Here is a 115,343-nt window from a genome sequence, read left to right on the forward strand (position 1 = left end):
GGCTCTTTGCGCCGATGGTACTGCACTGGTGACGGTGTGGGAGAGTAGGTCGTTGCCGCAATTATTTTTTCGAGGTAGCTCTTGTCCTTTGTGGGCAGGGGCTATTTTGTTTTAAGGGGGGTGTGTGGGGTGTGTGTTTTTTGGGTGGTTTTTTCTTGGTGGGAACCCCCCTTTTAATTTTAAGTACGTCTTCTTAGAGACCACCACAAGCTAGCTTTCCCCGAACCCAATACTTTCCTGGGAAAGCAGGGATATGCGCTGTTTAGCTCCAACTCTCTGGGTAAACCACGGTAGGCTTGTTCTAAACTGTTTTCTTCAAGAAAGTGAGCACCTTCAGTGTCCAAGGGAAGCGTATCCTCAACTGACGCCCGTGAGCGCGCCCGCCAACTGGCAGCGCATCAGGCAAAGAAATCATCCAAGTCATCCACTCGCTGGATTCAGCTAACAGTCCTTGCTGTGGTCCTACTTATCGTGGGTATCATCGCGGTAGTAGTTGTTAACGGCAATAAAAACCAGATTGCTGAATCAGGACCCGTACCAGCGTCTGCTAACCAGTACGGTGGTATCGTCCTGACAGCTGATGGCATTAAACAAAACACCAGCACTGTAGAGACCCGCGACGTTAATAACCTAGGCACGTCAGAGAACAAATACACCAACGCAGAAGGCGCTGAAGTTGCTATGCCCCTAGGTGTGGCTACTGCTGAGGAAGCTGAGAATAACGGGGAACCGGTCCGCGTCACCGTCTTCCAGGATTACGACTGCGTGCATTGTGCAAAGTTTGAGACCCAGTACGGTGATGAGATCGAAGAACTGGTGAAGAGCGGAAAAATTACCCTGGAGGTACGCAACTTGACCTTCCTTGACGCCTCTAGCCCCAGCTTCTATTCAGCCCGCGCTAACAATGTTGCCTTCGCCGTGGCTGAGCAGGTCTCCAGTGAACAGTTCCTAGAATTCCAGAAGGAAATCTTTAGCTATCAGGGCACCGGCGGTCTTTCGAATGAAGAGCTCGTGAACATCGCTTCAAAGCACGGTGCTGATGTGCAGGACGCAGTCAATGACAACACTTGGCGTCCCTTCGTTAACGTTGTGACCATGGAATCATCCACCAACGGAATCTCCGGAACCCCCACTATCTTTGCAGATGGTGAGCAGTTCACCGCATCAGATTTCTCATCCTGGATCAACCAGAAGATTGACGCTAAAGAATCTAACTAAAGCTCCTCATCACTCCCGTATTTGTTCAGGAACACTGAAATAATGCAATAAACTGGGAAACGTACTTGTAGGGACAGCTACAGGGTCGGCCATATGCCGGTCTGTAGCTGTCCCTTTTTCTTTACCTCTTCAAGGAGAAGCTCTTGCCCCTGCGCCTTCTGATAGATTGCGACCCAGGTATTGACGATGCTCTAGCTCTTACCTACGCCTTTGCTCACCCAGAGGTAAGTGTAGAAGGTATCGTGGCCACCGGTGGAAACGTAAGCACTGAACAGGTAGGCAGGAATATTCGCGGACTCCTCCAACTGCTGGACGCACCGCATATCCGCTGGGAGTTAGGAGCCATCAACCCTCTTGCCCAAGCGTTGATAACAACTGAGGAAACCCATGGACCTCTGGGAACCGGGTATGCCGTGCTACCTGGTCAGCAGGAGCCCACCGGAAAAGAACACGGCAGGGGAGCTGAACTGTGGGTAGAGACCGCCGCCCGCTATCCGGGTGAGCTGCACGGGATTGTCCTGGGACCAAGCACCAACCTTGCCCTGGCTCTAGAGCTAGACCCTACCCTGCCCAGCAAACTGGGCAGTCTACACATCATGGGTGGGGCTCTAAACCACCGCGGTAATACCATGCCCACCACAGAGTGGAACGTGCATTCAGACCCCGAAGCCCTCGCCAGCGTGCTGACCGCCTTCGACAGACCAGGTGCCACCTGCTCACCGGTACTCTGCCCTCTAGACCACACCGAAAACAGTCTCATCACCCCGGAACGTCGAGCCGCATTGACAGCTGGGGGAGGTGCGCTACTGGAGGCTCTAGACCTGGCTCTGCAGTTCTATATGGAATTTCATGAATCAGATGGTTTAGGCTTCATTGCTCACGTGCATGACCCCTTTGTCACTGCACTTGCCGTCAATACGGCGTTAGATAACGGCCTGATTCTGGCTCAGAGCCTGCCCGTGGCTCTGGACGTTGAGCTGACCGGCACCCTGACCCGCGGTCAGACCGTTGCCGACTGGCTAGGACGCTGGGGCAAAGAACCCAATGCAAAGGCATTGGTTGCTGCGGACGCTGAGACCTTCTTTGAACACTTCATCGCAACCGTTAGAGCACGGTACGCGGTGGCAACTTAGCTAAAACTACCCTACAAAAAGAACGATTATTTATTAGGAAATCATGCATACGACATCTGGACAGAGGCTCTCGCCAGTAAACGCGACCCTCGGTAAAAGAAAGAAACAAGGCGCAGCAGAACCCATGACCAAGGGGCAAAAAGTGCTCAGCACATTAGGCGCCTTTGCTATTGTGGCAACCTACCTCTTTGCTGTGCTAACCGCTGGTGGGGGCGCCAACTACACCGGCTACCTAGAAGACACGGCTCAAGCACAAGCAGCGCTGTCAATGCCTCTCATGGTGGGCTACACGGCAGGAGTAGTTTTGCTACTCGTCGCAAATCTCTCGCGGTTACCCCTCTCCCTCATCGCTCTCATCCCCTTCGCGGCCGCTTTCAATATTATCCTCGGACAGATTATTGGATTTTCCGGGGTACCCCTTTATTTAGACTCCGTAGCTACCGTCCTCATAGGTCTACTGGCTGGGCCGGCTGCGGGCGTCCTGACGGGAATTATCACCAATCTTGCCTGGGGGCTGAGCATCAATCCCACAGCAATCCCTTTTACAGCAGGGGCCGCAACCATTGGTCTTTTAGCTGGCCTAGCAGGGCGCTACGGGCTACACAAGAGACTGTGGGCGTTGCTGGTAGCAGGGCTTCTTACCGGGGTCATCGCCGGCTTGCTCGGTGCACCCATCGCAGCCTTCGTCTTTGGAGGTGGGCAGGGTGTTGGAACCGGATCCATCGTCGCAACTTTACAGGCAGCAGGTCAGTCTCTTCTGGGGGCTACCACTTTGCAGTCCCTCTTATCAGACCCCTTAGATAAAACCATTGCCTTCCTCTTAGCCTGGGTCTTACTCAGAGGACTGCCGGCGCGGGTGCTCCAACAGTTCCAGCGCACTCATGCATAGAATCGCGACCCGGGTGCACCCCAAAACCTGGTTTATTTTTGGGCTGAGCGGGCTACTGCTTTCCTTTGCGCCCCTGCCCATAGGTGCCCGGGGAATGCTACTAGTAGCTTTCGTGATTATCTTTGTGTTTGCAGGTGCCTTCACACAATTCCTACGCTTTAGCCTGGTGGGCCTGCTACCGGTTGCCCTGGTAGCTTGGACTATCCAAGCGGTTAGCTACAGGGGTCAGACTATCTACACCAGCTGGGAGCCGGTGCCCGGCATCCTCTTTAGCGTTACTGCTGAGGGGCTGGCATTTGGAGGGCAGATGGCATTACAGATTCTCTGCTTTGGAGCTAGTTGCTCGCTACTCTCGCTACTGATCAGCCCTCTAGGTCTTCGTAGTGCGCTGACGTCCTGGCATCTGCCGCCCCGGCTGGTGTACCTGCTGTGTGCATCTCTCAACGCTCCCAGGCAACTGGGGTTTTATGCAGACCTTGCGAGAGAAACGGGGCGGGCGAGGGGGCTTGCTGATTCAAAACTAATGCACCGAATCTGGCTTCGAGTGCGGACTGCCTCTGCGCTTTTTAACCTAGTGCTCCTGGACCAGGAGGTACGTGGAAGAAGCCTGGCTGATAGAGGTCTTGATCAGAAAGGGCCTCGGATTTATCTAACCGCTACCCCGGATAGCACCTGGCAGATTCTTATACGCTGGTCAGTGCTTGGGGCAAGCGCCCTGCTCTCTTTGGTCAGTTATGGGGTGGCACTATGACAGCCTTGTCTAGCAGCGACTTGCTGCACCTCGATAACCCGCGAGTTCGTGTGCTGGTGACCGGTCAGGATGGTAGCGGCAAGAGGCAAGCAGCCCATGATTATGCTGATGCGCACGGGGGCATCTATATGCCCTGCGCTCCTTACGCGCATATGAGTGGGTTAGCCACCACGGTGGCAGATGAAATTGCCTTGGGGCTAGAACGACGGGTGGGTAGCGTTAACGAGCTAACCGTTGCCGTTCAAGCAATAGCCGCTGACTTAGGGATTGAAGAGCTGCTGGGGGCTGACCCGCTCAAGCTATCGGGCGGGCAAACCCAGCTGGTCGCACTAGCCGCTCTCTTGAGTCTGGGTGCTCCTGCCCTTGCTATCGATGAGCCCCTCCGCGGATTAGATCAGCACATGCAGGAACGTGTGCTAGAAACTCTCTGTGCCTATAAAGGGCCGGTGCTATGGGTATCAGTCCGTCCCACAGCTCGTGAGAGAGAAAGTGCCAGCCACGTGCTTGACCTCGGCCAAGAAAAGAACGATTATCAGCCTTTGGCCCTGCAGCTTCCTGCGCGGCAGCCCATCACCCTAAGCGCTCAGGAACTGGGGGTTTCTCCTCTTACACCCGTGCGGCGTCGCCGACGGACCAAGCAAGCTGCGCCGCTACTACAGCAAAACGTATCTCTTCAGCTCAAGAGCGGCGAAACGCTGCTGGTAAGCGGGGCTAACGGTAGCGGCAAGAGCACCCTATTACGAACCCTTGCTGGACTGCAGACCCCAGCGTCCGGGGTGGTGCTAGCCGGTGAGAAAAAACCTGCCACGCTACCTGCTCCCCAGCGGGTGCGGTCCGTGCAACTGGTGGCACAGAGCCCAGCCCACCATTTTCTATCCTCCACCGTAGCTGAAGAACTCAAGCTAGGTGCCGGAGCTGACTCATCTCAGCAGGTCCGTGAAGGCTTGCTGGCTGCTATCGGTCTGCGGGGGCAAGAGAACATACACCCACTTGACCTGCTACCCGCACAGCAGCGGCTACTGACCGTTGCGTCCGCACTTGCCGGGGCAACGCCCTGCCTTTTACTCGATGAACCCACCGAACAGCTGGACGATCACGGTCTGCAATGCCTAATCGACCTTCTCCAAGCCCACGTTGGGGCTGGAGGTAGCCTCGTTATCGCAACACACGACCCGGCACTCAACACAGCTTTGGACGGTACCCACCTGCACCTTACCTCAACCAGCAAGATGCGAAGCCTCACCCAATCCGCTATGCTAGATAGGCACCCGCCTCCTTAGCTCAGCTGGCCAGAGCACCTGTCTTGTAAACAGGGGGTCACCGGTTCGAATCCGGTAGGGGGCTCTGAACAAATAAATATGACTCTGCGATCGAGTGGCACCTGAACCGGTGACCATTCGGTCGCAGATTTGTTTCCTCGCGCGCTCGGAATCTGCTCCCTTATCTGGTTCGAATCCGGTAGGGGGCTCTGAACAAATAAATATGACTCTGCGATCGAGTGGCACCTGAACCGGTGACCATTCGGTCGCAGATTTGTTTCCTCGCACACAATAAAACCCTCCACCTCCCTAACCCCCAGCTCGAGGTTAGTAAGACACTTTTGTGCAAAAGAACGCACCTGCGTGCCCGTTATTCCAAAATGCCTGCGTGGTAAACTAAATGCTGACCACGGGGCAGGACGCAAGCACCCACCAGGTGCTAACGTACTTACCCAAACAGCCTGATTTGCTCCAGCGAATTAGGTTTTTTCCATCACGGGATAAAAGTCGTGTTGCGGCTCACCACCCCATGCGGAAGGCAACACACATGTCAAAGCAACCAGTGCTCCACCCTTCAAACGAACGTTTTATTGAGCAACCCCGCTTCCGCCCCGAAATTCAGGGCCTCCGTTCGCTTGCTGTGCTACTGGTCGTTACCTACCACGTCTGGTTCGGACGAGTCTCAGGTGGCGTTGACGTCTTCCTCTTCATCTCAGCCTTCCTGCTTTCACTCTCGTCGCTAAGAAAAATACACGACGGCAAACCACTCCAGGTCATCAAATACTGGCTGCACGTTTTCCAGCGACTTCTACCAGCGGCCCTCACCGTCATCCTAGGCACCCTAATAGCTGCCTACTTTATCGTTGCGCCCTCGCGCTGGAGCTCGCTACTGGCAGATGCCAAAGCTGCCGTCTTTTACTTCCTCAACTGGCGACTAGCCCACAACGCTGTGGACTACTACGCCCAGGACGCCACTACCAAGACACCCTTCCAGCACTTCTGGTCCCTCTCCATGCAGGGACAAATCTTTATTCTCTGGCCACTCCTCTTCACCCTTGTTGGTTTCTTAGTGTGGTACCTGCGGCTCAAAACAACCGGGGTGGCTCTGCTCATCTTCGGTAGCGTTTTCGTTGCCTCTCTCACCTTCTCCATTAAAGAAACCGCCACCAACCAAGCCTTCGCCTACTTTGACACCCGCACCCGCCTCTGGGAATTTGCTGCCGGTGCTCTTTTGGCGATTCTCCTTCTTAAGTGGCAAGTACCCCGCAAAGCCCGTGTCGTTATGGGTTGGGTAGGCATCGCGGGACTTGTCTCCGCCGGGTGGTTGTTACCTATCGAAACTGGATTCCCCGGTTACCTAGCCCTCTGGCCCCTGCTCTCGGGTGCCATGGTTATCGCTGCCGGGCAGACCGATTCAAAATTTGGGGCAGACCGCTTTCTCTCTGCCGCGCCCCTTCAAAAAATGGGCGCCATTTCCTACTGCCTCTACCTGGTGCACTGGCCAGCGCTCATCCTTTACACCACTGCTGTGGGTAAAGAACAAGCTGGCTGGATAGACGGCAGCGTCATTGTTCTTGGGTCGATTGCGCTGGCCTGGGTGCTGCACACCTGCGTTGAGAAGCCTATGAGAGCACTGGACAGGAAACCTCTCCTGAGGGCGCGCAGGAAACAGGCAACTGACGCGCCTCAGCTGCCCTGGGCTAAGAAACCCTCTATGGCTTCAAAGCTAGCCGGTTACCGGAGACCAGCTGCTACTCTAGCCGTACTTTTGGCTCTGGCTTCCTTACCTCTGAGCGCTGCTCAAGCCTGGGTGAATAAGCAAGAAGAAGAAACGATGGCTCGCGCTGAAACTGCTGGTTCTGCGGCATACCCGGGTGCACTAGCGTCAGACCTTAACGCTCGCTACCGTGACCTCCCCGTCCCCTTGGCAGACCCAGTCTCTCAATTTGATGGACTCTCTGAGAGCTGCACGGGCCAGTTCGCCGTTATTAACCCAGAGCTGGAACAATTCTGTTCTGCTCAAGCGTGGGGTGCAGAAGACGGCCCTTTAACCATTATCGTCGGTGACTCTCACGCCGAGCAAAGCATCTCAATGATGCGCCCCATCGCACGGGATAACCACATGACCATGATGGCTTACCTGCTGGGCGGCTGTAAGTTCCCTACCACCTCGAGCTGGGCGGACTGTAATAACTTTAGTACCGCCATGATTGAAGAAATCCTTGCTCAGAACCCTGCTAACGTTGTGCTGATTTCATCGGTCAGCATGGCTAACGACCCCAACGACGGCACCCCGCCCCGCTACGATGAGGCAGTTCAGCGTTTCATGGATGCAGGGATCAACGTTATTGGTATCCGCGACAATCCTCGCTACGAGTACAACATGTATATCTGTGGCCAGGAGAATATGCGTTCTCTCTATGACTGCGGCGCTAGCCGTGCCGATAAAGTGGCGGGGCCATCACCAGATAACGAGCTGATAGGAAATACCAACTATTTCTCTGTTGATCTCACCGAACAGCTCTGCCCTCAGGGCTGGTGCCCAGCCATCATGGGCAATGTCTTTGTCTACATCGATGACAACCACATCTCCAAAGCTTATGGGCAGACCCTTTCTCCCTTTGTACAGCAACAACTTCAAACCCAAGAATGGAACCCCTGGGGTGGCACTTCGTCTGAGGGTTATGGCAACGAAGAGGATGTCCTTGCTGAGGCTCTCGCCGAAAATGGTGAGCTATAAACCCGAGAAACCGGCGCGAATAGACAAGAAAAGCGCCCTGATCAGGAGCTTAGTCTAGGCAACTACTATTTCTTGAGGTCTGGAAACCTCGCTGGTAAGTGTATGCACCAAGTACACCGTTTTGCGGATTAGCGCACAAAAACATATTGTTATTATGTTTAGGTATACCTAATTCAACTCCTAGCGCTTCCTATCGCTAGGCCGCTCTACCAGGAGAATACAGAAATGGTTGTCATCTCACGCAGCGCCTTCCTCAAGGCGGCAGCCGCTACCGCAGCAGCAGGTCTACTCGCAGGTTGCACCACCGGCTCGGGAGACACTTCCAGTAGCAACTCCTCCGGCGCAGCGGGGGAGAGTTACACCGTCAAGCATGCCTTCGGCGAGACCACCTTCGAGAGCATACCTCAGCGTGTGGCCGTGGTGAATTACTGGAAGAACCCAGATGTCCTTCTTGACCTGGGCGTCGTACCGGTTGGTACCCCCACCGTGACCTACGGTGGCAACGCAGCAGGTTCTACCGATTGGTTTGATGCAAAACTTGCTGAACTCGGCGGTGAAACCCCCGTCTTCTACAATGAAACCGACGGCCCCGATTACGAGGCCCTGGCTCAGCTCAACCCCGATGCCATCTTCTCCGTCTATACCGACATGAGCCAGGAAGTCTACGATAAGCTCTCGGGCATTGCCCCCGTGGTGGCTATGCCCGAAGGCGTAGCTTCCTACGCGGCGTCTTGGGAACAGGTTGTAGAACAGGCAGGTGCCATGCTGCAAAAGCAGGATGAGGCCCAAAAACTGATTGAAGCAACCCACCAGACCATTGAGGACGCCGCAGCGCAGTACTCGCAGCTCTCCGGTAAGACCTTTGCCGCCGGCATGTTCAGCCTTGAAGAGCAAACCTTCAGTGCTTACACTGCCACTGATTCCCGCTCGCAGTTCTTGACTTCTTTGGGGATGGAGATCAGCCCTTACATCACCCAGAATACTGCTGATGACTCAGGCTTCTTTATCGCTGTTTCCGGTGAAGTCGTTGATCAGGTAGAGGCTGATGTTGTGTGGGCCTGGGGCACCTCGGCATCCGATGAAGCAGATATCAAGGCAGATTCCCTCTTCTCTCAGATGCCCGCAGTAGCCGACGGTGGGCTAGTGGTTGAAACTGATAACGCTGTATCTATCGCTGTATCAGCGGCCTCACCTCTATCACTGAACTGGGTGCTTACCGAAACCCAGACCCTGCAGAAGCTTTCAGCAGTGGCTGACAAGAGCTAGAGACAGCACCGCAGCCAGGAGTCTTGCTCCCCTGGCCTAGCTCTGCCGTCTTTTCAGATTGCATATGACGCCATTTCGTTTAGCCCAGCGCCATTCGGTGCCAGCCTCCACCCAGAAACGAGCAGTAGTTCTGCTGGTCCTCTTGGTGGTTTTTGGCGCAGCAGCGGTTCTTTCCTTTACGGTGGGAGCCCGCGCCATCAGCTTCAATACGGTCCTGACCTACCTCACCGGTAGCGAAAATCTGGGGCAGACGGACGCCGCGGTCCTCTCCCAGCGCCTGGTACGCACCCTGTGGGCAGCGATGGTGGGGGCAGCTCTAGCCCTTGCCGGTGCCGGCATGCAGGGTGTGACCCGAAACCCTCTGGGCGATCCGGGTATTTTGGGTGTCAATGCCGGGGCGTCCTTCGCAGTCGTTGCCGGGATTACCTTCTTCTCAGTGCAGAGCACCAGCGCCTACGCAGCCTGGGCTTTTGTGGGCGCTGCCATCGCCTCGGTGCTGGTCTACAGTCTTGCCTCCCTGGGCAGGGGAGGGGCTACCCCCGTCAAGTTAGCCCTCATGGGTGCAGCTATCTCAGCTGGCCTCGGCTCGCTCACCACCGCCCTGATTCTGCAGAACCAGAACGCGCTAGATAGTCTGCGCCGCTGGCAGGTAGGGACCGTTGCCGGTGCCCGCCTAGAAGATCTCACTCCGGGAGCCTTCCTCCTGCTCATCGGTGCTCTCATACTGCTCAGCGGCGCCAAAACCATCAACAACTTTGCCCTCGGTGATGACGTAGCAGCCTCCCTGGGGGAAAACGTTGCGCTCAAACGCCTACTGATGGCGCTCGCCATTACCTTGCTCGTGGGAACCAGCGTGGCCCTGGCCGGCCCCATCGCTTTTATCGGGCTGATGGCCCCCCACACGGTGCGTGCCCTGGTGGGCTCCGACTACCGGGCTCTACTGCCCCTGTCCGCCCTCTTCGGTGCGGTGATACTCATCCTGGCCGATACCGTTGGACGCGTCATCCTACCCCCTCAGGAAGTCCAGGTGGGGGTAACTACGGTAATAGTTGGTGTGCCCGTCTTCATCTACCTGGTTCGCCGCGCAAAGGCGGTCAACCTCTAATGAGCGTCAGCCTGACTGGAAGAGAACACCTTACCCAGATCCGCCGTGCCGCCCGTAAACGCCCGCATCTGGTATTGGCCCTGCTGTCACTGACCCTGCTAGGGGCGCTCGCCGTGCGCGTTTTGCTGGGATCCTACACCGTGACCATCCCAGATTTTTTCACTCTTCTGAGCGGCGGCAACCTCGACCATGCCCGCGGAGCCCGCTACATTGTCATGGAGGATAAGCTACCCCGGGCGGTCCTAGGTGCCCTAGCAGGTCTTGCCTTTGGCGCCGCCGGAGCTATTTTCCAGCTACTGCTGCGCAACCCGTTGGCGTCCCCAGACATTATCGGCATCTCTACCGGTGCCTCGCTGGGCGCTGTTACCGCTATCGTTTTCTTTGGCCTCACCGGTTTCTCGGTCTCACTTTTTGCTATCGGTTTCGCGCTGGTGGTTGCCCTGCTCATTATGTTGCTCTCCGCTGGTGACACCGGCGCAGGTAACCGCTTCATCCTAATGGGCATCGGTGTTTCTGCACTCGCCAGCTCAGTAATCAGCTACCTTATGAGCCGTATCTCCAGCAGTGACGCCCAAACGGCAACACTGTGGATGAGCGGTTCGCTCTCCAACGCCAACTGGAACCGCATCAGCATTCTGTCACTAACCCTGCTCATCCTTTTGCCCACCGTGGCTCTTTTACACCGCTACCTGCACGCCCTTGCTGTGGGGGATGAACTGGCCCACGGGCTGGGCGTTCGAACCCATGCCGTGCGCTGGGGCTTCATCACCCTCGGCGTTCTTCTGGCCGCCGTTGCTACCGCAGCAACCGGGCCTATCGCCTTTGTTGCCTTTGTTTCTGGCCCTATAGCCCGCAGACTCCAGGGCGGGCCGCACTCCCTAACAGCCAGCGCACTGGTAGGCGCCATCATCGTGGTGCTGGCGGACTTTGTCGGGGCCAACCTGATTCCCAGCGGAAATCTGCCGGTCGGTATTCTCACCGGCGTAGCCGGCGCCCCCCTGCTCATCTGGCTCCTTGCCCGTTCGCAGAAAGAAGGCAAAGCATGAAAAAGGTAACCCCTCGCCAGCTGGCTATGAAAAACCTTGCACTGGGCTATGGCAACCAGACCATCGTTCCTAACTTGAGCTTGGATATACCGACCGGTGAAATCACCGCCATTATTGGGCCCAATGGGTGCGGCAAATCAACCCTGTTGCGCGGTGTCTCCCGCCTGCTCAAACCCACCAAGGGCAGCATCACCCTGGACGGTAAACCGCTGACAACCTACGGCGGTAAGGAGTTCGCTCGCATAGTGGGGCTGCTACCCCAGAACCCAATTGCCCCTGACGGCGTCACCGTAGCCGACCTGGTATCCCGCGGACGCTACCCCTATCAGGGTCTCTTTCGCGGTAACTCTGCTGAGGATGACGCCGCGGTCGCCTGGGCACTTGAAGCAACTAACACCATGGGGCTAGCAGAACGCCAGGTCACCGAGCTATCGGGTGGTCAGCGTCAGCGTGTCTGGATCGCGATGGCTCTAGCCCAGCAAACAGACATTCTGCTGCTCGATGAGCCCACCACCTACCTCGACCTAGCCCACCAGGTGGAGCTGCTCGATTTGCTAGCTGAACTCAATGAGGTCCGAGGAACCACCATGGTGATGGTGCTCCACGAACTTAACCTGGCAGCCCGCGCCGCCCACCACCTCATCGCTATGAAAGATGGGGCGATCGCTGCTGCCGGTACCGCAGCTAACGTGATGACTGAGCAGAACCTAGAGAAAATCTTTGGACTTCGAGCCTCAGTAACTGACCCCCGCGCAGACGGCTCAACCGTTATCGTCCCTCATGCCCGCCGCCCAGTATCTAGCCACGGAGACTCTCATGTCAGAAACCACTAAAAAGCTCGTTCGCCGACGCGAGGTTTCCCAGTCCATCAACCAGTACGGCGTCTTTCCTGTAACAGTGAGCGGTGTGCGCCGCCTGTCAGAACACTTTGTGAGGGTATCGCTGACCGGCCGCTCGCTACACCACGCTACCTCCGCTATCTCGGACGGGACGGGGCAGGTCTACGACGCCTACATCAAGCTCCTGGTACCACCAGCACATGCGAGCGGTCCCACCATGATTGAACTCGATGACACCTGGCGCCAGCGATGGATGGCTCAACCGGTGGAGGACCGCGGCCACATGCGCACCTACACAGTGCAAAATTCCCGCATGGTGCCAGCTGTTGGCATGGACGAAACTCCACTACTGGGCATGTTCCCCGCTGCCGAGGCAGACCTCAGCGTGCTTGAACGCCCGCTGCCCATCGGCGTCCAGCCTGAAATTGACATCGATTTTGTGCTGCATCAGGATGACGCCGGGCAGCTGGGCCCCGCAGCTGCCTGGGCGGCGTCCGCTCAGGTGGGGCAACAGGTATCTTTCCTCGCTCCTTTGAGGGGTAGTAGCCTATGGAGCTCCTGGAACCCGGCCCCTTCCCATAACCTGCTGATGCTGACCGATGAAACCGCAGCCCCCGCTACGCTTTCTATTCTCAGGACCCTGCCTGCTCACGCCAGCGGCACAGTGCTCTGCGAAGTCCCCGGTCAGGGAGATAACCTTGCCGTGCTCTCAGATGTGCAGGAGGTGACCCGGCGCCTGCCTCAGCTAACCGTCAAGTTCCTGCTTCGGGAGCCTAACTCTGAGCGAGGTGAACGCCTTGCCCACGAGTTGCACAGTGTCTTCAACCTGACAGAGACCGAAACCTACCACTACACCGACACCACCGCCGCTGACGAAGTGGTGTGGGGATTGGCAGAGGAAAATGCCGAAACCTACGTCTTTATTGCCGGTGAATCCTCGGTCATCAAGACCCTGCGCCGCATGTGCGTCAATGAAGCCGGTATCGCTAAAGAAAATATCTCTTTCATGGGTTACTGGAAGTGTGGACGAGCTGAAAGCTAAGCCCTTGCTGGGCGGGGGAGTAAAGTAGTCTTCGTACGTTTTCCCTCATTGAAAGACAAATTCCGTGCCTCTCTCACGATTAGAAGACAGCATCCGCTACGTTGCGCTGGGGGATTCCCTCAGCGAAGGGGTAGGAGATGACGCACCCGAGCGCCCCAACGGGGTGCGCGGCTGGACAGACCGAGCGGCAGAGCAGTTCATGCTGGCTGATAAAAATGCCCTTTACGCTAACCTGGCTATTCGCGGACGCCTATTGACCCCCATTATTGAAGAGCAGGTGCCAGCTGCTCTTGAGCTGAAACCCAACCTGGTGAGCCTGGTAGGTGGGGGTAACGATGCTTTACGCCCGGGCTTTGATGTGGACGCCCTGATGGCGCGGTACGACGAAGGGTTTAAGGCTCTGCGAGACGAGGGTATCGAGGTTTTTACCCTGACGGGCTTTGACCCCGGCTCCAAGGGTTTCTTTAGCGGTAACCGTGCGCGTATCGCTCTTTTCAATGAGCTGTTGCGCGAAGTAGCTGATAACCGCGGCGTGACGGTAGTGGATTACTGGCGCGCGCATGAGTTGCTGGATTTTCGTTTTTGGGCACCAGATCGCCTGCATATGAACGCTGCGGGACATACCGTAGTTGCCGGTAAAGTCCTAGAAACGCTGAGCGCCGAGAACATCAATATGGGTAAGCCCGTGGTGCCGGAGACTATCCGTAAAACCCGCATCCAAGAAGCCCGCGATAATGCAAAATGGGCCCGGGAATTTGTGGTGCCCTGGATCGGCCGACGCTTGCGCGGCACCAGTTCGGGGGACTCTATCAGCCCCAAATATCCAGAGCTGACCCGCTTTGACGCACTGCCGGAGGCAGGTGCAGAGGAAGCTTAACCGCTTCTTAAAAGGATTAAAAGCCTTAAGCTGTTAACATCACAGTTGAGATTACAACCGTGTAATTTGCCCCTAGGCTCCAACGGGATGGGCGCAGGTGAGGGTGTGACTTTCCTTTAAAAACCGCGGATTAAAGCCGTTCTTGACTTGCGAAAAGTGGGATAGGCGGTAGAATTGACGGAAGGTTCATGCGCAGACCTGTGCCTGAAAATGTTAGCTTGCGAGATGCTCTTCGCTCCGAGTGAAGACGCTCTTCGCAAGCTTTTCCTTTGGCTCACAGGTTGCGTGGTATCCCGTAATTACCTAGAATTTAAGGCTGTTCGTAGTGGTGGCAACACCTCTCGTGCACCTAAGCTTCACCGTTTTTCCCGCGGCGGAGGCTCGGTTCGGTCTCTCACCCGAGCTTGAGTCTCAGACACTCTAGCCTTGGAGAATAACCCGGTGCTCTACCTATAGGTGACGGGACGCCCTTGCTGATCGCTGATTTTTCAGTGAACGCCAACTGCGTACCGTCATTTCGTCAACATTTGGAGGAGAAAACTATGGCAGCTGTCTGCCAGGTGACCGGAGCTGTTCCCGGCTTTGGACACAGCATCTCGCACTCGCATCGCCGCAACAAGCGTCGCTTCGACCCGAACGTGCAGAAGAAGAAGTACTTTGTACCTTCACTGCGCCGCAATGTAACCCTGAACGTCTCAGCTAAGGGCATCAAGGTTATTGATGCACGCGGTATCGACGCAGTAGTTGCTGACATTCTTGCACGCGGAGAGAAGATCTAATCATGGCATCAAAGGCTAAGGACGTCCGTCCTATCATCAAACTTAAGTCCACTGCGGGCACCGGCTTCACTTACGTAACCCGTAAGAACCGCCGTAACAACCCCGATCGTATGGTTCTCAAGAAGTACGATCCCGTTGTCCGCAAGCACGTTGACTTCCGAGAGGAGCGCTAAACATGGCGAAGAAATCCAAGATTGCTCGCAACGAACAGCGCAAGGTCATCGTTGCACGCTACGCTGAAAAGCGCCTAGAACTAAAGAAGACCCTGGTTGACGAAAACGCAACCGCTGAAGAGCGCGAAGCTGCACGTCTGGGTCTGCAGAAGCTTCCCCGCAACGCTTCACCCATTCGCGTTCGTAACCGCGACCAGATTGACGGCCGCCCCCGTGGCACCTTCCAGAAGTTCGGCATCTCACGTGTCCGCTTCCGCGAAATGGCACACCGTGGCGAGCTACCCGGTGTTACCAAGTCAAGCTGGTAATCTGTAGCTGATACGGTTAGCCTTGCTATTCAGGGCTAACCCTATAGGCCGCAAGAATTTTTGAAAGTCTCAGGAGGAGCATTTCATGGCTAAGAACCGTAGCGAACTCGTTGCAGAGGTTGCAGAAAAGGCTGGCACCAGCCAGGCAGCAGTGAACGGTGTGCTGGATGCACTGTTCCAGGTCTTTGAAGCATCTGTTGCACAGGGCGAGAAGATCACCATCCCTGGTTGGATGGCAATTGAGCGTACCGATCGTGCAGCTCGTACCGGCCGCAACCCGCAGACCGGCGAAACCATTCAGATTCCCGCAGGTCACGGCGTCAAGCTGACTGCAGGTTCGAAGCTGAAGGCAGCAGTCTCCAACAAGAAGTAAATTCTTGCCAAGACTTCTAAGGGAGTCACCCCTCAAGGGGTGGCTCCCTTTTTCTTTAATCGGACACTTACCGGCATATCCTTTGCCACCTGCCCTCAGGGCTCTTGAGGGATCTATGAGATAATGAAGCGGCTGGATCCAAATACTTAAGGAGGGCGTCGTGAGCAAAGCGCACCGGGTGCTTCGTGCCTGGGCCGTTGCCCTCATGGCTACCGTTCTTGGGGCGAGTAGCCACACCCTGGCTGGTGGCGAGTTGCCCCACCCCCTCATTTTTGGTCTTGCTACTTCACTGGCAGCCTGCCTCACCCTGCTAGCAACCGCATTCACCACCTCGCGAACGAGCCTGGCGGTCGGTGTGCTGACCGGGCAAGGTGTCCTGCACGCCCTATACACGCATGGCTCCACAGTGCAGATGAGCGGGGAAGGCCACCATGCCCACCAACTGACAGTGGTAGCCCACAGCCAACCCCACAGCTATGGCGCGGATATGTGGGTAGGCCACGCGCTTGCAGCACTGGCGACCTACATCGTGCTCGTCTACGGGGAGCAACTACTTGAAGCACTAGCTGCCCTAGCCCATGCCAGCATCAGGGGGCTAACTCCGGTGCGAGAGACCGGCGTCATTGTGACTCGGGTCAAAGCTCCGGCTCATTTCTTTGCTGTTAGGTCTCACCGTCTTTCCTTCCTGTTAGAAAGCAGAGTCACGCGAGGCCCACCAGCCCACCTTGCTTCGTAAATGACCAGAACTTACTAGCAAGGACTCTCCTATGGCAGACGCCAAAAAAAATACTTTCTCAGCCCACGCTCGAGCAGCTACAGCCACCGGCTTGCTGGCACTCAGCCTGGGTTTTACCCCTGCCTACGCCCACGATGAGCTGGTGAGCACTAATCCCGCCGCAGATACCACCCTGGAACAAGCACCCAGCGAGCTGGAGCTGACCTATAGCGGTGACATCATGGACGTCGCCGGTGCCAATCAGGTTCGCGTGACCAACGCTGCCGGTGAGACGGTGACCGAGGGTGAACCAGAGGTTGACGGCACAGTCGTGACCCAAGATTTAGCGACGCAAGAAACAGATGACACCTACACGGTCACCTGGCGTGTGGTTTCTTCAGACGGGCACCCCATTCAAGGAACCTTCACCTACACCGTAGGGGCCGGGGCGGCTCAGAGCACTGAGTCAGTAGCTTCGGAAGAGACAGAGGCGCAGCAACCACAGTCCGCTGGACCGCTCACCGCCGCCAGTCAGGGTATGTCCACTGGCGCCAAAGTGGCACTCTTTCTGGCCGCTGCTGCGGCGATGATGGGTGCTGCCTTCGTTATTCTGGCCAAAACAAAGAAGCGCAAGTAGCCCTTCCATTACCGGCTCTACACCACAGGCTGGAGCTTAGCTCGTCTACCTGCGGGCATCGTATCAAACATTAGGGGCTTGACAAGAACGAACGGTGGATTCCTCACCACTGAAGCTGAGGATATCCGCGAAACCATCTGCTCTGGGCTAGCGAAGAGTCGCTATCTGCCCCCAAAAATTAGAAAGAAAAACCATGTTCTCTCACAAAATGACTCGTATCTCGGCCCTTTCTGCTGTTGCGCTTCTAGCGCTGGCAGGGTGCGGCTCATCAACCGACAGCGCATCGAACCAGCCCAGCAGTAGCGAAGCATCCACCTCAGCTGCGGCTGAAACATCTGCTCTAACCGTTGAGGGTGCCTGGATCAAGGCAGCGACCGGCAACATGACCGGTGCCTTCGCCACGCTTACCAACACTGGGGATGAGCCCATCACCGTCGAAGGTGCCAGCAGCGACGCAGCCGGCATGGTGCAGCTACACACCACCGAGATCGACCCCAATACCGGGACTAGCACCATGAAAGAAGTCAAGGAAGGCTTCACCATTGAACCGGGGGCGAGCTTTGAACTGGCACCGGGAGGTAACCACATCATGCTCATGCAGATGAAGTGTTCACTGGTTGCAGGTACCTCCAGCGTCATTACGCTCGACACCTCAGTTGGTGCCGTTGAATTTGATGCTGAAGTGCGTGATTTCAGCGGTGCGAAAGAGGAATACGCACCGGGTGAAGCTAGCGCACCGGCCCATGAAACCATGTCTGAAGACCAATCGATGCACGGGGAAAGTGACCACTCTGCCCCCGAAGCAGAACAGGGTGATGAATCTGCTGAAGCCGTCCTGCCTCAGTGCGCTTAGATCAGCGCATCTGAATTCACCCACACAGCGTTGAGGTAGCACCCGCCCCGCAGCTGAACACCAGTTGCGGGGCACCCACCCGCTACCCATACAGACAACAGGAGACGTAGGCTAACGTCGGGAGGAGAAAGAGAACCATGACCGGTTCATTTGATGAAGACTATGAGAATGCAACCGCCGATGTCGAGCAGGTACCAGCCCGGCCGGCGTCCAGCCGTCGAACTTTCGTAGCTGGAGCGCTAGGAGCCGGCGCGGGAGTTGCCGCAACCCTAGGGACCCAATATGCTGCCGGTGCCTCGGAACGAAATAGCCCAACTCCCGCCGCCCCACCGTTGCAAGAGGCCCGAGTACCCTTCTACGGTCAGAGGCAGGCTGGCGTTGACACACCAGCCCCCTCCTACGCGCTTTTTATTGCCCTTGACCTCAACAGTGGGACGGACGCCGGTGGCGTGCAGCGTTTGCTGCGTGTGCTCACTAGCGACGCCGCATCCCTCACCCAGGGCACCGCACCTGTGGTAGACCAGGAACCTGAGCTAGCTACCGTACCTGCTCACCTCACCGTCACCTTCGGATTTGGCGAACGCATCTTCGATATCGTAAACCCCGCAAAGAAGCCCGCTTGGCTCCAACCACTGACCGCCTTTGAGAAGATCGATCAGCTTCAAGATCAGTGGAACGATGGGGACTTACTGCTGCAACTCTGTAGCTCCGACCGTTTTACGCTGGCTCATGCCCAAAGAATGCTGCTGAAAACCGCGCGGTCAATGAGCCGGGTGCGCTGGGTACAAGAAGGCTTCCGCCGCGCTTATGGCAGCGAGCCTAACGGGCAGACGATGCGCAACCTCTTTGGCCAGGTGGATGGCACGATCAACCCCTCAACCCTGGACGACAGCATGGATCGCTTTGTCTGGGGTAACCACGAAGAGCTGGAGCCCTGGGAGCCTGGGGGAACTTCCTTGGTCATCCGCCGCATCCACATGAACCTCGATACCTGGGACCAATCAGACCGACCAGCTCGTGAGGACGCGGTGGGGCGCAACCTCACCAATGGAGCACCGCTCACAGGCACTCAGGAGCATGACCCCGCCGATCTTTCAGCAACCAATGAGCTGGGCTTCACCGTCATCGCTCCCTACGCCCACATTCGCCGCGCTAGCGCTCAGAGCCGAGTGGAACGCATCCTCCGCAGGGGGTACAACTACGACCTGCCGGTGCAGAACGCCTCGGGGTTCTCTGAACACTTTGAAACCGATGGGGGAGTGAGCAACTCGGGTCTCATCTTTTGCTCCTACCAGGCAGACCCTTTGCTTCAGTTTCTCCCCATTCAAGAACGTCTGGCTGAGCTCGATATGCTCAATACTTGGACGGTCCCTATCGGCTCCGCGGTTTTTGCTCTTCCGGCAGGTTGCGAGCAGGGCGGCTTCATCGGCGAGAACCTCTTTACCTAAACTTTTACCAACCAATCACGGTTCACAACACCACGCAGGAATAATATGGCACAGCAAACAAGGGCGCAGAAAACAGCCCCGAACCCCCATCTCAACGGGCTAGGCACCCACTGGATTTGGGTCTTTCCCGCAGCTGCCTTTCTGAGCTTGCTAGCGAGTCTTACCCTCAGCGGTAGTGCAGCAGCTACAGACCTAGCGGACGCCGGCCCGCTCGTTCGGTGGGGTCTGCCGATTGCTGAGATGGTGCACAATTTCGCTATGGTTACCGCCATGGGCGCCCTGCTCTTTGCCATTGCGATCGTCCCCCGCTTCCTTGACTCAGCCCGGGGCAAGAGCCGTGTGAACATGGCGCATGCAACCGACAAGAGCCAGCGTCTGAAAAACCTCACCCGCACAGAACACCCCGCCTTTATCGCTGTGATGAACCTGGCGGCAGCCGCATCAGCTACTTGGACCATCGCCGCAATTGCCGTGCTAATCTTCAGCTACGCCGACATATCGGGCCGAGCTATAGAGGCCAGCTCCTCCTACACCACGGAGCTCATCAGCTACATCACCACCATCTCGGCCGGCCAGCAGGAAGCCGCCACCATCATCGTGGCGGCCCTGGTCTCAACTCTCGTTTTTGCGGTGCGATCGCTCACCGGTCTCTTGGTAACTTTGGGTATCTCTTTCATTGGTATCATCAACATGGCTTTGGGCGGGCACTCATCGGGCGGTAACGACCATATGGGGGCGGTCAACTCCTTGGGCTTGCATCTGCTCGGTGTGGTGCTCTGGACCGGCGGGCTGATTGCCCTTGTTTTTATTTCACGCACTATTTCAGGTAAGGACGCCGGCAGCGGCACCCTGCCCGAAATCGCGCGAGGGGAACACACGGCGACCAAGCGCAGGGTTCCTCTGGCGGTGAGTGTATTGCGTCGTTATTCCACCCTGGCGCTAGGTGGCTTCATCCTGGTCACGCTCTCTGGCATCATTAATGCCCTGGTGCGCATGAACACCCTCGCTGAGCTTTTTACTACCGTCTACGGTGCCCTAGTGCTGGCTAAAATTATCCTGACCTTACTCCTGGGAGCCCTCGGCGCCACCCACCGCCTACGCCTCATACCCATGATGCAGTCGGGGCAGATAGGTGCAGCTAAGGGCCTGTGGTATGCCATTGCCTGTGAGCTGCTCCTGATGGGTGCCACCAGCGGTCTTGCGGTGACGCTTTCCCGCACAGCCCCACCTGCACCAGAAACTCTTGACGCCGGCGCTGAACCGGTACGTATCATTACTTGGTATGACATGCCGCCCGAACCTGGCGTAGCCGAGTGGTTCACCCAGTGGCGTTTTGACTGGTTCTGGGTCGCTTTCATCGCTTTCGTTGGGTTTACCTACCTCTGGGCCTTTATCAAGGTAAAACGATCCGGTGGTAGCTGGTCTACCTTCCGCCTGCTGTCCTGGTACTTCGGTCTGTTGGTGCTGCTCTACATCACCAGCGGCGCCCTCACCGTCTACGCCCGCGTCATGTTCTCGGCGCATATGGTGGAGCACATGCTTTTGACCATGGTCTGCCCCATCTTCTTGGTACTGGGCGCCCCTATCACCCTGATTCTGCGTGCTCTTGAGCCACGGCAGGACGGCACCCGCGGCCCCCGCGAGTGGATTCTTCGACTGGTACATTCGGGCTGGTCGAAGGTGATTACCCACCCCATCTTTGCAGCCGTAAACTTTGCCGGCTCCATCGTGGTGGTCTACTTTACCCCGCTCTTTGGCATCATGTTGCGCTACCACATTGGCCATGAGTTCATGCTGATTCATTTCTTGGTCACCGGCTACATCTTCAGCCTGGTGCTCATCGGTATCGACCCCATCCCGCATCGCCCTGCCTACCCCATGCGCCTGATGATGCTCATCGCCACGCTCGGCTACCACGCCTTCGTTGGTATTGCGATTATGCAGATGGACGCCCTGCTGCAGGCGTCCTGGTTCGGTAATGTGGGCCGCCCCTACGGACTCTCAGCTATTGAAGACCAGAAGCTAGGTGGTGCCCTGATGTGGGGTATCGGTGAAATCCCCACCATGGTGATTGCTGTGGCGGTTGCGGTGCAGTGGTCTATGCAGGACAAGAAACTGCAGAAGCGGGTAGATCGTCAGGCTGACCGGGACGGAGATGCTGAGCTACATGCCTACAACGACATGTTTGCTGAGCTTGCTGAACGAGATCATAAAGCTGGCCGCTAACGGGCTGAGGTGCGGCCCTGCACCTTGGGTAAGTCGTCTTGGCTGAACTGATCTCATCCTAACTGTTACGTTTCTATGACGCACAGTTGAGGTTTGTGAACCGAAAGGCGCCAAAAATTGCAACAAATGACCGGGCGGCGGAGGCTTGTTAGGCTAAGAAGAAAAGTACACCCGCGTGCCACCGGTGCGCCCACGAAAGGTAAAAATCATGGCAGATCATTCAGCCGCACGCCAGACCAAAGTGCGCGCGTCCGAACTGGTGGGCAGGGGCTGGCTGAACACCGGAGGTAAAGAGCTATCGCTGGAGTCCCTGCGCGGAAAAATTGTCATCCTGGATTTCTGGACCTTCTGCTGCATGAACTGCCTGCACGTGCTCGATGAGCTGCGGCCGCTGGAAGAAGAGTTTGAAGATGTTCTGGTGACCGTGGGGGTTCACTCACCGAAGTTTGAACACGAAGCTGACCCAGTCGCCCTTGAAGCTGCTGTGGACCGCTACGACATCACCCACCCGGTGCTCGATGACCCCAACCTCGAGACCTGGAACGCCTACACCGCCCGCGCCTGGCCCACTCTGGTCGTCCTTGACCCAGAGGGCTACATTGTTGCCCACCTCTCCGGTGAAGGCCACGTGCAGGGGCTGACCTCACTGGTTCGTGAACTGGTAGAGGAGCACGAGGCTAAAGGCACTTTGCACCGCGGGGACGGCCCCTACGTGCCCCGCCCCAAACCTCAAGGTACTTTCGCTTTCCCTGGCAAGGCGCTGGAACTACCCACTGACTTTGCCAATGGCAGGACCACTTACCTGGTGACGGATACCGCCCGCCACCGACTGGTGCAGGTAGAAGCCGACTTTGAGACTGTCCTAGCGACCTTTGGTGGCCCTGAAAAGGGCTACCTTGATGGCTCTGCTGAGCAGGCCCGCTTCAACGAGCCCCAGGGCATTGCTCTGGTGCCCACAGATCTACGCGAGACGCTGGGGGCCGATGTTCTCGTCGCTGACTCCGTCAACCACCGTCTGCGCGGGCTGAACCTGAGCACCGCCCAGGTCACCACTCTGGCAGGTAGCGGGGTGCAGCGCCTGATTGACGGTGATACCGCCCGCACCGACCCCAACCACATTGAACCCGGTGCTGATCCACTCACCGTGGCCCTCTCGTCCCCCTGGGACCTGGTCTACTCCCGCGAGGCAGCCGCCTTTATGGTTGCTATGGCAGGCACCCATCAAATCTTTAGCTTTGACCCGGTGACCGGGCAGCTGGCTGTTTTCGCCGGTACCGGTGCTGAGGGCCTGAAAGACGGCGCGGTGGCAGACTCCTGGTTCGCTCAGTCCTCCGGGCTCACCGAAGCAAAGGACGGTTCCATCTGGGTCGCCGACTCAGAGACCAGCGCCCTGCGCCGCATCGTCTTTGATACTGAGGAAGCCCGTGTAGAAACCGCCGTTGGCATCGGCCTTTTTGACTTCGGCTTTGTGGACGGTAACCGCCAAGAAGCCCGTCTGCAACACTGCCTGGGGCTAACTGAACTGCCTGATGGTTCTATTGCTATTGCCGATACCTACAATGGTGCTATCCGCCGTTTCGACCCTGCCACCGGGGCACTGGGCACCCTTGCGCGTGGACTGGCCGAACCCAGTGATGTGCTGGTTGAAACGACAGAGGACGGGGGTGCCCGCCTGATTGTGGTTGAAGCCAATGCCCACCAACTGGTGCGCGTCTCCATTCCCGATGCCATGCAGCATGTGAACGAGGGCGCTAGCCAGGTCACACGAAAGGCCACCGAACTAGCCGGCGGCGCTCTGACCTTTACCGCCCGCTTTGCGGCCCCCAAGGGGCAGAAACTGGACACCCGCTGGGGCGACCCAACCCAGCTGAAAATCTCATCCACCCCTGAGAACTTCATCCTCTCGGGCGCCGGAACCGCCCAGGGGCTCACCCGCCAGCTGGAACTCAACCCAGAAATCACCAGCGCGGTACTCCACATTACTGCTCGCGCTGCTGCCTGTGACGGTGAACCCGGCGGGGAAATCCCCGACCACGCGGCCTGCCACCTCTACCAGCAGGACTGGGGGCTGCCCGTTGTCATCACTGAAAGCGGGGAACAGGAGCTAGTGCTTGACCTGCGCGGGGTGAACTAGGTCGCTGGGGTAAAGGTCACCGTCTCATCGGCGGTGGCCAGTGACCCTGCTACCTCAAAAATTACCTCTTGGTTGACCTGCTTTTTCTTGCCGGTATAGAGGTCAAGGGCAGTGAAAGAAATTTCTGCCTTGCCCTGGCTTTCGCTCAGCGACCATGCACCGTTGGCTAGATTAATCTCAGGATCGGGGTACTCAGTGATCAGCCAGGTCAAATCCCCGGCAACGCGACCGTTGAAGGCATATTCAAACGGGCAGCCGGTGGGGTAGAGCGAATTCTGGGCTGCGCACGTATCAAGGTAGGTCTTCACCTGCTGGCGCACCGAAGCCACAGCGGTAGGGGAGGGCTCCAAATCCAAGGTGAGGACGGGGGTCTCGCCGGGTGCTGTGATGAGAGTGCTATCTGATACCGAGGAATACAGAGCAGACTCATAGGTCACCTGATAGACCCCTGGAAAGGTCACTGCAAAGTCCTGCGAACCACCCTTAACCGCCACCTTCTGGCCGTTGAGCGTGGCAGCTGACAGTGCTTTAGCGTCCACATGGACTGTGGGGAGTGTGCCCTGATCAATAGCCCACTGGTCAAAAACACCCCAGTGAGAACCTACCTTATGCAAGTTGAACTCGCTGCTGTGCTGCTGATTATTCACCTGATAAGAGACCGTAACCGTGGCCCTCTCACCACCATCTCTAACGACCGTATCGGTGGTCTGCAGCTGGTGAACTCCCTCCAGTGAGGCACGTAAAGCATCACCGTCTAGCATCGAGGCATCACCCTCGGGCACCTGCGCCCCCAAGATACCCAGCGCCCTAGAGCCATCGCCCTCACGCACCGCAGCAAAATAGGCGCGCACCTGGCCCTCGGGGCCATAAACTAGCCTATTAATAAGAGCTAGGGACGCTAAGGCAATAATGACAGCGGTGAGCACACCTGCCAGCCACATAGCCAGAACTCGGTCAACAGTAGAAGTAAAACGCACCCCTTAAATGTAGCTCACCCGCTATTGCGACCTCCACGCCATGACGAGCCGCTAAAGTAGAGCCATGGCAGAAAACGCACACGAAGTCCCCGCCAAATATGGGCAGGCTACCAACATCTACCACCCCCGGATCGGTTCCTACCACCGCCGCATCATCGCTGGCCTCCCCAGCGCAGTGCTAGCGCTGGCCTGCCTCTGGTTCATGCTGGCAAAACGTCCCACACCACTGGTTATGGTGCTCCTGGCACTCATAGCGGTTGGGGCAGTTATTACGCTCTACTCCATGCTCAAACCCCACATTGTGGTACAAACCCCAACTCATATCCTGCGTGGGCGCCTCTTCGGCTGGCACGCTGTACCCCTTGCAGACATCGACCACACCGTTATCGCAGAACGCCTCACCCCCAAGCAGGCTGCCGGTAAAGAACTCACCGGAGTGGCTGCCGTGCGCTATAAGGGCGTACCGGCTCTCTGGGCAGTCAACACTAAAAAGAAGCGAGTTTTCCGCCTCGATGGCCGCATCTGGGATGCCAAAACCCTGCGTACCATCGCCTCCACCCTCGCCCCACAGACCACCGTCTACCCCAGCATTAACGTCACCCAAATGAATAAACAGTGGCCGGGGCTCATCACCTTTAACGAACTGCACCCCGGCTGGAAATCCGCCACCGTCGGCGCGGTTGCAGGTATCTTCCTGCTAGCGCTGGCTGTAGCTGCCCTCCTACCGGACGAAACACTACAGCAACTGCATATTCTCTAAACCCTGCTCAGCACTGCCACCAAGAAGGTCGAGGTTTCGGTGAAAGGGTGAAGTTCCCAAGTGGAGAAAGTGCTATCTAGCTTGAGACCGGACGCCGCGGCGTCCTCAAAGAAATGAGCGAAATCATAGCCGCGCCCCGCACCAAAACCAATGACCGCCCGGCCCGTTGGGGCCAGTACAGCCGCTAATTCCTCTAGCACCTCGCGGCGAGTAGAAGGCGCCAAGAAGGTCATCACATTGCCGGCTGAGAAGACCATGTCAAAGCCTTCTTCACCGAGCTGGCTGTCCTTGCTATACCCTAGGGACTCGCGCAGATCCGCCAAATCTGAGACTACCCAGTGCGCCGCGGGGCAGACCCGTTGTGCCTCTTCAATGAGTTCCGGGTCAAGGTCCACGCCTGTCACCCGGTGGCCTTTTTCATGCAGATGCGCACCCAAACGTCCCATGCCGCACCCAGCATCTAAAATCTTGGCGTTGCGCGGTGCCATCGCGTCAATGGTGCGGGCTTCACCCCAAATATCTTTGCCCTGCTCTTCCATCGCCCTAAAACGCTGGATATACCACTGCGCGTGAGCTGGGTTCTGCTCCTTGGTAATCTCCCAGGCTGATTTCTCGCGGCTCATGCCTCACCATCCGTTTCTTTGATAGCTTCTTCTTGTACTAGTGTAGCTTTTGCTGTCTCAGCGCTCGCATGCTCCATCTCGCCGATGATGTCTTCCACAAAGCGCGTGACATCGTCACTGCCGTAGACAGGGCCGCCAGCCAAAAGCTCGTCGGTGCCCAGAGCGACCGCTGAGGGGGTAGCACCGCCAAAGAGCATGCCTGTTTTCGACTCGGGGTCAACAAACGGTTGCATATCAGCAGGTAAATCCATCTGTTGTAGGTAACTTTCGTTGCTGACCACCGGGTGCACACCTAGCATGGGCAGACGTTGGTGCCAATCTGCCAGTTGTTCAATAACGGGCTGGCAACTGCCGCAGGTGGGAGACACAAAAATGAGCAGGCGTGCCTGAGTGGTTGAGAGGTACCGCAGATTGGCTTCAGCACCCTCGTTAGATTTTTCACCTTTTTTCGCGGGGTAGCGGAGGGACGCGAAGGGTATCGGGCTGCGCAGGTAATCTTCTGCCTCGTTCCCGGGTAGCGGCTGGGATTCTGCCGGTTGGTCAGTGACCGGTTGTTCAACAGTCCGAACCGTCTGCTCTGAACGGTTGATGGACCACAGCACCAGGGCCGCTAGCCCCGCACCAATCAGCCAAAGCCACCCGTCCGCGTCGGTCGCCAGCAACATGGTGAGTGCTGACCCGCGGGTAACGATGGCCCCAATGAGAGCCCCAAAGGACGCCATCAGCAGGGCGGTATTGCGAATGAGGGTAAACATTGAAACCGGCGCGGTTGAGGCGCTACCAAAGCAGTTACATGTAGCCGTGTTGCCCTGCACTACTGCGCGGGCGATAGCAGCCCAGTAGCCGATAAAGAGCACTACAGCGGCGATCGCTGCCAGAACCTGCCAGATACCGGGCAAGAGGAGCAGGGCAGCGGCAAGGGTAAGCTCAGCCCACGGCAAGATTTTTGCAATGGGTTTTACCGGTAGCCACTGGTCCAACTTGAGATTAACTATGGCGGTGACGGTGCTGGTGGGTTCTTTGATTTTTGCCACGCCACTAACGGCCAGTGTCACGATAATGATGAGTGTGCATAAGACAAGGGGAGTCATAGCGTTTGCGAGGGTGCTTTCTGCGTGGGGGAGCAACTACCTCTTTAGTCTACTGCCGCCGCTCTGACCCACCCTGTTAGGGGCAGAAAAAGAAAACCTGCCAGGTGGGTACCCGGCAGGTTTGAAATTGGAGCGGCTGACGGGAATCGAACCCGCGTATCAGGCTTGGGAAGCGTGCGCTCTACCATTGAGCTACAGCCGCGCGTGGCGTCCGCATAAAGCGGAGCTACAGGAATACTCTAGCCATGCTCGGGGTGTGCGTCAAAATGTGACGACAAAATGCGATATTTTGGGAGGGTGTTATTTTCTGATCAGGACATCCGCAAAGAAATCGAAACCGGGCGTATCGCTCTAGAGCCGTTTGACGATTCAATGGTTCAGCCTGCCAGTGTGGACGTGCGCATTGACCGCTTCTTCCGCCTGTTCGATAATCACAAGTACCCCTTCATTGACCCCTCTCAGCCACAGGAAGACCTGACCCGGCTGGTGGAGGTCGCCCCTGACGAACCCTTTATTCTGCACCCCGGTGAGTTCGTTTTGGGTGCCACCTATGAGAAGGTAACCCTGCCAGCTGATGTGGCGGCCCGCCTTGAAGGTAAGTCTTCCCTCGGACGTCTGGGGCTTCTCACCCACTCAACCGCCGGGTTTATTGACCCCGGTTTTTCAGGTCACGTAACCCTTGAGCTGTCCAATATGGCAACCCTGCCCATTATGTTGTGGCCCGGTTCGAAGGTGGGCCAGCTCTGCTTCTTCAAACTGACCAGCGAGACTGAACACCCCTACGGTTCGGGGGCTTACGGCAACCGCTACCAGGGCCAGCGCGGCCCCACAGCCTCCCGCAGCTACCTTAACTTTCATCGCACCACCATTCCTGCCGGCAACACCGAGAACTGATGCGTGGTCTACTGGTTAGTCCTGCCGGGGTAACCATATTTCTAGCTTTTGAAGATGACAATCCTCAGCTCTGGGTTGATACCCAGCGAGCCTGGGCTGCACTAGCCCCCGAGGTCATTGAGGACGCCGGAGCCCGGAGGATTGCTGACGGTGAGCGGGTCACCGTGCTCAGCAGCCGCTCTGCTGATGAGATAACTCAGCAGTGGGGGGATATCGCAGACTTAACCGTGGTCAACTCATCTGATCCGGCCGTTGCGGCTGAGCGTCTTACCGTTGACATCACCCTCCACCTCCTGCGCGAATATGCCGGTACCGCTCACCTACTGCACGCCGCGGTGTTGGGGGATGCGTCCAGCCACCGCGCACTAGCTCTGGTGGCGCCATCCGGTACGGGGAAAACCACCGCTGCCCGTTTTTTGGGTGAGCACCTCACCTATCTGACCGACGAAACTGCTGTGGTGATGCCCGATAGGTCAATCCGCCCCTACCCCAAACCCCTCTCTATTATTGAGGACGCTCAGCAGCCCAAGGTGCAGTACAACCCTGCTGACCTTGGGTTACGGGTGGTAGCAGCGAATGATTATTCTTTTCACCTCCACCGTATAGTGGTGTTGAACCGGGTGAAGGGCAAGAAGGCTGTTCCCTCAATTGAACCTCTACCCTTAGCGGAGGCCCTGCTAGCCGTCTCAGAGCAGTCATCGGGCCTCATGATAACCGAGCGAGGGTTAGAGGAGTTGGCCGGCCTGCTGGTAGAGACCGGTGGGGCAGTCAAACTAACCTACTCAGAAATCACCGACGCCCTGCCGCTCATCCTGAGTCTTTTGCACCAGGATGAAGACCAGCTACCAGCATCAGAAGCTGGTTTCACCTACCTGCCAGCAGCTAACTTCCTGGTCAACAGCGATACCCCGGATCTTTACCAGCGCTCGGAGGGTTCAACCGGCATGGTCTGCCAAGACCGCTATTTGGTAGCTCAGGGCAATTCTCTATCAGAGGTGTCCATCTATGCCTGGGATTGCTGGGAGATGTTGGCTCAGCCACTGCCTAAAACAGAAATCCATGCGCGTCTACAGGAGCTCTACGGGCCAATTCCCGAGCGCGGCTTTGAGGAATCTTTGCTGCAATTAGAACGGGCAGGGCTTCTGCTGCCCGTAGTGGTGTCCCAGCTCTAGAGCGTTGACTCCCGGGCGTTTGCTCCCTGCGGATCCTTGATGGGCAGCAAGAGAAGCAAACCTACAAAAAGCACGATAACGATACCCAAAATGCCCCAAAGCTCAGCGCCGAACCAAGTGACAAAGAGGCCGAAGAGAGCGGGTGAGAGGAAGCTGGCGGCCCTTCCGGTGGTGGAATAAAGGCCGTAGAGCTCGCCCTCGTTGCCCTCATTAACCAGCCTGCCCAGGTAGGAACGTGCGGCGGATTGTGCCGGACCAACGAAGGCGCAGAGGGTAAGCCCGCAGATCCAGAACATGGTGCTACTGGGGAAGAAGAGCAGAGGCAGAGCGGCCGCGATAAGGGCAACCAGGGAGAAAACGATGACTCGTTTGGGGCCAAAGCGGTCGTCCATACGCCCGCCGAGTAGTGCACCCACACCGGCAACGATATTACCAAAGATGGCGAAGACAATAACCTGATTGGTGCTGAAACCAAAGGAGTTCGCAGCCAGGATACCGCCAAAAGTAAAGATGCCGTTAAGACCGTCACGGAAGACCGCTGAGGAAAGCAGGAAGTAGAGGGTGGTGGGAGCTTCGCGGTAGAGACGACGGATGGTGGCGAAGAGGTCCCGATAGGAGTCAAGGATGCTCTTCTGAGGCTCTACACTGCGGGGGGCGGGAGAGATTTTGTGCACTGCCAGCATGAGAGGCAAAGAGAAGGCAATAGCCCAGATGGCCGAGAAAACCGCGACGGCGCGCAGATTGTAGGCACCGTCCTCGGGAATGCCCAGAATACCCGGGGAAACGAAACCGACCAGGACGATTGCTAGGGCAAGAATGCCGCCGAAGTAGCCTGCTGCCCAGCCTGTGCCGCTAATCTTGCCGATGGTCTGCTTGGTTGAAATAGCGGGTAGCAGCGCGTTGTAGTTGACCACCGCAAATTCATTGACCAGGTTGCCTAGGGACAGCAGAACAACACCCAGGATGAGGTAGTCAGGGGAGGGCGCTACGAAGAAGCAGAAGGCCATAATGACCGCCAGTAGCACGCTATTGACTCCCAGCCACAGACCTCGTTTTCCTGAGGCATCCGCCCGCTGGCCCGAGATGGGGGCAAGCAAGGCGATGAGTACACCGGCAATGGTGAGACCTACCGAGAGAACCGCGGCGGGGTGCCCTTCTTCTCCAAAGCTAGAGCTGGTTAGATAGACCGCGAACACGAAGGTCGTCATGATGGCGTTGAAGCTAGCGTTTCCAACGTCCCAGAGCGTCCAAGCGGCAATCGTTTTTTTGGATGCCGGCACTGGGGTGGAGTGGTTATCAGCGGCTGAAACAGGTGAGGTCATAGACACATGCTAGTTGGTTTGGGCGCAGGCGATGGATATATTATCGCTACCCTTTCATGAAAAGATGGAAAACAGATACAAAAACGGCAGGCCTTAAAGCCTGCCGTTCCTGGTAACTATTTCTTAGATCTCAGCCTGATCGGTGGTCTTGTCACCGGACTTAGCTTCCAGCTGGTACTGGGCGCGGGTAACCGCAACTTTGATAATGGTGCCTACCAGACCGGTAATCAGCGACCAGAGAATGATGTCGCGCCAGCGCTCGTCCTCATCGGGGTTATTCTCGGGAGGCTGGTTGCCGGTGATTTTGGTCCAGGTTGCGCTGAGCACCTTGTTTGCCAGGGCAACGCCGCCGAGTGAAGCAGCAGTGCCAGCAATCTTGATGAGAGGATTCATAGTTCAGACCTTTCAGTCAGTGAAATAGGGGGCGAAACGCCGTTCCGAACCAAGACTATCAGTAGCCTGTGCTCTCTGCCGCCTATTGGGCGAGAATCAGTAGAAGCGTGGTGATGGGTTTACCTCCCTCCAGGGGATTCGGGGCTGTCAGAGATTATTGCGAGCGCTCAGCGCGAATTATCAGAGGGTCAGCTGGCGGGACGAAAGCCCCCGCTACGCTTGACTATAAGTAACCCAGAGCAAGGCATCGATGCAGGGAAGCTTTCGTTGGCTCGCCCTAGTGGTTATACTGGGGGAGTTCTACACTTGAACTGCTCGCATAGTTGCGGGTATCGACAGGGGAGCGCCACCATCGGCGCTGAGAGTGCGCTAGGCGCAGACCCTCGAACCTGATCCGGTTAGTACCTGCGATAGGGAGTCGAGTTCTCGGAAACAGGTGCCACCCGGTGCCTGGGTCCCCCCTTCCTACATGTATAGGAAGGTTATTTTTATGGCTGAAAAGCGTTCTACCGCGTGGCGGGTTAATGAGATTGTGATTGCTTCGGTGATTGCTGTGGCTTGCTCGTTAGTTTTTGCTCTGTGGAATTTGGGGGTTTACCCCGTGACCCAGACACTGTTGGCGGCAACTGCGCCGCAGTTACTACCGCTGATTGGTGGTGGCTGGCTGATTGCGGGCACTTTGGGGGCTTACCTGATTCGTAAGCCCGGTGCGGCACTGTACTGTGAGCTGTTGGCTGCCCTGATTTCTGTTTTTATTGGGCCTGGCTCTTTTGGTCTGCCTATTCTTATTTCTGGTTTAATTCAGGGCGCGGCTGCTGAGCTGGTCTTTGCTATCTTTCTTTACCGTGCCTGGAACCTGCCGGTCATGCTGTTGGCCGGCGCGGTGTCCGGCTTTGCCATGGGGCTGAACGAGGTCATTATTTACTATGCCGGCCAGTTCAGTGCGGTTAACCAGGTGATCTATGTAGCTAGCGGTGCCCTATCTGGTCTGGTAATTGCGGGTCTGTTGATGTGGCTTTTGGGGAGGGCGCTGGAAGCTACCGGTGTGTTGGACTCCCTGGCTTCAGGCCGTTCGCGCCGAGGTTCTTCTGCCCGGTAATGTCTAGTCTCCAATCAAGGTCCCGGTCGAGTGCTGCCATCGTGGCAGAGAACTTCGGCTGGCACTACGCGGGCCGGGACCAGCCTGCTTTCAATAATCTGACCTTTGAGATCCCTGCGGGGCAGAAAGTCTTGTTGCTGGGGCACTCCGGTGCCGGTAAAACAACCCTCTTGCACGCTATGGGCGGGGTAGCTCAGGACGCCGACGGGCAATCTGCCAGTGGTTCGCTGACGGTGGGTGGCGCACATGCCCTGACTGAGCAGGTGCCGGCTGGGCTCATGCAGCAGGACCCGGAAAGCTCCATTGTGTTAGCCCGGGTGGGTGATGACGTTGCCTTCGGGCCAGAAAACCTAGGCGTTGTGCGGGAAGAAATTTGGCAGCGGGTAGACGTCGCTCTAGCGGCAGTGGGTCTTGACCACCTGCCGCTGGATTACCCTACAGACCAGCTTTCGGGTGGCCAGAAACAGCGCCTGGGTTTAGCGGGTATTCTTGCCATGCAACCCGGAGCTCTCCTGCTGGATGAACCCACCGCCAATCTCGACCCCGCCGGGGTGCTTGAAGTGAGGGACGCCGTCATCGCGGCACAGGCTACTACTGGTTCAACCCTGGTGGTTATTGAGCACCGGGTGGGGATCTGGGCCGAATATATGGATCGGGTCATTATCTTGGGCGCTCAAGGGATTACCCATGATGGCACACCCGATCAGGTCTTCCGCGAGGCGAGAGAGGAACTCATTGACGCCGGGGTATGGGTGCCGGGCTTCACCCCCTCACTACCGCAGCCGGCGTCCAGACCCGGTGAGCAACTGCTGACGAGCAAAGATCTGGTCACCACCCGACTCTTGCCTCGGAAGCGAGATATTCGCCGCCGCGCACGAGCGCTTAAAGATAGCCCCCCGGCGCCCTACCCGCTGGATCTGCCTGCGGTGGGGCATGTGCACTCTGTGAGCGTTCTTGCCGGTGAACACCTGGCTATTACAGGTGCCAACGGCAGCGGAAAATCGACCCTGGCGCTGACCCTCGCTGGCCTCCTCTACCCTGCAGACGGGGTGGTGGCAGCCACAGGTGCGCTGAGGGCTAGAGCCTCACAGGAGAAACAGGAACCTGGTTGGGACCCTGCTCGCTGGGAACCCCAGCAACTTGTTACCCGCATTGGTTATGTTTTCCAAGAACCAGAGCACCAGTTCCTTACTGCCAGTGTGCGTACTGAACTGGAATACGGTCCTCGACAGGTCGCAAAACTGAACCGATTGCCTCTCGATGAGATCGAGCTGGACGCCCTGGTGAGCGATTTGCTGACTCGCCTGCGTTTAGAAGATGTTGCTGACGCTAACCCCTTCACTCTCTCGGGCGGAGAAAAACGCAGGCTGTCCGTGGCAACGGCTCTTGCCACAGCCCCTCGCTTGCTTATTCTCGATGAACCCACTTTTGGTCAGGATGCCGGCACCTGGGCTGAGTTGGTCGTCCTCATGAATGAACAGTTAAACTCCGGTACCGCCATTATTTCCGTGACCCATGACCGGGACTTCATTGCTGCACTGGGCGGCAGAACCCTGCGTCTGGGGCCAGGAGGACAGACAGATGAGCACTAATCCTTTTGAACGCTCGGCTCTGCAGGATTCCTGGTTGGGTCGACGCAACGCCGGTATCAAATTCGGGGCGGCGTTAGTGTGCAGCGTGCTCATCATTCTGGTGATTGACCCGCTCACTGCCTCCCTTATTTTGGGCCTAGAAATTTTTGGCCTGCTGGTCGCTCGCTTCAATGCCTTCACCCTGCTCATCCGGTTCTGGCCCATATTGGTAGCTTCGCTGGTCGGCGGCTGGGCTACCGCCCTCTTGGCCGAGAAAAATGGGGAAGTCGTTCTTGATCTAGGCTTCAATTACCTCACCACCCACTCGGTAGAGATTGGTGTGGCTATGGTGCTGCGCTCCCTGGCGCTTGCACTGCCGTCACTGATGTTTTTTACCACGGTGGACCCTACGGACTGGGGGGACTCCCTCGCGCAAACTTGGCGTCTACCTGCACGTTTTGTGCTGGCTGCTCTAGCTGCTCTGCGACTGGTGGGCCTGATGCTCGCCGAATGGAACACCCTTTCCATGACCCGCCGAGCCAGGGGAGTCACCGGTAGTTCCAGTGCAGCCGGTCTAGTGCAGAGTATCAGAGCCAGTGGCGGGCAGACCTTTGCCCTGCTGGTTCAGGCCCTTCGCCGGGGCAGTCGCCTTGCTATCACTATGGAGGCGCGCGGTTTTGGGAACCGGCAGCGTACCTGGGCGCGACCGGATCGGTTTACCCCAGGTGACCTTGTTTTCACTGTCTGCGCCTTGGCTATCCCCCTGGTTGCCTATGCGGCGTCCTTCTCCGTCGGATCCCTGCAACTGCTTTGGCAGTAATCCTTTGTCCCTACTTGTGGGGGGCAAATTTAAGTAATCTCTGGTCAAACCTACTTATAAAAAATAGACATGATGGCTGTCGTTTGTGAAGGTCATAACTACCACTGTTCCCTACTGCAAAAAATAGGTAGTTTAGGACTATAGGCTCACATCAATCCATAGCTTGCCCTTGAGTCTATGGATTGAGAGAGCTCTCGCGCCCCTCAGTGGTGCTCGCACAACAGACGATGCCCCGTCACTGTGTATTCCCAGACGCAGCGGTGGGGCATCAGTGGATCTTCCGGTGCCCGCAGGTAACCTTAGGATATGACTCAAACAACCGTAGTAATGCTCAGCACCGAGCACCCTGCCGGTGCCCTCGTAGACGCCACCGCCCCTCTCATTCACATTGAAGACCAGGGCTTAACTCGCGGCGATGGTGTCTTCGAAACAATGCTGTCCGCCAACCGTAGCGTGCGAAAACTTGGTGCCCACCTAGCGCGGCTCACTGGTTCAGCTAGGCTCCTTGACTTACCCATGCCTACGGAAGAGAATCTGCGCACCGCCATCGATCTAGCCTTGAGCGCAGCTGAAGCTGGCCCGCAGACTGTGCTGGGTGAAGAGCATACCGTGAAAATCATTATCTCCCGCGGAACCATAGCGGGTGGCCCCCACTCATGGGTTACTGTTACCCCCAGCCCCGCCGGAATCCTCGCACAACGTGAACAGGGGGTGCGCGCCATGCTGCTACCCCGCGGCCATGACCCGGCAGAAGATTCCGCCTACCCGTGGCTACTAGCCGGTGCTAAGACTCTGTCTTACGCCGTCAACATGTCGGTGCTACGCTACGTGAAACAGCACGGGGCCGATGACGCCATTTGGGTGACCGAAGACCGCCGAATTCTCGAGGGTGCGACCTCGTCCGTCATCGTGGCTAAAACAGAGGGGGAGAAGAAGGTTCTCTACACCCCTGAACCCTCCCACGGCATTCTGCCCGGCACCACCCAGGGCGTCATCTTTGAAGGTGCCCGCATAGCCGGGTGGGAGCTGGGCTACGGTCCGCTTTACCCCCATGACCTGCTTGAGGCGGACGCCGTGTGGCTGGCCTCGTCTGTGCGTTTGCTAGCCCCGGTAACCCATCTCAACGGCACACCTTTGGCTACCGATTCGCAGCTGACTGAAAAGTTCTTGGGCTACCTAGCGCGCAGCTAGCGTGACGAGGTGGCGTAGTCGCTTTCTGCCTTGGGCGTGGTCAGGAGAGCGAGGGCTGCCAGCAGGGCAAAGCTGCTGATGGTTAGTGCTAAGGGCATGTAGGCGCCGCCTCCGCCGAGGGAAACCAGCGGGGAGGCGAGGCCGCCCATCACCGACTGGGTCAGGCCCAGCATGGCCGAAGCTGACCCTGCAATATGGCGGGCTTCGCCCAGGGCAAGGGAAGAAGCGTTACCAAAAATCATGCCTACCGAGCAGGTCAACGCGAAGAGCAGAACGAGGGTGGGTACTAATTGGGGTCCCATGATGAAGTGAATCAAAATCAGCAGGCTCACCGTGCCCAGTGAGCTGACACCGATAGTCAATAGCTTGCGCAGCGCCACCCTGCCGACCAGTGCCGTCATGACTGAAGAAGCCAGCACGATACCTACCGAGTTCACCCCAAAGACATAGGTGAACTGAGTTTCGCTGAGTCCCAGTACGTTTTGTAGCAGGTAGGGGGAACCTGAAACATAGCCAAAGAGGGCACCAAAGGCCAGCGCCATGGTCAGCATGAAACCCATGTAGCGGCGAATTTTCACTACTTCAGCGATGCCTGCGTAGGCCGACAAGAGACTACCGGCGCGGCGCCGCTCTACCGGTAGAGATTCCTTGATGAAGATGGTCACCAGCACCATGGACAGCGCAATCATAACTGTGATGACCTTAAAGACATCGCGCCAGTCACCGTGTGCCAGCACAATGCCGCCAATCAGGGGTGCGGCAACAGGGGCGATACCGTTAATCATCATCATGATGCCCATGAGGCGGGCAGTTTGCAGACCGCTGGTGGAGTCAGCCACCACTGCGCGCGCCAGTACCAGGCCGCTAGCCCCGGTGAAACCCATAATAAAACGGGCAACAATAAAGAACTCAACGGTGGGTGCAAAGACGCAGGCAAGGGTTGCAAGTGCGCAGAGAACGATGCCAACCAGAAGAGGTCGCCGGCGTCCTGTCTTGTCTGATAGCGGGCCGACGACGAACTGGCCTGCACCCATACCCAGCATGAAGGCAGTTAGCGTCAGCTGAGCCATGGAAGCAGTGGTGTTGAGGTCTGCGGAAATCGACGGGAGTGCCGCTAGATACATATCGATGGCTAGCGGCCCAACGGCGGTCAGGGACGCTAGTGTAAAAACAGCGATTTTAGAAAGACCGGGTGGTGTTTGGTGGGAGGTGTGTGAAGATTCCATGATGCCCTTTCGTGCCTGCAAAACTCCCTTATTCTACGGGGCGGGGCGAGGCCGTCGTAATAGGAAATTTAAAAGAAAAATGTGTTCTTGCAGACCAGCACCATGCCTTCTGGGAAGAAGGTGGGCAACTAGGTAGCGTGAAGATAGAACCTATATGAGCGATTCAGCAAGCTGATTGACCCGGCTCTCAATATCATCCAGGATGAGGTTCATGCGCTCAGCTCCTTCAATGCCTTGATGGGATGGCTCTATTGTGTCCCACCGCTCGATACGTACGCCGGCGGGAGCGTTAAGCTGAGCTTCTTTACCCACAACAACAATCGCTGTACAGTTTTCTAAACTTTGCGGGTCAATTGCTTTGGGGAACTCGCCGTGGGTTGAGTAGCCCCTTGCTTCTAGGGCCTGAACAGATTCGGTGTTGAGGGCTCTGCCTGGTTCGGTGCCGCCGGAAAGGACTTTTATGCGGTCTCCTGCAACCTTACGCATCACTGATGCAGCCATCTGCGATTTTCCGCCGTTCTTTACGCATACAAATAGCACTGTTTTCATGGGATTCTCCTTAAACGGAAAGGTGTAAATAATGATTAATCTAGGAAGTACCTTTGGCGTGCCCACAGGGCCACATAGACTAGCGCTACGAGTACGGGCACCTCAATTAGGGGGCCAACCACACCGGCAAGTGCCTGTCCGCTGGTTACACCAAAGGTACCAATAGCTACTGCGATGGCTAGCTCGAAATTATTGCCTGCTGCTGTAAAGGCTAGGGTGGTGGTTTTGGCGTACCCGAGGTTAAGAGTCTTGCCGATAATCATGCCTGCTGTGAAGATCACGAGGAAATAGACCAGCAAAGGCAGAGCAATACGAGCGACATCCCAGGGCCGTTCAAGAATGGTTTTCCCTTGTAGTGCGAAGAGCAGAGTAATAGTGAACAACAGCCCATTGAGTGCCCAGGGGCTAATTATGGGAAGGAATTTTTCCTCGTACCAGGTTCTGCCTCGTGCCCTTTCTCCCCAGACACGCGTTAGAAAACCTGCGAGTAAGGGTATACCAAGAAAAACTAAGACAGAGAGGGTGATAGTCCACAGTGAAAAGTGAGCGCTGGTCACGGGCAGGCCCAACCAGGCCGGCAGAATCTGTAGGTAGAACCATCCCATCAGGCTGAAGGCGAGTACCTGAAAAACAGAGTTGATAAGGACGAGGACGGCTGCTGACTCACGGTCGCCACAGGCTAGGTCATTCCAGATCATGACCATGGCAATACAGCGAGCCAGACCAACGATGATAAGCCCCGTTCGGTATTCCGGGAGGTCGGGCAAAAAAACCCAGGCTAGTGTAAACATAAAAGCCGGAGCCAGCAACCAGTTAATGACGAGGCTGGTGATGAGTAATTTTTTGTCGGTCAGTACTGAGCTGGTCTGGTTGTATCGCACTTTTGCGAGCACGGGGTACATCATCACCAGCAGACCAACTGCAATTGGTAGTGAAACCTGGCCAATTTTTAGTGCTTCCAGACTTTCGTTCAGGTGGGGGACCGTTTTGCCAAGAACCAATCCCAGCCCCATGGCTCCCATAATCCAGAGGGGTAGAAACCTGTCTAATGTTGAGAGCTTTGCTATGACAGGTTGCTCAGGTGGTGCGGTAGACGGGAGATCTTTAGAGGGCATTGAAACTCCGTAGTGGATTGAGGATGTAAACATCCATATATCGATATGTATCAATATAAGAATGGTATCTATATTGATAGTTGTCAATATATGAAAGAATGGGCTTATGGAAAAATCACCAGTCACTGTGCCCGCGGAGGCTTGTGTGTCTGCCGGGCGCAGAGCTCTGCCGAATCAAGTAGCCCAAGAGCAGGCTAAACTTCTTAAAGCGTTGGCTGACCCCAACCGACTCCTGCTCTTATCCTTGATACCCCCGCCACCTCAGACAATCTGTGTCTGTGACCTGACGGGCGCACTTGAACTTAGCCAACCGACAGTTTCGCACCATCTCAAAGTACTGTCCGACAATGGATTCATTAGCCGACAGAAGAAAGGAACCTGGGTGCACTATTCATTGGTGGAAGAAAGGCTGAAGAAGACCTCCGTACAGTTATCTAAACTCGCTGAGGGTACTAGTTAAACGGAAGTAGATGCTGATGGCGTTTGATAAAGGTGTGCTGGAGTGGCATAAACCTGCGCGTTAGCGGTGATGATAGCGTCCTCCTGAGCGGCCCACATATCCCAGTAAGGACGGTAGGTTTCCCCGTCCCGTCTCAGCGCCCGCTGCTGGCGCTCGCTATCAGAGAGCTCGACCCAGATACCTAAATGGTGGGCACCGCAGAGGGCGCCAACCCCCTCAACCAGCAGGACGCCGCAATCAGCCTGGGTAGTAGCAGTGAAAGGGTGCGGGCCGGTTGGTTTACCGGCCGCCCAATCCCAGCCGTACCAGGGGCCAGGAGTCTGCCCTGCAACTATTTCAGCGCTGAGAGCCTGCCAACGGCTAACAGCTGGAGCAAGACCTTCCCAACCCTGGTAGGTGTCATCCAACCGGAAAACCCCTACCGGCAACCGCTGTGAGAGTAATGCGGATAACTGGGAGGTCAAACTGGTTTTACCAGCTCCGCTGCGTCCATCAAGGGCAACAACTAAGGGGGCCTGCCCTTGGTGGTGTTCTACTGCCTCGGTGATGAAGGCCGCCAGTTCTTGGGGATTGCTAAATTCAGCCACGATGATGCTCTTCTCATTGTCCGTGATTGACCTCAGATGAACTTACCGCGCCACTACCCCAAAAGAAAGCCACTTGCAGGGCCTGCCGCTCTATAGTTGAACCAAAACTACCAACCCTCGACCAAAGATGCCCGCAATGAACGAAGAGCTAACCCGTCAAGGCGAGCGACTGCTCGCTGCTGCTGAGAAGAGCCGCCGCGTGCTTGAACTGCTCAGCCGCCCCGCCGCACTGGGCTTCAACCTACCTGTTAGTTACACTGGGTCCCTCTACCGTTTTGCCCCCTTGGCCCCAGCTCACCTGGTGGGGGCAAGCGAATGGTTAGCTCTGACCTGGTGGAAGCAGCGCTCACCGGCTGACTTCGATGCCCTGCGCAATGTCAGTCAGGCAGATGCCCAGGTGCCTGCCATGATTCAAGCCATCCGTGACGGCCAAGGTGGCATGCTGACCCGCTTCTTCGGTGGCGCTAAAAAGCAGGCAGCAGAAGCAGCCTCTGCTGAGTTAGCTAGCCGGCTAGTGGCGGTGGATGCCGACTTAGGGCGGGTCCGCGCTCTGTTAGCAGAAGCAGATGCTGGCGTCCCCTCTATGCCCCAAGCTTTTGAAACCAACGCCCTGGGCTTGCAGGACGCCGCGGCGGTAGCCCTGACACGCTTTGCCGGCGAACGCTGGGAGCAAGTGACCTGGGAGAAGTTGCCCGCAGCCCAGGTGGCTGCCTACCAGCAGGTGCTCGGTGCCCTCAACACTCCAGAACGTGCCCAACTCATGAGCGGTATGAGCGCTGACATGGAGGCGCTGAAAACCGAACGTGCCCGCCTCACCCTGCGCGATATCCCCGTTGATAAACTGCGGGAGCTCACCAGCGGAACCGTACGCACCGCCCCGCTGGTGGACGCCGGAATCGGCACCGTTGACCGGGTGCTGGACCACACTCCACAGGATCTCACCCGCTTCCCGGGTATTGGCGAAACCACCGCCGCCCAGCTACACGCCGCCGCCCAGCGCCTGTTAGCAGAAGCAGCAGGGCAGGAAAAGGAAACCCTGGGCGAATACCGCACCCCGGCAGCTGAACGCATGCTCATCGGCGTAGACCGCCTCCAAGTGATTGACGCTGCCATCCCGCAAGCAGAACTGCGTGAACGACTTACTGGTTACGCCCCGCTACTCAACCAGGGCACCCCCATCGGTGACTTCTACGTGGCATTAGGGGAGGACCGCACAGACTACGACCAGCTGCTCGAAGACCTCACCTGGTGCCAGGCCAACGGGAACATCAGCGTCCCCCCAGCCACCTGGCTCACCGCAGACGAAGCCTGGCAACGCTACCTGGCTGACCCCTCCACCTACCAGGCACTGCTGGCACACTATCTGGGCAACGAAAACCATGGCGATGATTACCTGCCCGCCGAAATCAACGAGCGAATCCGCAAGTACCCCATCAACCTTGAGGGCCTGGCAGCCACACTGCGCGGCTATCAAAACTACGGCGCCAAGTTCATGTTGGCGCAGAAGAAGGTCATTTTGGGCGATGAGATGGGCTTGGGCAAAACCATGCAGTCCATCGCCGCCCTCACCCACCTGCACCACCAGGGAAAAACCCACTTTGTGGTGATCTGTCCCGCCTCTGTGGTCATTAACTGGGCACGCGAACTGCAAAAATTCTCCCAGCTCACTCCCTACACCGCCCACGGTGACGCCCGTGAAAGCCAGGTAGCTGAGTGGAAGAAGACCGGCGGCGTCCTCATTGCCACCTACGACGGGGCGCGCCTCTACGCCGATGACAGCTGGCCCATCGACGCCCTCATCGCCGATGAAGCGCACCTGATCAAGAACCCCGGCGCCCAGCGCTCGCAGGCAGTTGCCGCTCTAGTGCGCCGCGCTGAATACGCCGTCCTACTTTCAGGCACCCCCATGGAAAACCGGGTCGGTGAGTTCGTTACCCTGGTGGACTACCTGCAACCGGCCCTGGTAGCTGAGAGCGGTATGGAGACCCTGCTGGCCAGCGAATTTCGCACCCGCATCGCTCCTGCCTACCTACGCCGCAATCAAAAGGACGTGCTCTCAGAACTGCCCGATATGACAGAGCACCGTGACTGGGTGGAACTGACGGGCCTGGACACCGAGGCATACCGCGGTGCCGTTGCCGAGGGCAACTTCGCCCTCATGCGCAGGGTCGCATGGGTTGCCGAAGACTCTGCCAAACTCACCAGACTGCTTGAACTGGTCGATGAAGCCGAGGCTGCTGGGCGTAAGGTTCTGGTTTTCTCCTTCTTCCTCAGCGTCCTAGAGCGTCTGCAGAAAGCCTTAGGGGAGCGCAGCATCGGCCTTATTACCGGTAGCGTTGAACCGGCAGAACGGCAGGGAATCGTCGATCAACTAGGCGAGGCTGCACCCGGCTCCGTTCTGCTGGCTCAGATTACTGCCGCCGGTGCTGGGCTGAATATTCAGAGCGCCTCTGTAGTTATTCTCTGTGAACCCCAGTTCAAGCCCACCATCGAATCCCAGGCGATTGCTCGAGCCCACCGCATGGGGCAGCTGCACACGGTGGACGTTTTTCGTCTGCTGGGCGTCGATACCGTGGACGAGCGCATGCTAGAAATCTTGGGCCGCAAGTCTCAGCTCTTTGACGAATACGCCCGCATCTCTGCCGCCAAAGAATCTGCCTCAGAATCAGTGGATATTTCGGACGCTAAGCTAGCTACCCAAATTATTGCCGACGAGCGCCGCCGCCTAGGTTTAGACCTTGAAGCCACTGTTCAGGACGTCCAAGGGACTGACGAGACTGCTTAGACCGTGGTGAGCTCCAGGTGAGATGGGCGGAGCTCACCGCAGAAGAAAGCAGCCATTACTGGCTTTCTAGTGCTTCTTCAACGTAGGCCAGGACGCCGGGCACCGCTGCGCGAATCATCTCAAATGTTTCGTAGAAATCCTCTTGGTTTCCGTACCAAGGATCATAAATGCCTAGGTCTTCTAACGGTTGATGCGCTACAGCGGGGTCAAACTCTCGCATGAGCCGAACCTTTGCCGCCGCTGCATCATTCGGTGCCAGCCGTTTGAGGGCTTGGTGGTGGTTAGTGTCCATCGCAAGAATGAGGTCAAAGCGGTCAAAATCTTGGCTATTAAATTGCTGGGCGCGGTGAGTTGTGGTGTCGATACCTAGCTCATCCAGCACCTTTTGAGCGCGGCGATCTATGGGGTTTCCTCGCTCTTCGTTGGAGATGCCACTTGAGGCTACTTGGAGGGGTAGATCGGCGCGTGCGGCGGCGTCCTTGAGGAGGAACTCACCGGTGGGTGAGCGGCAAATATTGCCGGTGCAGACTGTCATGACTTTATACATATCCATATTTTTTCATGCGGAGTATGAGCTTGTATATCGTGCACAAAAACCTTAGAAACTTGTGTGTAAAAGTATCTGCTCGGACGGAAAACTATACCCAAACTGTGTATAGTCTTACAAGTACACACACTTGATGGTGTTCAGGCGGTCACGCCGGTTCATACAGCAGTGAACTAGAGGAACACCATACACTCAGTTTCTTGAGTTTCTTTCGAGATGACAAAAGCCCCGCGCCCCACACAGGTGCGGGGCTTTTGCGTTTTCCGGACGCCGGGGTGGCCGAACCCTGGTTTCGTGCAAATGCTGCGGTAGGCAGATATGCTGCATAAAATGGCACTGACAATGATGTCTCACCGAAACTAGATATGACGACAGAACCTCACGAGACCCCAGCCCTCAAGCGAAAAGCGGGTAACTATATAGCTCTGCTCGGTTTACCAGTTTTATTTGTTCTCATGCCGTGGGTGCTAGCTGTGGCGCTGCCTCATCGCGTTGTTCCAGCCGTTCTGGTGGTTACGCCCCTAGCCTTGGTGGTTCTGAGCGTCTACGAAGCGATAACCTACCGACCCAGCATCATCTTTGGCCTGGTAGCTGGGGCATCAATGTGGTGGGCAAGTAGGCTGTTTTACCCGGACGGAGCGAGCTGGTATGTGCCGATTGTTCTGTTGATTGTGATTGGGGCTTCTCTGCCCTGGGGTAAGAAATTCGTTACCGAGTGGAGTAAATCCGCAGAGGACGAGAGCTAATGCTGCGCTGGAGCCTTGAGCACCCAACTGCCGGGCAGATAGTACTTGAGCGGGGTTCAGACGCTGAGTTTTGCGCGCTTGACCCTGATTGGCCAGAGCAAGAACCTCAGGGCAAAGAAGAGAGCGAACCCAACGAATCGCGGGCGGGTGCTGGTCTTCGGGGGCGGGTACTGAGCTATTTGGCACGTCCCAGGCAAAGAGCGCGGGTACTGGTGAACGGTGAAGTAGTGGGCAGATACTCCGGGACACCTGCCACTATTAACCTGAAGAAAAATCTGGCCAGCGGTAAATTCTCTACACCCAAAACTGTGGCACCCAGCCAGCCCCAGCTGAGGCGGACAAAAAACTTTGTGGATGAGCTGCTCCTCGTTGCCTATAAGCACGGGGCTGAAGACGAATACATTGAGCTGGACGCACCACCCGGTAGCCGCGCTGAGGCATATCAGGCGACTTTGGACGTAAGCCCAGCCAAGAGAGCTTTGTTTCCCTTCTTGTTTGGCCTGGGGAAATCTGTCTGGTACATCGTGGGCCTGATTCTGGCGCCTCTGGTGGCGCGCATCATCAAGTGGCTAGTGGGCCAGCTACCTGAGTTTAATGTGGCAGCGCCACAGATAGATCTGCCTGTGCCGGTTTTGCGGCTGCCCAGCCCTCCCGATATCGATATCCCCGCGCCCCAGTGGAAGATTCCCTGGCCCGATATATCTCTGCCCACCCCGCCCGATTGGGTCTTCTTTCTGCTGGAGCACTCTAAGGCATGAGTGCCACTTGTCATTGCGTGCGGTGTGGCTGTCGCAGCGGTGCGGAACTCCAAGAAATCAAGACGCCGGAAGGCTCAGCTGCAGAGCCGTGCGGACGGCAGGCAAGACGTCCACCGCGACTAAAAATGTAATACTCCCGCACTTTCTCTCTTAAACCTGAGAAAAAATCCTGGTCAAAGAGAGAATGTGCGGGGGTATGTGTATGGCAGAACTTTAGCGCCCGAAAAGACGGGTAAAGAACCCGCCGGAGGGCTGGGCGGCGGCCTTTTCAGCGTCGGTGTGCTTGCCGTTGCACCACTGGCTAGTGGGTACGGACGCCTTGACGGTGGCGATGTGCTGGCCGCAGCCAGTCCAAGTGGTTTTTGAGCAGACTTTACAGGTGGTGGGGCGACACATGGGTTTCTCCTTAGATGTGATGGTCTAGTTATCAAAATATTATACCCCCCGGGGTATAATGGCAAGGAAGGTTTAAGTTGCTGCTGGTTCACCTCGGTTAAAGAACGGGCGTTCCTCGTAGCGTTAGTGAAAGGTTGAATAATGAACCAGGCTCAGAAAACCGTTGTCATTGTTGGAGGCGTGGCAGGCGGTATGTCTGCTGCCACCCGCTTGCGCCGTCATGATGAATCAATGCGCATCATCGTGCTGGAGAAAAGTGGCTCCGTGAGTTTTGCCAACTGCGGCCTGCCCTATTATCTGGGTGGCGTGATTGAGGAGCGAGACAGCTTACTCTTGCAAACTCCTGAATCGCTGGCGTAGCGTTTCGAGCTCGATGTGCGCGTAAATAGTGAGGTTTTGTCCATCGATAGGGCTGCTCAAGCCATCGACGTCAAAATCGCTGCCGGTACTGAAACTCTGAATTATGACGAGCTTATTCTCTCGCCGGGTGCTACCCCCTTTGTGCCTCCCCTGCCTGGGGTCGAGCAGGCTTTGACGCTGCGAACGGTGGAAGATGTTGACGCCATTATGGCGCGCACTCATGAGTTGCCCTCCGGTGCATCTGTTGCTGTGGTGGGCGGTGGTTTTGTGGGTCTTGAGGTTGCAGAAAACCTCTCTCATCGAGGCTTCCACGTTTCTCTGGTGGAAGCTGCACCCCAGGTGATGGCGCCGCTTGATACCGAGATTGCGGCGTTGGTTCACCGCGCCCTCCGTGATGGTGGCGTCGACCTTTACCTAGGTGAGGCTCTTGCGGAAATTCGCCAGAGCAAGATCAAACTTGCCAGCGGCAGTGAAGTGCCTGCTGATATGGTCATCCTTGCTATTGGTGTGCGCCCCGATTCCCGCCTGGCGGCAGGTGCTGGTCTTGCCCTTTCAGAGAGGGGCGGAATTCTAGTCGATGAGCACATGCGTACCAGCGATCCTCATATCTATGCGGTGGGGGATGCTGTGGAAAAGCGGGACGCTCTGAGCGGCCAGGGGTGCTGGTTGCCTTGGCGAATACTGCCAACCTGCAAAAGCGTCTGGTGGCAGATGTAATTGCAGGCCGGCCTGTTGCTCAGCGCCCGGTGCGCGGCACCTCGATTCTGGGGCTTTTTGGGATGACGGCTGCGAGTGTCGGCTGGAACGAGCGCCGCCTCAAGCAAGAGGGTAGGGATTACCGCGCAATTCATACCCACCCCTCAGATCATGCTGGCTACTACCCGGGTGCTTCGGGGATGTCTCTGAAGCTGCTTGTTGATTCAGCTACCGATGAAATACTGGGTGCCCAGGGAGTCGGGGAGTCAGGCGTCGATAAAAGAATCGACGTCATTGCCACCGCAATGGCCGGTGGCTTGAGGGCTTCCGATTTAGCAGAGCTGGAGCTCGCTTACTCGCCCCAGTTTGGCTCGGCTAAAGACCCGGTTAATATGCTGGGCTATATTAATCGCAATATTCGGGATGGGTTAGTTCAAACGGTTCAATTCCATGAGTTACAGGATGAGCTGGACGCCGGTGCTCTGCTGGTTGACGTACGAACTCCTGGTGAATTTACCCATTCACCCATCCCCGGTGCTGTCAATATCGAGCTTGATGCTCTGCGGGAGCGCCTGGGCGAGCTGGAAATTGACCGCCCCATCATCGTTCATTGTCAGGTTGGTTTGCGCGGTTATTTAGCTGCGCGCATTTTGAACCAGCATGGATATCAAGTGAGGAATCTTGATGGAGGGTGGAAAACCTGGAATTCCGCCCAACAGTAATTATTAGTTTCTATTGAGCTGCGCAAAAAAGTTGAGCGTATTTCACTCAAGTCTGTTGACAGAGTTGCCAAAAGGGTGCAAACTGTTAACCAAGACATCTGAGTTGAGTGAAAGGCGCTCAACTTCGAAGATGTCACCAGTGTAAATATCAAACCAATACAAGGAGTAAATCTCATGGCACGTGCAGTAGGCATTGACCTCGGTACCACCAACTCAGTTGTAGCAGTACTCGAAGGTGGCGAGCCCACCGTTATCGCCAACGCCGAAGGCGCCCGCACCACCCCCTCCGTCGTAGCATTCAGCAAGGACGGCGAGGTTCTAGTAGGCGAGGTAGCAAAGCGTCAGGCAGTCACCAACGTTGACCGCACCATCGCGTCCGTCAAGCGTCACATGGGCACCAGCTGGTCCCAGGACATCGACGGTAAGGCGTACACCGCTCAGGAAATCTCAGCTCGTATCCTCATGAAGCTCAAGGGCGACGCTGAAGCCTACCTGAACGACACCGTCACCGACGCTGTGATCACCGTTCCCGCATACTTCAACGACGCTGAGCGTCAGGCAACCAAGGAAGCCGGCGAAATCGCAGGTCTTAACGTCCTGCGTATCGTCAACGAGCCCACCGCAGCAGCTCTGGCTTATGGCCTGGACAAGGGCAATGAAGACGAACTGATTCTAGTCTTCGACCTCGGCGGCGGTACCTTCGACGTTTCCCTGCTCGAAGTGGGTAAAGATGAAGACGGCTTCTCCACCATCCAGGTTCGTGCAACCTCCGGTGACAACCGTCTGGGTGGCGACGACTGGGATCAGCGCATCGTTGACTTCCTGCTAGAGCAGGTCAAGTCCAAGACCGGTGCTGACCTGTCCAAGGACAAGATCGCTCTGCAGCGTCTGCGCGAAGCAGCTGAGCAGGCTAAGAAGGAGCTCTCTTCAGCTACCTCAACCAACATCTCCCTGCAGTACCTCTCCGTTACCGCAGAGGGCCCCATCCACCTAGATGAGAAGCTGACCCGCGCTAAGTTCCAGGACATGACCTCAGATCTGATGGAGCGCACCAAGAAGCCCTTCAAGGACGTTATCTCAGAAGCCGGCGTATCCGTCTCAGAGATCGCTCACATCGTTCTGGTCGGTGGCTCAACCCGTATGCCCGCTGTCACCGAGGTTGTCAAGGAGCTCTCCGGTGGCCGCGAGCCCAACAAGGGCGTCAACCCCGATGAGGTCGTCGCTATGGGTGCAGCCCTGCAGGCAGGTGTCCTGAAGGGTGAGCGCAAGGATGTTCTGCTGATCGACGTTACCCCCCTCTCCCTCGGTATTGAGACCAAGGGCGGCGTCATGACCAAGCTGATCGAGCGCAACACCGCGATCCCCACCAAGCGCAGTGAAACCTTCACTACCGCTGAAGACAACCAGCCTTCAGTGTCTATCCAGGTCTTCCAAGGCGAGCGTGAGTTCACCCGCGACAACAAGAACCTGGGCACCTTCGAGCTGACCGGCATCGCCCCTGCACCCCGCGGTATGCCCCAAATTGAGGTCACCTTCGACATCGACGCCAACGGTATCGTGCACGTATCCGCAAAGGACAAGGGCACCGGCACCGAGCAGTCCATGACCATCACCGGTGGCTCATCACTCTCCAAGGAAGACATTGATCGCATGGTCAAGGACGCCGAAGCACACGCTGAGCAGGACAAGGCACGCCGCGAGGCAGCCGAGACCCGCAATGCAGCTGAGAACTCCGCTTACTCCATCGAGAAACTCATCAAGGAAAACGATGAGAAGCTACCCGAGGATGTCAAGACTGAGGTTCAGGCTGACGTGGACGCCGTCAAGGCAGCCCTTGAAGGTGAAGACGATGACGCTGTCAAGGCAGCATTCGAGAAGCTACAGGCTTCACAGACCAAGCTGGGCGAAGCACTCTACGCCCAGGCACAGGCTGACGCAGCTAACGCTGACGCCGGTGCACCCAAGGCTGATGAAGACGATGTTGTAGACGCCGAAGTTATCGACGAAGACGAAAAGAAGTAACCATGTCTGAGAACACCAACGAGCCCCAGGGCCAAGAAGCCGATTCGCTGGAGGAGGCCTTCAGCGCCCCCGCCGCTGACGGTCACCCTGAAGCGACCGAGGGTGTCACCGACGAGGCCGCTACACCGGGTGAAACCGGTGTAGCCGCCGAGGCGGGCGAGACTGCAGATGCTGCCCTGGCAGCTGAACGTCTCGAAGACCTGCGCCGCCTTCAGGCTGAGTTCACCAACTACAAGAACCGCACCGCCAAGGAAAAAGAGCAGCTGCGCAACTTCGTGATTGGCGATGTCATTGCCTCTTTGCTGCCGGTCTTTGACGACATTGACGCGGCCCGCACCCACGGTGACCTGGAAGATGGACCCTTCGCCGCAATTGCCAAGAAACTGGATGAAACCCTCACCAAGCAGGGTCTGATCCGCTTCGGCGAAGTCGGCGACGCCTTCGATCCCCAGGTGCACGAGGCAGTGCTGCAGCAGCCCACCGGCGAGGTGGAACCCGACCATGTATCCATGGTTCTGCGCTACGGCTACAAGGTCAACGACCGCGTCGTCCGCACCGCGCAGGTAGCGGTAGCAGTCGCTGAATAAGGCAGACTAAAACCACGGTGGGCGGGCACATCATGTGCCCGCCCACAGCCCTAACTGGGCAGCAAAAAACTTTTTCTAAACGATTACCGTCTACCCGGAAGGAGACGCACATGGCTAGTGAAAATTGGCTGAACACAGATTTTTATAAGGTATTGGGCGTCTCTGAAACCGCCTCAGATGCAGACATTAAAAAGGCCTACCGCAAGCTAGCGCGTAAGTACCACCCCGACCAGAACCCCGGCGATGCTGCGGCTGAAAAGAAGTTCAAAGAGATTTCAGAAGCCAACGACGTGCTCTCGGATAAGAAGCAGCGCGAAGAATACGACCAGGTCCGTAAATACGGGGCTGCCGGTTTCGGCGGCGGCTTCCCGGGCGGTGCCGGTGGGTTCCCCGGAGGAGGGTTCCCCGGTGGGGCAGGCAACTTTAGCTACAGCACCGGTGGTGGCTCCCAGGGCATCAACATTGAGGATCTGTTGGGCGGAATGTTTGGCGGCGGTATGGGCGGTAGCTCATCCCGCGGTGGCTTCTCCGGTGGTATGGGTGGAGGGTTCCCCGGCGGTTCCGGTGCCTTCCAGCAGTCCGCGCCTAAGGGTGAAGACGCCACCACTAGTGCCCGCATCAGCCTCAAGCAAGCCTACGAAGGCGCCGAAGTTAGCGTTTTCCGCCCCGGCGGTTCCCAGACCACAGCCCGTCTACCCCAGGGCGTCAAGGACGGGCAAAAGGTGCGTTTGCGCGGAAAGGGGCACCCCGGTCCTGGCGGCGCTGGCGACTTGCTGGTGACCGTGCGCGTGGACGCGCACCCTATTTTTGAGCGTGAGGACGATAACGTGCTGGTGCGTGTTCCCGTCACACTGGAAGAAGCTGTTAACGGCACCATTCTTGAGGTGCCCACCTTAGACGGCAAGAGCGTTAGGCTCCGCCTACCCGCAGGTTCACCCACTGGCCGTAAGCTGCGAGCCAAGGGTCGCGGCTTCGTGACCAAGAAGGGAACCGGGGATATGCTGGTGATACCCGAGGTGCAGATACCCACCGACCTGACGGACGAGGCGCAGGCAGCTCTATCCCGTTTCCTAGAGCTGGCACCCCAAGGTAACCCGCGCGAAGAGCTCTTCAAGAAAGCCGGTGTGTAACCATGGCCTTGGAATCAGACCGACCGGTCTTCGTCATCTCGGTGGCGGCCGAGCTGGCAGGTATGCACCCGCAGACCCTGCGCCAGTACGACCGCCTGGGCCTGGTTCAACCCTCCCGCGCCCCGGGTAAGGCCCGCCGCTACTCTGAGCGGGATGTGCAGAAGCTCCAAGAAATCCAGGAGCTCTCACAGTCTGGTGTGTCTCTAGAAGGCATCAAACGGGTCATTGATCTTGAGCACCAGGTAGAAGCTCTTAAGGCTCGCAATGCTGAGCTTCTACGAGAGAACGAGGCCCTGATACACCGCTTGCACGACGGATCACGCGTTTTTGCTGCCGGGGCGTCGGGCGATATCGTGCACTTGGCACGCGGTAAGCGGCCTGTTGCCCGGCCGCGATCCCAAGCTGTGGTGCTCTACCGCCCTAAGACCGGTAAATAATAAAAAAGCCCCTTTCAGGTTGTTAATGACTACCTGAAAGGGGCTTTTGTTGTTCTAGGTATTGCATCACCCAGCGGCCTGAAATGCGCGTTGTGCTGGCTTGTATTGCCTCTTGTGCCTTTTACCGCGCCGTGAGATACTTTCTTTGTAAAATATTTTATCATCGGATGAAAGGTGAAAATCGTGACCTCACACCTCACCGCTGACGACATCACTACGTCAACAAGCCTCCGCGATCGCCTACCCTCGGTTACCGACATGGACGTCCAGTTCGGTCTGGATACCTTCGGCGACTCTACCCAAGATCTAGAGGGCAAGTCGCTACATCAGGCGCAGGTAATCCGCAACGTCGTGGAACAGGCAAAGCTGGCTGACCGCGTGGGTATTGACTTCTTCGGTGTTGGTGAGCATCACCGCCCTGACTATGCCGTGTCAGCCCCCGACGCCGTCCTAGCAGGCATTGCCACGGTGACCGAGCGCATCCATCTGGGTTCAGCCGTGACCGTACTCAGTTCCGATGACCCCATTCGCGTCTACCAGCGCTTCGCTACCATCGACGCCATGAGCAAGGGCCGCGCTGAAGTGGTTCTGGGGCGCGGCTCCTTCACCGAGTCCTTCCCGCTTTTTGGCTACAGGATGGAGGACTACAACCAGCTCTTCGCTGAGAAGCTCGAACTCTTCTCGCGCGTTGTCACCGAGCAACCCGTCAACTGGAACCCCGGAAACCGCACCCCGCTGGTCAACCAGGAAATCTACCCCAAGACTGAAAACGGCCTTGCACAGTGGATCGCCGTGGGCGGCAGCCCCGAGTCCGTGGCGCGAGCCGCCCAGTACAAGATGCCACTGATGCTTGCCATCATCGGAGGACCTGCAGAGCGTTTCAAGCCCTTCGTGGACCTCTACCACCGGGCCAATGCGCAGCTGGGCAACACTAATCTGCCTATTGCCGTCCATTCACCCGGCCACGTTGCAGATACTGATCAAGAAGCCAAGGCGCAACTGCGCCAGCACTGGATCACCAACCGTAACAGGATTGGCGCCGAACGCGGTTGGGGCCCCTCCAGCGCCGCCGAGTTCAACAACGAAATTACTCACGGCTCCCTCTATGTCGGGTCACCCGAGACGGTAGCGCAGAAGATTGCCGCTACCGTCAAGACCCTGGGTATTCAGCGTTTTGACCTCAAGTACTCTAATGGTCCCCTGCCTCACGAGTACTCCATGCGCTCTATTGAGCTCTACGGTACGCAGGTGATTCCTCGCGTACGTGAGCTGCTGGCTAAGGGCTAAAGCGCCCCGGTTGAAAGATTGAAAATGTAGTGAGAGCCGGGTTCATCCCGGCTCTCTTTCGTTGAATAATCGCTACTCATTCAGAAATATGCTGCATTAGTACCGCTGGCAGGGGCCATGTGAACAAATCGTTTAGTTGCGAATATAGGTGAGGTCGTGGGCACGACGCCCTGCGTCGCCTGCCTTGCGCTCAAAGCTGGTCAGGGTGCGTCCTTCCCAGCGCGGCGCCCAACCGCCAATGGGGTCTTCATCGGTGATACCTTCACCAGCGTGAGCGTTGGTGAAGTCGGGGTGAGCATCCAGAACTTCGCGCATCACCAGAGCGTATTCCTCCCAGTCGGTAGCCAGGCGCCAGATTCCTCCGGGTTTGAGAACTCGGGCAATCTTATCTGCAAAGCCAGGGGAGACCAGGCGACGCTTGTGGTGGCGTGCCTTGTGCCAAGGGTCCGGGAAAAAGACCCAAACCTCATCCACTGAGTTCTCGGGTAGCAGGTGATCTAGCAGCTCGGGGGCGTTCGCCTGGGCAACCCGCACATTTTCCACCCCTGCCTGACTCATCTTCAGTAGCAGGTCAGCGATACCCGGGGTGTAGACCTCAACCGCCAGGAAGTCATTCTCAGGTACCTGCGCAGCACGGTGCACAACAGCCTCACCCAGACCAGAACCAATTTCAAGCACGAGGGGAGCGGTCCGACCGTAAAGTTTCTCCTGGTCAAAAACAGCGCCCTCGGCTACCGAGGTATCACCGATAGCGCGAGGTAAATCCAGCACGTGGCTGGGGGCGTAGGCGGCCCAGGCCTTCTGGCGGCGGGCGGTCAGGCGATCACCGCGGCGCACAAAAGAGTAAGGCTGGCGATGAAAAATCTCGGGTGCCGGTGCGTGGATGTCCTCGCCGGCAGCTACGCGCTGCGCCTTATCCTCTAGATCGGCTTTCTGCTTGTTGGTTTCCATGACTCTCCCTGAGGTCTCGTGCGCCGGCAGTCACCGGTGCGATGGGCAGGGGCACGGAAAACCTAAGTGCACACCTGCGCCCCGGGTGGGGCAGCTACCAGTTTACCGGGGAAAGTGCGCATGCAAGTTGGCGTCAATTCTAAGGTTTACTGGCCCTGGGATCAGTGGGAGTGCCGAAGGAGGGTTTAGCCTGCTGGATGATGGGCAGTGAACCGGTCTGCAGGGGTATAGAACCGGTCTGTACGTTAGTGAGGGTTACATCGTAGACCGGTGCTGCCTCAGCCGTTGCTGTATGCTCCTCAAGCATCTTTTCGGTAATCACTTTGAGGCTGGTGGTGTCCGGGTGTTCAAGCTCGGGGTTCTTCTGGGACAGGTCCACCTGATGGTCAATCTGGGCGTCCAAACCGCCGGGCAACCCGTACATAAAGCCGTCAATGGTATCCACGGTTGCCTCAAAATTTGGGTCGTGGGTCAGGTATTTCTTAGTCTCCCGTGCGACCAAGCCTGAGAGTAAGAGCAGGCCAATCAGATTAGGTAGAGCCATCAGACCGTTCATCAGGTCTGAGAAAGTAAAAACAATAGTTAGGGGTGCAATGGCTCCTACACCGCACATAACAGCGAAGGCCAAACGGTAGCCAGTGATAGCACGACGTCCGCCACCTAGAGATTCTAGGGCACGCTCGCCGTAGTAGGACCAGCCCAGCACGGTGGAATAGCCGAGCAACACCAGGCAGAAAGCCACGATGTAGCCGCCCCAGGCACCGGGTAAGCCGGTAGCGAAGGCTAGGGAGGTCATGGTTGCGGGGTCACCGCCCGTCCAGGTGCCGGTGGTGAGGATGACGAAGCCGGTCATAGAAATGACGATGATGGTGTCCACGAAGGTCTGGGTCATGGACGCTAGCCCCTGGCGCACCGGGTGAGAAGTAGCTGCTACTGCGGCGGGAATGGACGCGGTGCCCATCCCCGATTCGTTAGAGAAGAGTGAGCGCTGGGCGCCAATTTGCATGGCAATGAGGAAGCCTGCACCCACTGCGCCGCCGGCGGCACCTTCACCGGTGAAGGCACCTCGCAAAATCATGCCAAGAACTTCGGGAATCTGCCCAGCGTTGAGGATCAAGATGTAGCTACCAAAACCCAGGTAGAGCAGAATCATGAGGGGCACACAGATTGAGGCGACTTTAGACACAATCTTGATGCCGCCCAGTAGAGCGGCGGCAGTAAGTACAGTTAGGAAGATTGCCGTTGTTACCGGTGAGATGCCAAAAGAGTGGTCCAGGTTGGCAGAGATAGCGTTGGACTGGGTCATGTTGCCAATGCCAAAGCAGGCGAAGACACAGCAGACGGCGAACATGGTCGCCAGGAACTTTCCGAACTTATTGGGGATGCCGCGTTGCAGGTAGGACTGTGGGCCGCCGGTCAGTTCCCCCATTTTGTCGTAATGGCGGAAGCGCACACCCAAAAAGCATTCCGCGTACTTGGAGGCCATACCCAAGATGGCGGTGACCCACATCCAGAAGAGTGCACCGGGGCCGCCGATACTGATCGACAGAGCTACACCCACAATGTTGCCGGTACCCACCGTAGCTCCGAGGGCAGTGCTCATGGCCTGGAAGGCTGAAATCTCGCCCTTGAGCCCGGGCTGCTTGGCGCGGCGTCCAAACTGGATGCTCATTGCCTTGGTAAAGAGCCGAAGCTGGATAAGGCCCAGTCGCAGACTCAAAAAGAGACCTGTTCCTACCAGGAGGGGGAGCAGGAGCCAAGGCCCCCAGATAAAGGAGCTAGCGGAATCGAGTATGTTTTGGAGCGCGTCCATGGTGTGTCCTGTGGTGCAAGGGTAGTTTGCCTAGACAGAAATGTATCACGAAATGAACAGCAGGCTGTTGATTATGGCTGGTCACATGTTGCTGTTTGCAGGCGCAAAAAACCCCGCACCTGCTGCTCTGAGGCAGCTGGTGCGGGGCTTTATGAATATTGAGCTACTTCTTTGATGAGAAGAGCAGGGCTAGGCCAGCGCCGAGCATGATGAAGTCCTTAGCCAGGCTGGTGCCTTCCTGGGTGGGGCGGATGCCGTCATCCTGGGTCATTTCATCGTTGCCGAAGTACATGGTCAGCATGCCGGCTGAGAAGACGGTCAGGCCCAGGCCAGCCAGCTTGGCGGGGACGATGGGGAGCAGTAGGGCGGCACCCAGTGCGGTTTCGCCGAAGGCAAGTGCTTTACCAAACTGCTGATCTGAGAGCTTTTCAACGGCAGGGACGCCGGTGGCTGCCATGCCCTTGAGGTAGCCGTAAGTGCCCTCGTCCATTTTCAGCTTGCCGATGCCGGAGTTGAGGATGAGTGGGCCAGAAGTTGCGCGTAGAGCTGCGTTTGAAAGAAGGCTCATGAAAATTCCGTTCTGTTGGTTTATCTGTTTGACAAAAACTTTACCGTGAAAACATTTTTCTGTGAAATCCATCAACGGAAGACACAAGTTTCAAGCGGAAACAGTCTTGTTACTCTCAATCGTAGGCACCATTGCTTCTTAGCAGAAGGCGGCACGCCAGGGGAGAGAAAGCGCGTATCGTCACCCTGCTTTTTTGCCCAGGGCTAGAGCTGAAAAAAGAGCAGATAGCAGTAGCAGACCTGTGCAGGCAAGGGCAGTGCCTGACCAGCCAGCAGCCGTGTAGAGCAGGCCTGTAGCCCACCCCACGAGAGCAGACCCCGTGTAATAAAAAGAGTTATAGAGGGCAGTTGCCTGGGTTTTTGCATCGAGGGAGAGCAAACCCACCCAACCAGAGGCAATCGCGTGTGCGGCAAAGAAACCGGTGGTGAGAACAGCTAATCCAAGCACCACCACGGGTAAGGGGCCCGCCAGGGTGAGTAGAATACCTGCCGCCATAAGCAGACAGGAGGTCAGAAAAACAGGTTTAAGCCCGTGTTTGCCAGTGAGCCGTGAGGCTGCCCCCGATGACACCGTGCCAAAGAGGTACATCAGGAAGAGGAAGGCGATGAGGGTGGGAGAGAGAAAATAGGGGGGTGCCTGCAGCTTGAAACCGATGTAGTTATAGATACTGACCAAGGCGCCCATCAGAGCGAAACCAGCAAAGAAGAGAGCTAGCACCTGCATATTGGTCAGCAGGCCTTTAATTTTGTGGAAGAAACCCAGTGCAGAGCCTACCCCGCTAGATCCTATCGAGGCGCCAGGTGTTCGCTGGCGGTCGTGGGAGGCTGGTATGAGCGTGATAAAAAGAACCGCAGCTAGTGCCCCCACCACCGAGACAGCGAACATGGAGAGCCGCCAGCTCATGACCTCAGAGAGAGGACCAGCAATGATTCTGCCTGCTAGCCCACCAATACTGGTCCCCGAGATATAAAGCCCTGTAGCAGCAGCGCGCACCGAAGGGTGGGCTTCTGACACAATGACGGCGACAGCCAGACCAGCCACCCCACCTAGAAAGGCACCCTCAACGGTGCGAAGTAGGAGCATGAGCGGGTAGTGACTGACCCAAGGGGTAAGCAACCCGAAACATGTGGCACCGAGTACTGCAACGGTCATGGTACGCACCCGCCCACAATGGTCAGCCACCGACGCCCAGAGCAGGGTGCAGAGAGCAAGACCGGCGGTGGCGCAGGACATGGTGAGCGCTGCTGTATCTGCAGAAACACCCAAATCCTCTGCAATAGCAGGTAGCAAGGGCTGGGGAGAATAGAGCTGGGCGAACGTGGCAAGACCGGCGGCAAACATGGCGATGAGCAGGCGGCGGTACTCGCTCGAACCGCGCCGATAGCCGGCAAACTCCGTGCTCACTGCTGCCTCCTTGCTGAGCCTTAGACGGGGCGTCCTTGCCCCCTTCTATCTTTATCACGGGTAAAGACGACGCTCACCGGATTATTACTAGCGGCTAAATTCTGATCGGTAGGCGGGCTGCTCAGGGCAGGTGCTCAGCACGCGAGCCATGGCACGTTTCTCAGCCGAGGTGACAGACAGCCCGTAGGAGGCTTTGACGGATACTTGGCGGGCTACATATTCGCAGCGGTAGCCCGGTTGCGGCAACCAGGCATCCGCGCTTTTGTCGGATTTTTCGGTGTTGGGGCGCTGCCCGGTTGCCTGAAGGTTCAGTGGGTCATTGGCCAGCAGTACCCGCTTTTCATAGCTCCACTGCCAGGCGCCGCTATTCCACGCATTAGAGAGGGCTACAACGTGGTCGATAGGGACCGATTCACTGGTTTTAGGGCCTCGTTCGAAATGAATGGTTTCGGCGGTGTAGGGGTCAATAATGGTCCCCGCCATGACTCTGCATTCCCCGTTTTTCTCGAGATCCTGCAGATCGCGGGTCAGCACGTCATTGCGCTGGTCACAGCCGTTGGAGTCTATGTCTGCCCAGGGGTCCCCATAAAGATTCCGTTTGTAGGTGCTCTGAGCCGCGCTGTTGCTCACCTCTAAACCGTTCAGCACCTCGGAGGCTTTACCGTAGGTCTGCACCCCGGAGCCAGCAAAACCGGTGCTGACTGACTGACCCCTGCTGTGCCGGGTGCCATTCAGCGCATCCTCAACATCCCAGTTATAGGACTGAAGCCAGAGAAGACCAGCGACAAGAAGCGTCAGAAATAAACATACTGCCAGGACGGCGCGTAGCTTGGCAGGGAAGCTGCCGAACACCCGCACAGCGTTTCTAATCTGACGATCAGTAGGGTTAGGCAGTCTGCGGTTGGGGCGGCGGGGAGTCATAAGATTCTATCCTACTGTGCATTAATTGCCGAGGAGTAGCCGAATCGGACCACCTTCGACCCCGACGGCGAGTTTTCCCTAGCGAAGCGAGCTGAAGCGTCGCGCGTGCGAGCTTATAAGCACACAAGAGCAAGCACCCTCAGCTAAGCGTTCGTGTGCTGGTGTGAGCTTAGGGGTCTGGTGATGGGGAGATTTGCGGTATTTTGAGGGGTGTTCTAGAAACTGTCGATGGAGACGTAGCCTTCACCGGTGACCGGCACCATGGGGATTGACCCGGTGCTGGGGTTAGCTTCGAGGGCCTGCATATTAGCCGGGTCATCTGACTGGTAGTAGTCCGGCTGGGTGCAGCCCATGCCATAGCGCATGGCGGCGATGATATCTTGGGCGGCTTCGCCTACGGAGAGGAAGTTTTTGGTCCACCTGCCGTTGCTCAGGGGGTTTTCCCAGCCTGCGGCAGCGAGAACCTCATCGGTGATGGTGACATCGATAGACGTGAATTCGCTGGCTGAGGTGAGTTCGCAGAAGTAGCCTGCGGGGGAGCGTAGCACACTGGCGTAGTTGGTGTAATCCCCGGTTTCTGCTACTGCGGGGGAGATGTAATAGAGGTGCAGCGAGAGGCTCCAGGGCAGTTCTTCGAGGCGCTGCTGCATGACCTGGGTGAGGCCGTCCCAGGCTTTTTGGGCCTCTTCTTCGGTGCTAAGTTTTTTGGGCTGGACTATGCCGATGCCCTGGGCTGTGATGTCATCGATGTTAAGGGGGTCGGTGGGGTCAGTGTGGGTGGTGCTCCGCACGGGCAGGGCAGCTGAGCTACTGAGGTTCAAGGCATCATTAATGAGTGCGCGGCCTTCTTGGAGTGCGGTGTGCCATGAGCCGTATTTAGCGCGGATAGCGCCGAGGTGAGGCGCCTTGTAGTGGCGGGTGGTGGACTCCGCCCAGTGACCGTATAGCATCACGGTGGGTTTGCGGTCGTACCGCACGCAGTAGTTGAGGAACTCTCCTAGGGCGTTGCGGAAAGTGCGGTCGGTGAGGGAGCTTGCTGAGAGCGAGATACCCTGGTCGGCAGCGTCCGGCGGGCAGATACCTGTTTTGAGGAGGGCAACGGACCAAGAACGGTCCCCCACTCGGTTTTCGATGACTGCGCGGGTGGGTGGCCATTCAAGAGTGCCGCCGCTTACCCGTGCTGCCGGGGCAGGTAGGTTTTCGAGCAGATCATCATACTCAGCTTCGTGGAGCTCAGTGTAGGGGTGCTTTGCCAGATACTTCAAGGCGGCGCCCAGCTTGCCCATGATGTCAGAAATATCTTCGGGGGTAGATCCCAGTGAGTCGAGCAGACGGGGTAAATCTTGCAGGATGACGGTGTCAAGGTGAACCGCAGCGTATTCAGGATCTGCCTCAAGGTCGTAGGTTATCGCTACTGCGTACCAGAGGGCTGCCGCCATCATCACATTATTGAGCGTTTGTTCCTGGCGCCCGGTAAAAACCCAACGGTCTGAGGCCATTGCGGTCTCGAAGTGTTCCCGGTTGATATCGGGGAAAAGGGTAGTGACTCGAGTGTAGACCTCGACGTGCGTCCACCCCATTGAGACTAGCCCAGAAAATAGGGACTCATAACGGTTGCAAAAAGCCAGATAGTCGGCGTCATGGGTGCTGGTCATTACGGTTCTCCAAGAGCTGTGGGGTAGCACCCTGAACGGATGTCTTCCATAACTTTAGGGTGGCTAGCGCCTGTATGCTACTAGACAGGCTAACTGTTACGACATGTTTTAAGGCTCACCGCTGACCCGCTTAATGAGAAACTAGGAACTATGACGTTAGCAGGCAGCACCCACCGCACTATTGAGCAGACCATTGCAGATGAACTGGGGATCAAACTTACCCAAGTTCGGGCCGCTGTACAGCTGCTGGATAACGGGTCTACAGTGCCTTTTATCGCTCGTTATCGTAAGGAAGCTACGGACGGTCTGACCGATGTGCAACTCCGTGCTCTGGAGGAGCGACTGCGTTACCTGCGGGAGCTTGAAGAACGCCGCGAAGCTATCGTGCGCACTCTGCACGAGCGGGCGCTTTTGACCGATGAGCTGGGGGAAGCCCTCGTCGCTGCAACCACAAAAAATGAGCTTGAAGCGCTCTATGCCCCCCACAAAACTAAGCGTAAGACCCTAGCCTTCCTGGCACGGGAAGCTGGCATGGAGTCCCTGGTGGAGGACCTGCTGGAAGTGCCTTTCGCTTCTGCCTACGATATCGCTCAGGCCTATGTTGAGCCCGAGCTGGCCGATGCTGAACCGGGCACCGTCGAGCACGTGGTTGCTCACGCTGACAATGCGCTAGAAGGTGCCCGCGCCATCCTGTTAGAAGCTGCTTCGACCGACGTCGCCCTTGCTACTACCCTGCATCAGCGTTTTATCCGCCGCGGGGTAGTAACTGCCCGGCTCGTGCCCGGCCAGGAGGTGGCCGGGGCCAAATTCAGTGACTACTTTGAATTCAGTGAAGAGATCCGCCGCATTCCCTCTCACCGCGTGTTGGCGCTACTGCGCGCCGAAAAAGAGGGGGCAGTTAAGATCAACATCGACGTGGACGTCCTTCCCCCAGCCAAGTCCAAACTGACCGGTGCTTCCCGCGAAGCAGCCGAAATTCTGGCAGAAGAATACGACCGCGAACGCAGCTGGTATGAACGCACCGTCGCGGAGTCTCTTGGTATTGGCGCCCAGGTGCTCAACATGGTTTCTGATGAGGAGCGCGTGGTGGGTTGGCTGACAAAGACGGTACGCCTTGCCTGGCGTCAGCGCCTTTTGCCGCGTCTGGCCGGGCAGGTGCGGACTGACCTGTTTGAGCAGGGGCAGAAGGACGCCATAGGGGTCTTTGCTTCTAACCTGCGAGATTTGCTCTTGGCGGCCCCTGCAGGAGAGCACCCCACCCTGGGCCTGGACCCGGGCTTGCGCACCGGGGTCAAAGTAGCGGTAGTGGATGGCACCGGGCAGGTGCTAGAGACCTGTGCTATTTACCCGCACGTTCCACGCAACCAGTGGGAGGATGCTCTAGCGCGCCTGGAAGATTTAGTTAAACGGTACGGGGTGCAGTTAATTGCCATTGGTAACGGAACGGCCTCACGAGAAACCGACCGCCTGGCAGCTGATCTGCTGAAGCGCCTGACGTCCGCGGGTGTCAGCGGGGTGCAAAAGGTGACGGTCTCTGAGGCAGGCGCCTCGGTTTACTCGGCCTCCGAGCTTGCCTCGGTGGAGCTACCTGACCTGGATGTATCCTTGCGCGGTGCTGTCTCTATTGCCCGCCGTCTGCAGGACCCGCTGGCTGAGCTGGTCAAGATTGATCCGCAGTCCATCGGTGTGGGCCAGTACCAGCACGATGTTTCACCTGCAGCTCTGGGCCGTGCCCTGGACGCCGTGATTGAGGACTGCGTGAACGCCGTGGGTGTGCTGGTTAACAGTGCCTCACCAGCCCTGCTGGCGCGTGTGGCTGGTTTCAACCGCACCATTGCCGAGAACATCGTGGCCTACCGTAATGAGAACGGTCCCTTTGCCAGCCGCCAAGACCTACTCAACGTGCCTCGCCTGGGCCCCAAAGCCTTTGAACAGGCAGCCGGCTTCGTGCGCATTATCGGCGGCACCGAACCTCTGGACGCCTCTGGTGTGCACCCCGAAGCCTACCCGGTCGCCCGCGCCATCCTGGCGGACGCCGGTGCCTCGGTCGGTGCGGTGGATGAAGCAGCCCTAGCGCAGCTAAACCCCGCCCACTACGTCACCGACACCCTGGGCCTACCCACCATCACCGACATTTTTGCTGAACTCGCCAAACCCGGCCGCGACCCGCGTCCTGTTTTCAAGACCGCTCAATTTGCCGAAGGCATTGAAAGCATCAGCGACCTAGCGCCCGGAATGATCCTCGAAGGCACCGTCTCTAACGTTGCCGCCTTCGGAGCTTTCATAGATATCGGGGTGCACCAAGATGGCCTGGTACACGTCTCGCAGATGAGCCGCAGCTTCGTCTCTGACCCCCATACCGTGGTCAAATCCGGTGAAGTGGTGCGCGTGCGCGTGGTGGAGGTAGACCCGAAGCGCAAACGGATCTCCCTATCCCTCCTGCTAGAAGATAAAACCGCACCGATACGAAAAACGCCGCTAAAACGTAAAGCAACGTCAAGCTGACCTCAAGAAAGGGATGCTCCATGACCCCTCACCGCTCCACTCCACTAACTCTGCCCCTTAATGATGGAAAGAGCATTCCGCAGCTGGGCTTTGGCACCTGCCGTATTGCTCCCGAAAAGACCGAGGGCGCTGTCCTAGCTGCTCTGGAAGCCGGCTACCGCCATATTGACACCGCTACTATCTACAAGAATGAAGCCGGGGTAGGGGCAGCGCTCGCCGCTTCTGGACTGGCACGGCAGGACATCTTTTTAACCACCAAGCTCTGGAACACTGACCAGGGGCGTGAGACTGCCATTGAAGCCTGCGAACGCTCGTTGGAGATCTTGGGGCAGGACTACCTCGACCTTTATCTCATTCACTGGGCGCAGCCTGCTCTGGGGCGCTACCGGGATTCGTGGGAGGCTCTGGTGGAACTGCGTGAGCGCGGGCTGGTGCGTTCTATTGGGGTTTCTAACTTCACTGCCGCTCAGCTAGATGACATCATCGCAGATACCGGTGTGACTCCTGTAGTCAATCAGATTGAGGTGCACCCTTACCTGGCACAGACCCAGGCGGCAGAAGATCATGCGGAGCGCAATATTCTTACGGAGTCCTGGAGCCCCCTGGGCTACGGGTTGGAGCTAGGGGACGAAACCCTGGGTGAGCTGGCAGCTGCTCGCGGCCTAGGAGTTGCCGAACTGATGATTGCTTGGCACATCGCCCGCGGTTTTGTGGTCATTCCCAAGACCGAGACACCCGCACGCATGGCCTCCAACTTCGCTGCCCAGTTCTTCCCGCTCACACCTGCTGAAGTTGAGACCATCAGCGCCCTTGATCGCGGCCACCGCCTGGGTGGCGACCCTGCTGAAGGAGATGTAGGCGCACCCACCTACAGCGACCGGCGTAGCTTTACTGCCTAAAACCCTCCACCTTTTATGACACAAGGTGACGGTACTGTTTCACTGCTGCCGAAACCCCTGTTCAGCTAATCCGGCACTCGCCTAGGCTGGAGTGAAGAACATTTAGAAAAGGAAATTCATGACTGTTTCACCCAACCTCACCTTCAACGATGGCAATGAAATTCCCCAGCTGGGCTACGGCGTCTGGCAGGTAGAGAACGAGACTGCTGAAAAGGTTGTTGGCCTGGCACTGGACGCCGGTTACCGTCACATCGATACCGCCAAGATTTACGGCAATGAAGAAGGTACCGGCGCGGCGATTGCTAACTCCGGTGTTCCCCGCGAAGACGTCTTTTTGACCACCAAGGTCTGGAACGATGAGCAAGGCTTTGAAGCAGCTAAGGCTGCCGCTGAGGCATCTTTGAAGCGACTGGGCACTGACTACGTTGATCTGCTGCTCATTCACTGGGCCAAGCCTTCGCAGGGTCTCTACGTTGATACCTGGAAGGCTCTGATTGAGCTACAGAAGGAAGGCAAGACGCGTTCCATCGGTGTCTCTAACTTCCCTGAGGAGCAGCTGCGCGAGATTATCGCTGAAACCGGCGTGACTCCCGCTATTCACCAGATTGAACTGCACCCCTACTTCGCTCAGGAGAACCTGCGTGAGGTGCACGCTGAGCTGGGTATCGTTACCCAGGCGTGGAGCCCCCTGGGCAATGGGTCAGACCTACTGTCTAACCCGGTTCTGGCTGAGATTGCACAAAAGCATGACGCCAGTGTCGCCCAGGTAGTTCTTGCATGGCACCGCGCCATCGGCAACGTGGCTATCCCCAAGTCGGTGACCTCCGAGCGTATCGTTGAGAACTTTGAGTCCCTCAAGGTAGAACTGACCGGTGATGAGGTTGATGCTATTGACGCACTCTCCCGTGAGGACGGCCGTATCGGCGCTGACCCGGCAACCATCACCTTTTAAACCCACCCGGTTTTGAATTGTAGGTAGCGGCCCGGCACTGTGGAGGTGCCGGGCCGTTTCTGTGCGCTGGTTAATAGTCAACGTTCGGCAATAAGGTACGCGTTCACACTTTACACAGAGGATATCTGCCGGGTGTCAGGTACAGGTTCTGGGATGTAGCGCCAGAGGGCAGGTTGCAACAGAGTGGCAAGAGCAATCAGGACGATTACTAGGGCGCCACCGGCAAGAGCAGTGGCGGCACTACCCATCAGCTCTGCCGACGCACCGACCAGCGCAAAACCCAGGTTGGGCCCTCCGGCAACGGTGATAATGAAAAGCCCCTGAAGGCGTCCGCGCAGGGAATCCGGGGCAGCGGTCTGCAAAATAGTAGAGCGGTAGACCCCACCCAGGGCGTCTGCCCAGCCCATAAACGCCAGAGGCAGAGCCGCCAGCAGCAGCGGAAGAAGAGACTCAGAGAGCGAGCCGCTCACCGGGTGTCCTTCATAGGCAAGCACTACCAGCCCAAAGACCATGAAGCCTCCACCCCAGCCAGCGTAGCTGAGGGTGAGGAAGCGGCCCTGACGGGCAATGTCGCCCAAGAAACCTGAGAAGAAGAGACCTAGCAGGGCACCAGTTGGAGCTGCGGCTAGAAGGAAACCGGCCCCTGCCTCACCGCCGCCAAAAGTCAGTGCTGCCAGTGCGGGGACGAGGGGGCGTACCTGGGCGAAAAGCATGCCAAGAATGTCCACTAGGAAGGACATACCTACCACCTTGTTGCCCTTCACAAAGGCGAGGCCCTGGCCCACCGAGCGGAAGCCCCGCACCTTGGGTTCCCCGGTTTCTTCGGGGAGCATAGGGGGTAGTTTGTAAAGCGCCCAGAGCCCGACCATGAAAGCAAAGACATTGATGAGATAGGTCCACCGATAGCCCACGCTGGCCACCAGCAAACCGCTGAGTAGAGGCCCCAGACTCATACCTAGGGTGCCTACGCTCATCATGAGGGTATTAGCAGCGGGTAACAGCCTGCGCTTGACCAGTCGGGGAATAATAGCCCCGCGGGCTGCCTGGTTGATGGGTTGTAACAGAGACTCGCAAGCAATGAGCGCATAGAGAACCCATACCTGCTCCAGTGCCAGCCAGGCCTGCAGAGCGACCAGCATTGCTAGCACCCACATACCGATAGAAGCGGTCAGAGCCACCTTGCGTCGGTCATAGCGATCGGCAATGACACCACCGTAGAGCCCGCCGATAATCATGGAAGGCAAAGCAACCAGCCCAGTTAGCCCGACTGCTGCTGGTGAGCCTGTGAGCGCATAGATTTCCAGGGCAATGGCAACCGCTGTGATCTGGTAGCCGACGGTCGAGAACATGCCACCGAGCCAAATCCGCCGGAATTCAGGTGAGGTTTTGAGCGGGGCGGTATCCATAAAGAGCTTGGGCATGAGCTTTAGTCTAGCTAGTGGTCTGTTGCCTGTCAGTAGAATCTTCCGACGCTGACGTGAGCAGGTCGCGCACCTGGGTTGCGGTGAGTTGACCGCTAAAGAACTGACCCTCGTCTACTACAGCATCGAAGAGTGCTGCCTTGGTGTCCTTGAGTTCCATGACTTTCTCTTCAATGGTTCCCGCAGAGACCAGCCGGTAGACCATGACGTTCTTAGTCTGCCCGATGCGGTGCACACGGTCTACCGCCTGCTGTTCAGCGGCAGGGTTCCACCAGGGGTCCATGATGAAACAGTAGTCCGCGCTGGTCAGGTTCAGGCCAAAGCCACCTGCCTTGAGGGAGATCAGGAAGATTGGGGCAGTGCCCTGCTCAAAGGCCTCCAAAATTTCCCCGCGGTTGCGGGTGGAGCCGTCCAGATAGAGGTAGGGGATGCCCATATCAGCCAACCGTTCAGCGATCTTTTTCAGGTAGCTGGTGAACTGGCTAAAAATCAGGGCACGGTGCCCGTCGTGAATAATCTCGGGCAAGTTCTCCTGCAGGTAGTCCAACTTGGAGGATTCCACTGCCCCGTACTTTTCAGCATCAATCAGGGATGCATCCAGAGCAAGACGGCGCAGGGTGGTCAAGGACTGGAAGATGGTAAAACGGTTCTTATCCATATCCTCCAGCAGACCCAGAATTTTCTGGCGCTCGCGCTGCAGGTGAGTGTCATAGGCCTTACGGTGAGCGGGCGCCAGGGGGACATCCACGCGCACATCGGTCTTCTCGGGCAGGTCAGCTGCCACCAGTTCTTTGGTGCGGCGTTTCATGAGCGGACGCACGCGCCGGCGCAGCCTGCCCAGAGCCTTGGTTTCCTCCCCGGATTCGATGGGAGTGGCGTAGGTGTCCTTGAAGGCGCGGGCTGAAGGGAAGAGGCCGGGGGCAGAAATAGAGAACATGGACCATAGTTCCATGAGGTTGTTCTCCATGGGCGTGCCGGTCACCGCGATTTTGACGCGGGCAGGTAGGTTGCGGGCTATCTTATGAGCCTTGGTCTTGGCGTTCTTGACGAACTGGGCCTCGTCCAAAATAAGCCCGTTCCACTCGGTATCAGCGCCGATGTCGAAGTAGCTGGCCTCGTCCAGACGGAAGAGAGCGTAGCTGGTAACGACAACATCAGCACCGGTAATGGTGTCCGTCAGGCGCTGCTTTGACTTTCGGGTGGATTCTTCTATACCTACCACCTTCAGGCTGGGGGCAAAGCGGTGGATTTCCCGCACCCAGTTAGGTACCACGGAGGTTGGTGCGACCACCAGGAAGGGCGGGAAGCTCGCCTGGGTCCCCCCGGCGTCCTGCGTATCTTTTTCTGCCTGCTCGGCTTCCCATACGGACTTAGCATGTAAAAAGAGGGCGATGGTCTGCATTGTTTTACCCAGGCCCATATCATCGGCTAGCACACCACCCAGATACTGCTCCCAAAGGAAAGCAAGCCACTGGTAGCCTTCCACCTGGTAGGGGCGCAACTCGGCTGTAAGGGTAGCTGGCACGTCTGCAGGGGAGTGGTGGTCAAGATCGAGTAGGGCAGCGACCTGCTCATCCCAGGTAGCAACGGTCTGAGTTTCAGCTGCTAATTCTTCCAGCTCTTCCCAGAGCCCTACCTGGTGGCGGCTGATTTCTAGAGGCCCGCTCTTATCGGAAAGCTCCCGCGCTTCACGTAGCAACTCCTGTAATTTCATGAACTCCGGGCGGTCTAAGGCAAAGTACTCGCCGTTGCCCAGCAATAGGTGGGTCTGGCCCTTAGCTAGAGCTGCCAGCACATCGGCGAAAGCAACGTGCCACTCACCGGCCTTGATAGCGATGCCCAGACCGAACCAGTCACGGCGGCGGGTATCATCTACGGTGACTACGATTTCGGGGGCTTCATCCAGTTCACGGAACTCCGGCACCTGACCCAGTAGTTCCACCTGAACCCCGTCGATGTCCCGGTAGGCGGGTAGATAGGTTTCTAGCAGGGTGCGGGTAGACCAGCCTTCAAAACGATTCTTGCCAAAAGGAACACCGGGGCGTACTCGCTTCACTTCTTTCAGCACCCGGTGCTCATAGGCAGTATCTCGAATATCTGCCCTGTCCTCACCGGGGTAGCCCAGAGCGTCTAGGGTAATGACCTCATCATCGGTGCCTACCGGATGAGCCGGGTAGTCCCAGTGCCAGCGGGTGGCCGCCTCAAAGCCCTGGCTACCGGGGGTGAACTCCACGGTTAAGACTAGTTGTGGTGAGCGGACGGCGGGTAGCTGCACTTTTTCATCGGCGGTAAAGAGGGGAAGGGATCGGGTGAGCTGGGGGTAGAAATCGCTAAAAAAGGTGGGCACATCGGCGGCCGGTACGGTGACTGATTCACCGGACACCAGAGCTTCGGCCACCGGTTCCAGCGGCTCTGCCAGCGGAATCAACACCAGCTGGGCCTCAGCGTCGAGCCAGGAGGGGCGGTGGTTCTCACCGTCTACCGAGCTGCCTTCACTCGGCACCGCTACTTCATCGAGGTGAGCTAGGGCAGAGGGCAGAGCGGACTCCCAACGGGCGGCTGCGGCAGCATCCACATAATGTTTTTGGGCAGCCCCACTCAGTGCAATAAAACCGCGGCGGGTGACGCCTAGTTTGTGGGTCAGGTTTGCCGGCAGGGTGTAGCCACCCCAGCGCAGAATGGGGGTAAGGCGCAGAGCATCGCTGCTACTGCCGCGTTCAGGCACTGTTTCAAGGCTGAGCTCTACCGCAGGCTCGTCAGCCACCGCTAAACCTGCCTCTTGTCCATCAAGTAGGATAGGCAAATTCAACTCATCTGCGGACCGCAAGAGCTGCCAGAGCAGAGAGGAATCAACATTTGAAATGGATGCCCACTCGCGGTGTGAGGAATAGATGGACTGAGAACCGCGAATGACCGCATAGAACTCGGTAAACCAACTGGCATGCTCGGGGAGTAGGCCCGTGCCGGACGCCCCGGCTGCTGTGCCAGAGAATTTCTCCCAGGTCAGCCCACCCTTAATCCACTTGCCGCGGGCACCCATCATGACCGGGCGGGCCTCCAAACTAATCTTGGGGGCACCGTTATTTTTGCTCCAGCCGTACTTACCCGGCACCACCAGCCGTAAATCCAGGGCGCCGGACACCCCGTGCGTTCTGCTATCAAAGCTCGGCCGGCTAGAGAGAGAATAGGCAAGAGACCGCCGCCAGGCAGGTAACTTGGACGCTGTCCCATCAGCAGGCGGCATCGTTTCAGTGGCTTCACCAGCCGGGAGCGCCAGCTCGGCTTCCCTCTGGGCCATCTGCTGCCGCAAGTCCGCCACCAGCTTTTGTTTGTTCTCCACCGGGAGAGAAGCTACCTCGTTTTCAGCAGAAGACCGCCAGGTTGAAGAGCTAGCAGTCAGCGCTTTCTTTGCCTTAGCAGACCGGTCAATGGCGGTCAGCATCAGAGCCACCGCATGCTTGCAGTTATGGGACACAGGGCAAGAGCAATACGAGGTAAAAGATGATGACCCGGCCAGCACCTCAGCCGGAAAAATCACGGACGTCTCATAAGGTGTAGAACCGCTACCAGCCACCTGACCCGTCAGCGTCCGGGCGCCCTCATCGTAGGTGTAGCGCACCACCATGCCATCGCGCATATACCGCTGACCGCGCGTATAGGCCCCGTGACCCACCTGCCGAATCAAGGCAGGGGCAGTCACGGGAATCTCGGGGAAAGCAGAAGTGGATGACACAGTAACCTCGGTGCGAAATCTAATAAACCGGGGCAAATTCAAAAGCGGATAATCGTTGAAGCTTCCCTCAGTGAGTGAAAAACGAGTACATTCGACTTCTGAATAAACCTAGTCTTCTAGCTTATCGCAGAAGCAAAGGGCGCAACTGGTGGACAGGTAGCTACCGGTCTTGATCTGCTCAACCAAATGGTGAGAAACCTGTTTACAGGCTGGGCGGGTGTAGGTTAGAGTTTTAACCAGCTTCAAGAGTTTCAACTGCTAAGCTCCGACTTTAGTTGAACGCCAACCCCATGTTCACGGGTGGCTCGGATGACGAAGCGGTCTGCATCGCGCATATCAGCGCTGTTTGGTGTAGACAAGAGCACGTTATGAAAGGAACGCGCACCTTACGCGCAAAGGCACCATGTCAAATGCTCGCCCCCACATCTCTGTCCAGAAGAATATCTCTGCTGCATCTGTACCTGCCCGCGGTGGTTTTACCGCGATGAGTATTCAGGACTACACTCGTATTTCGAACGAGCGTAGCGAGTTCCTGAATTTCTTGCTGGCTCCTAACCCGAGCGGCATCCCTGCTACTGAATACGGTGTTCTGAAAGCTGCATGAGCCAGGTAGGTCTTCTTCTTGATTCGGACGTCCTTGCCGAGATCCGCAAGGTAAACCCTCACCCCACTGTGGTGGCGTTTTTGCGCCGCAGCTCCTACCGCACTCTCTACATTTCGGTGCTGAGCCTTGGTGAGCTAAAGGGTCTCTACCCCTACCCAGAGACAGACCGCTGGTTGGCTGAGCTCACCGACCGCTTTAGCGATCACGTACTGGACGTGGACGCCCGAGTCTCCCTGGAATGGGCCGGACGGCACGCCGAACCTAAGTTACACGCGGTGGGCTCAGCGGCGTCCACCCCATTACCAACCGCTGCCCTGGAAGGTCTGATGAGCGCCACAGCGGCGGTACATGAGCTTGAAATTATCTCATCTAAGGCAGAGGTCTATCGCAGCTGGGGCGTGCCCGCCTCAAATCCCTGGCTCGACGGCACCTCATGACACCCCTGCTGTTCCTCTAATAGTTGCGTGTGCGCGCAATCAGCCTGGCTACCGCTGCCCGGGGCAGAACCTTGGTGAGGCCCACCGCAACCTTGTAGGGTACTGAGGGCACGCAGAGTGCTTTGCCCCGGTGACTAGCAGCAGTGGCGTCCGCTACTACCCTCTGCGGGGTCAACCAGAGAAAACCAGGTAGGGAAGGGGCTACTTGCCCCATGGCGTCGTGGAATTCTGAGCGGGTGAGACCCGGGCAGACTGCTGTGACGGTGATGCCGCGCGGTGCGTACTGTAGGTTGGCTGACTCTGAGATAGACACCAAAAATCTTTTGACCGCTGAGTAGGTGCCGCCCGGGGTGAAGGCTGCCACCGAGGCCACGTTAATGATGCGCCCCCTGCCCCTGGGCAGCATGGTAGTGATAGCGGTGTGCATGAGCAGCAACGGAACTTTGGCGAGGACATCCACCTGCGCCAGGTGCTGCTGGGCAGTGGCAGCGTCGAAAGAGCTACCTAAACCGAAGCCTGCGTTGTTGACCAGAATTTCCACCGGAGCTTCATCCTGCTGTAAACGGGCTACCAGGCGCTCTAAATCATCGGGATTGAGCAGGTCAGCGGGAAGCACCTCAACATTGACACCGCACTCCGCCCGCAGGTGCTCAGCCAGATCTTGCAGCGGGTCAACCCTGCGAGCTGTCAGCACCAAATGGTAACCGGCCGCGGCGTACTGGCGCGCAAATTCGGCGCCGATGCCAGCGGAGGCACCAGTAATCAGAACGTAGGATGGGTCAATGCTCATAGGTGCACTCTACCTAACATGCCCAACATCATTCGGGGAACTTGCTGTAAAGGCACCGAGCGCTTGGGTATCAGCAAACGAAACATGACATGATAAAAGCGATGAAAACACCAGCCCGCCCCCCGCGTTCTTTACCCATGCCCCTGTGGTTGCAGGGTGCCGTTGAGCTTGCCCTCGTTGCAGTGCTGAGTTACCTGGCCGTTGTCCTTTTGCTGGCAGCTGTTTGGTATACCAACGGTTTTGATAACAGCACCTTTGCCGGTGCTACCTCGGTAGCCGGCCATACTTGGTTGCTGGTGCACGGTGTTCCGCTGGCTATGGACATCCCAGCGCAGGGTGCGTTCTCTGCGATTTCGGGCACGATGAGTCTTATGCCTCTAGGACTGACACTGATGCCTTTAGCGCTCTGCTACCGTTCGGGCAGGCGCTTGGCGAGGGCCTCCTATGAGGGCCAATTCTGGCAGCCACTACTGGGCGGTATGGGCGCTTACGCGCTGGTTAGCGTGGCTATTAGTGCGCTTTCAACCGGCGACTACTTTGCCACCTCACCGGTTTTTGCAGCGCTTATTCCCCTTTGGGTAGTGGTGCTGGGCGTTCTAGCCGGTGGTTACGCGGAGTCACGCTCCTTGGCTGCCATGATTGGTGTGAATGCTGCCGACTGGGTCAAGAAATTTAGCCAGTATTCCCGCTGGGCTGGCTCTTACATCTGGGCAGCGGTACGTGCTGCCCTGGTGAGTGTACTGGCACTGGGAGCTGGCGGGGCCCTGCTGTTGAGTCTTACTATTTTCTGGCACTGGGACGATGTTATCGCCCTCTACCAGACCCTGCGTGCTGGGGCTGTGGGCGGTACTGCTCTGACTCTGCTGCAGCTGGGTCTCATCCCTAATTTTGTTATATACGCCATGGCGTGGAGCTCCGGGGCTGGCTTTGCTCTGGGCACCGGTACATCGATTGATTTGACTGGCACCGACACCGGTGTGATGCCCGCCCTTCCCATCTTGGGGGCTCTGCCGCACGCGTCCTACCCACTGGGGCTGTTGGCACTGGTGGTGCCGGTAGCTGCCGGTGCGGTGGGAGGCTGGTGGTTCTTCCGTGAAGGTGAAAATCACCTGGATGAGTGGTTTGCCCTCAAAATTCGTTTCCGTTGGTGTTCTTGGCCGCTCTCTACCATCTGTCTAGCGATCTTTAGCATGATCCCTACTTTTACGGTTACAGCTCTGCTGGGCTGGGTTGCCAACGGGTCTTTGGGTCTGGGGCGTTTTACCGAGATTGGCCCCAACCCCCTGGTGTTTGGTCTGTATTCTGCGGTGCTTCTGGCCGCTGGCATCATGCTGGGTCTGGGACTAGCCCACCTGCTGGTGCGTGATACCACCGGTGAGCTCGACCGATTCGCAGAGGATGCCGCCAACCCCAAGACTCGTTTTAAGCGCAAACGCCGGGGTCAGAAGGTAGCAAGTATTGAGGCTGAGACTTCTGAGACTAACGGGGAAGAAGCCACCGGTTCCGTACGAGCTGAAACGGGAGAAGAACCCACTGATGATGCTGCAGAACTAGACTCGGCAGCTGACGCGGTGCCTGATGCTGAAAGCGTCAGCAGTGAGATTGAGACGGGCGCTGAAGAAACTTCGGCTCCCTTAATGCCTGAGGAAGAGGCCGGTGACACGGTAGCTGATACAGATACCGAGCCTGCCGAAGAGCCTAAGAAAACCTTCCGGCCGGTCATACGCCGCCCTAAGTCCCGGCGTCGTAGCTAGCTCTTAGGCTAGTTGCCGCCCATAATCTGACTGAAAATACCGTCACTCATTTGTGCGGTGCACTGATCGCTGCGGGCAATGGTGAGCGCTTGTTCTAGACAGGTGGCGTAGTTGCCGGCAGCCTCGGGGAAGAGTAATTGAACACCCGATGAGAGGCTAAGAAAGAGCGACCAGATCACAATCATAATCATCAGCAGCACCGAGAAAAAGGGGAACTTAGCCTTCAGCATCTTTACCATGGTGGTGATAGCGAGGCCAATGGTGAGCGCGAAAAGAGGCAGCGCAAGAGTGTTGCCCCACCCGGGAAAGTTGGTCATTCCAAAAGCGAGAACCAATGACAAGAAGGTGCACCGCGACCAGATGCGGATGTTCTCTAGGGCTTCAAGGCTGGGCGCACTCGGCTGCTCGTGGTTCTCAGACATAGATACCACCTTACCGCCCCGCTGAAAAGAGCGACATCTCGTGGGTAAGTGAGCTAAACTATAGTCCATGCGTGTTGTTGTAATGGTCTCCGGTTCGGGCACCAATCTGCAGTCTATTGTGGATGCCGTTAAGGCCGGCCAGCTGCCCACCGAAGTGGTGGCGGTGGGGGCAGATAAGCCCTGTCAGGGCATCGAACGAGCCGTAGCCGCCGGTATCGAAACCTTCCTAATACAACCGGCTGACTATCAAGACCGCCCAGCCTGGAACAGGGCACTAGAAGAGGCAATCGCTGCTTATCGCCCCGACTACGTTATCTTCGCGGGTTTCATGCGCATTGTAGATGCCCAGCTGGTGGATCGTTTTGCTGGCCGTATTATCAACACCCACCCCGCCCTTCTGCCCTCTTTTCCGGGAGCTCACGGGGTGCGTGACGCCCTAGCCCACGGGGTGAAAGTTACCGGTCTAACCGTGCACCTGGTTGATTCTGGGGTTGATACTGGCCCCATCTTGGCGCAAGCCGCGGTGGACGTCCTGCCAGATGATACCGAAGAAACCCTGCACGAACGCATCAAGCTGAAAGAGCGAGCGCTTCTGGTTAAAACTATCGGTCAGCTAGAAGCCTCCCCCTCAAACCCACAGTTTTAGCCCCGCGGGGCTGAGCCTGCGGGTCGGGGCTCTCAAATACGACTCACGTATCTCAACCACCTGCTGCCCCACGCAGCACAAGAAACGGAGTTCATTAGTGAGCCTCATTCAGCTGGATCGCGTACCTCTCAAACGCGCTCTCATTTCTGTTTTTGACAAGACCGGCCTTGAAGATCTTGCCAAGGGTCTGCACGAAGCCGGGGTCGCGATTGTCTCCACCGGTTCCACTGCCTCCACCATCGCTGCCGCTGGCGTGCCCGTCACTGAAGTCTCAGATGTGACCGGTTTCCCCGAGTGCCTAGAGGGCCGCGTTAAGACCCTGCACCCCCGCGTCCACGCTGGTATCCTGGCTGACCGCCGCAAGCAGGAGCACATCGACACTTTGGCAGAGATGGACATTGAAGCCTTTGACCTGGTGGTCGTGAACCTCTACCCCTTCGTTGATACCGTGAAGTCCGGCGCTGATCAAGACGCCATCATCGAGAAAATCGATATCGGTGGGCCTTCCATGGTGCGTGCCGCTGCTAAGAATCACGACGCTGTAGCTATCGTGGTGGATCCGGCCCGCTACAACACTGTGGTGGAAGCTGCCAAAAACGGGGGTTTCAACCTAGCTCAGCGTCGCGCCTTGGCGTCCGCCGCCTTCGCCCACACCGCAGCCTATGACACCGCTGTTGCCACCTGGACCGCAGCCCAGTTTGAAACCGATGACGAGCAAATCTGGGCGCCCTTCGCAGGGAACTCCTTTGAACTGACCGACACCCTGCGCTACGGCGAAAACCCCCACCAGGCAGGCGCACTCTACACTAACGCCGCCGCCTCCCCAGGCATTGCTCAGGCAACTCTGCTCGGTGGCAAGGCCATGAGCTACAACAACTACGTGGACGGCGATGCCGCCCTGCGCGCCGCCTACGACTTTGATGAGCCTGCCGTTGCCATCATCAAACACAACAACCCCTGCGGTATCGCTGTTGGGTCAGCCAGTGCTGCTGACCCAATTGCTGACGCGCACGCTAAAGCACACGCCTGCGACCCCCTCTCAGCCTACGGCGGCGTTATTGCCGCTAACCGCGAGATCACCGCAGCCATGGCAGAAACCGTCAAGGGCATCTTCACCGAGGTCATCATTGCCCCCTCCTACAGCGCTCAAGCACTGGAGATTCTGCAAAGCAAGAAGAACCTGCGCATCCTACAGTTACCCGCCGACTTCGCCCTGGATACCCTAGAATACCGCCAGATCTCAGGTGGGGCCCTCATTCAACAGGCGGACCGCCTGAACGCAGAGGGCGACGCACCCGAAAACTGGCAGCTGGTTGCCGGCGAAGCCGTCGACGCAGAAACCCTAGCAGATCTGGCCTTCGCCTGGCGGGCACTACGCTCAGCTAAGTCCAACGCCATCCTGCTGGCTAACCACGGTGCTGCAGTGGGCATCGGCATGGGCCAGGTCAACCGCGTAGACTCCTGCCGCCTCTCGGTAGAACGCGCCAACACCCTAGCCGACGGAGACGAACGCGCCCAAGGGTCAGTAGCTGCCTCAGACGCCTTCTTCCCCTTCGCAGACGGCCTACAGGTACTTTTGGACGCCGGAGTGCGCGCCGTCGTTCAGCCCGGTGGCTCCATCCGCGACGAAGAAGTCATCGCAGCGGCTCAAGAGGCTGGGGTGAGCATGTACTTTACCGGTGCCCGCCACTTCTTCCACTAAGAAGTTTCCGCTGGATGGCGGGCACCGATTCCGGGCAAAATTTATATCCATCGCTCGCTCGGAATTTTGCCCTCCATCCCGCCACTTCTTCCACTAAGAAGTTTCCGCTGGATGGCGGGCACCGATTCCGGGCAAAATTTATATCCATCGCTCGCTCGGAATTTTGCCCTCCATCCCGCCACTTCTTCCACCAACAGCCCTTGCCCACAGAAGGACCCGCTGGTTTACTGGGTTGCTTCCTTCGCCTTTTCGGCAGCAACCTGAGTCAAGCCTTCAGAGAAGATCACCTGAACGTCAGTGGGGGAGAGCGCCGGGTAGGCCTCACCGCCGGTGGCCGACGCGATGGTCTGGAGCGCCTCCATGTTAGCGTCCTGCGAAATACCGATCAGAAGGATGAAAACAGGCTCATCGGCGTCCTGCTCAGCCTGAATGGTGGAGATAAGTTCCTCTTGAGAGATGGAACCCTCATCGTAGTTCTCACCATCGGTCAGCATAATGACCACGTTGGCTGCCCCGGGTTCGTAATGTTCTTTTAACTCTCGGAAGCCCGCTAGCAGGGTGTCATGCAAAGCGGTGGGATCGGTGCTCCCGATAGACCCTGAGATGCTGGTTCCAGCCTCCTGAAGGAGTTCACGTTGGGTCTTCCCATCGGTGACCTCTTCCTCCATACCACGCACCGGTACCAGTTTCTGGTAATCGGCGGTACAGCCATCGGGTAATGCGAGATTACGGGAGAACTTCCAAAGACCTATAGAATCACGAGCTGGGAAGAGCTGTGACCCTGCCAGAGCGGAGTCCACCATGAGATCCATGCGGGTCTTATCGGTCCCCTCTACGGGAGTCAGCATAGACCCCGAGGCATCCAGAATAACCAAAGCGTTCAGAGGGGCGGACTGCATGGAGTAACTCAGCCAGGTCCGCTCCAAGATTTCGGGATTGGTTTGGGTCAGCGGGGTGACACTGCCTAGAGCCCCACCATCCTCTAGAGCTTCCTGCCCTGTGGGCCGCAAGCCTGCCTCAGAAAGGGCCTGGCGGCCTTCATCGCTTGCCATAAAATTGCTGATTTGTGCGGCGGCGCCGTCGATGGTGCTATTGGTGCTGGTCGAGGTTCTGTAGAGCGGAAAATCCAGTATCGCTGAGCTGCTACCCGGCGCGGTTGCCTTGAGGGATTCACCGCCGTGTTCTGCGCGGTAGCGGGTAAATACAGCCTCGGTAACTATCGCTGCCGGGATTTCGCCCTTCTCAACCTGTGTGAGTAAATCTTCGGACGTGGGGAGCTCACCGTCCACGCCAATGGTGGTGGCACGCAGGCCCGTACCTTCAGCGAGCTTCTCGGGGGAACTGTGACCAGCTGATACTTCAGCAATTCCCGACATGAATGCCGCGAAAGCACCCGAATTTTGTTGAGGATCCCCCATTTTTGCGGCGTTGCCGTCAGCGAGGGCATCAGTCCAGTGGTGGAAGCGGGGGGTATCAGTTGCGGTAACCACCACCGCTATCGTTTGAGCCAGTGAATCTGAGATGGGGGTCAGCTCGGTTTTGGCTTCGGCCATGGCCAGCGTGGCACGGGTTAAAGAATCAGGGATCCACAGGTGGGCATATGAGCTACCGCTCGCTGCCTGCGAAAGCACCTCTTCCGAGCTCTCACCGATATTTACATCAAGGGTGATACATTTTTCTGGATCAACCGGGATTTTTTCAAGAACCTGTGCCATGGCTGGCGTGGTCTCAACGGTGACGTTCCGGGTGGTAGCGCACTCAGGAGGTAGAGCTTGCTGAGACGGCGAGGTTCCCCTATTCTCACCTTCAACGTGATGATGAGCGACTACTCCTCCGCCCGAAAGCAGAATAGTAGCTGCTGCAGCAGTGGCTGCCCATTTCCGGATGGTTTTCTTTCGTTGTTGCTCGCGCACTGCGCGCCGCGACTGTGAGCTATCCACGGTATTGCCTTCCCCCATGACGATACTGAATACATGTGCGGGCACCTATGCCTAGTAGGTCAGGCAAAAGGGGCATAGTTGGCGCGTGTTCCCTAGTGCGCCATAATATTCTTTCAAAGTCTAGCAACAAAAGGGTATGTCTATGCGTGGATGCACCGGCGCACCTGGGCAATCAAGGTGTCCTAAAAATAGGGAACGTGCCGTAAGTTCAGTCAAGAATATATGCAAAATCGCCGTTCCGAAATTGTAGAGGTAGCTCGGTCTCTTTTCACCCGCGGCGGTAGGCTGAGGCTGAACTGGAAACTTGGTTAGACATGCTGGCAGCTGCTGTGCTGAGTGTTTTTACCGGTTTTGTGATGCAATCGACTGTGCTAGCTGACTTCGACGCTGAGTGCTATTTCGAGTTTGCACGCACGATTTTGCGTCAGGGCTAGACCCGGCCACTCTTCTCTGTGAGCTCAGAGCGGACAATCTGCCGCAATTTCTCAGATAGCCATGTCTCAATTGAGCAGACGGGGCACAGCTCACATACACTTAATCCTTAGAACCCCACCTTTTTACGGGTGGGAGTCTGCCCCTTGTGCCGGGCAGCGCCTGATTCACTACACCAAAGGATGTGGCATGACCAACCTTTCCCCGAACGTGACCAATCTGCCCCTGGCGGAGGTAGACCCTGAAATTGCTGAAGCGATTGCTGCTGAGCAGGGCCGCCAACAGAACACCCTAGAAATGATTGCTTCAGAGAACTTTGCCCCGCGCGCGGTTCTTGAAGCGCAGGGTTCCGTTCTGACCAACAAGTACGCTGAAGGCTACCCGGGGCGCCGCTACTATGGCGGTTGCGAGCACGTGGACGTGGTGGAGCAACTAGCTATTGACCGCGCTAAAGCGCTTTTTGGTGCTGACCACGCTAACGTCCAGCCGCATTCTGGCGCCCAGGCGAATAATGCGGTGATGCATGCTCTGCTCACCCCCGGGGATAAAATTATGGGCCTATCCTTAGCCCACGGTGGTCACCTGACGCATGGCATGAAGCTGAATGTGTCTGGCAAACTCTATGAAGTGGTTGCCTACGGCGTAGATGAAGAGACCGGCCGGGTGAACATGGACGAGGTTCGTGAGCTGGCTCTGGCGGAAAAGCCTAAGGTGATTATTGCCGGCTGGAGTGCCTACACTCGCCAGCTAGATTTTGCTGCCTTCCGTGCGATTGCCGATGAGGTGGGAGCCTACCTCTGGGTTGATATGGCGCACTTCGCGGGTCTGGTCGCTGCCGGCTTACACCCCTCACCGGTACCCTATGCCCACGTGGTGTCCTCAACCGTGCATAAAACTTTGGCTGGCCCCCGCTCGGGCTTCATCATGTGCATTGAAGACCTCAAGAAGAAGATTGATTCGGCGGTATTCCCCGGTCAGCAGGGCGGCCCCCTCATGCACGCTATTGCAGGTAAGGCAACCGCCTTCAAAATTGCTGGTTCTGAGATGTTCAAGGATCGCCAGCAGCGCACTCTTGAGGGAGCTAAGATTCTTGCAGAGCGCCTATCTCAGCCAGATGTCGCTGAGGCGGGTATTAGCGTTCTAACCGGTGGCACCGATGTACACCTGGTACTGGTTGACCTGCGCAACGCTGCGATTAACGGTAAAGAGGCAGAGGACCTGCTGCACGAGGTAGGCATTACCGTGAACCGCAACTCGATTCCTAACGACCCCCGCCCGCCCATGGTGACTTCCGGCCTGCGTATCGGTACCCCTGCGCTGGCAACTCGCGGTTTTGACGCTGAGGCCTTCATCGAGGTTGCAGATATTATCGCTGAAACCCTCAAGCCTGGTGTGGACGTTGCTGCACAGCGTGAACGCGTCACCTCCCTGTGCGGGAAGTTCCCTCTCTACTCCGGCATTGAGGAATGGTAAGAATGGCTGCTCAGATTCTTGACGGTAAGGCAACTGCAGCCACCATTAAGGAGGAGCTAGCCGAGCGCGTTGCTGCCCTCAAAGAGCGCGGACTAACCCCCGGTCTGGCCACCGTTCTGGTGGGGGATGACCCTGCCTCGCACTCCTACGTGGGTGGTAAGCATCGTGACTGCGAAGAGGTGGGTATTGCCTCCATCCGCGTGGAGCTGCCCGAGACCGTCACCCAGGAAGAGTTGGAAGCAGAGCTGGATCAGCTCAACAACGATCCTGCCTGCACCGGCTATATCGTTCAGCTACCCTTACCCAAACACATCGACACCCACCGTATTCTTGAGAAGATTTCACCCGAGAAGGACGCGGACGGTCTGCACCCCACTAACCTGGGTCGCTTGGTGCTGAACGTGGGGGATGAGCTGAATTCACCTCTCCCTTGCACCCCCAACGGCGTCATTGAGCTGGTGGAGCGCCACGGAATTTCCTGGAAGGGCAAGAAAGTGGCGGTACTGGGCCGCGGTATTACCGTAGGTCGTCCTCTAGGTCTGCTACTGACTCGTAAGGAAGTCAACGCAACTGCTACCCTGGTGCACACCGGCACCGAGGACGTCAGCGCAGCCCTGCGCGAGGCAGATGTGATTGTTGCTGCTGTGGGTGTGCCCCACGCGGTGAAAGCCGACCAGGTTAAGGACGGCGCCATCTTGCTGGATGTTGGTGTCTCACGAGTTGAGGATGCCGAGACTGGTAAGAAGAAGCTGACCGGTGATGTTTCCCCGGAGGCCGTTGCTAAGGCTAGCTGGTACTCACCCAACCCCGGCGGCGTCGGCCCCATGACCCGGGCTATGCTGCTAGTCAACGTGGTTGAAACCGCTGAGCGTATGGCGGATGCCGCTTAGCGTTCCACCTGCACTTCAAAGTCATAGCGGTCTGCGCGGTAAAGGGTCTGAGTGCTCTCTACCGCCAGGCCGCGGCTTGTAAAACCAACTTTTTCGACGCGTAGGGCAGCGGTTCCCTGGGGCACTTCTAGCCAGATGGCCTCCTGTTTTGTGAGGTTAGTAGCCGAGATGCGCTGGAGAGCTGATTCCACACTATATCCGCTGCGGCGCAGCTGTGCATCGAGGGATCCGCTCACCTCGGGTTGTAGATGGGCAAAAGCCTCGGGCAAAAAATGGGCCGTCTCCAGTGCGACTGGAGCCCCGTCAGCGCTGCGCAGGCGCTTCATTTCAATGACCTTTGCGCCGTCGTCCAGGGTTAAATCTCTGGCAACGAGCGGCGGAGCAACCACCATCTGGCAGGAGATTGTTACCGACTGAGGCCTGTGACCGCGGGCCTTCATATCCTCGGTAAAGGGATGCAAAGACGGCGCCCTCACGGTGTTGTGCTGTGCAGCAACAAAAGTGCCAGACCCCTGAACGTGATAGACCAGCCCACGGTCAGCTAGCACCCGCAGTGCTCGCCGCACGGTATCTCGCGACACCCCAAACTCAGCTTGCAACTCGCGCTCCGCGGGCAAGGGGGAGTGGGGCGGCTGGGGCTTGATATAGCGTTCCTTTACCAAACGCGCTACCTGAACATACTTGGTTTCACGTGTAATACCGGTCATACTTCCAGTCTAGGTGCTGAAAAACTGCTCGGGCAGTTCACTACGCCGCTATTTCCTTTGACATAATGGTGAGCATGCAAACAAACGGCTCAGAGAACACAGCGCAGCAGCAAAACAATAAAACCGTGCTCATTGGAGCAAGCATCGGTATGGGAATTCTGGTGCTCCTTTTGGTATGGGCAATCTTGCAGGCAGCCCATGAGGAGTCAGTCCTGGGGTGGATTCTAGCGGGTGTTATCACTGCCTGGCTGGGCTTAGCTATCTATTTACTGGTGAGCGTCAACCGGACGTTGACTGCCCAGCGTAAGGCCTATGAAACCCACGCAGAGAAGCGGGCAGAGTATGAAGCTGATGTACATACCGAAAAACTGGCGCACTCCTTCCAGATTTGCCTAGTCCAGTCCAAAGTTATTGCTGAGCAGCTCGAAGCTGATGATGCTCACTCGCGCGACATGATTGACCGAGCCTTGGACACCATTAACTTCACCGCCAAAAACGGCATGGAGCTTGCCAAAGAAGGCGCGTAAGCCCCAAGGCCAACCCCACCGACTAGCAGCTTGAAAGCCCAGCTTTTTCAGCACAAAGGAAACTTCGTGAGCACCTCACAGCCTGAACAGATGTCAAAAGCCTCTATTGATCATGCAGCTACCAGCGCTCCCCGCGCCTTCTCGGGCGCCCAGCCCTCAGCTGATTCTATGCACCTGGGTAACTATATTGGGGCCGTTAATAACTGGGTAACCCTGCAGCAGGACCACGACTGCCTCTACTTCATCCCCGATATGCACTCCATTACCGTGCCTCAGGACCCCGCGGTACTTTTAGAACGCACCCGCAAGACAGCTGCCCAGTACATCGCAGCGGGCATTGACCCCGAAAAGACCCCACTCTTTGTGCAGTCTCACGTACCCGAGCACGCTCAGCTTGCCTGGGTGCTGAACTGCATTACCGGTTACGGCGAAGCAGCGCGCATGACCCAGTTTAAGGACAAGGCAGCCAGGCAGGGTACTGATAACGCCTCGGTAGGTCTTTTCACCTACCCCGTTCTTATGGCCGCTGACATTCTGCTCTACCAGGCGGACGTCGTGCCGGTGGGTGAGGACCAGCGTCAGCACCTGGAGCTTACCCGCAACCTTGCTCAGCGCTTCAACTCCCGCTTTGGCGACACCTTTGTAGTGCCGGAGCCCAAGATACTCAAAGAGACTGCCAAGATTTACGATCTGCAGGAGCCGGGCAACAAGATGAGCAAGTCGGCAGCCACCGACAAGGGCATCATCTGGTTGCTCGATGACCCCAAGAAGACCGCTAAGAAAATCAAGTCAGCGGTCACCGACGCGGGCACAGAGATTTCCTATGACCGCGAGAATAAGCCAGGGGTCTCCAACCTGCTCTCCATCTACTCCGCCGTTACCGGCCGCGATGTTGACAGCATCGTCGCTGACTACGAGGGCAAGATGTACGGTCATCTCAAGGTTGATCTGGCAGAAATCGTGGTCGAAGAGCTCTCTCCCATCCGCGCTCGCGTACTAGAGCTCATGGATGACCCTGCAGAGCTGGACCGTCTGCTGGCAATCGGTGCTGGCAAGGCTCGCGAGATTGCTTCGGTGACGATTAAGAACGTTTACGACGCCGTGGGCTTCCTGCCCGCCCAATAGGTAGGGTCGCAAACAGTGGCGGTGTCACCAACCCTGCTGACCGGTGGTGGGTACCTGAGTATTATTGCTCAGGTGCCCCCGCCCCTTGCCGAGCGTATCGTTAAGTGGCGGCGTGAGCACGGTATGGTGGGCGCGGTTGCCGAGAGCTGCCATATCACCCTTCTTATTGCCCGGGACACCGCGGGTGAGGGGAAGCTTGTGCAGCTAGAGGCTGCCCTGGCTGGGCACGGAGCAGTTGAGGTGGTCCTGGGGGAGCCTGAGTCCTTTCAACCGGCTAGCCCGGTCACCTATCTGCCCTTAGCCCGCGGGGCGGACTGCTTTAGATACCTCCACAGCCGTTGCGTCGAAGTTCTGGGGAAATCAGAATCGCCCTTCTCCTATGAACCGCATCTGACTCTAGCTCATGGTCTTGAAGAGGCCGCCCTAGCTAGGTCTCTGCGTGATTTTGCCGGGCTTGATGCACAGCTCGCCGGTTTTACTATCGATCAGCTACAGGTCAACCGCTATACAGGGGAAACCTGGCACCATCTAGCCGATGTCAGCCTGCGCTAGCATCGCAGGCTAAAACCCCGCCGCCCTGCCGTTTATTCGGCCAGGCGGCGGGGTTTATCGGTGAAGGAGCTAGTGCTCTACCTCTGCTGATACTTTTGTAGTTGCGGTGCGTGAGATACCGTTGATTTCATTAGGAACCTCAGGTAGGTCAACTGATTCAAAGACTTCAGCTTCGCCCTGAGCAATTGTTGCTAGGGAAATGATGTGTAGTTTCTTGCTGGCGGGGTCGGTGACATAAGCGGTGTGACCATCCACCCAGATAGCAGGGCGGGGGTCCTGCCAGACGGTAGATTCTTCCCAGGAGTCCATAACATCAACAGCGCCCAGTTCAGCGCCGTCCTCAGCATAGAAACGTAGCTTGCCGTCGGTGGTGAGCAGCAAGTGTTCGCCCTGCTCACCGCGGGCTAGAGAGCGGAAGGTGTAAGAAACACCCTCAGGTAGTGCTACTTTGGTGCGGGTTTCAGCTTCGGTGTCGATGATAGAGAACTGCTCGGGGCGTTCAAGCTCAGCCTCTTTATCGGTCTTGTAGTCAGCTAGGACAAAGTGGGAGGCCTTAGAACCTGCCTGGTTTCCTGAGCGGGAGTATGGGTCTTCTGAGTTGCTGACCTTAATAAAAGCACCATCCTTGTAAATGAGGGCACCGTCCTGGCACCCTACGGTGATGATGCCATCTGCCGCAACTGCCTCGCCGTGAAGACCCGGGCATTCCTTGTTTTCAACGATGGTCTTGCCCTCAGCATCGACCACAGCTGCACCGCTGCGCTCTTCATCGTTGCCCACGGCTACCAGGTAGCGGTCATTTTCCAGTGGAATAGCTAGGCCGTGATGGGGCTCAGGGAGGGTCACAGAGGTTGTTTCAAGCGTGGAGACAGTACGCTGATCTTCGCCGGTCAGGTCGGCTGGGTTATAGATGTCGAAGGTGCCGGTTTTATCGGCAAACATCGCGCTTTTGCCGTGATCCACTATAACGTGGCCGGTACCCTCGGCTGCAAAGCTCAGTGATGTAAGGGTGGGAGCGGTGGTGTAGTAGTGGTCGTGGTCCCCGTGCTCCTGCGTCCAGGCGCCCATGTCCAGCATGGTGTAGGAGTTGCCATCTGCCACTACCATGTGACGGTTATCCCCAGCGGGGTTAAGCCTCAAAAAACCTTCTTTTTTAATGGTTTTGAGTACTTCGAAGGTCTTGCCATCTAGGACCATGACCCCGCCATCATAGGTAAGTGCTAGGCGGGAGGAGGGTGCTGATGCTTCTTTAATTTCCGTCTGGGCTACGGCGCTAGAGGTTGCCGGTGAATTGGTAGCTAGGGTGCTGGAAGGGGGTGCCGAACTGCAGCCTGCCAGCGCAAAAGCGGCAATGCAAATGACGGCCGATAGGGTTGATTGGTGTTTGGGTGTATGCATAAAAACAGCATAACTTAAATGAGAATCATTTGCATAAGAAGATTAAAAAGAACGGGAACCACCTTAATGGGCTCCCGTTCCAGTGTTGTTTTAGCCTAAAGCAGGTTATTCAATCCCTGTTCCTTGAGCTTTGCAACGGTGTTTTTCACGCTCTGTGCGTCATCTCTTACGGTCACTAAGAGTGCATCAGCGGTATCGACAATCACCACATCAGAAATACCAATCACCGAAATTTTACGGTGGGTGTTATTGACGATAATTCCGGTGGAATCCTCGGTGATGACATTATTTTTATCACCCAGGACAAAGAGATCGTCGCCGGTTTTCTCGATATTCAGGCGAGCAACCGCGTCAAAGTCACCAACATCGTCCCAACTGAAGGAGCCGGGAACCATGGCGACATCACCTGCTGCTGCAGCGGGTTCCGCCACAGCATAGTCAATGGCGGTCTTGGGTAGGGTGTCCCAAACTCTGTTCATGGTGGCGTCGCGTTCTGGGGTGTCCCAGGCGCCGGCAATCTGCATGATCCCTGCGTAAAGCTCCGGCTCATTAGCTTCAATATGCTTCAGCATGAGCTGGGCTGGGGCTACGAACATGCCTGCATTCCAGGTGTAATCACCGGTTGCAAGATAAGCGCTCGCAGTCTGGGTATCCGGCTTTTCCACGAACTCCTCGACGGCAAGAGCATGGGGGGCATCCTTGGCACCCAAGCTCTTACTGGCCTTAATGTAGCCAAAAGCGGTGGAGGGTTCGGTTGGCTCGATACCGATAGTGACAACCTTGCCGGTGGCAGCGGCAGCAATAGCTTCACGAACTACCGCCTGGAAGTCTTCAACCGGGTCAATCACATGGTCAGCAGCAAAGGAACCGATAATTGCTTCGGGGTCCCGCTGGTAGAGAATTGCGCTGGCAAGACCAATAGCTGCGGCAGAATCCCTGGGCGATGGTTCGAGGACGAGGTCTGAGCCCCGGAGTTCACGCAGTTGCTGGGTGACAGCATTAGCGTGGGCCTCGCCGGTAATTACCATGACCCCGTCGGTTGCAAGATCAACTAGCCGATCATAGGTAGCACGAAGCAGGGAAGAGCCTGTTCCGGTCAGGTCAAGAAGGAATTTAGGTTCTACCGCACGAGAGAGGGGCCAGAGACGTGAGCCCACTCCGCCGGCCGGAATGAGGGGGTAGAACCGTTCAAGTGGTGTTCTCATCGTGTCTAAGTGTACCGATAAATAACGTCATATTGCTGAAATGTTAGAGAAGTGTAGGTCCACCCTTGGGGGGCGTGTAGCTGTGAACCCCGTGGGCTACCCTGCAGTATCGCGCAGAAAAAGGCAATAAAGTCATTAAAAATTGCCCTAATTTCCGGTAAATGAGCTAAGGGCCTGACTGACACAATGTCATTATCACTCCTGAAAACCTGCTAATCTAACTGTTGAGTAGAACACACACTAGGTTGTTGTGCGGGTAGCTCGCGCAGGCAGATTAGAGCTGCTTCAACCGCATTACACAGGAGGTTATTCAGTGCCGAATACATCCAAGGGCACGCTGTACCGTGGCCGCGAAGGTATGTGGTCATGGGTTGCCCACCGCATTACCGGTATTGCTATTTTCTTTTTCTTGCTGGTCCACGTCCTTGATACCGCGGTAGTCCGTGTATCTCCGGAGGCCTACAACGCCGTTATGAGCGTCTACAAGAACCCCATTATGGGTGCCGGTGAAGCTGTATTAGTTGCAGCTATCGTTTATCACGCTTTTAACGGTATTCGTATCATCCTCATTGATTTCTGGAAGAACGGTGCCCGCAACCAGAAGGGCATGCTGTGGGGAGTGCTCGTTCTCTGGGCAGTCGTCATGATTCCTTTCATTATCCGTCACGCAATGCTCGTATTTGGGGGTCACTAGGCCATGGCAACACCGCTGAAAACTAAGATTTCTGTTCCCCGTAGCCGCGATCACAGCATTTCGGGCGTTAAGTACAACCGTTCATCTTCTAAGCGCAACAACTTTGAGATGGCAGCCTGGCTCTACATGCGTATCTCCGGTGTGCTGCTGGTTGTACTGATTTTCGGTCACCTCTTTGTCAACCTCATGATGGGCGAAGGTGTGCACCGCATCGACTTCGGTTTCGTGGGCGGTAAACTCGCTAACCCCTTCTGGCAGGTTTGGGATCTGCTGTTGCTCTGGCTAGCTATGCTTCACGGCACCAACGGTATGCGCGTCATCATCGATGACTATGCAGAGAAGGACGGCGTACGTTTCATTCTTAAAGTTGCGCTCTTCCTCGCCTCAGCCTTCGTCATTCTTCTGGGCACCCTGGTCATCTTTACCTTTGACCCCTGCCCCGCTGGTGCTGATCCCGAGCTTCTTGCGTCCTTCTGCGCAGCCCCCTAAGTTTTCTAAGAACGAGACACTGAAGAAAGAAGCATTGACTAATGCAGGTACATAAGTACGATGTCGTGATTATTGGTGCCGGTGGCGCCGGCATGCGCGCAGCAATTGAAGCTGGTCAGCGCGTCCGCACCGCTGTTCTCACCAAGCTTTACCCTACCCGCTCCCACACCGGTGCAGCTCAGGGTGGCATGTGCGCAGCCCTTGCCAACGTCGAAGAAGACAACTGGGAATGGCACACCTTTGACACCATTAAGGGCGGGGACTACCTTGTTGACCAGGATTCAGCAGAGGTGATGGCTAAGGAAGCCATTGAAGCTGTGCTGGATCTTGAAAAGATGGGTCTGCCCTTCAACCGAACCCCTGAAGGACGCATCGACCAGCGACGCTTTGGTGGTCACACCCGTGACCACGGTAAAGCACCCGTGCGCCGCTCCTGCTACGCAGCAGACCGCACCGGCCACATGATTCTGCAGACCCTGTACCAGAACTGCGTTAAGCACAACGTTGAGTTCTATAACGAGTACTACGTGCTCGACCTGGTCATGGTTGAAGATGAGGACGGCGTCCGCCGCCCCGCTGGCGTGGTCTCCTACGACCTGGCAACCGGTGACGTCCATGTCTTCCAGGCCAAGTCCATCATTTTCGCTTCCGGTGGCTGTGGCAAGATCTTCAAGACCACCTCTAACGCCCACACCCTCACCGGCGACGGCATGGCGATTGCCCTGCGCAACGGCATTCCCCTGGAAGATATGGAGTTCGTACAATTCCACCCGACCGGCCTGGCTGGTCTGGGCATCCTGGTCTCAGAGGCAGCCCGCGGTGAAGGCGGCATCCTGCGCAACTCCGACGGTGAACGCTTTATGGAACGCTACGCGCCGACCATTAAAGACCTAGCACCCCGCGATATCGTTGCCCGCTCTATGGCTAACGAAGTGCGTGAAGGTCGCGGCTGTGGCCCCAACAAGGACTACGTCCTTTTGGATCTTACCCACCTGGAACCCTCACACATCGATGAGAAGCTGCCGGACATCACCGAGTTCGCACGCACCTACCTGGGTGTTGAACCCTACACCGAGCCGGTGCCTGTGTTCCCCACCGCTCACTACGCAATGGGTGGCATCCCTACCAACATCAAGGCTGAGGTTCACGCCAACTCAGAAGACATCATCCCCGGTCTCTACGCAGCCGGTGAGGTGGCCTGTGTATCTGTACACGGTTCAAACCGCCTGGGCACCAACTCCCTGCTGGATATCAACGTTTTCGGCAAGCGCGCCGGTATGTACGCTGCAGAGTACGCTGCAAGCGCTGACTTCCTGCCTGTGCCCGATGATGCAGCTGACGAAACCCTCGCCCTGCTCAATCAGATCCGCAACGGCGAAGGCACCGAAAAAGTAGGTCAGCTCCGTAAGGAACTGCAGGATGTTATGGACGCCGACATGCAGGTATTCCGCACCGAAGAGACCATCCACAACGCTGTCGACAAGATTGTTGAACTCGAAGAGCGTTACAAGAGCATCCAGATCCAGGACAAGGGCAAGCGCTTCAACCTGGACCTGCTCGAAGCTGTTGAACTGGGCTTCCTCTTGGAACTTGCCAAGGTTATGTCGGTCGCCGCCCTACACCGCAAGGAATCCCGCGGCGGTCACTTCCGCGAGGACTACCCCGACCGCGACGATGCTAACTTCATGAAGCACTCCATGGTCTACCGCGATGAGACCACCGAGATGGAAGGTATCAAGGGTCTGCGTTTCGACACCAAACCCGTGACCTTCACCCGCTACGAACCGATGGAGCGTAAGTATTAAAATGGCTGATTTTGAAGCACGTGAACCAGAATCAAAGGTTCAGTTAGCATCTGAAACCGGTGGCGCGGGCGCAACGCCCACCTTTGACATCACCGTTCAGGTACGCCGCTACGACCCCGAACTGTCGGCAGAAGTGCACTGGGACGAATTCCAGCTCACCATGTACGGCACCGACCGCGTACTGGATGCCCTGCACAAGATTAAGTGGGAGATTGACGGTTCGCTGTCCTTCCGCCGCTCCTGCGCACACGGTATCTGCGGCTCGGATGCCATGCGCATCAACGGCCGCAACCGCCTAGCCTGCAAGACCCTGCTCAAGGACCTTGACCTCGCTAAGCCGATTACCGTTGAACCCATCAAGGGTCTGCCCTGCGAGAAGGACCTCATTGTCGATATGGAGCCCTTCTTCCAGGCCTACCGTGAGGTCATGCCCTTCTTGGTCAATGACACCCACGAGCCTGAGCGTGAGCGCTACCAGTCCCAGGAAGACCGCGCCCGCTTTGATGACACCACCAAGTGCATCCTCTGCGCAGCCTGCACCTCGTCCTGCCCCGTTTTCTGGACCGACGGCCAGTACTTCGGCCCGGCAGCTATCGTCAACGCCCACCGTTTTATCTTCGATTCACGCGATGACGCCGGCGATATGCGACTAGAAATCCTCAACGACAAAGAAGGCGTTTGGCGCTGCCGCACCACCTTCAACTGCACCGAGGCTTGCCCCCGCGGTATTGAGATCACCAAGGCTATCGCCGAGGTCAAGCAGGCAATTCTTGTCCGCTCACTCTAGCCGCTAGAGCATCCACAGGACGCCGCCGTGTCTCACCTGCCATCAGGGTAGGGGAGCGCGGCGGCGTCCTGCGTCTGGTGGAGAAGTGTCACAGAAGCGTCATAGAGAGGGTGGGGCTTCACGAGCGGTCTCACTTCGCAGGATTGCGGGGCAGGGGGTTATCTTAGATGTATGTCTTCTTCAGCAGCGATCACCCTTGATGTGAACTCTCCAATCTTTGGGCAGCGCCTTCGTGCGCTCACCCCGGAGCTCATCCGCTTCCGCCGTGAGGTGCATGCCAACCCCGAGTTGTCCTACCTGGAGAAGAAAACCACCGAGCGTATCTTTAGCGCTCTGACTGATGCCGGGTTGAAGCCTAAGCACCTCAAGGGCACCGGTTGCTATGTTGATGTGGGGGAGGGGCCTTACGCGGCAGCCTTTCGTGCCGACATCGATGCGCTGCCCATCCAAGAAGAAACCGATTTGCCCTACGCCTCCACAGTCAACGGGGTCATGCACGCCTGCGGGCACGACATTCACCAGACCGTCATGTTGGGTGTTGCCATCGCTCTGCATCGCCTGCACCAAAAAAACCCGCTGGGTGCGAGCATTCGTATTATTTTCCAGCCGGCTGAGGAACAGCTGCCTGGTGGCGCTGTCGATGTGCTGGCTCAGCGAATCCTAGAGGGCATGCCCCGCGCCTTTGCCCTGCACTGCGACCCCAAGGTAGATGTGGGCAAAATCGGAACCCGTATCGGGGCGATTACCAGTGCATCTGACACCATTAAAATCAGCCTTAAAGGTCGGGGCGGTCATACTTCGCGCCCGCACCTGACCGAAGACATCGTTTATGCTCTGAGCCAGATCGCCATCAATGTGCCCGCTGTGCTCTCTCGCAAGACTGACGTGCGCAGCGGGGTTCTGGTGGTCTGGGGCCAGATTGAAGCGGGGGTAGCCCCCAATGCCATCCCCTCCACCGCCTTTCTCGCCGGGACCATGCGCTGCCTGGAAGCAGACGTGTGGAAACAGGCAGGTTCAATTCTTGACGAAGTGGTTGAACAGATTGCTGCCCCCTACAACGTCGAGGTGGAGCTAGAGCACTTCCGCGGCGTCCCGCCGGCAGTTAACACCGAAGACGAGGTTGCTATGCTCGAGAACGCTGCGCGTGCCGAGCTGGGTGAGGACGCAGTGGTGTTAGTCGAGCAGTCTATGGGCGGCGAGGATTTTGCCTGGATGCTGCAAGAAGTGCCCGGTGCCCTCATCCGTTTGGGTACGCGTATGCCCGGGGGCTACACTTTTGACCTGCACCGCGGGGACTATGCCCCCGATGAACGTGCCATTGAAGTTGGCGTGCGCGTCATGGCAGCTACTGCCCTCCGCGCTATCCGCGCTGAACTAGTCCTCTAGAGGGCTGCCCTACCCAGAGAAACGTTGCAGGGCCAAGGACGAGAATATTTTAAAAAACCTTGAACTGGCTCGTCTCTGTTCCAGAATCCGGCTACTGCCGCTGTGATTAGCGTAAATAAGAGGGCAGTCACTCGGGAGCACCCAGAAGTGTAGTGTGGTTCACTTAGATCCTGGGCGGCCGGGGAGGAATAGAAACTTAAATCACACTAAGATGTGTTGTGTTACGCAAAATATTCTCTGGGGCGGGTTAAAACACTGGCGCAAGGTCGCGCAGGGCACGCTCTCAGGGCCGTACGAAAAGGACCCTCATGGCTTTCTCACGCAAGCACATTGCATCAACCGGTTCACTGCTGGGTGTCTCCGCCCTCCTGCTTGCAGGTTGTGGAGCAGCTCCCGAAGAATCATCATCAGCATCCGGGGAGTCCAGCGACTACCTTGGCTGCATCGTTTCTGACTTTGGTGGCTTCCAGGACAAGTCCTTCAACCAGAACTCCTACGCTGGCGTAAAGCACGCTGAGACCGAGTTCGGTATTATCATGAAGGAAGCTCAGTCCACCGCTGAGACCGACTACGCTCCCAACCTCAACGAGATGGTCCAGGCCGGTTGTAACCTCACCGTTACCGTAGGCTTCGGTTTGGCTGATACCACCAAGGAAATCGCAGAAGCTAACCCCGATCTGCACTTCACCATCGTGGATGATAACTCCATCGAGCTGGATAATGTGCGCCCCATTGTCTTTGACACCGCTCAGGCTGCTTTCCAGGCCGGTTACGTTGCCGCAGCACAGTCAAAGACCGGCAAGGTAGCTACCTACGGTGGTATGGAATTCCCCACCGTCACTATCTTCATGGATGGGTTCGCGCAGGGTGTTGACTACTATAACCAGCAGAAGAACGCAGACGTTGAGGTTCTGGGCTGGAACAGCGACAGCCAGAGCGGTACCTTCACCGGCGACTTCGAGGATGCCACCAAGGGCAAGACCAACACTCAGAACTTCCTTGATCAGGGTGCTGACGTGATTATGCCCGTTGCTGGCCCCGTAGGTTCAGGTACTCTTGAAGCTGTTAAAGAATACAACGCATCAAACCCCGATTCACCCGCATCTGTTGTATGGGTTGACGCTGATGGCTTCGAAACCAACGCTGACTACCAGGACATCATCCTCACCTCTGTCATGAAGAAAATGGATGACGCTATCACCGAGACCATCAAGGCTGACATGGACGGTAACTTCACCTCCGAGGCTTACATCGGTACCTTGGAGAACGATGGTGTGGGCTTGGCTCCCTTCCACAACTTCGATTCCGAGGTAACTGACGAAACCAAGGCTGAACTGGACAAGATCAAAGAAGATATTATCTCCGGTACTATCAAGGTTGAAACCGCTGGCTCACCCACCGCATAACTCCTAGCAGTTGAGCCATAGTAAAGGCGGCTCGCACTCCCCCTAGGGTAGTGTGAGCCGCTTGTTTGCCCCCTGGTTCTTCCCTCGGCAAGAGACCAGTTAGACTAAAGCACAACGTATACGCGAAGCCACTCCAGTTTGCCGCTGGGTAAGGGGCTGCGCCGGTTCTTACACAGAAAGCCACTCGATGAAACTCGAACTGCGCAAGGTTACCAAACGGTTTGGTGATTTTACCGCTAACGACAGCATTGACCTGACCGTCACCCCTGGCACGGTTCACTGTCTCCTGGGGGAAAATGGGGCGGGTAAATCTACTCTGATGAACGTTATCTATGGTCTCTACCGCCCTACCGAGGGTCAGATGTTCATTGATGATCAGCCGGTGGAATTCTCCGGGCCTTCGGATGCAATGGCAGCCGGTATCGGTATGGTGCACCAGCACTTTATGCTGGTTCCCGTGTTCACGGTGGCAGAAAACGTAGCCCTGGGTGCTGAATCGATCAAGGGCGCTACCCTTGATCTTGAGTCAACCCGCAAGAAAATCCGTGAAATCTCTGACCGCTACGGCTTCCAGGTAGACCCAGATGCCGTGGTTGAGGATTTGCCGGTGGGTGTTCAGCAGCGCGTTGAGATCATCAAGGCACTGGTGCGCGATGCTGAAATCCTCATTCTAGACGAGCCTACCGCCGTCCTTACCCCTGCAGAAACTGATCAGCTGTTGGGTATCATGGATCAGTTGCGTAAGGACGGCAAATCTCTGCTCTTCATCTCGCACAAGTTGCGTGAGGTGCGCGAAATTTCTGATGATATCACCGTGATTCGCCGCGGTAAGGTGGTCGGTCACGCCCAGCCCACCATGTCAACTACTGAGCTGGCTTCCATGATGGTGGGCAAAAATGTTCAGCTAACCGTGGATAAGGACGCGGCCCAGGTCAGCGACAAAGTCTTTGAGGTTAAGAACCTGACCCTGATGGCAGATAACGGTGTGCCCCTGCTCAAAAAAGTCAGCTTTGAGGTGCGCGGCGGTGAGATTCTTGCTGTGGCTGGTGTGCAGGGTAACGGGCAGACCGAACTGGCAGAAAGCATTATTGGCCTTCACCCCAAGGCAACAGGTTCTCTGAGTCTCAACGGCACCGAGCTGTTGGGTATGAGCACCAAGCAGGTGTTGCGCTCTGGGGTTGGCTTTGTGCCTGAAGACCGTAGCAAGGACGGGCTCATCGGCTCCTTCTCGATTTCTGAGAATCTGGTACTCGACCTGTTTGATAGCCCTGAGTTTTCTTCAGCCGGTACTCTCAACCGATCAAAGATTTCAGCTAACGCTGATCGCGCTGGTACTGAATTTGATATCAGAATGGGCTCTAAGGAGCACACTGCATCCACCCTATCCGGCGGCAACCAGCAGAAAATTGTTGTAGCGCGCGAGCTGAGTCGGGACCTGCAACTCTTTGTTGGCTCCCAGCTCACCCGTGGTGTGGATGTCGGTTCAATCGAATTTATTCACAAACGCATCGTGCAAGAACGCGATAAGGGCGTGCCCGTTCTCATCGTTTCTACCGAACTGGATGAGGTCTATGGCCTTGCCGACCGCATTGCCGTCTTCTTACACGGTGAGCTGATGGGCATCGTCCCACCGACCACCCCCAGATCTGTGCTGGGCCAGATGATGGCAGGTGCCACCTACGAGGAGGCGCTGGCAGCTGATACCGAGCACTCAGAGGCATCGAGTGGCTCTGCTGCTAAAACCCAGGTAACCGAGTCTGCTCCGCGGGCAGAAGGAGAAGAGAATGAGCGATAAGCAGCCCGCTGCCCAGCAGGTAGACCCTGCTCTGGCAGCCGACACCGACGCACCGACTCCTCCTCAGGATGTCCCTTCGCAACTGGTGGAAACCCAGAAGCCCTCCCTCTTCGCCCGGATTGCCGGCGGTAGCATTGGCCTCTCTATTGGCGCAGCACTGGCTGCTTTTATTGTGGGCGGCCTGCTAATTGCTGTAACCGACCCAGCAACCCAGGCAGCATCACGGTACTTCTTTGCGCGCCCGCTGGATACCCTTGCCGCTGGGTGGAGCGCTGCTTATGACTCCTACGTAGCTCTTTTGCAGGGTTCAATCTTCAACCCCAATGGCAGGAACTTCACCCAGCAGATTCGTCCGCTGACAGAAACCTTAACCGTTGCAACACCCCTCATTTTTGCAGGTCTGGCTGTGGCGCTGTCCTTCCGAGCAGGTCTCTTTAACATCGGTGCTCAGGGCCAGATTATTCTGGGTGCCATCGTCTCAGGTTGGGTAGCTCTGAACGCGGGCCTCCCCGTTATCGTTATGGTTCCCCTGATTCTGCTGGGCGGTATCGTTGGTGGCGCTATCTGGGGTGGCATCATTGGTGTTCTCAAGGCTCGCACGGGCGCGCACGAAGTCATCCTCTCTATTATGATGAACTACATCGCTGCCAACCTTTTGGTCTACTTGCTGAAGACTCCGTTGCTGCAGCGCGAAGGTAGTTCTAACCCCATCTCAGAGAAGCTGGGCGAGAACGCCCTCTTTCCGCTCCTGCTGGGCCCGCAGTTTCGTCTGCACGCAGGTTTCTTAGCGGCGCTCCTAGCAGTAGCTTTCGTCTGGTGGTTGCTAAATAGCTCTACCGTCGGCTTCCGCCTGCGCGCGGTGGGCGCTAACCCCAACGCCGCCCGCACCGCCGGTATCTCCGTGGCATCGGGCTACATTGTGGTGATGGCACTATCCGGTGCTTTGGCCGGTCTCGCGGGCGCAGCTCAGGTAGCTGGAACCGAAAAAGTACTCTCTACCGGTATTGCGGCGTCCCTCGGCTTTGACGCCATTACCGTAGCGCTACTGGGCCGCTCCAAGCCTGTGGGCACCTTCTTCGCAGCTCTTCTCTACGGAGCCTTCCGCGCCGGTGGCGTATCAATGCAGGTCAGCACCGGTACTGACATTGACATCGTCTTGGTGCTCCAGGCTCTTATCGTTCTCTTTATTGCCGCACCTCCGCTGGTGCGCGCAATCTTCCGTCTGCCCGACCCCACCGGGGCACCGCGCACCAAAAAGAAGAAGTCCGCATCTAAGGCAGTGGAGGCAGCAGCATGAGCGTCGTAGCTACTCAAAACACTAAGGTCTCAGCTGAGACCGAAACCGGTGGTGTGAAGAACTGGAAAAACCCGGTTATTTACACGGTCTTGGCTCTGCTCTCGGTCTTCTTGATTGGGATCCGTGCCCCTGAGAAGACTATTAGCCTCGGTATTTCCGACGGCGTACGCTGGTTCCAAGCCGAACCTCTGCAGATTAACCCCCAGGTTTACGGCTGGGTGGCTGTGGTGATCATGCTGGCTCTAGCCGCCTACGCTCTGGTAACAACCAACACCGGTAAGCTACTAGGCCGCTGGGTAGCACCCCTCTTCTGGCTTACTTTTGTCACCGGTCTACTGGTTTGGGCTATTGGTTCTACCGCCAAACCCTCCCTGTCACTGGTCTCACTGCTGACCGGTGCGGTAGCACTGTCTATCCCCATGATTTTTGGTTCCATGGGTGGTCTGCTCTGCGAGCGCTCAGGCATCGTCAACATTGCTATCGAGGGGCAACTGCTCTTCGGCGCTTTTTCGGCGGTGTTGGTGGGCTCTCTCACCGGTAGCCCCTGGGCGGGTTTATTGGCAGCTATGGCCGGTGGCGTGCTGGTTTCGAGTATCCTGGCCCTCTTCTCCATCAAGTACCTGGTGGATCAGGTCATCGTGGGTGTGGTGGTTAACGTGCTGGTCTCGGGTCTCACCGGCTTCCTGTTTGCCCGCGTCCTGCAGCCCAATGCACCCACCCTCAACTCTGCGCCCAAGCTGCCCGGCTTCGAAATCCCCGTTCTATCACAGATCCCCGTCATCGGACCGGTACTGTTCGACCAGAATGTTCTGGTCTACCTCATGTACTTCGTTGTAGGGCTGATTTGGTTCGCGCTCAACAAGACCAAATGGGGTCTGCGTACCCGCGCGGTAGGCGAACACCCCAAGGCAGCTGACACTCTGGGTGTTAACGTCAATCGACTGCGTCTGATGAACGTGCTGCTGGCCGGTGCTGTAGCCGGTATGGGTGGAGCCTTCTTTACCCTGGTGTCGGTGTCCGCCTTCAACTCTGACATGACAGCGGGGCAGGGCTACATCGCGCTGGCCGCACTCATTTTCGGACGCTGGACTCCGGTGGGTGCCCTGAGCGCAGCCCTTCTCTTTGGTTTTTCACTGAACCTGCAGTTCGTGCTCTCCATTCTGGGCACCCAGGTGCCCACCGAGCTGCTGGCAATGTTGCCCTACCTTGTCACCATCTTTGCGGTGGCAGGTCTGGTAGGCCGTTCACGTGGCCCGGCAGCTGTAGGCACGCCCTACGTCAAGGAATAGCGACCGATGAATGGCTACTGCACGATAGAGTGCGGTAGCCATTGCTGTCTAAGGAAGGCATGATGACTTCAATTAACTGGGATGAACTAACAGATGTGGCACGCCGTGCCTTGGCCACCTCCTATGCTCCCTACTCCAAGTACCCGGTGGGTGCTGCTGCACTGACCGAGGACGGCCGCATCGTCTCTGGCGCTAATATCGAGAACGCTTCCTTGGGTATAACCCTCTGTGCCGAGTGTTCGCTGATCTCTGATTTATTTCGTACCGGCGGCGGTAAACTGATGGCCTTTGCCTGCGTGGATGGGGCAGGGGAGCCACTCATGCCCTGCGGACGTTGCCGTCAGTTGCTCTATGAACACAGTGCCGCAGGAATGATGATTAAGTCTGCCGGTGGAATCATGACCATCGAGCAGATGTTACCCGATGCCTTTGGTCCCGAACGGCTCTAAAACAGTAGACGGCTGCTTTAGACGGGCAGCCGCTAGCTTCAACTGGCATACTGGAAGATAGACAACACACAAAGAGGTGGGGCGAAATGGCCCTGTTGATGAGAGGACGCGCGTGAGTAACGAGGCTTTTGACGCTGTAGATGTCATCCGTACCAAGAGGGACGGCGGGCAGCTATCGAATGATCAGATTGACTGGGTCATTGATGCCTACACCCGAGGTGTAGTAGCTGATGAGCAGATGAGTGCCCTTGCCATGGCAATTTTCCTCAACGGCATGAGCCGGGCTGAAATTGCTCGGTGGACCGATGCCATGATTCGTTCGGGTGAGCGCATGGATTTCTCGTCCATCATTGGCCCGGGCAAGAAGATTGCTACCGCCGATAAACATTCCACCGGGGGTGTAGGCGATAAAATCACCCTACCTTTGGCCCCTTTGGTAGCCGTCTACGGGGTTGCGGTGCCGCAACTATCTGGCCGCGGGTTAGGCCATACCGGTGGAACCCTCGATAAGCTAGAGGCCATTCCTGGCTGGCAGGCTAGTATTTCCAACGAGCGAACCATCGATATTCTAGGTTCTATCGGTGCAGTTATTTCTGCCGCCGGCTCAGGGCTAGCGCCGGCTGATAAGAAGCTCTACGCACTAAGAGACACCACCAGCACCGTTGAAGCCATCCCGCTCATCGCCTCATCCATCATGAGCAAGAAAATTGCTGAAGGCACCGGGTCTCTGGTGCTCGATGTCAAGGTTGGTTCGGGTGCTTTTATGAAAGACATTCAGCAGGCCCGCGAACTAGCTGAGGTTATGGTGGGACTGGGGCATGACGCCGGGGTCACCACCAGTGCGCTGCTCACCAACATGGACACCCCGTTGGGCCTGACCGTAGGTAATGCCTGCGAGGTTGAAGAGTCGGTTGAGGTCCTCGCCGGTGGCGGCCCAGCGGATGTCGTTGAACTGACGCTTGAACTAGCGCGGGTGATGTTGAGGAACTCGGGCGTAGACGCCGACCCCGCTGAAGCTCTTAAAGACGGGCGCGCCATGGACAAGTGGCGTCAGATGATTTCAGCCCAGGGCGGTGACCCTGATGCTGCCCTGCCGGTGGCTCGTGAAACCCACACTGTACTTGCTCCGCAGACCGGCACCCTGACCCGCTTGGACGCGCTCTCGGTGGGTGTGGCGTCCTGGCGTCTTGGGGCTGGCCGAGCCCGCAAGGAGGACGCTGTGCAGCTAGCTGCAGGTATCAAGCTTCACGCAAAACCCGGGGACACAGTGACTGAGGGGCAGCCCCTGATGACCCTCATGACCGACACCCCTGAACGGTTTGACCGTGCCCTGCAGTCTCTTGAGGATGCATGGGATATTAACGGCCAACTGTCAGAAACCTCCATCATCCTTGATCGTATTAACGCCTAGCGCGCCACTCCCTAGCCAGAAAAGAGAAGACAAGCCATGGGTCTCTTCAGCCGCAAAAAAGATCAGCAGCGGGCAGCTGTAACCGCACCTCGCGACGTTCTAGCTCCTGCCCTCATTGCACCTTCAAAAGAGTCTGCACGTGCCCCCGAGCAACAGGCAGAAGTAGGCGGTGCATTGCGCGCTCTCGCACAGAAGATGCGCGCCACCGCTGATGGACAGATCACCCTCCACCTGGTTCAGCAGGGTAACGATATGAGCTACACCTTCTACCAGCGCGGCAACGAGCTAGAAAAAGGTAGCGTGCTACCCGGGGGCGACTGGTTTACCGAGGTTGCCGATCTCTACGTGGAAGAGGAAAAGGGCGAGCGCGGAGCCTTCACCCGTGCCCTCATTATGGTGAGCCCCGCTGCTGCCGAGGAGGAGCAGGTGCAGGCTTCTTTCATCAATTCGGAAAAGGGCAGCAGCCACAACCTGAACTACGCCCTAACTGCTGATAAGCCGGTAGCGTCTTCTGAGCAGGCTCAGGCTGAGCCGATTGAGACGGAACAGGGGTCACCCGAGGCAGAACACCTCGAGACAGCAAGCGCGGCGTCCGAACCTGCCCCTGAGGACGGCCCGACTGCAAGTAACCCGGGGGAGCGTGGATCGGCTAGCTTAGCAGCATCGACCGAGGCAGAAGAGAGCGCAGATGAGCAGACGAGCACTCATAAGGCTCAGTTCCTGGCTCCCTCAGCTACTTCTGATGCCACGGTCGAGAGCGTATCTTCTGAAGACCCCAATGAGGACACCGCAGCTGAGGTGGAGGGTGCACCTGTGAGTCAAGAGACCGAGGTTCCCGCCCAGGTTACTGAAACTCCTGTCTCAGCTGAAACTGAAACTGTGAAGGAGGAGGACTATCAAGAACAGAGCCTTGAGCAGGACGCACAGCTCACGAAAACAGAGGGGTCTAAAGAGTTCACCGCTGCCTCTGAAACCGCTGGAGAACGTGCCGATACGGATGAGACCCTAGAGAACCCCGAGAATCATAACCCTGCTACCGATGGTCCTGCAGACTCACATGATGGGGGAGAGAGCACAGCGGTAGCTCCCGTTCTACCCATGGGTGGCCCCAGCAGCCTGCCCATCCACCTCGATGATGACGCTTTTGATACCCACGATGAGCAGACCGTGGTCGCTCCGGCGGCTGCCTCCCGCCCTGCCCTGGCATCGGCACCGCTTGATGCCCCCAGCGCGGGCGCTAATGTGGACGTCGCTCCCTCGTTTGCAGCCCAGAGCTACACCAAGCCCTCGGAAACCACCTTGGCTGAGGGCAACCTGGTGCTGACCGAAGCAGAGGTCGTCTCCCGCTTCGCACCTGCCTACGATGCTCTCTTTGGTGAAAACGGCACAGCGCTGGATGTTTCCACGGTGCTGATCCGGGTGCGCTCGCTGGGCTCCTACTACGATGCTCTAACTCACGTGCGCCGTAACGGCTTCTGGGAACAGGTGCGCACCTTTGACCTGGTACCCGAGGAAACCTTGGCTATCTTGCAGCTCAAGGCTGACTCCTACAAGGAGGGGAGCGGCTCACCCCTGGCCATCAATATCCGCTTCACCCCCGGTGTGCCCGCAGCAGTCAGTTTCGACTACACCGATGAGGAAGCCTTCATCAGCTACCCTGAGCGCCTGCCCGCCCAGCAGTATGTTGAAGAGCTACGCATGTTCCCCCGCACCGGCGCTAACATACCGGCGCATATGAACGACGCGCTGGCGTCCTGGACCTTCTAAAACCTACTGGAGTTTACCGCCCGGTCACTGCCTGCTAGCTGCCATCTGGTAGCTGATCATGCAGCGGCCGGGCGGTTTCTGTACACTGGCACCAAACCTATGACATCGAGGACAAAAGAGAAAATCGTGACGCAAGAACCTACCTGGATTCAAAAACTGCCCAAGATTAGCCTGCACGATCACCTGGACGGTGGGGTGCAGACAGAAACGTTGATTAAGCACGCTGCGGAGATTGGTCACGAACTACCTGCCACAGACCCCCAAGAGCTAGCCGCCTGGTTCCGTGAGGCAGCTGACTCCCGCTCACTAGAACACTACTTAGAAACCTTCGAACACACGGTGGCGGCCATGCAAACTGCCGAGCACCTGCGTAAGGTTGCCCGCGACCACGTGGTGACACTGGCAGCAGACGGCGTCATCTACGGGGAAGTACGCTGGGCACCGGAGCTTCACACCCGCCGCGGGCTGAGCCTGCAAGAAGCGGTAGAGGCCGTTGCCGACGGGCTCATGGACGGTATGGAATACATCGGAACGCTGGGCGGCCGTATCCTGGTTAACCAAATTCTCTGCGCCATGCGCCAGAACGACCGGGCCCTCGAAATTGCCCAGCTTGCCGTGACTAACCGCCAGATGGGCATTGTCGGCTTTGACCTGGCAGGCCCAGAAGCAGGTTACCCCGCCAGCCTCTTCACCGAAGCCCTGGACTACGCCGCCGCCCACTTCATGCCCGTTACCCTGCACGCCGGTGAAGCCGATGGCTTAAAATCTATCCGCTCAGCCCTCGTCGACGGCCGCGCCCTCCGCCTCGGTCACGGCGTCCGCATTACCGAAGACATCACCGCCCGCACAGTTGCTGAGATTGACCCCGAAGGCACCCTCATGCCCGGCGCTGACCGCGACGCTACCGTACTGCAACTGGGCCCCGTGGCTGAATGGGTGAAGAACCAGCGCATCGTCCTAGAATGCTGCCCCTGCTCTAACCTGCAAACCGATGCCGCCCAGAAAATTGACCTGGTGGGCACCGGGGCCGCTTTCGACCCGGCACGCACCCACGAAGAGCACCCGCTGGCCCTGCTCTTCTCAGCCGGCTTCGCCGTCACTGTCAACCCTGATAACCGCCTGATGAGCTCCACCAGCATCACCCGAGAATTCGTTGAACTCTCCCGCAGCGCTGGCTTTGGCATACCCGAATTCTTCGAAATGACGCTCAACGCAATCAATGGGGCCTTCTGCACCTTCGACGAAAAGCAGGCACTCATGCAAAGCGTGCAGAGTGCCTACGCCCAAATTTCCCAGGAACTCCAGCAGGCAGAACAGTCCCCAGCAGAGCAGGAGGGCTAGAATGACCCAGCTTGAGAATGCAGGCAGCCAATTCCAACGTCTGGTTACCATCATGGACACCTTACGCAGTCCTGGCGGCTGCCCCTGGGACGGCGAACAAACCCACGAATCCCTACTGCGTTATCTGATAGAAGAAGCCTACGAAGTGGTGGAAGCAATTGAGGCCCCCGCTGGAATCGACCGCGCCCTGCTGAAGGAAGAGCTGGGGGATGTGTTGTTACAGGTGGTCTTCCACTCCCGTGTAGCCGAGGAAACCCCGGCAGAACAGGGTGGCTTTGACATCGTGCAGGTGCTCACCGCCCTCAACGACAAGCTTGAACGCCGCCACCCCCATGTCTTCGGTGATGAAGAAGCGGTCACAGGCGATGACGTGCTGACCCGCTGGGACGAACTCAAAAAGAAGGAAAAGCCCGAACGCACCGGCCCCCTGGACGGAATCCCACCTCACCTACCTGCCTTAGCCCTGGCCGAAAAAACCCTGTCTAAAGCCTCCAAAGCTGGGCTGCTCGACCCGGAGGAAATGGGTGCTGGCACCAGCTTTACCACCGAAGAGGAGCTGGGGGAGCACCTGCTCACCCTGGTCGCCGCCGCCAAAAGCCGGGGGCTGGACGCCGAACGCGCCCTGCGCACAGCGACCCGCAAGCTCATCGACCAACACAGCTAGAGTCAAGGCCGCTTGGTGTGCCCGTCCTTGCGTTCTATTCCGTGTGGAATGTGGGTAACCGTGGGTAAAGAGCCACTAAACCCTCTGCTATTTGCCGACATATTAGTGGGAATTAGTGAATTTTTGTTTGCTTATGTGGGTTTTTTGGTAGACTGAAGGCATAACCGTGCTTCGGAGCTCACCGCCCGCCGGTGGGGCTCGAAGCGCAGATTAGCCATTTTCATTTCTATCCTTCAAGGAGCATATTCATGGCTTTGATTACCGCAGTTCACGCTCGTCAGATTCTTGACTCACGTGGCAACCCCACCGTTGAGGTTGAGGTTCTGCTCGAAGACGGCGCTTTTGGCCGCGCAGCAGTTCCCTCAGGCGCATCCACCGGTGAGTGGGAAGCAGTAGAGCGTCGCGATGACGATAAAGCTGTTTACCTGGGCAAGGGCGTTCTCGGTGCTGTTTCTGCAGTAATCGATGAAATCTCCGAAGAAGTTATCGGTATCGACGCTTCAGATCAGCGCGCTGTTGACGCAGCCATGATTGCTCTTGACGGTACTGACAACAAGGGTAAGCTGGGCGCTAACGCTATCCTGGGCCTGTCCATGGCCGTCGCTAAGGCAGCTGCTGAGTCGGCTGACCTGCCCCTCTACAAGTACCTGGGTGGCCCCAACGCTCACGTCCTGCCCGTTCCCATGATGAACATCCTCAACGGTGGCTCACACGCTGACTCCAACGTTGATATCCAGGAGTTCATGATTGCTCCCATCGGTTTCGACACCTTCTCAGCTGCTCTGCAGGCTGGCGTTGAGGTCTACCACGCGCTGAAGAGTGTTCTGCACTCACGCGAACTCTCCACCGGTCTGGGTGACGAGGGTGGCTTCGCGCCCAACCTGGATTCGAACGCTGCTGCGCTTGACCTGATCATTGAAGCTATCGAGAAGGCTGGCTACAAGCCTGGCGAGGAAATCGCACTGGCTCTGGACGTTGCTTCCTCCGAGTTCTACAACGATGGCGCCTACGACTTTGAGGGTCAGAAGCGTTCAGCTGAAGAGATGTCACAGTACTACGCTGACCTTGTCGCTAAGTACCCCCTCGTGTCCATCGAGGATCCCCTGGACGAGAACGACTGGGACGGCTATAAGACCCTGACCGAAATGATCGGCGACAAGGTCCAGATCGTTGGTGACGACCTCTTCGTGACCAACCCCGAGCGTCTGGGCAAGGGCATCGCTGAAGGCGCTGCTAACGCCCTGCTGGTCAAGGTAAACCAGATTGGTTCACTGACCGAAACCTTCGACGCTATGAGCCTGGCTCAGCGCAATGAATACCGTTGCATGGTTTCACACCGTTCAGGTGAGACCGAAGACGTCACCATCGCTGACCTGGCTGTTGCTACCAACGCTGGCCAGATCAAGACCGGTGCTCCCGCCCGCTCCGAGCGCGTTGCTAAGTACAACCAGCTTCTGCGCATCGAAGAAGAACTGGGCGAGCAGGCTGTTTATGCGGGCAAGGGTGCTTTCCCCCGCTTCGCTAAGTAGTCTTTAGCTTAAATACAAAGCCGGCAGGCGGGTTTGCCCGTCTACCGGCTTTTGTATGCCCACCGGCCTATCAGCAAAAGACGGTAGACTGGTGAGGCACAGATCAGCGACGAGGGGAGCGGCAGAACATGGCAGGTCAAAAGAAACAACCCGGGCGTAACCCAATTGCTGCCTTTTTTGGTTTTGGTCTCTCGCATCCAGGCGTCCAGCCGCAGAAGAATAAGAAGAAACCCACCCCATCCAGAGCAATTTCTAGCCCTTCCGGTGACACTGACACGCAAGTTCCCGTTGCGGCTCATTCTTTCTCTGGTCACTTCATTACTGTTGCGATCATCATCGCTATCATTGCCGTCTCTATTTACGGCCCTCTGAGTTCCTTCCTCAAGCAACAAGATGAGATTAACGACGCCAAAGAGACTATCGCCGCACTTGAAGCTGAGCAGGACGCTTTAGAGGCGCAGGTCAGCTGGTGGGAGGACGATAACTACGTCAAACAGCAGGCACGCAGCCGCCTCTTTTACGTTGAGCCCGGTCAGACACCCTACCTGGTGGTAGGCCTAGATGACACCTCAGCGTTAGTCGATGACACCAGCGCCGCAGCGAAAATGGCCCCGGAAGACCCCTGGACCACCAAGTTGTGGGGCTCTTTCCAGTTAGCTTCTGGGCAGGACGCCCCAGCGGCGGGCGCCGGCTCTGGGTCAGAAGAAACTGAGTCTTCTGACGCGCCTAGCCCTGACCGTAGCGTTACCCCTAGCGTTACCCCTAGCGAGTGACCCCTGCTTAAGGTCGGTGGGTGTCACCGCGTACACTTATAGCTAATCCACCGTTCAACCATGATGATAAAGGATCCCATGACCACTCACTTACCTCACGGCTTCGGCGTCACCGCTGAAACCCTTGCCCCCACTGAACTCGATATTCAGGTTCTCTCGGCACAACTGGGGAGAAAAGTTCGTGACGTGGCCGAGATTCCTGCTCGTTGTGTCTGCGGTAACCCGCTGGTGGCTGCTACCGCCCCGCGTCTGTCGAACGGAACTCCTTTCCCCACCGTCTTTTACCTGGCGCACCCTGTTATCACTGCAGCAGCGTCTCGCCTCGAAGCAGAAGGTGCAATGTACGCAATGACCGACGAGATTGCCGCTGATGAAGCAATGGCTGAAGCTTATCGCGCTGCCCACGAGAACTACCTGGCTGAGCGTGAGCGCATCCGCGTGGCAACTAACACAGGTGAGGTACCCGAAATTGAGGGCATCTCAGCCGGTGGCATGCCTACCCGCGTTAAGTGCCTGCACGCGGTGCTGGGCCATACCCTGTCGGTGGGGCGCGGCATCAACCCCTACGGGGACCGCACTCTGGATATGATTTCTGAGTGGTGGACTCCCGAGGTTTGCCACTGCGACCCTGCCTGGCGTGCTGACGCCGTTACAGAAGCTTAAGGGGTAGAAGATGCGCGTAGGTGCTATCGACTGCGGGACCAACTCAATCCGCCTGCTCATCGCTGACATGGAAGAGGGCGCAGACGGTGCTGTCCACTTATCAGAGGTGGTGCGCCGCATGAAGATTGTGCGCCTAGGAAAGGGCGTGGACGCCACCGGGTGGCTGGCCAAAGAATCTTTGGAGCGCACTTTTGAAGCAGCCCGTGAATACGCAGGTTTGCTGAAGGAACACGGTGCACAGAAAGTTCGCTTTGTGGCTACCAGTGCCACCCGCGATGCCGGTAACCGCCACATTTTCACGAACGGTATCCAAGAGATCCTGGGGGTTGAACCCGAGATTATTTCTGGCACCGAAGAGGCTGCGCTGTCCTTTGCTGGCGCCCTATCATCGGTGGGTAATACCGAGCAGATGACGCTGGTGATCGATCTAGGCGGCGGCTCTACCGAGTTCGTCCTCGGCAACAAGGACGGGGTAGTGGCCTCGCAGTCGGTCAATATCGGCTGTGTGCGCATGACCGAGCGTCATGTTAGTTCTAACCCTCCGAGTGTGGATCAGATTGCCCGCGTCATTGCAGATACTGACCGGGCTATCGGGGGTGCATCTGCTGAGGTTGACTTCTCTGTGGCTGAACGTCTGGTGGGGGTCGCTGGTACGGTCACTACGGTCACTGCGCATGCTCTGGGTCTCGACTCCTATGACCCGCAAGCTATTGACCGCACCGAACTATCCATCAAAGATATTTCAAAGGCGGCGGCTGATTTGGTGGCTATGACCACCGAAGAACGCGCTGAACTGGGCTTTATGCACGAGGGCCGCGTTGACGTTATTGGCGCCGGCTCAATTGTCTGGGCTCGCATTATCGAGCGTATTTCGAAGATGACCGAGGGGCGGGTTTCTACCGCTATTGCATCTGAAAAAGATATTCTGGACGGCATTGCCCTCTCATTAGCTCGGTAGGGCTTTGCCCCCCCCAACACCGATTACCTCTCAGCAAACTACGGTAAGGAGTGTGCTTCCATGGCTCGGTTCAGCCTTCGCCAGGTTCTAGCGCTTGTTGCTAGTGCTCTGCTGATGATCACTGGCTTTGGTGCCGCCCATGCTACTGAACCCAGTGCGTCCCCCAGCGGAGGAACCAGCTCTGGCGCCCCCAGCCCGTCGCACCTGCCCTCCGTTCCTACCATCGATACCCCGCGAGGTGACTCCATTCGGGCTAGGCAGTACTGGCTGATGCAGTACGGGTTCGCGGATCTCTGGAAGGAAGCCACCGGTCAGGGAGTAACCGTCGCGGTCATTGATACCGGAGTCGACGGCAACCATCAAGATCTCAAGGCCAATGTCATTGACGGATTTGACGCTTCGGGCAATGGCTCCGGTCAGGGCTGGAAGGGCCTGGGCGTCGAGCCGGAGCACGGCACCCTGGTTGCTTCTGTCATTGCCGGGCATGGACACTCCGATGGGGGCACTCCGGCTAACCCAGGAGAACCCGGGGATGGCCCTGCAGGCATGATAGGTGTAGCGCCAGAAGCTACCATCTTGCCGATTTCCTTAGAGCTGGGCACCGTAGGTAGCTCTACTAAGTCCGTGGATGAGCAGATTCCCACTGCCGTCCGCTATGCTGTGGACGCTGGCGCGGACATCATCAACCTCTCGGTGGGTTCAGACAGCACCTCTTGGCCCGAGAGCTGGGATTCTGCCTTCACCTATGCCGAAGAAAAAGATGTCATTATCATCGCCTCAGCCGGCAATAGGGGAGCTGGGCTTACCCAGGTGGGTGCTCCCGCTACCATGCCCGGTGTTCTCACCGTAGGTGGGGTAGACAAGAGTAAGAAGGATTCCTGGTCCTCGTCCTCTCAGGGTATTTCTATCGCTGTCTCAGCCCCGAGTGAGTCCATGGTGGGCGCGATTCCCAATAACAAGTACGCTACCTGGAGCGGCACTAGCGCGGCTGCACCTACGGTTTCTGGCCTAGCCGCTCTCATCATGGAAAAGTACCCCGACCTCACCGGTAACCAGGTCATTGAGCGTATTATCTCCAGCACTGATGACGCGGGGGAGAGCGGGCGCGACGCTTTCTACGGTTTCGGGGTGATCAACCCGCAACGGGCGCTAGATCCCGATACACCCGATTCAGCTGAGTCTAATCCCCTGGGATCGATGAAAGAGTGGGTTTCGGTGCACCGTAAACACACCGGCACAGCAAGCCCCACTTCCAGTCCCACTGCTGCCCCAGTGCATGAAGAGGGAGAGACCATCGAGGCAGTTGCTGCCCCTCAGCCCGTGCGTCCAGCTGAAGATTCGGGCATCCTGCCCTTCATCGTGCTGACGGCCTTCGGTTTTTGGATTGTGGTGATTACAGCCGGTAGCCTGCGCCGTCTGGACTCACTGACCCGCCGCGCAAGCCGCCGCCGATAAAACCAGTCAATCAGACTCTCACCCGGCACTTTGCCCCCCCACCTTTCTGGTGACTCTGGTCTAGCCGCCTAGAAATTGAAAAACGTGAGAAAATAGACCCGCACCAAACCTAAGACCTTTCCCTCAAACCGTGCTTAAAGGCGCCAAAAGTGGCAAGATAAGCATGGAGACTTTTTGCCGTACACCGGCAAACAACCAACAGGAAGTAGCAAACTCAATGGCTTTCAATAAGATTGCACAGGACCGCCCTCGCGTTCTCATCGTCGGTGGCGGCTACGTCGGTTTCACCGTCGCTCAGAAGATTCAGAAGGTTATCAAGGAATCCGGTGGCGTTGTCACCGTTGTAGACCCCAACCCCTACATGACCTACCAGCCCTTCCTTCCCGAAGTAGCTGCTGGTTCCATGGAAGGCCGTAACGCAACCGTTCCCCTGCGTCAGCATCTGCGCGATTCCGAAATCATTGGCGGCCGCGTTGTAGCTATCAACCACGCCACCAAGACCGCCACCATCGAACCCATCAACGCTGGCGAGAACTTTGAACTGACCTACGATGAAATCGTCATCGGTGCAGGTTCAGTAACCCGTGCCTTCCCCATCCCCGGTCTGGCAGAAGTTGCCATCGGTATGAAGACCATTGAAGAAGCTGTTTCTGTTCGCAACTGGGTACTGGAACGCATCGAAGTTGCTTCTCTTGAAATTGATGAAGACGCCCGCCGTCGCGCCCTGACTTTCGTCATCGTTGGTGGCGGTTTCGCTGGTGTTGAGACCATCTCAGAACTCGAAGATATGGCTCGCGAAGCTGTTAACCGTAATGAGCGCTTGCGCGTTTCTGACATCCGCTTCGTGATGGTTGAAGCGGCCCCCCGCATCATGCCCGAGGTCCCCGCAGACCGTGCTGAGAAGGTTGTTGCTGAACTGCGCGGCCGCGGCATCGAAGTTCTGCTCAACACCTCGCTATCAGATGCAACCGACGGTCACCTGCAGCTCATCAACATGGGCGACAAGTCACCTGCCGGTGAACTGGACACCGACACCCTCATCTGGACTGCAGGTGTCGCAGCCTCTCCCATGCTGAAGAACACTGATTTCCCCATCGATGAGCGCGGTCGTGTGCGTGTAGGCGCTGACCTTCGCATCACCGGCGACGAGGGTGTTATCGAAGGCGCTTGGGCTGCAGGCGATAACGCTGCTGTTCCCGACCTCACCGGTGGCGGCGTGGGTGGCTTCTGCGTACCTAACGCTCAGCACGCCTCCCGCCAGGCAGTCAAGCTGGCTGAAAACCTGCTGGCTAATCGCCGTGGTGAGTCACTGACCGACTACTACCACGAGACCATCGGCGTTGTTGCTGGTCTGGGTCTGTGGAAGGGCGTTGCTAACTTCAAGGGCAAGACCATCGGCGGCCCCCTGGCTTGGATCATGCACCGCGGCTACCACGGTACCGCAATCCCCACCACCGAGCGCACCGCACGCGTCATGGCAACCTGGGCTCTCAACCAGATCTTCGGTCGAGACACCTCCTCAATCCGCCACCAGCGTTCACCTCGCCGCGCTTTCCAGGAAGCAACCGGTACTGCACCTGAAAAAGAGAAGGCACGTCTTTAACCTTTTTCTGGTATAAATAATGGGTGCCCGCATTGTGCGTGCGGGCCCTGTGCGCCCCTATAGCCCAATTGGCAGAGGCAGAGGACTTAAAATCCTTGTGTTCTGGGTTCGAGTCCCAGTAGGGGCACCACACTGAGACCCGGTGCTAGTAGCATCGGGTCTTTTGCATAGCAAGAATCTTTTACCCTTTTCGTATGTAACTGAAAGCCCAGCATGACTAGCCCACGCCTTTTTGCCGTAGACCTTGACGGAACTCTTCTCACCGATACTAAAACGTATAACCATGAGCAATTGGACCGCGTTCTTGAGCTGATGGCTGCGGAGGGGTCGCACTTGGCGATTGCCACTGGAAACCAAATGCCCAAGGTTGATGAGTACCTGGCAGGGCACGAGCATCACGCCAACTTGCACTACATCGCAGAAAACGGTGCCATCATCCACAACCAGGGTAAAGATTTGGCCCTCTGGGGTTTTAGCCCCCAACTGGTGCATGACACCCTGGAGGCTTTGCAGCAACACCTCAAGCTAGGCATTATTGTTTCTTGCCGTCACCATTCGTATATCCCAGCAGACCGCCTTGACACCATTTCGACAATCGTTCACTCGTACCTCTCTGCTACTGGCATGGAAATACCCGGTTATGATCCCGCTGACCCTCTCACCGTGATTCGTCCCTTCTACCCCAACGTTGAGGCAATTGACGATGTACAAGCCATTAAGGACACCGTAGTTAAGGTTGCCCTCAACACCGATTCTTCTGCTGATGTTTATGAGACGATGAGTATCCTGCATCAGACCCTGCCTGAGGGCGTTACTCCTACCTCATCTGGTTTTGGGGCGATTGACCTGATTCTTACCGGCAATCATAAAGGCCGTGGTCTGGCATGGCTAGCTAATCATTTGAGCATTCCACAGAGCCAAACCATAGCCTATGGGGACTCAGGGAATGACCTTGAAATGTTCCAGTACGCCGCCACCGCCATCGCTATGGAAGAAAGTGATCCACGTCTTCTACCTGAAGCAGATTTTAGTATTGGTAGCAACCAAGACGGCGCGGTGCTAGATCATATCGAAGCGACGCTTACTGCCCCTTAGCCTGAAAATTGCCTGGGGAGTGTATAGCCCAGAGAAAAATACCCAGCAAAGAAGCATACTTTTCGGTAGGCTAACAAGTAACGTTTCCACGACTACCATTAGGAGAACACAGCCGTGGCAGGTAACCCACTTCTCAACAGCATGACTAAGCCAAAGGGTGATCCCCGCTTTGGTCAGTTCGGTGCTGGCGGCACCTCAGCCGCTCACCCCTACGGTCAGCAGACCTACGGTAACTACCAGCAGCCTCAATATGGGCAGAACCCTTACGGTCAGCAGCAGCACGCTCAACCGACTGCAGAAGAGCTGAACCAGATGTACGGTGCTGGTACCGCAGGGCCCGCAGATACCAACCGTTTGACCATTAACGATGTCATCGTCAAGACCGGTCTCAACCTCGGTATTGTTGTGCTGGGCGCGGTCATTGGGTGGGCATTCCCTGCTCTGATGTTTGTTGGCATGATTGCCGGACTGGCACTGGGCATTACCAACGCAGTGAAGAAAAAGGTCTCACCTGCTCTGGTTATGGCCTACTCCTTTGCGCAGGGCCTGCTCGTAGGCGGTATCTCTGGTCTCTTCGAAACCATGTACCCCGGTATCGTGGTCCAGGCTGTTCTAGCAACCCTCATTGTCTTTGCCACGGTGCTGACTCTTTACTCTTCAGGCAAAATTCGTGCCACTGCTAAGATGACCCGCTTCTTCATGATTGCGACGATCTCTTACCTAGTTTTCGCTCTCATTAATCTGGGCTCAGCACTCTTCTTTGGTTTCGATATGCGTAGCGACATCACCATCATGGGTATCCCCCTGGGTCTCATCATCGGTCTCTTCGCCGTGCTACTGGCGACCTACTCGCTGCTGCTTGACTTCACCAACGTCAGTGAAGCAGTGAAGATGGGTCAGCCTGAGCGCGAATCCTGGCGTCTTGCCTTCGGTCTGATCGTCACCCTCGTGTGGCTCTACATCGAGATTCTGCGCGTCGTTTACTTCGTGCGATCCATGGCAGATAACTAAACCATAATTCAGTACCAGAAGGGGGAGGGAGAAGCGTTGAGCATCCCTCCCCCTTCTCGCGTACAAGTTCCTTTATCGCCGGTATATGAGATACCTAGAATAAGCACGAGATAATCATGGGAAGATAAAAATATGAGTGTACAAGTCCCCGACACCAGAAGCAGAGATACCCAAGAGCCCTCTGCCCACTATGTTTCACCCGCACTTAAAATAGCGGCTGGCTGGTCCTGGCGTCTCCTCGTGGTGGGTATCGCCGCAGCTGCGCTCTACTGGATGTTCTCCAAGATCTCGCTGATCGTCATTTCTATCATGATTGCCGCGCTTTTGGCAGGGCTCGTGGCCCCGGTCGTTTACTTCCTGCGGAAAAACAAAATTCATGCAGGTATCGCAACAGCTATCACCGAAATCGGTCTTATTGCTGGCGTCATCGGCCTGCTAACGCTTGTTGGTCAGCAACTTACAGCTGGGTTCTCATCCCTGTCTGATCAGGTGGCAGAGGGCTGGAATCAGTTGGTTGCCCTGCTCAACAACCTCCCCATTGAGCTAGGTGCCGACCGTATTGATGGCTACATTAGCCAGCTCACCGAGGCAATCCAGAACAACACATCCAGCATCATCAGCGGTGTCGCCAGTGTGGGCTCAACCGCCGCTGACATTGGCACCGGCACCGTCATCGTTCTCTTTACCCTCATCTTCTTCCTCATGGAAGGTGAGCGTATCTGGCTTTTCATGGTTAAGCTTTTCCCACGCCGTTCACGCCTTGCCGTCAACGGAGCTGGTCGTCGTGGTTGGAAGTCACTGGTCAGCTACGTGCGCGTACAGGTCTTCGTCGCGGCGGTGGACGCCGTAGGTATTGGTCTCTCAGCCTTCTTCTTGGGCGTGCCGCTGGCTTTCCCCCTGGGCGTCCTGGTTTTCCTGGGTTCCTTTATTCCCGTGGTTGGTGCACTTCTGACCGGTGCTATCGCGGTACTGCTCGCTCTGGTAGCTAATGGACCTATCAACGCTCTTATCATGCTGATCATGGTGCTGATCGTGCAGCAGGTTGAATCTAATATTCTTCAGCCCCTGGTCATGGGTAAGGCCGTCTCTCTACACCCGCTCGCTGTCGTTATCGTGGTCATTGCTGGTTCAACCCTTTACGGTATCGTTGGCGCCCTCTTTGCTGTGCCTGTGCTTGCAGTCGTCAACACGGTGGTGAGATACCTTGCCGGACGAGAGTGGGAGAGGGACCCCGATATTAGACAGAGTGAGTTCCTCTACCCGCACGAAGTAAAACGCCGCAACAAAAAAGCGATTGCTGAAAAAGTTAAGGAACGCTTAGAACGCAAGAAGGAAATAGAAAAGAAGCAGGAAGCTACTGCAGAAGCGGTTGAGACCTCCACCGCCCCTGATTCTTCAGTAGCCCGTTAGCAACCAGCACACAACACAAAGGTAGACATCAGTGGAAGAACTGCCCGTTCAGCTTGCAGATATCCAAAACGCCGCCGACCTGCTCGAAGGCGTTATTGAGCGCACCCCCGTGGCTCACTCCCGTGCGCTCAGTGAGATTCTAGGGACCGAGGTCTTTCTCAAGTGTGAGAACCTGCAACGATCCGGTTCTTTCAAGGTACGCGGGGCCTACGTCCGTATGGCACAGCTCAGTAGCGCTGAGAAAGCGCTGGGTGTCGTAGCAGCATCAGCGGGCAACCACGCCCAGGGTGTAGCCCTCGCGGCCTCGCGCCTGGGGATTGAGGCCAGAATTTATATGCCGCGCGGTGCGGCCCTGCCCAAAATCGCTGCAACTCGTAGCCACGGTGCTGAGGTGATTTTGCACGGCAACACAGTGGACGATGCTCTCGCAGAAGCCAAGCTGTATGCCCAGCAGACCGGTGCGATTTTTGTGCATCCCTTCGACAACGAGGACATCATCGCTGGTCAAGGAACCCTGGGTCTTGAGATTCTCGACCAGGTCTCTGACGTAGATACTATCTTGGTTGGTGTGGGCGGGGGCGGGCTACTGGCGGGTCTTTCTGTGGCGGTACGCGCCAAGGAGAAGGAACTGGGCAAAAAAATCCGCATTATCGGTGTGCAAGCAGAACACGCTGCTGCCTACCCGCCCTCACTGGCAGCGGATGCCCTAGTACCCCTCAAAAAGGTCTCAACCATCGCTGACGGTATCGCGGTGGGCCGTCCAGGTCAGTTGCCCTTTACTATCATCAAATCCCTGGTGGACGATGTTCATACCGTCTCTGAAGACGATATCGCCCGGGCACTCATCTTCCTTCTTGAACGAAACAAGTTGGTAGTTGAACCTGCAGGTTCTGTACCAGTTGCTGCCCTCATGAGCGGTTCATTGGCCGAGAAGTACGGCGACTTGGGCACCACGGTGTGTCTGCTTTCCGGCGGTAACATTGACCCTATGCTGATGCTCAAGGTCATACAGCGCGGTCTATCAGCGGCAGGTAGGTTCATGACCATCAAACTGATGCTAACTGACCGCCCCGGTGAGCTCACCTCAATCTCCCGTATCATCTCTGAACACGACGCCAACGTAACTGGCGTGGACCACACCCGCTTAGGTGGTGCCCTATCCATGGGCGATGTTTCAATCACCATCGACATGGAGACTAAGGGCGCCGAGCACTGCAAAGAGGTCATCGCTGCTCTAGAGGCTGAGGGCTACCAGCCAATCGTCGTTCAGTAACCTGCTTTTCAGCCTGACATACAACAAGGCCCCGGCGTATCCACCTGTGAGGGTGAAGACGCCAGGGCCTTAGTTTATTGCGAGCTTTTAGCCGGTAAAGGGCTTAGCTGAGATGATCTTAACGGGAATCTGCTTACCGTTGGGTGCTTCGTAGGAAAGTTCATCACCAACCGTGTGACCATTGATGGCAGCACCCATGGGTGACTTTTCACTGAAAACCTGCAGTTCGCTGTCACCTACCAGGGAGTCAGCAACTTCGCGAGAGCCGAGCAAGAAGCTTAGCGCCTTACCGCCGATTTCTGCCTCAATGACCATGCCGGGCTCAACGATACCATCATCAGCAACGGGCTGATCTGAGACCTGGGCGTTGTCCAGCAGATGCTTGAGCTGGGCGATACGGCCTTCGTTCTTGCCCTGCTCCTCGCGGGCTGCGTGGTAGCCACCATTTTCTTTAAGATCGCCTTCATCACGGGCAGCTGAGATGCGTTCTATAATTTCCTGGCGGTAGGGGCCAGAAAGGTGGTCGAGCTCAGCCTGCAGACGGTCATATGCCTCCTGGGTGAGCCAGGCGCCTTCGTTTTCAGCCATTTTTCCTCCTTGGGTGCGGCTTTCCAGCTAGGCTGGGCAAGATCCGCTACTAACGAGAGAGGCACCCGCTAACCGGGTGCCGCCCTGAGATGTATGTGACCAATTTTACCCATAGAGGCAGGCGTTGACCTAATGTTCCCCCTGAGCTAAAGAGCTACTTCTGTTCTGGGATCCAACAGGAATCAACGGTCACTGTATGGGCTTCACCAAGTGTGCGTAGAGCTACGGTTTGCACAGAGATTCCGTTGCCGTTTTCATCGGCATAGGGGCCAATAGCAACTTCCTTCCACCCTACCGGCGCTGCTGAAGGGTTGAGAGCCTTGAGCGCGCACACTGCGGTATCTTCAGGGTTTTTGCTGACCTCGAAGGTGACATCAACTTCATTAACACTGGTCAGCGTGAACCCGACGTCCCGAGCTGTAGGCTTATCCTGTGAGGAGATCTGTACCCAAAGGACAAATGCCACGCCCAAAGCAACGCCTAGTGCTGCCAGGGTATACCAGAAAGCTGCGGACATTTTTTTGCGTTGGGTGCGTTGACCATAGCGTTTAGAAAGGGTGGGTGCGGTCATTGTGCTCATTCATCTGGGGTAATACTGGGGTTTATGGTGCTCGGCTCTTTCGCTAGAATTGAGCACAGCAAAACAGCGGGTCACCACTCCTACGATACCGTTTCTCATTCACCGATTCACCTCCTAGCGCCGAAAGCATCATGATGAATACACCTCAGTCACAACCTCTCTTTGTTCGCGCGCACCTTGCTCCGCTTGAGGAAGACTACACCGGTTTGCGCATCTTAGCAGTGCATGCTCACCCCGATGACGAGTCCTCTAAGGGCGCCGCTTC

At 57.0% G+C, this 115,343-nt stretch carries 104 protein-coding genes, 3 tRNA genes, 1 pseudogene and 2 riboswitches (1 of these 110 running past the window's edge); of the genes and pseudogenes, 80 read left to right on the top strand and 28 right to left on the bottom strand.

Going from position 1 to position 115,343, the window contains the following annotated elements; translation table 11 throughout:
• Window positions 1-336 precede the first annotated feature (336 nt).
• From M3668_RS09210 to M3668_RS09320, 23 genes are all read left to right on the top strand, one after another.
• Window positions 337-1,218, top strand: coding sequence for a DsbA family protein (locus tag M3668_RS09210; protein ID WP_251380561.1), 882 nt, complete (start codon window positions 337-339; stop codon window positions 1,216-1,218).
• 143 nt (window positions 1,219-1,361) lie between these two features.
• The gene (locus M3668_RS09215) at window positions 1,362-2,351 is read left to right on the top strand and encodes a nucleoside hydrolase (protein WP_251380562.1); all 990 of its coding nucleotides are present in this window, start codon (window positions 1,362-1,364) and stop codon (window positions 2,349-2,351) included.
• A gap of 142 nt (window positions 2,352-2,493) precedes the next feature.
• Window positions 2,494-3,240 (top strand): ECF transporter S component, encoded by a 747-nt coding sequence (locus M3668_RS09220; protein ID WP_251380563.1) that lies wholly within the window; start codon window positions 2,494-2,496, stop codon window positions 3,238-3,240.
• Entirely contained in the window at window positions 3,233-3,991 is a 759-nt protein-coding gene (locus tag M3668_RS09225) for a CbiQ family ECF transporter T component (RefSeq protein WP_251380564.1), read from the top strand. The genes M3668_RS09220 and M3668_RS09225 overlap by 8 nt, the downstream gene beginning before the upstream one ends.
• Window positions 3,988-5,271, top strand: coding sequence for an ATP-binding cassette domain-containing protein (locus tag M3668_RS09230; protein ID WP_251380565.1), 1,284 nt, complete (start codon window positions 3,988-3,990; stop codon window positions 5,269-5,271). The genes M3668_RS09225 and M3668_RS09230 overlap by 4 nt, the downstream gene beginning before the upstream one ends.
• Window positions 5,262-5,335, top strand: a tRNA-Thr gene (locus tag M3668_RS09235). Before M3668_RS09230 ends, M3668_RS09235 begins: the two co-directional genes overlap by 10 nt.
• Window positions 5,336-5,797: 462 nt before the next feature.
• Entirely contained in the window at window positions 5,798-7,990 is a 2,193-nt protein-coding gene (locus M3668_RS09240) for an acyltransferase family protein (protein ID WP_251380566.1), read from the top strand.
• A gap of 225 nt (window positions 7,991-8,215) precedes the next feature.
• Complete coding sequence (locus M3668_RS09245) at window positions 8,216-9,256, top strand: ABC transporter substrate-binding protein (protein WP_251380567.1); 1,041 nt, start codon at window positions 8,216-8,218, stop codon at window positions 9,254-9,256.
• Window positions 9,257-9,320: 64 nt separating this feature from the next.
• The gene (locus M3668_RS09250; protein WP_251380568.1) at window positions 9,321-10,361 is read left to right on the top strand and encodes a FecCD family ABC transporter permease; all 1,041 of its coding nucleotides are present in this window, start codon (window positions 9,321-9,323) and stop codon (window positions 10,359-10,361) included.
• Window positions 10,361-11,407, top strand: coding sequence for a FecCD family ABC transporter permease (locus M3668_RS09255; RefSeq protein ID WP_251380569.1), 1,047 nt, complete (start codon window positions 10,361-10,363; stop codon window positions 11,405-11,407). Before M3668_RS09250 ends, M3668_RS09255 begins: the two co-directional genes overlap by 1 nt.
• Window positions 11,404-12,240, top strand: a complete 837-nt coding sequence (locus M3668_RS09260) for an ABC transporter ATP-binding protein (protein ID WP_251380570.1) — start codon at window positions 11,404-11,406, stop codon at window positions 12,238-12,240. Before M3668_RS09255 ends, M3668_RS09260 begins: the two co-directional genes overlap by 4 nt.
• Window positions 12,224-13,288, top strand: coding sequence for a siderophore-interacting protein (locus M3668_RS09265; RefSeq protein WP_251380571.1), 1,065 nt, complete (start codon window positions 12,224-12,226; stop codon window positions 13,286-13,288). The genes M3668_RS09260 and M3668_RS09265 overlap by 17 nt, the downstream gene beginning before the upstream one ends.
• 64 nt (window positions 13,289-13,352) lie before the next feature.
• Window positions 13,353-14,165, top strand: a complete 813-nt coding sequence (locus M3668_RS09270) for an SGNH/GDSL hydrolase family protein (RefSeq protein WP_251380572.1) — start codon at window positions 13,353-13,355, stop codon at window positions 14,163-14,165.
• 542 nt (window positions 14,166-14,707) lie between these two features.
• A complete protein-coding gene (gene rpmB / locus M3668_RS09275) occupies window positions 14,708-14,944 on the top strand; it encodes a 50S ribosomal protein L28 (protein ID WP_237204168.1) in 237 nt (78 codons plus the stop codon).
• Window positions 14,945-14,946: 2 nt separating this feature from the next.
• Window positions 14,947-15,117, top strand: a complete 171-nt coding sequence (gene rpmG / locus M3668_RS09280) for a 50S ribosomal protein L33 (RefSeq protein ID WP_185173514.1) — start codon at window positions 14,947-14,949, stop codon at window positions 15,115-15,117.
• A 2-nt stretch (window positions 15,118-15,119) separates the two neighbouring features.
• Complete coding sequence (gene rpsN, locus M3668_RS09285; RefSeq protein ID WP_237204183.1) at window positions 15,120-15,425, top strand: 30S ribosomal protein S14; 306 nt, start codon at window positions 15,120-15,122, stop codon at window positions 15,423-15,425.
• Between the two features lie 85 nt (window positions 15,426-15,510).
• A complete protein-coding gene (locus tag M3668_RS09290; protein WP_237204185.1) occupies window positions 15,511-15,798 on the top strand; it encodes an HU family DNA-binding protein in 288 nt (95 codons plus the stop codon).
• 160 nt (window positions 15,799-15,958) lie between these two features.
• Window positions 15,959-16,534: a hypothetical protein gene (locus M3668_RS09295; RefSeq protein WP_251380573.1), complete on the top strand. Its 576-nt coding sequence runs from the start codon at window positions 15,959-15,961 to the stop codon at window positions 16,532-16,534.
• 31 nt (window positions 16,535-16,565) lie between these two features.
• The gene (locus M3668_RS09300; RefSeq protein ID WP_251380574.1) at window positions 16,566-17,150 is read left to right on the top strand and encodes a copper resistance CopC family protein; all 585 of its coding nucleotides are present in this window, start codon (window positions 16,566-16,568) and stop codon (window positions 17,148-17,150) included.
• A 193-nt stretch (window positions 17,151-17,343) separates the two neighbouring features.
• Entirely contained in the window at window positions 17,344-18,003 is a 660-nt protein-coding gene (locus tag M3668_RS09305) for a copper chaperone PCu(A)C (protein ID WP_251380575.1), read from the top strand.
• A 137-nt stretch (window positions 18,004-18,140) separates the two neighbouring features.
• A complete protein-coding gene (locus M3668_RS09310; protein ID WP_251380576.1) occupies window positions 18,141-19,451 on the top strand; it encodes a Dyp-type peroxidase in 1,311 nt (436 codons plus the stop codon).
• Between the two features lie 45 nt (window positions 19,452-19,496).
• Window positions 19,497-21,677, top strand: a complete 2,181-nt coding sequence (locus tag M3668_RS09315) for a bifunctional copper resistance protein CopD/cytochrome c oxidase assembly protein (RefSeq protein WP_251380577.1) — start codon at window positions 19,497-19,499, stop codon at window positions 21,675-21,677.
• Window positions 21,678-21,885: 208 nt separating this feature from the next.
• Window positions 21,886-23,811: an NHL domain-containing thioredoxin family protein gene (locus M3668_RS09320; RefSeq protein ID WP_251380578.1), complete on the top strand. Its 1,926-nt coding sequence runs from the start codon at window positions 21,886-21,888 to the stop codon at window positions 23,809-23,811.
• Here the strand turns inward: M3668_RS09320 and M3668_RS09325 are convergent.
• Window positions 23,808-24,788 (bottom strand): hypothetical protein, encoded by a 981-nt coding sequence (locus tag M3668_RS09325; protein WP_251380579.1) that lies wholly within the window; start codon window positions 24,786-24,788, stop codon window positions 23,808-23,810. The genes M3668_RS09320 and M3668_RS09325 overlap by 4 nt on opposite strands.
• 64 nt (window positions 24,789-24,852) lie before the next feature.
• Here M3668_RS09325 and M3668_RS09330 point away from each other — a divergent pair, with 64 nt between their 5' ends.
• Window positions 24,853-25,548: a hypothetical protein gene (locus tag M3668_RS09330; protein ID WP_251380580.1), complete on the top strand. Its 696-nt coding sequence runs from the start codon at window positions 24,853-24,855 to the stop codon at window positions 25,546-25,548.
• Here the strand turns inward: M3668_RS09330 and M3668_RS09335 are convergent.
• From M3668_RS09335 to M3668_RS09345, 3 genes are all read right to left on the bottom strand, one after another.
• Window positions 25,545-26,171, bottom strand: coding sequence for a class I SAM-dependent methyltransferase (locus tag M3668_RS09335; protein WP_251380581.1), 627 nt, complete (start codon window positions 26,169-26,171; stop codon window positions 25,545-25,547). The two genes, M3668_RS09330 and M3668_RS09335, sit on opposite strands and share 4 nt — an antisense overlap.
• Window positions 26,168-27,262, bottom strand: a complete 1,095-nt coding sequence (locus tag M3668_RS09340; protein ID WP_251380582.1) for a MauE/DoxX family redox-associated membrane protein — start codon at window positions 27,260-27,262, stop codon at window positions 26,168-26,170. The genes M3668_RS09335 and M3668_RS09340 overlap by 4 nt, the downstream gene beginning before the upstream one ends.
• A 128-nt stretch (window positions 27,263-27,390) precedes the next feature.
• Window positions 27,391-27,464, bottom strand: a tRNA-Gly gene (locus tag M3668_RS09345).
• 95 nt (window positions 27,465-27,559) lie between these two features.
• Here M3668_RS09345 and dcd point away from each other — a divergent pair.
• Both dcd and M3668_RS09355 read left to right on the top strand, forming a co-directional pair.
• Window positions 27,560-28,156 (top strand): dCTP deaminase, encoded by a 597-nt coding sequence (gene dcd / locus M3668_RS09350; protein WP_251380583.1) that lies wholly within the window; start codon window positions 27,560-27,562, stop codon window positions 28,154-28,156.
• Entirely contained in the window at window positions 28,156-29,328 is a 1,173-nt protein-coding gene (locus M3668_RS09355) for a hypothetical protein (RefSeq protein WP_251380584.1), read from the top strand. Before dcd ends, M3668_RS09355 begins: the two co-directional genes overlap by 1 nt.
• Here M3668_RS09355 and M3668_RS09360 read toward each other — a convergent pair.
• Together M3668_RS09360 and M3668_RS09365 are read right to left on the bottom strand one after the other, a co-directional pair.
• Complete coding sequence (locus tag M3668_RS09360) at window positions 29,325-30,650, bottom strand: MFS transporter (protein ID WP_251380585.1); 1,326 nt, start codon at window positions 30,648-30,650, stop codon at window positions 29,325-29,327. The genes M3668_RS09355 and M3668_RS09360 overlap by 4 nt on opposite strands.
• A 123-nt stretch (window positions 30,651-30,773) precedes the next feature.
• Window positions 30,774-31,043, bottom strand: coding sequence for a DUF4235 domain-containing protein (locus M3668_RS09365; protein WP_251380586.1), 270 nt, complete (start codon window positions 31,041-31,043; stop codon window positions 30,774-30,776).
• Window positions 31,044-31,370: 327 nt separating this feature from the next.
• Window positions 31,371-31,477: riboswitch (TPP riboswitch) on the top strand.
• Window positions 31,478-31,533: 56 nt separating this feature from the next.
• Here M3668_RS09365 and M3668_RS09370 point away from each other — a divergent pair.
• The 4 genes from M3668_RS09370 (at window position 31,534) to M3668_RS09385 (ending at window position 35,724) form a co-directional block, all read left to right on the top strand.
• Window positions 31,534-32,142: an ECF transporter S component gene (locus M3668_RS09370; RefSeq protein WP_251380587.1), complete on the top strand. Its 609-nt coding sequence runs from the start codon at window positions 31,534-31,536 to the stop codon at window positions 32,140-32,142.
• 41 nt (window positions 32,143-32,183) lie between these two features.
• Window positions 32,184-33,734, top strand: a complete 1,551-nt coding sequence (locus M3668_RS09375) for an ABC transporter ATP-binding protein (protein ID WP_346924202.1) — start codon at window positions 32,184-32,186, stop codon at window positions 33,732-33,734.
• Window positions 33,724-34,533: an energy-coupling factor transporter transmembrane component T family protein gene (locus tag M3668_RS09380; RefSeq protein ID WP_251380589.1), complete on the top strand. Its 810-nt coding sequence runs from the start codon at window positions 33,724-33,726 to the stop codon at window positions 34,531-34,533. The genes M3668_RS09375 and M3668_RS09380 overlap by 11 nt, the downstream gene beginning before the upstream one ends.
• A gap of 306 nt (window positions 34,534-34,839) precedes the next feature.
• Window positions 34,840-35,724 carry an aminotransferase class IV gene (locus tag M3668_RS09385; protein ID WP_251380590.1) on the top strand — a complete coding sequence of 295 codons (885 nt, stop codon included), beginning with the start codon at window positions 34,840-34,842 and terminating at the stop codon, window positions 35,722-35,724.
• Here the strand turns inward: M3668_RS09385 and M3668_RS09390 are convergent.
• The 3 genes from M3668_RS09390 to arsB all read right to left on the bottom strand — a co-directional run bounded on the left by M3668_RS09390 (window position 35,721) and on the right by arsB (window position 38,614).
• Window positions 35,721-36,950, bottom strand: a complete 1,230-nt coding sequence (locus M3668_RS09390) for a multidrug effflux MFS transporter (protein ID WP_251380591.1) — start codon at window positions 36,948-36,950, stop codon at window positions 35,721-35,723. The genes M3668_RS09385 and M3668_RS09390 overlap by 4 nt on opposite strands.
• A gap of 150 nt (window positions 36,951-37,100) precedes the next feature.
• A complete protein-coding gene (locus tag M3668_RS09395; RefSeq protein ID WP_251380592.1) occupies window positions 37,101-37,499 on the bottom strand; it encodes an arsenate-mycothiol transferase ArsC in 399 nt (132 codons plus the stop codon).
• Between the two features lie 35 nt (window positions 37,500-37,534).
• Window positions 37,535-38,614 (bottom strand): ACR3 family arsenite efflux transporter, encoded by a 1,080-nt coding sequence (gene arsB, locus M3668_RS09400; RefSeq protein WP_251380593.1) that lies wholly within the window; start codon window positions 38,612-38,614, stop codon window positions 37,535-37,537.
• 106 nt (window positions 38,615-38,720) lie between these two features.
• On the opposite strand from arsB, the gene M3668_RS09405 reads away from it, so the two are divergent.
• Entirely contained in the window at window positions 38,721-39,074 is a 354-nt protein-coding gene (locus M3668_RS09405; RefSeq protein WP_251380594.1) for an ArsR/SmtB family transcription factor, read from the top strand.
• Here M3668_RS09405 and M3668_RS09410 read toward each other — a convergent pair.
• Window positions 39,071-39,661 (bottom strand): nucleoside/nucleotide kinase family protein, encoded by a 591-nt coding sequence (locus M3668_RS09410; protein ID WP_251380595.1) that lies wholly within the window; start codon window positions 39,659-39,661, stop codon window positions 39,071-39,073. The two genes, M3668_RS09405 and M3668_RS09410, sit on opposite strands and share 4 nt — an antisense overlap.
• A 136-nt stretch (window positions 39,662-39,797) precedes the next feature.
• Between M3668_RS09410 and M3668_RS09415 the strand changes: the two genes are divergently transcribed.
• A complete protein-coding gene (locus tag M3668_RS09415; protein WP_251380596.1) occupies window positions 39,798-42,446 on the top strand; it encodes a DEAD/DEAH box helicase in 2,649 nt (882 codons plus the stop codon).
• A 55-nt stretch (window positions 42,447-42,501) separates the two neighbouring features.
• Here the strand turns inward: M3668_RS09415 and M3668_RS09420 are convergent, their stop codons facing one another.
• Window positions 42,502-42,993 (bottom strand): low molecular weight protein-tyrosine-phosphatase, encoded by a 492-nt coding sequence (locus M3668_RS09420; RefSeq protein WP_251380597.1) that lies wholly within the window; start codon window positions 42,991-42,993, stop codon window positions 42,502-42,504.
• A 365-nt stretch (window positions 42,994-43,358) separates the two neighbouring features.
• Between M3668_RS09420 and M3668_RS09425 the strand changes: the two genes are divergently transcribed.
• Complete coding sequence (locus M3668_RS09425; RefSeq protein ID WP_251380598.1) at window positions 43,359-43,739, top strand: hypothetical protein; 381 nt, start codon at window positions 43,359-43,361, stop codon at window positions 43,737-43,739.
• Window positions 43,739-44,497, top strand: a complete 759-nt coding sequence (locus tag M3668_RS09430) for a hypothetical protein (RefSeq protein WP_251380599.1) — start codon at window positions 43,739-43,741, stop codon at window positions 44,495-44,497. The genes M3668_RS09425 and M3668_RS09430 overlap by 1 nt, the downstream gene beginning before the upstream one ends.
• 213 nt (window positions 44,498-44,710) lie before the next feature.
• On the opposite strand, the gene M3668_RS09435 is transcribed toward M3668_RS09430, so the two are convergent.
• Entirely contained in the window at window positions 44,711-44,893 is a 183-nt protein-coding gene (locus M3668_RS09435; RefSeq protein WP_251380600.1) for a DUF8730 family Cys-rich protein, read from the bottom strand.
• Window positions 44,894-45,085: 192 nt separating this feature from the next.
• On the opposite strand from M3668_RS09435, the pseudogene M3668_RS11190 reads away from it, so the two are divergent.
• From M3668_RS11190 to M3668_RS09465, 7 genes and pseudogenes are all read left to right on the top strand, one after another.
• Window positions 45,086-45,970, top strand: a pseudogene (locus M3668_RS11190) (NAD(P)/FAD-dependent oxidoreductase).
• Complete coding sequence (locus M3668_RS11195; RefSeq protein WP_353055976.1) at window positions 45,925-46,671, top strand: rhodanese-like domain-containing protein; 747 nt, start codon at window positions 45,925-45,927, stop codon at window positions 46,669-46,671. Before M3668_RS11190 ends, M3668_RS11195 begins: the two are co-directional and overlap by 46 nt.
• A gap of 174 nt (window positions 46,672-46,845) precedes the next feature.
• Window positions 46,846-48,693, top strand: coding sequence for a molecular chaperone DnaK (dnaK, locus tag M3668_RS09445; protein ID WP_251380601.1), 1,848 nt, complete (start codon window positions 46,846-46,848; stop codon window positions 48,691-48,693).
• Between the two features lie 2 nt (window positions 48,694-48,695).
• On the top strand, window positions 48,696-49,280 hold the full coding sequence (locus tag M3668_RS09450; protein WP_251380602.1) for a nucleotide exchange factor GrpE: 585 nt from the start codon (window positions 48,696-48,698) through the stop codon (window positions 49,278-49,280).
• A 110-nt stretch (window positions 49,281-49,390) separates the two neighbouring features.
• Window positions 49,391-50,410: a DnaJ C-terminal domain-containing protein gene (locus M3668_RS09455; protein ID WP_251380603.1), complete on the top strand. Its 1,020-nt coding sequence runs from the start codon at window positions 49,391-49,393 to the stop codon at window positions 50,408-50,410.
• Between the two features lie 2 nt (window positions 50,411-50,412).
• The gene (locus tag M3668_RS09460; protein WP_251380604.1) at window positions 50,413-50,847 is read left to right on the top strand and encodes a heat shock protein transcriptional repressor HspR; all 435 of its coding nucleotides are present in this window, start codon (window positions 50,413-50,415) and stop codon (window positions 50,845-50,847) included.
• 258 nt (window positions 50,848-51,105) lie between these two features.
• Window positions 51,106-52,134, top strand: a complete 1,029-nt coding sequence (locus tag M3668_RS09465; RefSeq protein ID WP_251380871.1) for an LLM class flavin-dependent oxidoreductase — start codon at window positions 51,106-51,108, stop codon at window positions 52,132-52,134.
• 132 nt (window positions 52,135-52,266) lie between these two features.
• On the opposite strand, the gene trmB is transcribed toward M3668_RS09465, so the two are convergent.
• The 6 genes from trmB to M3668_RS09495 all read right to left on the bottom strand — a co-directional run bounded on the left by trmB (window position 52,267) and on the right by M3668_RS09495 (window position 59,446).
• Window positions 52,267-53,085, bottom strand: a complete 819-nt coding sequence (gene trmB / locus M3668_RS09470) for a tRNA (guanosine(46)-N7)-methyltransferase TrmB (RefSeq protein ID WP_251380605.1) — start codon at window positions 53,083-53,085, stop codon at window positions 52,267-52,269.
• A gap of 139 nt (window positions 53,086-53,224) precedes the next feature.
• Window positions 53,225-54,898 carry an alanine/glycine:cation symporter family protein gene (locus tag M3668_RS09475; protein ID WP_251380606.1) on the bottom strand — a complete coding sequence of 558 codons (1,674 nt, stop codon included), beginning with the start codon at window positions 54,896-54,898 and terminating at the stop codon, window positions 53,225-53,227.
• Window positions 54,899-55,061: 163 nt separating this feature from the next.
• A complete protein-coding gene (locus tag M3668_RS09480) occupies window positions 55,062-55,466 on the bottom strand; it encodes a hypothetical protein (RefSeq protein WP_251380607.1) in 405 nt (134 codons plus the stop codon).
• A 180-nt stretch (window positions 55,467-55,646) separates the two neighbouring features.
• Window positions 55,647-56,870, bottom strand: a complete 1,224-nt coding sequence (locus M3668_RS09485) for an MFS transporter (protein WP_251380608.1) — start codon at window positions 56,868-56,870, stop codon at window positions 55,647-55,649.
• Window positions 56,871-56,957: 87 nt separating this feature from the next.
• Window positions 56,958-57,791 (bottom strand): HNH endonuclease family protein, encoded by an 834-nt coding sequence (locus M3668_RS09490; protein WP_251380609.1) that lies wholly within the window; start codon window positions 57,789-57,791, stop codon window positions 56,958-56,960.
• A 215-nt stretch (window positions 57,792-58,006) separates the two neighbouring features.
• On the bottom strand, window positions 58,007-59,446 hold the full coding sequence (locus tag M3668_RS09495) for a TY-Chap domain-containing protein (RefSeq protein WP_251380610.1): 1,440 nt from the start codon (window positions 59,444-59,446) through the stop codon (window positions 58,007-58,009).
• Window positions 59,447-59,596: 150 nt separating this feature from the next.
• Here M3668_RS09495 and M3668_RS09500 point away from each other — a divergent pair, with 150 nt between their 5' ends.
• The 3 genes from M3668_RS09500 to M3668_RS09510 all read left to right on the top strand — a co-directional run bounded on the left by M3668_RS09500 (window position 59,597) and on the right by M3668_RS09510 (window position 63,802).
• On the top strand, window positions 59,597-61,951 hold the full coding sequence (locus tag M3668_RS09500) for a Tex family protein (protein ID WP_251380611.1): 2,355 nt from the start codon (window positions 59,597-59,599) through the stop codon (window positions 61,949-61,951).
• 20 nt (window positions 61,952-61,971) lie between these two features.
• Window positions 61,972-62,850 (top strand): aldo/keto reductase, encoded by an 879-nt coding sequence (locus M3668_RS09505; RefSeq protein WP_251380612.1) that lies wholly within the window; start codon window positions 61,972-61,974, stop codon window positions 62,848-62,850.
• Window positions 62,851-62,968: 118 nt separating this feature from the next.
• Entirely contained in the window at window positions 62,969-63,802 is an 834-nt protein-coding gene (locus M3668_RS09510) for an aldo/keto reductase (RefSeq protein WP_251380613.1), read from the top strand.
• A gap of 110 nt (window positions 63,803-63,912) precedes the next feature.
• Here the strand turns inward: M3668_RS09510 and M3668_RS09515 are convergent, their stop codons facing one another.
• Together M3668_RS09515 and M3668_RS09520 are read right to left on the bottom strand one after the other, a co-directional pair.
• Window positions 63,913-65,223, bottom strand: coding sequence for an MFS transporter (locus M3668_RS09515; protein WP_251380614.1), 1,311 nt, complete (start codon window positions 65,221-65,223; stop codon window positions 63,913-63,915).
• A gap of 10 nt (window positions 65,224-65,233) precedes the next feature.
• Entirely contained in the window at window positions 65,234-68,956 is a 3,723-nt protein-coding gene (locus M3668_RS09520; protein WP_251380615.1) for a DEAD/DEAH box helicase, read from the bottom strand.
• Between the two features lie 240 nt (window positions 68,957-69,196).
• Window positions 69,197-69,324, top strand: a riboswitch (SAM riboswitch).
• Between the two features lie 35 nt (window positions 69,325-69,359).
• On the opposite strand from M3668_RS09520, the gene M3668_RS09525 reads away from it, so the two are divergent.
• Both M3668_RS09525 and M3668_RS09530 read left to right on the top strand, forming a co-directional pair.
• Window positions 69,360-69,560, top strand: a complete 201-nt coding sequence (locus M3668_RS09525) for a nuclease PIN (RefSeq protein ID WP_251380616.1) — start codon at window positions 69,360-69,362, stop codon at window positions 69,558-69,560.
• A complete protein-coding gene (locus M3668_RS09530; protein WP_251380617.1) occupies window positions 69,557-69,997 on the top strand; it encodes a PIN domain-containing protein in 441 nt (146 codons plus the stop codon). The genes M3668_RS09525 and M3668_RS09530 overlap by 4 nt, the downstream gene beginning before the upstream one ends.
• A 16-nt stretch (window positions 69,998-70,013) precedes the next feature.
• Here M3668_RS09530 and M3668_RS09535 read toward each other — a convergent pair whose 3' ends face one another.
• Window positions 70,014-70,787: an SDR family NAD(P)-dependent oxidoreductase gene (locus tag M3668_RS09535; protein WP_251380618.1), complete on the bottom strand. Its 774-nt coding sequence runs from the start codon at window positions 70,785-70,787 to the stop codon at window positions 70,014-70,016.
• A gap of 101 nt (window positions 70,788-70,888) precedes the next feature.
• On the opposite strand from M3668_RS09535, the gene M3668_RS09540 reads away from it, so the two are divergent.
• A complete protein-coding gene (locus tag M3668_RS09540; protein ID WP_251380619.1) occupies window positions 70,889-72,541 on the top strand; it encodes a cell division protein PerM in 1,653 nt (550 codons plus the stop codon).
• An 8-nt stretch (window positions 72,542-72,549) separates the two neighbouring features.
• Here M3668_RS09540 and M3668_RS09545 read toward each other — a convergent pair whose 3' ends face one another.
• On the bottom strand, window positions 72,550-72,963 hold the full coding sequence (locus M3668_RS09545) for a hypothetical protein (RefSeq protein ID WP_251380620.1): 414 nt from the start codon (window positions 72,961-72,963) through the stop codon (window positions 72,550-72,552).
• 67 nt (window positions 72,964-73,030) lie between these two features.
• Here M3668_RS09545 and purN point away from each other — a divergent pair, with 67 nt between their 5' ends.
• Both purN and purH read left to right on the top strand, forming a co-directional pair.
• Window positions 73,031-73,609: a phosphoribosylglycinamide formyltransferase gene (gene purN / locus M3668_RS09550; protein WP_251380621.1), complete on the top strand. Its 579-nt coding sequence runs from the start codon at window positions 73,031-73,033 to the stop codon at window positions 73,607-73,609.
• A gap of 97 nt (window positions 73,610-73,706) precedes the next feature.
• Entirely contained in the window at window positions 73,707-75,311 is a 1,605-nt protein-coding gene (gene purH / locus M3668_RS09555; RefSeq protein WP_251380622.1) for a bifunctional phosphoribosylaminoimidazolecarboxamide formyltransferase/IMP cyclohydrolase, read from the top strand.
• A 224-nt stretch (window positions 75,312-75,535) separates the two neighbouring features.
• Here purH and M3668_RS09560 read toward each other — a convergent pair whose 3' ends face one another.
• Entirely contained in the window at window positions 75,536-77,251 is a 1,716-nt protein-coding gene (locus M3668_RS09560) for a substrate-binding domain-containing protein (RefSeq protein WP_251380623.1), read from the bottom strand.
• A gap of 621 nt (window positions 77,252-77,872) precedes the next feature.
• Between M3668_RS09560 and glyA the strand changes: the two genes are divergently transcribed.
• A complete protein-coding gene (gene glyA / locus M3668_RS09565; protein WP_251380624.1) occupies window positions 77,873-79,156 on the top strand; it encodes a serine hydroxymethyltransferase in 1,284 nt (427 codons plus the stop codon).
• A gap of 2 nt (window positions 79,157-79,158) precedes the next feature.
• Window positions 79,159-80,046: a bifunctional methylenetetrahydrofolate dehydrogenase/methenyltetrahydrofolate cyclohydrolase gene (locus M3668_RS09570; RefSeq protein WP_251380625.1), complete on the top strand. Its 888-nt coding sequence runs from the start codon at window positions 79,159-79,161 to the stop codon at window positions 80,044-80,046.
• Here M3668_RS09570 and M3668_RS09575 read toward each other — a convergent pair.
• Window positions 80,043-80,753, bottom strand: coding sequence for a GntR family transcriptional regulator (locus tag M3668_RS09575; RefSeq protein ID WP_251380626.1), 711 nt, complete (start codon window positions 80,751-80,753; stop codon window positions 80,043-80,045). The genes M3668_RS09570 and M3668_RS09575 overlap by 4 nt on opposite strands.
• Window positions 80,754-80,827: 74 nt before the next feature.
• Between M3668_RS09575 and M3668_RS09580 the strand changes: the two genes are divergently transcribed.
• From M3668_RS09580 to M3668_RS09590, 3 genes are all read left to right on the top strand, one after another.
• Window positions 80,828-81,280: a hypothetical protein gene (locus M3668_RS09580; protein ID WP_251380627.1), complete on the top strand. Its 453-nt coding sequence runs from the start codon at window positions 80,828-80,830 to the stop codon at window positions 81,278-81,280.
• Between the two features lie 90 nt (window positions 81,281-81,370).
• On the top strand, window positions 81,371-82,405 hold the full coding sequence (trpS, locus tag M3668_RS09585; RefSeq protein ID WP_251380872.1) for a tryptophan--tRNA ligase: 1,035 nt from the start codon (window positions 81,371-81,373) through the stop codon (window positions 82,403-82,405).
• A 15-nt stretch (window positions 82,406-82,420) separates the two neighbouring features.
• Window positions 82,421-82,957, top strand: a complete 537-nt coding sequence (locus tag M3668_RS09590) for a 2'-5' RNA ligase family protein (RefSeq protein WP_251380628.1) — start codon at window positions 82,421-82,423, stop codon at window positions 82,955-82,957.
• A 69-nt stretch (window positions 82,958-83,026) separates the two neighbouring features.
• Here M3668_RS09590 and M3668_RS09595 read toward each other — a convergent pair whose 3' ends face one another.
• Entirely contained in the window at window positions 83,027-84,355 is a 1,329-nt protein-coding gene (locus M3668_RS09595) for a hypothetical protein (RefSeq protein ID WP_251380629.1), read from the bottom strand.
• A 95-nt stretch (window positions 84,356-84,450) separates the two neighbouring features.
• On the bottom strand, window positions 84,451-85,560 hold the full coding sequence (locus M3668_RS09600) for a mannose-1-phosphate guanylyltransferase (protein WP_251380630.1): 1,110 nt from the start codon (window positions 85,558-85,560) through the stop codon (window positions 84,451-84,453).
• 313 nt (window positions 85,561-85,873) lie between these two features.
• Here M3668_RS09600 and sdhC point away from each other — a divergent pair, with 313 nt between their 5' ends.
• The 25 genes from sdhC to ilvA all read left to right on the top strand — a co-directional run bounded on the left by sdhC (window position 85,874) and on the right by ilvA (window position 113,910).
• The gene (gene sdhC, locus M3668_RS09605) at window positions 85,874-86,254 is read left to right on the top strand and encodes a succinate dehydrogenase, cytochrome b556 subunit (RefSeq protein ID WP_251380631.1); all 381 of its coding nucleotides are present in this window, start codon (window positions 85,874-85,876) and stop codon (window positions 86,252-86,254) included.
• 3 nt (window positions 86,255-86,257) lie between these two features.
• The gene (gene sdhD / locus M3668_RS09610) at window positions 86,258-86,743 is read left to right on the top strand and encodes a succinate dehydrogenase, hydrophobic membrane anchor protein (protein ID WP_251380632.1); all 486 of its coding nucleotides are present in this window, start codon (window positions 86,258-86,260) and stop codon (window positions 86,741-86,743) included.
• A 41-nt stretch (window positions 86,744-86,784) separates the two neighbouring features.
• Window positions 86,785-88,548 (top strand): succinate dehydrogenase flavoprotein subunit, encoded by a 1,764-nt coding sequence (gene sdhA, locus M3668_RS09615; protein WP_251380633.1) that lies wholly within the window; start codon window positions 86,785-86,787, stop codon window positions 88,546-88,548.
• A gap of 1 nt (window position 88,549) precedes the next feature.
• Window positions 88,550-89,335: a succinate dehydrogenase iron-sulfur subunit gene (locus tag M3668_RS09620; RefSeq protein ID WP_251380634.1), complete on the top strand. Its 786-nt coding sequence runs from the start codon at window positions 88,550-88,552 to the stop codon at window positions 89,333-89,335.
• Between the two features lie 171 nt (window positions 89,336-89,506).
• Complete coding sequence (locus tag M3668_RS09625) at window positions 89,507-90,721, top strand: amidohydrolase (RefSeq protein ID WP_251380635.1); 1,215 nt, start codon at window positions 89,507-89,509, stop codon at window positions 90,719-90,721.
• 308 nt (window positions 90,722-91,029) lie between these two features.
• On the top strand, window positions 91,030-92,127 hold the full coding sequence (locus M3668_RS09630; protein WP_251380636.1) for a BMP family lipoprotein: 1,098 nt from the start codon (window positions 91,030-91,032) through the stop codon (window positions 92,125-92,127).
• A gap of 187 nt (window positions 92,128-92,314) precedes the next feature.
• Window positions 92,315-93,922: an ABC transporter ATP-binding protein gene (locus M3668_RS09635; RefSeq protein ID WP_251380637.1), complete on the top strand. Its 1,608-nt coding sequence runs from the start codon at window positions 92,315-92,317 to the stop codon at window positions 93,920-93,922.
• The gene (locus tag M3668_RS09640; RefSeq protein WP_251380638.1) at window positions 93,912-95,219 is read left to right on the top strand and encodes an ABC transporter permease; all 1,308 of its coding nucleotides are present in this window, start codon (window positions 93,912-93,914) and stop codon (window positions 95,217-95,219) included. Before M3668_RS09635 ends, M3668_RS09640 begins: the two co-directional genes overlap by 11 nt.
• Window positions 95,216-96,508, top strand: coding sequence for an ABC transporter permease (locus M3668_RS09645; RefSeq protein WP_251380639.1), 1,293 nt, complete (start codon window positions 95,216-95,218; stop codon window positions 96,506-96,508). Before M3668_RS09640 ends, M3668_RS09645 begins: the two co-directional genes overlap by 4 nt.
• Before the next feature lie 59 nt (window positions 96,509-96,567).
• Entirely contained in the window at window positions 96,568-96,957 is a 390-nt protein-coding gene (locus tag M3668_RS09650) for a cytidine deaminase (protein WP_502948964.1), read from the top strand.
• Between the two features lie 112 nt (window positions 96,958-97,069).
• Window positions 97,070-98,368, top strand: coding sequence for a thymidine phosphorylase (locus M3668_RS09655; RefSeq protein ID WP_251380640.1), 1,299 nt, complete (start codon window positions 97,070-97,072; stop codon window positions 98,366-98,368).
• A gap of 36 nt (window positions 98,369-98,404) precedes the next feature.
• On the top strand, window positions 98,405-100,135 hold the full coding sequence (locus M3668_RS09660; protein ID WP_251380641.1) for a hypothetical protein: 1,731 nt from the start codon (window positions 98,405-98,407) through the stop codon (window positions 100,133-100,135).
• Window positions 100,136-100,261: 126 nt separating this feature from the next.
• Window positions 100,262-101,476 carry an adenosine deaminase gene (locus tag M3668_RS09665; protein WP_345446268.1) on the top strand — a complete coding sequence of 405 codons (1,215 nt, stop codon included), beginning with the start codon at window positions 100,262-100,264 and terminating at the stop codon, window positions 101,474-101,476.
• A 1-nt stretch (window position 101,477) separates the two neighbouring features.
• Window positions 101,478-102,140, top strand: a complete 663-nt coding sequence (gene mazG, locus M3668_RS09670) for a nucleoside triphosphate pyrophosphohydrolase (RefSeq protein ID WP_251380643.1) — start codon at window positions 101,478-101,480, stop codon at window positions 102,138-102,140.
• A 248-nt stretch (window positions 102,141-102,388) separates the two neighbouring features.
• Window positions 102,389-103,669 carry a phosphopyruvate hydratase gene (gene eno, locus M3668_RS09675; RefSeq protein ID WP_251380644.1) on the top strand — a complete coding sequence of 427 codons (1,281 nt, stop codon included), beginning with the start codon at window positions 102,389-102,391 and terminating at the stop codon, window positions 103,667-103,669.
• A gap of 128 nt (window positions 103,670-103,797) precedes the next feature.
• Window positions 103,798-104,442, top strand: a complete 645-nt coding sequence (locus tag M3668_RS09680; protein WP_251380645.1) for an FtsB family cell division protein — start codon at window positions 103,798-103,800, stop codon at window positions 104,440-104,442.
• A gap of 78 nt (window positions 104,443-104,520) precedes the next feature.
• Window positions 104,521-105,105: a DUF501 domain-containing protein gene (locus M3668_RS09685; RefSeq protein ID WP_251380646.1), complete on the top strand. Its 585-nt coding sequence runs from the start codon at window positions 104,521-104,523 to the stop codon at window positions 105,103-105,105.
• Between the two features lie 10 nt (window positions 105,106-105,115).
• Window positions 105,116-106,063 carry a Ppx/GppA phosphatase family protein gene (locus M3668_RS09690; protein WP_251380647.1) on the top strand — a complete coding sequence of 316 codons (948 nt, stop codon included), beginning with the start codon at window positions 105,116-105,118 and terminating at the stop codon, window positions 106,061-106,063.
• A gap of 60 nt (window positions 106,064-106,123) precedes the next feature.
• Window positions 106,124-107,518 (top strand): S8 family peptidase, encoded by a 1,395-nt coding sequence (locus M3668_RS09695; protein ID WP_251380648.1) that lies wholly within the window; start codon window positions 106,124-106,126, stop codon window positions 107,516-107,518.
• Window positions 107,519-107,735: 217 nt separating this feature from the next.
• The gene (locus M3668_RS09700; protein ID WP_251380649.1) at window positions 107,736-109,121 is read left to right on the top strand and encodes an NAD(P)/FAD-dependent oxidoreductase; all 1,386 of its coding nucleotides are present in this window, start codon (window positions 107,736-107,738) and stop codon (window positions 109,119-109,121) included.
• A 53-nt stretch (window positions 109,122-109,174) separates the two neighbouring features.
• Window positions 109,175-109,251 (top strand) — tRNA-Leu (locus tag M3668_RS09705).
• A gap of 83 nt (window positions 109,252-109,334) precedes the next feature.
• Window positions 109,335-110,216 carry an HAD hydrolase family protein gene (locus tag M3668_RS09710; RefSeq protein WP_251380650.1) on the top strand — a complete coding sequence of 294 codons (882 nt, stop codon included), beginning with the start codon at window positions 109,335-109,337 and terminating at the stop codon, window positions 110,214-110,216.
• Window positions 110,217-110,330: 114 nt separating this feature from the next.
• Window positions 110,331-111,227 (top strand): Bax inhibitor-1/YccA family protein, encoded by an 897-nt coding sequence (locus M3668_RS09715; protein WP_251380651.1) that lies wholly within the window; start codon window positions 110,331-110,333, stop codon window positions 111,225-111,227.
• Window positions 111,228-111,359: 132 nt separating this feature from the next.
• Window positions 111,360-112,637, top strand: coding sequence for an AI-2E family transporter (locus tag M3668_RS09720; protein WP_251380652.1), 1,278 nt, complete (start codon window positions 111,360-111,362; stop codon window positions 112,635-112,637).
• Between the two features lie 31 nt (window positions 112,638-112,668).
• Complete coding sequence (ilvA, locus tag M3668_RS09725) at window positions 112,669-113,910, top strand: threonine ammonia-lyase (RefSeq protein WP_251380653.1); 1,242 nt, start codon at window positions 112,669-112,671, stop codon at window positions 113,908-113,910.
• Window positions 113,911-113,997: 87 nt separating this feature from the next.
• Here the strand turns inward: ilvA and greA are convergent, their stop codons facing one another.
• Window positions 113,998-114,498, bottom strand: coding sequence for a transcription elongation factor GreA (greA, locus tag M3668_RS09730; protein WP_251380654.1), 501 nt, complete (start codon window positions 114,496-114,498; stop codon window positions 113,998-114,000).
• A gap of 154 nt (window positions 114,499-114,652) precedes the next feature.
• A complete protein-coding gene (locus M3668_RS09735; RefSeq protein WP_251380655.1) occupies window positions 114,653-115,069 on the bottom strand; it encodes a DUF4307 domain-containing protein in 417 nt (138 codons plus the stop codon).
• 143 nt (window positions 115,070-115,212) lie between these two features.
• Between M3668_RS09735 and mca the strand changes: the two genes are divergently transcribed.
• Window positions 115,213-115,343, top strand: partial view of a mycothiol conjugate amidase Mca gene (mca, locus tag M3668_RS09740; protein ID WP_251380874.1) — the 5' portion only. 829 nt of this gene lie beyond the right edge of the window; 131 of the gene's 960 nt are visible here — the first part of the coding sequence; its start codon is at window positions 115,213-115,215; its stop codon lies beyond the right edge, outside the window.

Source organism: Rothia sp. P100 (assembly GCF_023712425.1).
Classification (GTDB): Bacteria; Actinomycetota; Actinomycetes; order Actinomycetales; family Micrococcaceae; genus Rothia; species Rothia endophytica.

Excerpts from the sequence above, each read along its gene's own strand:
- M3668_RS09620 (WP_251380634.1), top strand. The coding sequence starts at position 88,550 with ATGGCTGATTTTGAAGCACGTGAACCAGAATCAAAGGTTCAGTTAGCA.
- M3668_RS09265 (WP_251380571.1), top strand. The coding sequence starts at position 12,224 with ATGTCAGAAACCACTAAAAAGCTCGTTCGCCGACGCGAGGTTTCCCAG.
- eno (WP_251380644.1), top strand. The coding sequence starts at position 102,389 with ATGGCTTTGATTACCGCAGTTCACGCTCGTCAGATTCTTGACTCACGT.
- M3668_RS09315 (WP_251380577.1), top strand. The coding sequence starts at position 19,497 with ATGGCACAGCAAACAAGGGCGCAGAAAACAGCCCCGAACCCCCATCTC.
- M3668_RS09735 (WP_251380655.1), bottom strand. The coding sequence starts at position 115,069 with ATGACCGCACCCACCCTTTCTAAACGCTATGGTCAACGCACCCAACGC.
- sdhA (WP_251380633.1), top strand. The coding sequence starts at position 86,785 with ATGCAGGTACATAAGTACGATGTCGTGATTATTGGTGCCGGTGGCGCC.
- M3668_RS09635 (WP_251380637.1), top strand. The coding sequence starts at position 92,315 with ATGAAACTCGAACTGCGCAAGGTTACCAAACGGTTTGGTGATTTTACC.
- M3668_RS09290 (WP_237204185.1), top strand. The coding sequence starts at position 15,511 with ATGGCTAAGAACCGTAGCGAACTCGTTGCAGAGGTTGCAGAAAAGGCT.
- M3668_RS09420 (WP_251380597.1), bottom strand. The coding sequence starts at position 42,993 with ATGTATAAAGTCATGACAGTCTGCACCGGCAATATTTGCCGCTCACCC.
- M3668_RS09460 (WP_251380604.1), top strand. The coding sequence starts at position 50,413 with ATGGCCTTGGAATCAGACCGACCGGTCTTCGTCATCTCGGTGGCGGCC.
- M3668_RS09335 (WP_251380581.1), bottom strand. The coding sequence starts at position 26,171 with ATGAGCCGCGAGAAATCAGCCTGGGAGATTACCAAGGAGCAGAACCCA.
- M3668_RS09255 (WP_251380569.1), top strand. The coding sequence starts at position 10,361 with ATGAGCGTCAGCCTGACTGGAAGAGAACACCTTACCCAGATCCGCCGT.
- sdhD (WP_251380632.1), top strand. The coding sequence starts at position 86,258 with ATGGCAACACCGCTGAAAACTAAGATTTCTGTTCCCCGTAGCCGCGAT.
- M3668_RS09365 (WP_251380586.1), bottom strand. The coding sequence starts at position 31,043 with ATGAATCCTCTCATCAAGATTGCTGGCACTGCTGCTTCACTCGGCGGC.
- M3668_RS09415 (WP_251380596.1), top strand. The coding sequence starts at position 39,798 with ATGAACGAAGAGCTAACCCGTCAAGGCGAGCGACTGCTCGCTGCTGCT.
- M3668_RS09685 (WP_251380646.1), top strand. The coding sequence starts at position 104,521 with ATGACCACTCACTTACCTCACGGCTTCGGCGTCACCGCTGAAACCCTT.
- M3668_RS09340 (WP_251380582.1), bottom strand. The coding sequence starts at position 27,262 with ATGACTCCCCTTGTCTTATGCACACTCATCATTATCGTGACACTGGCC.
- purN (WP_251380621.1), top strand. The coding sequence starts at position 73,031 with ATGCGTGTTGTTGTAATGGTCTCCGGTTCGGGCACCAATCTGCAGTCT.
- M3668_RS09390 (WP_251380591.1), bottom strand. The coding sequence starts at position 36,950 with ATGGAATCTTCACACACCTCCCACCAAACACCACCCGGTCTTTCTAAA.
- M3668_RS09310 (WP_251380576.1), top strand. The coding sequence starts at position 18,141 with ATGACCGGTTCATTTGATGAAGACTATGAGAATGCAACCGCCGATGTC.
- M3668_RS09595 (WP_251380629.1), bottom strand. The coding sequence starts at position 84,355 with ATGCATACACCCAAACACCAATCAACCCTATCGGCCGTCATTTGCATT.
- M3668_RS09650 (WP_502948964.1), top strand. The coding sequence starts at position 96,568 with ATGATGACTTCAATTAACTGGGATGAACTAACAGATGTGGCACGCCGT.
- M3668_RS09370 (WP_251380587.1), top strand. The coding sequence starts at position 31,534 with ATGGCTGAAAAGCGTTCTACCGCGTGGCGGGTTAATGAGATTGTGATT.
- M3668_RS09360 (WP_251380585.1), bottom strand. The coding sequence starts at position 30,650 with ATGACCTCACCTGTTTCAGCCGCTGATAACCACTCCACCCCAGTGCCG.
- M3668_RS09645 (WP_251380639.1), top strand. The coding sequence starts at position 95,216 with ATGAGCGTCGTAGCTACTCAAAACACTAAGGTCTCAGCTGAGACCGAA.
- M3668_RS09425 (WP_251380598.1), top strand. The coding sequence starts at position 43,359 with ATGACGACAGAACCTCACGAGACCCCAGCCCTCAAGCGAAAAGCGGGT.
- M3668_RS09525 (WP_251380616.1), top strand. The coding sequence starts at position 69,360 with ATGTCAAATGCTCGCCCCCACATCTCTGTCCAGAAGAATATCTCTGCT.
- trmB (WP_251380605.1), bottom strand. The coding sequence starts at position 53,085 with ATGGAAACCAACAAGCAGAAAGCCGATCTAGAGGATAAGGCGCAGCGC.
- M3668_RS09330 (WP_251380580.1), top strand. The coding sequence starts at position 24,853 with ATGGCAGAAAACGCACACGAAGTCCCCGCCAAATATGGGCAGGCTACC.
- M3668_RS09630 (WP_251380636.1), top strand. The coding sequence starts at position 91,030 with ATGGCTTTCTCACGCAAGCACATTGCATCAACCGGTTCACTGCTGGGT.
- M3668_RS09680 (WP_251380645.1), top strand. The coding sequence starts at position 103,798 with ATGGCAGGTCAAAAGAAACAACCCGGGCGTAACCCAATTGCTGCCTTT.
- M3668_RS09450 (WP_251380602.1), top strand. The coding sequence starts at position 48,696 with ATGTCTGAGAACACCAACGAGCCCCAGGGCCAAGAAGCCGATTCGCTG.
- rpmB (WP_237204168.1), top strand. The coding sequence starts at position 14,708 with ATGGCAGCTGTCTGCCAGGTGACCGGAGCTGTTCCCGGCTTTGGACAC.
- dnaK (WP_251380601.1), top strand. The coding sequence starts at position 46,846 with ATGGCACGTGCAGTAGGCATTGACCTCGGTACCACCAACTCAGTTGTA.
- trpS (WP_251380872.1), top strand. The coding sequence starts at position 81,371 with ATGTCAAAAGCCTCTATTGATCATGCAGCTACCAGCGCTCCCCGCGCC.
- M3668_RS09510 (WP_251380613.1), top strand. The coding sequence starts at position 62,969 with ATGACTGTTTCACCCAACCTCACCTTCAACGATGGCAATGAAATTCCC.
- M3668_RS09245 (WP_251380567.1), top strand. The coding sequence starts at position 8,216 with ATGGTTGTCATCTCACGCAGCGCCTTCCTCAAGGCGGCAGCCGCTACC.
- M3668_RS09660 (WP_251380641.1), top strand. The coding sequence starts at position 98,405 with ATGGGTCTCTTCAGCCGCAAAAAAGATCAGCAGCGGGCAGCTGTAACC.
- M3668_RS09580 (WP_251380627.1), top strand. The coding sequence starts at position 80,828 with ATGCAAACAAACGGCTCAGAGAACACAGCGCAGCAGCAAAACAATAAA.
- rpsN (WP_237204183.1), top strand. The coding sequence starts at position 15,120 with ATGGCGAAGAAATCCAAGATTGCTCGCAACGAACAGCGCAAGGTCATC.
- M3668_RS09250 (WP_251380568.1), top strand. The coding sequence starts at position 9,321 with ATGACGCCATTTCGTTTAGCCCAGCGCCATTCGGTGCCAGCCTCCACC.
- M3668_RS09700 (WP_251380649.1), top strand. The coding sequence starts at position 107,736 with ATGGCTTTCAATAAGATTGCACAGGACCGCCCTCGCGTTCTCATCGTC.
- M3668_RS09300 (WP_251380574.1), top strand. The coding sequence starts at position 16,566 with ATGGCAGACGCCAAAAAAAATACTTTCTCAGCCCACGCTCGAGCAGCT.
- M3668_RS09490 (WP_251380609.1), bottom strand. The coding sequence starts at position 57,791 with ATGACTCCCCGCCGCCCCAACCGCAGACTGCCTAACCCTACTGATCGT.
- M3668_RS09500 (WP_251380611.1), top strand. The coding sequence starts at position 59,597 with ATGACGTTAGCAGGCAGCACCCACCGCACTATTGAGCAGACCATTGCA.
- M3668_RS09530 (WP_251380617.1), top strand. The coding sequence starts at position 69,557 with ATGAGCCAGGTAGGTCTTCTTCTTGATTCGGACGTCCTTGCCGAGATC.
- M3668_RS09515 (WP_251380614.1), bottom strand. The coding sequence starts at position 65,223 with ATGCCCAAGCTCTTTATGGATACCGCCCCGCTCAAAACCTCACCTGAA.
- M3668_RS09355 (WP_251380584.1), top strand. The coding sequence starts at position 28,156 with ATGCGTGGTCTACTGGTTAGTCCTGCCGGGGTAACCATATTTCTAGCT.
- M3668_RS09540 (WP_251380619.1), top strand. The coding sequence starts at position 70,889 with ATGAAAACACCAGCCCGCCCCCCGCGTTCTTTACCCATGCCCCTGTGG.
- M3668_RS09545 (WP_251380620.1), bottom strand. The coding sequence starts at position 72,963 with ATGTCTGAGAACCACGAGCAGCCGAGTGCGCCCAGCCTTGAAGCCCTA.
- arsB (WP_251380593.1), bottom strand. The coding sequence starts at position 38,614 with ATGCCCTCTAAAGATCTCCCGTCTACCGCACCACCTGAGCAACCTGTC.
- M3668_RS09640 (WP_251380638.1), top strand. The coding sequence starts at position 93,912 with ATGAGCGATAAGCAGCCCGCTGCCCAGCAGGTAGACCCTGCTCTGGCA.
- M3668_RS09320 (WP_251380578.1), top strand. The coding sequence starts at position 21,886 with ATGGCAGATCATTCAGCCGCACGCCAGACCAAAGTGCGCGCGTCCGAA.
- M3668_RS09385 (WP_251380590.1), top strand. The coding sequence starts at position 34,840 with ATGACTCAAACAACCGTAGTAATGCTCAGCACCGAGCACCCTGCCGGT.
- M3668_RS09225 (WP_251380564.1), top strand. The coding sequence starts at position 3,233 with ATGCATAGAATCGCGACCCGGGTGCACCCCAAAACCTGGTTTATTTTT.
- M3668_RS09305 (WP_251380575.1), top strand. The coding sequence starts at position 17,344 with ATGTTCTCTCACAAAATGACTCGTATCTCGGCCCTTTCTGCTGTTGCG.
- M3668_RS09710 (WP_251380650.1), top strand. The coding sequence starts at position 109,335 with ATGACTAGCCCACGCCTTTTTGCCGTAGACCTTGACGGAACTCTTCTC.
- M3668_RS09600 (WP_251380630.1), bottom strand. The coding sequence starts at position 85,560 with ATGAGAACACCACTTGAACGGTTCTACCCCCTCATTCCGGCCGGCGGA.
- M3668_RS09240 (WP_251380566.1), top strand. The coding sequence starts at position 5,798 with ATGTCAAAGCAACCAGTGCTCCACCCTTCAAACGAACGTTTTATTGAG.
- M3668_RS09380 (WP_251380589.1), top strand. The coding sequence starts at position 33,724 with ATGAGCACTAATCCTTTTGAACGCTCGGCTCTGCAGGATTCCTGGTTG.
- M3668_RS09625 (WP_251380635.1), top strand. The coding sequence starts at position 89,507 with ATGTCTTCTTCAGCAGCGATCACCCTTGATGTGAACTCTCCAATCTTT.
- glyA (WP_251380624.1), top strand. The coding sequence starts at position 77,873 with ATGACCAACCTTTCCCCGAACGTGACCAATCTGCCCCTGGCGGAGGTA.
- M3668_RS09695 (WP_251380648.1), top strand. The coding sequence starts at position 106,124 with ATGGCTCGGTTCAGCCTTCGCCAGGTTCTAGCGCTTGTTGCTAGTGCT.
- M3668_RS09475 (WP_251380606.1), bottom strand. The coding sequence starts at position 54,898 with ATGGACGCGCTCCAAAACATACTCGATTCCGCTAGCTCCTTTATCTGG.
- M3668_RS09465 (WP_251380871.1), top strand. The coding sequence starts at position 51,106 with ATGGACGTCCAGTTCGGTCTGGATACCTTCGGCGACTCTACCCAAGAT.
- rpmG (WP_185173514.1), top strand. The coding sequence starts at position 14,947 with ATGGCATCAAAGGCTAAGGACGTCCGTCCTATCATCAAACTTAAGTCC.
- M3668_RS09260 (WP_251380570.1), top strand. The coding sequence starts at position 11,404 with ATGAAAAAGGTAACCCCTCGCCAGCTGGCTATGAAAAACCTTGCACTG.
- M3668_RS09720 (WP_251380652.1), top strand. The coding sequence starts at position 111,360 with ATGAGTGTACAAGTCCCCGACACCAGAAGCAGAGATACCCAAGAGCCC.
- M3668_RS09405 (WP_251380594.1), top strand. The coding sequence starts at position 38,721 with ATGGAAAAATCACCAGTCACTGTGCCCGCGGAGGCTTGTGTGTCTGCC.
- mazG (WP_251380643.1), top strand. The coding sequence starts at position 101,478 with ATGACCCAGCTTGAGAATGCAGGCAGCCAATTCCAACGTCTGGTTACC.
- M3668_RS09430 (WP_251380599.1), top strand. The coding sequence starts at position 43,739 with ATGCTGCGCTGGAGCCTTGAGCACCCAACTGCCGGGCAGATAGTACTT.
- M3668_RS09575 (WP_251380626.1), bottom strand. The coding sequence starts at position 80,753 with ATGACCGGTATTACACGTGAAACCAAGTATGTTCAGGTAGCGCGTTTG.
- M3668_RS09505 (WP_251380612.1), top strand. The coding sequence starts at position 61,972 with ATGACCCCTCACCGCTCCACTCCACTAACTCTGCCCCTTAATGATGGA.
- M3668_RS09570 (WP_251380625.1), top strand. The coding sequence starts at position 79,159 with ATGGCTGCTCAGATTCTTGACGGTAAGGCAACTGCAGCCACCATTAAG.
- M3668_RS09495 (WP_251380610.1), bottom strand. The coding sequence starts at position 59,446 with ATGACCAGCACCCATGACGCCGACTATCTGGCTTTTTGCAACCGTTAT.
- M3668_RS09395 (WP_251380592.1), bottom strand. The coding sequence starts at position 37,499 with ATGAAAACAGTGCTATTTGTATGCGTAAAGAACGGCGGAAAATCGCAG.
- M3668_RS09455 (WP_251380603.1), top strand. The coding sequence starts at position 49,391 with ATGGCTAGTGAAAATTGGCTGAACACAGATTTTTATAAGGTATTGGGC.
- M3668_RS09230 (WP_251380565.1), top strand. The coding sequence starts at position 3,988 with ATGACAGCCTTGTCTAGCAGCGACTTGCTGCACCTCGATAACCCGCGA.
- M3668_RS09690 (WP_251380647.1), top strand. The coding sequence starts at position 105,116 with ATGCGCGTAGGTGCTATCGACTGCGGGACCAACTCAATCCGCCTGCTC.
- greA (WP_251380654.1), bottom strand. The coding sequence starts at position 114,498 with ATGGCTGAAAACGAAGGCGCCTGGCTCACCCAGGAGGCATATGACCGT.
- M3668_RS09535 (WP_251380618.1), bottom strand. The coding sequence starts at position 70,787 with ATGAGCATTGACCCATCCTACGTTCTGATTACTGGTGCCTCCGCTGGC.
- M3668_RS09435 (WP_251380600.1), bottom strand. The coding sequence starts at position 44,893 with ATGTGTCGCCCCACCACCTGTAAAGTCTGCTCAAAAACCACTTGGACT.
- M3668_RS09480 (WP_251380607.1), bottom strand. The coding sequence starts at position 55,466 with ATGAGCCTTCTTTCAAACGCAGCTCTACGCGCAACTTCTGGCCCACTC.